The organism is Mycolicibacterium austroafricanum, assembly GCF_902705885.1.
Lineage (GTDB): Bacteria > Actinomycetota > Actinomycetes > Mycobacteriales > Mycobacteriaceae > Mycobacterium > Mycobacterium vanbaalenii_A.
In genome coordinates, this window is record NZ_CACSIP010000012.1 from 112,457 (window position 1) to 223,389 (window position 110,933).

At 68.1% G+C, this 110,933-nt stretch carries 119 protein-coding genes, 1 pseudogene and 2 riboswitches (2 of these 122 running past the window's edge); of the genes and pseudogenes, 66 read left to right on the plus strand and 54 right to left on the minus strand.

What is annotated here, in order from left to right; all coding sequences use genetic code 11:
- Positions 1-1,320 carry the 3' portion of a hydroxysqualene dehydroxylase gene (locus tag BEMPMBAN_RS09255; RefSeq protein ID WP_159230067.1) on the plus strand. The gene continues 414 nt to the left of window position 1, outside the view, so 1,320 of the gene's 1,734 nt are visible here — the last part of the coding sequence; its start codon lies off the left edge, out of view; the stop codon is at positions 1,318-1,320.
- Between the two features lie 13 nt (positions 1,321-1,333).
- On the opposite strand, the gene BEMPMBAN_RS09260 is transcribed toward BEMPMBAN_RS09255, so the two are convergent.
- Positions 1,334-4,117: a helix-turn-helix transcriptional regulator gene (locus BEMPMBAN_RS09260; RefSeq protein ID WP_159230068.1), complete on the minus strand. Its 2,784-nt coding sequence runs from the start codon at positions 4,115-4,117 to the stop codon at positions 1,334-1,336.
- A 99-nt stretch (positions 4,118-4,216) separates the two neighbouring features.
- Here BEMPMBAN_RS09260 and BEMPMBAN_RS09265 point away from each other — a divergent pair, with 99 nt between their 5' ends.
- The 5 genes from BEMPMBAN_RS09265 to BEMPMBAN_RS09285 are packed head-to-tail and all read left to right on the plus strand — an operon-like array spanning position 4,217 to position 9,244.
- A complete protein-coding gene (locus BEMPMBAN_RS09265; protein ID WP_159230069.1) occupies positions 4,217-4,552 on the plus strand; it encodes a hypothetical protein in 336 nt (111 codons plus the stop codon).
- Entirely contained in the window at positions 4,549-5,367 is an 819-nt protein-coding gene (locus BEMPMBAN_RS09270) for a DUF5995 family protein (RefSeq protein ID WP_159230070.1), read from the plus strand. Before BEMPMBAN_RS09265 ends, BEMPMBAN_RS09270 begins: the two co-directional genes overlap by 4 nt.
- The gene (locus tag BEMPMBAN_RS09275) at positions 5,364-6,263 is read left to right on the plus strand and encodes an alpha/beta fold hydrolase (RefSeq protein WP_159230071.1); all 900 of its coding nucleotides are present in this window, start codon (positions 5,364-5,366) and stop codon (positions 6,261-6,263) included. The genes BEMPMBAN_RS09270 and BEMPMBAN_RS09275 overlap by 4 nt, the downstream gene beginning before the upstream one ends.
- A 9-nt stretch (positions 6,264-6,272) precedes the next feature.
- On the plus strand, positions 6,273-7,781 hold the full coding sequence (locus BEMPMBAN_RS09280; protein WP_200845926.1) for a M28 family metallopeptidase: 1,509 nt from the start codon (positions 6,273-6,275) through the stop codon (positions 7,779-7,781).
- Positions 7,778-9,244, plus strand: a complete 1,467-nt coding sequence (locus tag BEMPMBAN_RS09285; protein WP_159230072.1) for a M28 family peptidase — start codon at positions 7,778-7,780, stop codon at positions 9,242-9,244. Before BEMPMBAN_RS09280 ends, BEMPMBAN_RS09285 begins: the two co-directional genes overlap by 4 nt.
- Here the strand turns inward: BEMPMBAN_RS09285 and BEMPMBAN_RS09290 are convergent.
- Entirely contained in the window at positions 9,198-10,487 is a 1,290-nt protein-coding gene (locus BEMPMBAN_RS09290; RefSeq protein WP_159230073.1) for a uracil-xanthine permease family protein, read from the minus strand. The genes BEMPMBAN_RS09285 and BEMPMBAN_RS09290 overlap by 47 nt on opposite strands.
- A 122-nt stretch (positions 10,488-10,609) precedes the next feature.
- On the opposite strand from BEMPMBAN_RS09290, the gene BEMPMBAN_RS09295 reads away from it, so the two are divergent.
- The gene (locus BEMPMBAN_RS09295) at positions 10,610-11,836 is read left to right on the plus strand and encodes a TetR/AcrR family transcriptional regulator (protein WP_159230074.1); all 1,227 of its coding nucleotides are present in this window, start codon (positions 10,610-10,612) and stop codon (positions 11,834-11,836) included.
- Here the strand turns inward: BEMPMBAN_RS09295 and BEMPMBAN_RS09300 are convergent.
- Genes BEMPMBAN_RS09300 through thiC form a run of 6 tightly spaced genes read right to left on the minus strand, consistent with a single transcriptional unit; the run spans position 11,803 to position 17,117 of the window.
- Complete coding sequence (locus BEMPMBAN_RS09300; protein WP_159230075.1) at positions 11,803-12,069, minus strand: DoxX-related protein; 267 nt, start codon at positions 12,067-12,069, stop codon at positions 11,803-11,805. The two genes, BEMPMBAN_RS09295 and BEMPMBAN_RS09300, sit on opposite strands and share 34 nt — an antisense overlap.
- Positions 12,070-12,077: 8 nt before the next feature.
- Entirely contained in the window at positions 12,078-13,565 is a 1,488-nt protein-coding gene (locus BEMPMBAN_RS09305; protein ID WP_159230076.1) for a flavin-containing monooxygenase, read from the minus strand.
- Positions 13,566-13,586: 21 nt separating this feature from the next.
- Positions 13,587-14,105, minus strand: a complete 519-nt coding sequence (locus BEMPMBAN_RS09310) for a septum formation family protein (protein ID WP_159230077.1) — start codon at positions 14,103-14,105, stop codon at positions 13,587-13,589.
- A 14-nt stretch (positions 14,106-14,119) separates the two neighbouring features.
- Positions 14,120-14,731, minus strand: coding sequence for an alpha/beta hydrolase family protein (locus tag BEMPMBAN_RS09315; RefSeq protein WP_159230078.1), 612 nt, complete (start codon positions 14,729-14,731; stop codon positions 14,120-14,122).
- Positions 14,731-15,558: a bifunctional hydroxymethylpyrimidine kinase/phosphomethylpyrimidine kinase gene (thiD, locus tag BEMPMBAN_RS09320; RefSeq protein WP_200845927.1), complete on the minus strand. Its 828-nt coding sequence runs from the start codon at positions 15,556-15,558 to the stop codon at positions 14,731-14,733. Before thiD ends, BEMPMBAN_RS09315 begins: the two co-directional genes overlap by 1 nt.
- A complete protein-coding gene (gene thiC, locus BEMPMBAN_RS09325; RefSeq protein WP_159230079.1) occupies positions 15,555-17,117 on the minus strand; it encodes a phosphomethylpyrimidine synthase ThiC in 1,563 nt (520 codons plus the stop codon). Before thiC ends, thiD begins: the two co-directional genes overlap by 4 nt.
- A 217-nt stretch (positions 17,118-17,334) precedes the next feature.
- On the opposite strand from thiC, the gene BEMPMBAN_RS09330 reads away from it, so the two are divergent.
- The 3 genes from BEMPMBAN_RS09330 to BEMPMBAN_RS09340 are packed head-to-tail and all read left to right on the plus strand — an operon-like array spanning position 17,335 to position 18,856.
- A complete protein-coding gene (locus BEMPMBAN_RS09330) occupies positions 17,335-17,835 on the plus strand; it encodes a hypothetical protein (protein WP_159230080.1) in 501 nt (166 codons plus the stop codon).
- Positions 17,825-18,412 carry a DUF6529 family protein gene (locus BEMPMBAN_RS09335; RefSeq protein WP_234897381.1) on the plus strand — a complete coding sequence of 196 codons (588 nt, stop codon included), beginning with the start codon at positions 17,825-17,827 and terminating at the stop codon, positions 18,410-18,412. The genes BEMPMBAN_RS09330 and BEMPMBAN_RS09335 overlap by 11 nt, the downstream gene beginning before the upstream one ends.
- Before the next feature lie 12 nt (positions 18,413-18,424).
- Positions 18,425-18,856 carry a QcrA and Rieske domain-containing protein gene (locus tag BEMPMBAN_RS09340; protein ID WP_159230081.1) on the plus strand — a complete coding sequence of 144 codons (432 nt, stop codon included), beginning with the start codon at positions 18,425-18,427 and terminating at the stop codon, positions 18,854-18,856.
- A gap of 23 nt (positions 18,857-18,879) precedes the next feature.
- Here BEMPMBAN_RS09340 and BEMPMBAN_RS09345 read toward each other — a convergent pair whose 3' ends face one another.
- Genes BEMPMBAN_RS09345 through BEMPMBAN_RS09355 form a run of 3 tightly spaced genes read right to left on the minus strand, consistent with a single transcriptional unit; the run spans position 18,880 to position 21,204 of the window.
- Positions 18,880-19,686 (minus strand): exodeoxyribonuclease III, encoded by an 807-nt coding sequence (locus tag BEMPMBAN_RS09345; RefSeq protein ID WP_159230082.1) that lies wholly within the window; start codon positions 19,684-19,686, stop codon positions 18,880-18,882.
- A 9-nt stretch (positions 19,687-19,695) separates the two neighbouring features.
- The gene (locus BEMPMBAN_RS09350; protein ID WP_159230083.1) at positions 19,696-20,607 is read right to left on the minus strand and encodes an N-acetylglutamate synthase, CG3035 family; all 912 of its coding nucleotides are present in this window, start codon (positions 20,605-20,607) and stop codon (positions 19,696-19,698) included.
- 3 nt (positions 20,608-20,610) lie between these two features.
- On the minus strand, positions 20,611-21,204 hold the full coding sequence (locus tag BEMPMBAN_RS09355; RefSeq protein ID WP_159230084.1) for a peptide deformylase: 594 nt from the start codon (positions 21,202-21,204) through the stop codon (positions 20,611-20,613).
- Between the two features lie 135 nt (positions 21,205-21,339).
- On the opposite strand from BEMPMBAN_RS09355, the gene BEMPMBAN_RS09360 reads away from it, so the two are divergent.
- Genes BEMPMBAN_RS09360 through BEMPMBAN_RS09380 form a run of 5 tightly spaced genes read left to right on the plus strand, consistent with a single transcriptional unit; the run spans position 21,340 to position 24,632 of the window.
- Positions 21,340-21,657: a nucleoid-associated protein NapA gene (locus BEMPMBAN_RS09360; RefSeq protein WP_159230323.1), complete on the plus strand. Its 318-nt coding sequence runs from the start codon at positions 21,340-21,342 to the stop codon at positions 21,655-21,657.
- A gap of 55 nt (positions 21,658-21,712) precedes the next feature.
- Positions 21,713-22,171, plus strand: coding sequence for a LytR C-terminal domain-containing protein (locus tag BEMPMBAN_RS09365; RefSeq protein WP_159230085.1), 459 nt, complete (start codon positions 21,713-21,715; stop codon positions 22,169-22,171).
- A 10-nt stretch (positions 22,172-22,181) separates the two neighbouring features.
- A complete protein-coding gene (gene sodC, locus BEMPMBAN_RS09370) occupies positions 22,182-22,874 on the plus strand; it encodes a superoxide dismutase[Cu-Zn] (RefSeq protein WP_159230086.1) in 693 nt (230 codons plus the stop codon).
- Entirely contained in the window at positions 22,855-23,997 is a 1,143-nt protein-coding gene (locus BEMPMBAN_RS09375) for a glutamate--cysteine ligase (protein WP_159230087.1), read from the plus strand. Before sodC ends, BEMPMBAN_RS09375 begins: the two co-directional genes overlap by 20 nt.
- Before the next feature lie 2 nt (positions 23,998-23,999).
- Positions 24,000-24,632, plus strand: a complete 633-nt coding sequence (locus tag BEMPMBAN_RS09380; protein ID WP_159230324.1) for an LON peptidase substrate-binding domain-containing protein — start codon at positions 24,000-24,002, stop codon at positions 24,630-24,632.
- Positions 24,633-24,637: 5 nt separating this feature from the next.
- Here the strand turns inward: BEMPMBAN_RS09380 and BEMPMBAN_RS09385 are convergent, their stop codons facing one another.
- The 8 genes from BEMPMBAN_RS09385 to BEMPMBAN_RS09420 form a co-directional block, all read right to left on the minus strand.
- Positions 24,638-24,853: a hypothetical protein gene (locus tag BEMPMBAN_RS09385; protein ID WP_159230088.1), complete on the minus strand. Its 216-nt coding sequence runs from the start codon at positions 24,851-24,853 to the stop codon at positions 24,638-24,640.
- 51 nt (positions 24,854-24,904) lie between these two features.
- On the minus strand, positions 24,905-25,243 hold the full coding sequence (mnhG, locus tag BEMPMBAN_RS09390; RefSeq protein WP_159230089.1) for a monovalent cation/H(+) antiporter subunit G: 339 nt from the start codon (positions 25,241-25,243) through the stop codon (positions 24,905-24,907).
- Positions 25,240-25,515, minus strand: coding sequence for a monovalent cation/H+ antiporter complex subunit F (locus tag BEMPMBAN_RS09395; RefSeq protein ID WP_159230090.1), 276 nt, complete (start codon positions 25,513-25,515; stop codon positions 25,240-25,242). Before BEMPMBAN_RS09395 ends, mnhG begins: the two co-directional genes overlap by 4 nt.
- Positions 25,512-26,048, minus strand: a complete 537-nt coding sequence (locus BEMPMBAN_RS09400; RefSeq protein ID WP_337761785.1) for a Na+/H+ antiporter subunit E — start codon at positions 26,046-26,048, stop codon at positions 25,512-25,514. The genes BEMPMBAN_RS09395 and BEMPMBAN_RS09400 overlap by 4 nt, the downstream gene beginning before the upstream one ends.
- Positions 26,045-27,646, minus strand: a complete 1,602-nt coding sequence (locus BEMPMBAN_RS09405; protein WP_159230091.1) for a Na+/H+ antiporter subunit D — start codon at positions 27,644-27,646, stop codon at positions 26,045-26,047. The genes BEMPMBAN_RS09400 and BEMPMBAN_RS09405 overlap by 4 nt, the downstream gene beginning before the upstream one ends.
- Positions 27,643-28,101 carry a Na(+)/H(+) antiporter subunit C gene (locus BEMPMBAN_RS09410; protein WP_159230092.1) on the minus strand — a complete coding sequence of 153 codons (459 nt, stop codon included), beginning with the start codon at positions 28,099-28,101 and terminating at the stop codon, positions 27,643-27,645. The genes BEMPMBAN_RS09405 and BEMPMBAN_RS09410 overlap by 4 nt, the downstream gene beginning before the upstream one ends.
- The gene (locus BEMPMBAN_RS09415; RefSeq protein ID WP_159230093.1) at positions 28,098-30,962 is read right to left on the minus strand and encodes a Na+/H+ antiporter subunit A; all 2,865 of its coding nucleotides are present in this window, start codon (positions 30,960-30,962) and stop codon (positions 28,098-28,100) included. Before BEMPMBAN_RS09415 ends, BEMPMBAN_RS09410 begins: the two co-directional genes overlap by 4 nt.
- 187 nt (positions 30,963-31,149) lie before the next feature.
- The gene (locus tag BEMPMBAN_RS09420; protein ID WP_159230094.1) at positions 31,150-31,851 is read right to left on the minus strand and encodes a potassium channel family protein; all 702 of its coding nucleotides are present in this window, start codon (positions 31,849-31,851) and stop codon (positions 31,150-31,152) included.
- A 58-nt stretch (positions 31,852-31,909) separates the two neighbouring features.
- On the opposite strand from BEMPMBAN_RS09420, the gene BEMPMBAN_RS09425 reads away from it, so the two are divergent.
- Positions 31,910-33,406: a potassium/proton antiporter gene (locus tag BEMPMBAN_RS09425; protein WP_159230326.1), complete on the plus strand. Its 1,497-nt coding sequence runs from the start codon at positions 31,910-31,912 to the stop codon at positions 33,404-33,406.
- A gap of 71 nt (positions 33,407-33,477) precedes the next feature.
- On the opposite strand, the gene BEMPMBAN_RS09430 is transcribed toward BEMPMBAN_RS09425, so the two are convergent.
- From BEMPMBAN_RS09430 to BEMPMBAN_RS09455, 6 genes are all read right to left on the minus strand, one after another.
- Entirely contained in the window at positions 33,478-33,921 is a 444-nt protein-coding gene (locus tag BEMPMBAN_RS09430) for a DUF1707 domain-containing protein (protein WP_159230095.1), read from the minus strand.
- Between the two features lie 158 nt (positions 33,922-34,079).
- Entirely contained in the window at positions 34,080-36,296 is a 2,217-nt protein-coding gene (locus BEMPMBAN_RS09435; protein ID WP_159230096.1) for an AAA family ATPase, read from the minus strand.
- A 1-nt stretch (position 36,297) separates the two neighbouring features.
- Entirely contained in the window at positions 36,298-37,161 is an 864-nt protein-coding gene (gene pssA / locus BEMPMBAN_RS09440; RefSeq protein ID WP_159230097.1) for a CDP-diacylglycerol--serine O-phosphatidyltransferase, read from the minus strand.
- Positions 37,158-37,856: a phosphatidylserine decarboxylase gene (locus BEMPMBAN_RS09445; RefSeq protein ID WP_159230098.1), complete on the minus strand. Its 699-nt coding sequence runs from the start codon at positions 37,854-37,856 to the stop codon at positions 37,158-37,160. The genes pssA and BEMPMBAN_RS09445 overlap by 4 nt, the downstream gene beginning before the upstream one ends.
- A 110-nt stretch (positions 37,857-37,966) precedes the next feature.
- A complete protein-coding gene (moeA, locus tag BEMPMBAN_RS09450) occupies positions 37,967-39,160 on the minus strand; it encodes a molybdopterin molybdotransferase MoeA (RefSeq protein ID WP_159230099.1) in 1,194 nt (397 codons plus the stop codon).
- The gene (locus tag BEMPMBAN_RS09455) at positions 39,160-40,077 is read right to left on the minus strand and encodes an SDR family NAD(P)-dependent oxidoreductase (protein ID WP_159230100.1); all 918 of its coding nucleotides are present in this window, start codon (positions 40,075-40,077) and stop codon (positions 39,160-39,162) included. Before BEMPMBAN_RS09455 ends, moeA begins: the two co-directional genes overlap by 1 nt.
- A gap of 39 nt (positions 40,078-40,116) precedes the next feature.
- Between BEMPMBAN_RS09455 and BEMPMBAN_RS09460 the strand changes: the two genes are divergently transcribed.
- From BEMPMBAN_RS09460 to BEMPMBAN_RS09475, 4 genes are all read left to right on the plus strand, one after another.
- The gene (locus BEMPMBAN_RS09460; RefSeq protein WP_159230101.1) at positions 40,117-40,608 is read left to right on the plus strand and encodes a PH domain-containing protein; all 492 of its coding nucleotides are present in this window, start codon (positions 40,117-40,119) and stop codon (positions 40,606-40,608) included.
- On the plus strand, positions 40,605-42,071 hold the full coding sequence (locus BEMPMBAN_RS09465) for a PH domain-containing protein (RefSeq protein WP_159230102.1): 1,467 nt from the start codon (positions 40,605-40,607) through the stop codon (positions 42,069-42,071). Before BEMPMBAN_RS09460 ends, BEMPMBAN_RS09465 begins: the two co-directional genes overlap by 4 nt.
- 46 nt (positions 42,072-42,117) lie before the next feature.
- Positions 42,118-42,933: an HAD-IIA family hydrolase gene (locus tag BEMPMBAN_RS09470; protein WP_159230103.1), complete on the plus strand. Its 816-nt coding sequence runs from the start codon at positions 42,118-42,120 to the stop codon at positions 42,931-42,933.
- 95 nt (positions 42,934-43,028) lie between these two features.
- Positions 43,029-43,499: an SRPBCC family protein gene (locus tag BEMPMBAN_RS09475; protein ID WP_159230104.1), complete on the plus strand. Its 471-nt coding sequence runs from the start codon at positions 43,029-43,031 to the stop codon at positions 43,497-43,499.
- 9 nt (positions 43,500-43,508) lie between these two features.
- Here BEMPMBAN_RS09475 and BEMPMBAN_RS09480 read toward each other — a convergent pair whose 3' ends face one another.
- The gene (locus BEMPMBAN_RS09480) at positions 43,509-45,197 is read right to left on the minus strand and encodes a DEAD/DEAH box helicase (protein WP_159230105.1); all 1,689 of its coding nucleotides are present in this window, start codon (positions 45,195-45,197) and stop codon (positions 43,509-43,511) included.
- 118 nt (positions 45,198-45,315) lie between these two features.
- A complete protein-coding gene (locus BEMPMBAN_RS09485; RefSeq protein ID WP_159230106.1) occupies positions 45,316-46,212 on the minus strand; it encodes an SDR family NAD(P)-dependent oxidoreductase in 897 nt (298 codons plus the stop codon).
- A 109-nt stretch (positions 46,213-46,321) separates the two neighbouring features.
- Between BEMPMBAN_RS09485 and BEMPMBAN_RS09490 the strand changes: the two genes are divergently transcribed.
- Both BEMPMBAN_RS09490 and groL read left to right on the plus strand, forming a co-directional pair.
- Positions 46,322-46,885, plus strand: coding sequence for a TetR/AcrR family transcriptional regulator (locus BEMPMBAN_RS09490; protein ID WP_425294957.1), 564 nt, complete (start codon positions 46,322-46,324; stop codon positions 46,883-46,885).
- Between the two features lie 246 nt (positions 46,886-47,131).
- Complete coding sequence (groL, locus tag BEMPMBAN_RS09495; RefSeq protein ID WP_159230107.1) at positions 47,132-48,757, plus strand: chaperonin GroEL; 1,626 nt, start codon at positions 47,132-47,134, stop codon at positions 48,755-48,757.
- Between the two features lie 95 nt (positions 48,758-48,852).
- On the opposite strand, the gene BEMPMBAN_RS09500 is transcribed toward groL, so the two are convergent.
- Entirely contained in the window at positions 48,853-49,233 is a 381-nt protein-coding gene (locus tag BEMPMBAN_RS09500) for a pyridoxamine 5'-phosphate oxidase family protein (protein WP_159230108.1), read from the minus strand.
- A 52-nt stretch (positions 49,234-49,285) separates the two neighbouring features.
- Between BEMPMBAN_RS09500 and BEMPMBAN_RS09505 the strand changes: the two genes are divergently transcribed.
- Together BEMPMBAN_RS09505 and BEMPMBAN_RS32545 are read left to right on the plus strand one after the other, a co-directional pair.
- Complete coding sequence (locus BEMPMBAN_RS09505) at positions 49,286-50,143, plus strand: hypothetical protein (protein ID WP_159230109.1); 858 nt, start codon at positions 49,286-49,288, stop codon at positions 50,141-50,143.
- A gap of 20 nt (positions 50,144-50,163) precedes the next feature.
- A pseudogene (locus BEMPMBAN_RS32545) lies at positions 50,164-50,327 on the plus strand (SDR family NAD(P)-dependent oxidoreductase); the annotation flags it as partial.
- Positions 50,328-50,372: 45 nt separating this feature from the next.
- On the opposite strand, the gene BEMPMBAN_RS09515 reads toward BEMPMBAN_RS32545, so the two are convergent.
- Entirely contained in the window at positions 50,373-52,145 is a 1,773-nt protein-coding gene (locus tag BEMPMBAN_RS09515; RefSeq protein WP_159230110.1) for an N-acyl-D-amino-acid deacylase family protein, read from the minus strand.
- A gap of 22 nt (positions 52,146-52,167) precedes the next feature.
- On the opposite strand from BEMPMBAN_RS09515, the gene BEMPMBAN_RS09520 reads away from it, so the two are divergent.
- From BEMPMBAN_RS09520 to BEMPMBAN_RS09545, 6 genes are read left to right on the plus strand one after another with little or no spacing between them, the layout of a single operon-like run.
- Positions 52,168-52,566, plus strand: a complete 399-nt coding sequence (locus BEMPMBAN_RS09520) for a VOC family protein (protein WP_159230111.1) — start codon at positions 52,168-52,170, stop codon at positions 52,564-52,566.
- A complete protein-coding gene (locus tag BEMPMBAN_RS09525; RefSeq protein ID WP_159230112.1) occupies positions 52,559-53,071 on the plus strand; it encodes a mycothiol transferase in 513 nt (170 codons plus the stop codon). Before BEMPMBAN_RS09520 ends, BEMPMBAN_RS09525 begins: the two co-directional genes overlap by 8 nt.
- 29 nt (positions 53,072-53,100) lie before the next feature.
- On the plus strand, positions 53,101-53,649 hold the full coding sequence (locus BEMPMBAN_RS09530; protein WP_425294954.1) for a phosphatase PAP2 family protein: 549 nt from the start codon (positions 53,101-53,103) through the stop codon (positions 53,647-53,649).
- A 9-nt stretch (positions 53,650-53,658) separates the two neighbouring features.
- The gene (locus BEMPMBAN_RS09535) at positions 53,659-55,188 is read left to right on the plus strand and encodes an aldehyde dehydrogenase family protein (RefSeq protein ID WP_159230113.1); all 1,530 of its coding nucleotides are present in this window, start codon (positions 53,659-53,661) and stop codon (positions 55,186-55,188) included.
- A gap of 60 nt (positions 55,189-55,248) precedes the next feature.
- The gene (gene ppk2, locus BEMPMBAN_RS09540) at positions 55,249-56,112 is read left to right on the plus strand and encodes a polyphosphate kinase 2 (protein WP_159230114.1); all 864 of its coding nucleotides are present in this window, start codon (positions 55,249-55,251) and stop codon (positions 56,110-56,112) included.
- A gap of 41 nt (positions 56,113-56,153) precedes the next feature.
- Positions 56,154-57,002 carry a hypothetical protein gene (locus BEMPMBAN_RS09545; RefSeq protein ID WP_159230115.1) on the plus strand — a complete coding sequence of 283 codons (849 nt, stop codon included), beginning with the start codon at positions 56,154-56,156 and terminating at the stop codon, positions 57,000-57,002.
- A 3-nt stretch (positions 57,003-57,005) separates the two neighbouring features.
- On the opposite strand, the gene BEMPMBAN_RS09550 is transcribed toward BEMPMBAN_RS09545, so the two are convergent.
- From BEMPMBAN_RS09550 to BEMPMBAN_RS09560, 3 genes are read right to left on the minus strand one after another with little or no spacing between them, the layout of a single operon-like run.
- Positions 57,006-57,761 (minus strand): Rv2686c family ABC transporter permease subunit, encoded by a 756-nt coding sequence (locus tag BEMPMBAN_RS09550; RefSeq protein WP_159230116.1) that lies wholly within the window; start codon positions 57,759-57,761, stop codon positions 57,006-57,008.
- The gene (locus BEMPMBAN_RS09555; protein ID WP_159230117.1) at positions 57,761-58,471 is read right to left on the minus strand and encodes a fluoroquinolone export ABC transporter permease subunit; all 711 of its coding nucleotides are present in this window, start codon (positions 58,469-58,471) and stop codon (positions 57,761-57,763) included. The genes BEMPMBAN_RS09550 and BEMPMBAN_RS09555 overlap by 1 nt, the downstream gene beginning before the upstream one ends.
- On the minus strand, positions 58,468-59,343 hold the full coding sequence (locus BEMPMBAN_RS09560) for an ABC transporter ATP-binding protein (RefSeq protein ID WP_159230118.1): 876 nt from the start codon (positions 59,341-59,343) through the stop codon (positions 58,468-58,470). Before BEMPMBAN_RS09560 ends, BEMPMBAN_RS09555 begins: the two co-directional genes overlap by 4 nt.
- Before the next feature lie 129 nt (positions 59,344-59,472).
- Here BEMPMBAN_RS09560 and BEMPMBAN_RS09565 point away from each other — a divergent pair, with 129 nt between their 5' ends.
- Complete coding sequence (locus BEMPMBAN_RS09565; protein WP_272952231.1) at positions 59,473-59,931, plus strand: GbsR/MarR family transcriptional regulator; 459 nt, start codon at positions 59,473-59,475, stop codon at positions 59,929-59,931.
- 13 nt (positions 59,932-59,944) lie between these two features.
- Here BEMPMBAN_RS09565 and BEMPMBAN_RS09570 read toward each other — a convergent pair whose 3' ends face one another.
- The 10 genes from BEMPMBAN_RS09570 to BEMPMBAN_RS09615 all read right to left on the minus strand — a co-directional run bounded on the left by BEMPMBAN_RS09570 (position 59,945) and on the right by BEMPMBAN_RS09615 (position 69,559).
- Complete coding sequence (locus tag BEMPMBAN_RS09570; RefSeq protein WP_159230119.1) at positions 59,945-60,556, minus strand: TetR/AcrR family transcriptional regulator; 612 nt, start codon at positions 60,554-60,556, stop codon at positions 59,945-59,947.
- Positions 60,553-62,058 (minus strand): FAD-dependent oxidoreductase, encoded by a 1,506-nt coding sequence (locus BEMPMBAN_RS09575; RefSeq protein WP_159230120.1) that lies wholly within the window; start codon positions 62,056-62,058, stop codon positions 60,553-60,555. Before BEMPMBAN_RS09575 ends, BEMPMBAN_RS09570 begins: the two co-directional genes overlap by 4 nt.
- A 124-nt stretch (positions 62,059-62,182) precedes the next feature.
- Positions 62,183-63,082 (minus strand): crotonase/enoyl-CoA hydratase family protein, encoded by a 900-nt coding sequence (locus BEMPMBAN_RS09580; RefSeq protein WP_159230121.1) that lies wholly within the window; start codon positions 63,080-63,082, stop codon positions 62,183-62,185.
- Positions 63,083-63,176: 94 nt separating this feature from the next.
- Entirely contained in the window at positions 63,177-63,401 is a 225-nt protein-coding gene (locus tag BEMPMBAN_RS09585) for an anti-sigma factor family protein (RefSeq protein WP_159230330.1), read from the minus strand.
- 11 nt (positions 63,402-63,412) lie between these two features.
- Positions 63,413-64,045 (minus strand): RNA polymerase sigma factor, encoded by a 633-nt coding sequence (locus BEMPMBAN_RS09590; RefSeq protein WP_159230122.1) that lies wholly within the window; start codon positions 64,043-64,045, stop codon positions 63,413-63,415.
- Positions 64,046-64,067: 22 nt separating this feature from the next.
- On the minus strand, positions 64,068-64,496 hold the full coding sequence (locus BEMPMBAN_RS09595; protein ID WP_159230331.1) for a YkgB family protein: 429 nt from the start codon (positions 64,494-64,496) through the stop codon (positions 64,068-64,070).
- A 149-nt stretch (positions 64,497-64,645) separates the two neighbouring features.
- Positions 64,646-64,957 carry a hypothetical protein gene (locus BEMPMBAN_RS09600; protein WP_159230123.1) on the minus strand — a complete coding sequence of 104 codons (312 nt, stop codon included), beginning with the start codon at positions 64,955-64,957 and terminating at the stop codon, positions 64,646-64,648.
- Positions 64,958-64,969: 12 nt separating this feature from the next.
- Complete coding sequence (locus tag BEMPMBAN_RS09605) at positions 64,970-65,656, minus strand: LpqN/LpqT family lipoprotein (RefSeq protein WP_234897382.1); 687 nt, start codon at positions 65,654-65,656, stop codon at positions 64,970-64,972.
- Positions 65,653-67,698, minus strand: coding sequence for a prolyl oligopeptidase family serine peptidase (locus BEMPMBAN_RS09610; protein WP_159230124.1), 2,046 nt, complete (start codon positions 67,696-67,698; stop codon positions 65,653-65,655). The genes BEMPMBAN_RS09605 and BEMPMBAN_RS09610 overlap by 4 nt, the downstream gene beginning before the upstream one ends.
- Before the next feature lie 28 nt (positions 67,699-67,726).
- Positions 67,727-69,559 (minus strand): NAD(P)/FAD-dependent oxidoreductase, encoded by a 1,833-nt coding sequence (locus BEMPMBAN_RS09615; RefSeq protein WP_159230125.1) that lies wholly within the window; start codon positions 69,557-69,559, stop codon positions 67,727-67,729.
- Between the two features lie 118 nt (positions 69,560-69,677).
- On the opposite strand from BEMPMBAN_RS09615, the gene BEMPMBAN_RS09620 reads away from it, so the two are divergent.
- From BEMPMBAN_RS09620 to BEMPMBAN_RS09660, 9 genes are all read left to right on the plus strand, one after another.
- Positions 69,678-70,757, plus strand: coding sequence for a 2,3-butanediol dehydrogenase (locus BEMPMBAN_RS09620; RefSeq protein WP_159230126.1), 1,080 nt, complete (start codon positions 69,678-69,680; stop codon positions 70,755-70,757).
- Positions 70,754-71,545 (plus strand): acetoin reductase, encoded by a 792-nt coding sequence (locus tag BEMPMBAN_RS09625; RefSeq protein ID WP_159230127.1) that lies wholly within the window; start codon positions 70,754-70,756, stop codon positions 71,543-71,545. Before BEMPMBAN_RS09620 ends, BEMPMBAN_RS09625 begins: the two co-directional genes overlap by 4 nt.
- A gap of 23 nt (positions 71,546-71,568) precedes the next feature.
- Positions 71,569-72,900: a helix-turn-helix domain-containing protein gene (locus BEMPMBAN_RS09630; protein ID WP_159230128.1), complete on the plus strand. Its 1,332-nt coding sequence runs from the start codon at positions 71,569-71,571 to the stop codon at positions 72,898-72,900.
- Positions 72,901-72,922: 22 nt separating this feature from the next.
- Positions 72,923-73,405 carry a DUF779 domain-containing protein gene (locus BEMPMBAN_RS09635; protein WP_159230129.1) on the plus strand — a complete coding sequence of 161 codons (483 nt, stop codon included), beginning with the start codon at positions 72,923-72,925 and terminating at the stop codon, positions 73,403-73,405.
- Between the two features lie 122 nt (positions 73,406-73,527).
- Positions 73,528-73,806, plus strand: coding sequence for a putative holin (locus BEMPMBAN_RS09640; RefSeq protein WP_234897383.1), 279 nt, complete (start codon positions 73,528-73,530; stop codon positions 73,804-73,806).
- A gap of 73 nt (positions 73,807-73,879) precedes the next feature.
- Positions 73,880-74,245: a hypothetical protein gene (locus tag BEMPMBAN_RS09645; protein WP_234897397.1), complete on the plus strand. Its 366-nt coding sequence runs from the start codon at positions 73,880-73,882 to the stop codon at positions 74,243-74,245.
- A 32-nt stretch (positions 74,246-74,277) separates the two neighbouring features.
- Positions 74,278-75,675, plus strand: a complete 1,398-nt coding sequence (gene lpdA / locus BEMPMBAN_RS09650) for a dihydrolipoyl dehydrogenase (RefSeq protein ID WP_159230131.1) — start codon at positions 74,278-74,280, stop codon at positions 75,673-75,675.
- Positions 75,676-75,954, plus strand: coding sequence for a hypothetical protein (locus BEMPMBAN_RS09655; RefSeq protein WP_159230132.1), 279 nt, complete (start codon positions 75,676-75,678; stop codon positions 75,952-75,954). It abuts the gene before it with no gap.
- A gap of 42 nt (positions 75,955-75,996) precedes the next feature.
- Positions 75,997-77,115 carry a GGDEF domain-containing protein gene (locus BEMPMBAN_RS09660; RefSeq protein WP_234897384.1) on the plus strand — a complete coding sequence of 373 codons (1,119 nt, stop codon included), beginning with the start codon at positions 75,997-75,999 and terminating at the stop codon, positions 77,113-77,115.
- A gap of 83 nt (positions 77,116-77,198) precedes the next feature.
- On the opposite strand, the gene BEMPMBAN_RS09665 is transcribed toward BEMPMBAN_RS09660, so the two are convergent.
- Both BEMPMBAN_RS09665 and ramB read right to left on the minus strand, forming a co-directional pair.
- Complete coding sequence (locus tag BEMPMBAN_RS09665) at positions 77,199-77,741, minus strand: carboxymuconolactone decarboxylase family protein (RefSeq protein ID WP_159230133.1); 543 nt, start codon at positions 77,739-77,741, stop codon at positions 77,199-77,201.
- Positions 77,738-79,177 (minus strand): acetate metabolism transcriptional regulator RamB, encoded by a 1,440-nt coding sequence (gene ramB / locus BEMPMBAN_RS09670; protein WP_159230134.1) that lies wholly within the window; start codon positions 79,175-79,177, stop codon positions 77,738-77,740. Before ramB ends, BEMPMBAN_RS09665 begins: the two co-directional genes overlap by 4 nt.
- 133 nt (positions 79,178-79,310) lie before the next feature.
- On the opposite strand from ramB, the gene BEMPMBAN_RS09675 reads away from it, so the two are divergent.
- From BEMPMBAN_RS09675 to BEMPMBAN_RS09685, 3 genes are all read left to right on the plus strand, one after another.
- Positions 79,311-80,087: an acyl-[acyl-carrier-protein] thioesterase gene (locus tag BEMPMBAN_RS09675; protein WP_159230335.1), complete on the plus strand. Its 777-nt coding sequence runs from the start codon at positions 79,311-79,313 to the stop codon at positions 80,085-80,087.
- 265 nt (positions 80,088-80,352) lie between these two features.
- Complete coding sequence (aceA, locus tag BEMPMBAN_RS09680) at positions 80,353-81,639, plus strand: isocitrate lyase (RefSeq protein WP_159230135.1); 1,287 nt, start codon at positions 80,353-80,355, stop codon at positions 81,637-81,639.
- 80 nt (positions 81,640-81,719) lie between these two features.
- Positions 81,720-82,571: a 3-hydroxybutyryl-CoA dehydrogenase gene (locus tag BEMPMBAN_RS09685; protein ID WP_159230136.1), complete on the plus strand. Its 852-nt coding sequence runs from the start codon at positions 81,720-81,722 to the stop codon at positions 82,569-82,571.
- On the opposite strand, the gene BEMPMBAN_RS09690 is transcribed toward BEMPMBAN_RS09685, so the two are convergent.
- From BEMPMBAN_RS09690 to BEMPMBAN_RS09700, 3 genes are all read right to left on the minus strand, one after another.
- Positions 82,565-83,473 carry an endonuclease domain-containing protein gene (locus tag BEMPMBAN_RS09690; RefSeq protein ID WP_159230137.1) on the minus strand — a complete coding sequence of 303 codons (909 nt, stop codon included), beginning with the start codon at positions 83,471-83,473 and terminating at the stop codon, positions 82,565-82,567. The genes BEMPMBAN_RS09685 and BEMPMBAN_RS09690 overlap by 7 nt on opposite strands.
- Before the next feature lie 103 nt (positions 83,474-83,576).
- Positions 83,577-84,443, minus strand: a complete 867-nt coding sequence (locus BEMPMBAN_RS09695; RefSeq protein ID WP_159230138.1) for a polyphosphate kinase 2 family protein — start codon at positions 84,441-84,443, stop codon at positions 83,577-83,579.
- A gap of 4 nt (positions 84,444-84,447) precedes the next feature.
- On the minus strand, positions 84,448-85,152 hold the full coding sequence (locus BEMPMBAN_RS09700) for a TetR/AcrR family transcriptional regulator (protein ID WP_159230139.1): 705 nt from the start codon (positions 85,150-85,152) through the stop codon (positions 84,448-84,450).
- Between the two features lie 128 nt (positions 85,153-85,280).
- Between BEMPMBAN_RS09700 and BEMPMBAN_RS09705 the strand changes: the two genes are divergently transcribed.
- The 6 genes from BEMPMBAN_RS09705 (at position 85,281) to deoC (ending at position 89,258) form a co-directional block, all read left to right on the plus strand.
- Positions 85,281-86,591 carry a DUF445 domain-containing protein gene (locus tag BEMPMBAN_RS09705; protein WP_234897385.1) on the plus strand — a complete coding sequence of 437 codons (1,311 nt, stop codon included), beginning with the start codon at positions 85,281-85,283 and terminating at the stop codon, positions 86,589-86,591.
- A 90-nt stretch (positions 86,592-86,681) separates the two neighbouring features.
- Positions 86,682-87,197, plus strand: a complete 516-nt coding sequence (locus BEMPMBAN_RS09710) for a helix-turn-helix domain-containing protein (RefSeq protein ID WP_159230141.1) — start codon at positions 86,682-86,684, stop codon at positions 87,195-87,197.
- A 17-nt stretch (positions 87,198-87,214) separates the two neighbouring features.
- Entirely contained in the window at positions 87,215-87,838 is a 624-nt protein-coding gene (locus BEMPMBAN_RS09715) for a heparin-binding hemagglutinin (RefSeq protein WP_159230142.1), read from the plus strand.
- A 48-nt stretch (positions 87,839-87,886) separates the two neighbouring features.
- Positions 87,887-88,168, plus strand: a complete 282-nt coding sequence (locus BEMPMBAN_RS09720) for a DUF2516 family protein (RefSeq protein ID WP_159230143.1) — start codon at positions 87,887-87,889, stop codon at positions 88,166-88,168.
- Positions 88,168-88,578, plus strand: a complete 411-nt coding sequence (locus tag BEMPMBAN_RS09725; RefSeq protein ID WP_159230144.1) for a DUF2599 domain-containing protein — start codon at positions 88,168-88,170, stop codon at positions 88,576-88,578. Before BEMPMBAN_RS09720 ends, BEMPMBAN_RS09725 begins: the two co-directional genes overlap by 1 nt.
- Entirely contained in the window at positions 88,575-89,258 is a 684-nt protein-coding gene (gene deoC, locus BEMPMBAN_RS09730) for a deoxyribose-phosphate aldolase (protein WP_159230336.1), read from the plus strand. The genes BEMPMBAN_RS09725 and deoC overlap by 4 nt, the downstream gene beginning before the upstream one ends.
- 2 nt (positions 89,259-89,260) lie before the next feature.
- On the opposite strand, the gene BEMPMBAN_RS09735 is transcribed toward deoC, so the two are convergent.
- The 3 genes from BEMPMBAN_RS09735 to BEMPMBAN_RS09745 are packed head-to-tail and all read right to left on the minus strand — an operon-like array spanning position 89,261 to position 92,156.
- Complete coding sequence (locus BEMPMBAN_RS09735) at positions 89,261-90,157, minus strand: LmeA family phospholipid-binding protein (protein ID WP_159230145.1); 897 nt, start codon at positions 90,155-90,157, stop codon at positions 89,261-89,263.
- Positions 90,154-90,981, minus strand: coding sequence for a carbon-nitrogen hydrolase family protein (locus tag BEMPMBAN_RS09740; RefSeq protein WP_200845938.1), 828 nt, complete (start codon positions 90,979-90,981; stop codon positions 90,154-90,156). The genes BEMPMBAN_RS09735 and BEMPMBAN_RS09740 overlap by 4 nt, the downstream gene beginning before the upstream one ends.
- 26 nt (positions 90,982-91,007) lie before the next feature.
- A complete protein-coding gene (locus tag BEMPMBAN_RS09745) occupies positions 91,008-92,156 on the minus strand; it encodes an agmatinase family protein (RefSeq protein ID WP_159230147.1) in 1,149 nt (382 codons plus the stop codon).
- An 11-nt stretch (positions 92,157-92,167) separates the two neighbouring features.
- A riboswitch (guanidine-III (ykkC-III) riboswitch) is annotated at positions 92,168-92,236 on the minus strand.
- A 127-nt stretch (positions 92,237-92,363) separates the two neighbouring features.
- Positions 92,364-92,470: riboswitch (guanidine-I (ykkC/yxkD leader) on the plus strand.
- A 27-nt stretch (positions 92,471-92,497) separates the two neighbouring features.
- Between BEMPMBAN_RS09745 and BEMPMBAN_RS09750 the strand changes: the two genes are divergently transcribed.
- Positions 92,498-94,033: a high affinity choline transporter 1 gene (locus BEMPMBAN_RS09750; RefSeq protein WP_159230148.1), complete on the plus strand. Its 1,536-nt coding sequence runs from the start codon at positions 92,498-92,500 to the stop codon at positions 94,031-94,033.
- 31 nt (positions 94,034-94,064) lie between these two features.
- Here the strand turns inward: BEMPMBAN_RS09750 and BEMPMBAN_RS09755 are convergent, their stop codons facing one another.
- On the minus strand, positions 94,065-94,862 hold the full coding sequence (locus tag BEMPMBAN_RS09755) for a class I SAM-dependent methyltransferase (RefSeq protein WP_159230149.1): 798 nt from the start codon (positions 94,860-94,862) through the stop codon (positions 94,065-94,067).
- Between the two features lie 21 nt (positions 94,863-94,883).
- Positions 94,884-95,396: a DUF2505 domain-containing protein gene (locus BEMPMBAN_RS09760; protein WP_159230150.1), complete on the minus strand. Its 513-nt coding sequence runs from the start codon at positions 95,394-95,396 to the stop codon at positions 94,884-94,886.
- Between the two features lie 26 nt (positions 95,397-95,422).
- Between BEMPMBAN_RS09760 and BEMPMBAN_RS09765 the strand changes: the two genes are divergently transcribed.
- Both BEMPMBAN_RS09765 and BEMPMBAN_RS09770 read left to right on the plus strand, forming a co-directional pair.
- Positions 95,423-96,472, plus strand: a complete 1,050-nt coding sequence (locus BEMPMBAN_RS09765; protein ID WP_159230151.1) for a UDP-N-acetylmuramate dehydrogenase — start codon at positions 95,423-95,425, stop codon at positions 96,470-96,472.
- A gap of 15 nt (positions 96,473-96,487) precedes the next feature.
- Positions 96,488-97,777 carry a L,D-transpeptidase gene (locus BEMPMBAN_RS09770; protein WP_159230152.1) on the plus strand — a complete coding sequence of 430 codons (1,290 nt, stop codon included), beginning with the start codon at positions 96,488-96,490 and terminating at the stop codon, positions 97,775-97,777.
- 72 nt (positions 97,778-97,849) lie between these two features.
- Here BEMPMBAN_RS09770 and BEMPMBAN_RS09775 read toward each other — a convergent pair whose 3' ends face one another.
- Entirely contained in the window at positions 97,850-98,608 is a 759-nt protein-coding gene (locus BEMPMBAN_RS09775; RefSeq protein ID WP_159230153.1) for an SDR family oxidoreductase, read from the minus strand.
- Between the two features lie 77 nt (positions 98,609-98,685).
- Between BEMPMBAN_RS09775 and mshA the strand changes: the two genes are divergently transcribed.
- The 5 genes from mshA to regX all read left to right on the plus strand — a co-directional run bounded on the left by mshA (position 98,686) and on the right by regX (position 103,356).
- Positions 98,686-100,023, plus strand: a complete 1,338-nt coding sequence (mshA, locus tag BEMPMBAN_RS09780; RefSeq protein WP_159230154.1) for a D-inositol-3-phosphate glycosyltransferase — start codon at positions 98,686-98,688, stop codon at positions 100,021-100,023.
- A complete protein-coding gene (locus tag BEMPMBAN_RS09785; protein ID WP_159230155.1) occupies positions 100,020-100,532 on the plus strand; it encodes a type III secretion system chaperone family protein in 513 nt (170 codons plus the stop codon). The genes mshA and BEMPMBAN_RS09785 overlap by 4 nt, the downstream gene beginning before the upstream one ends.
- A gap of 36 nt (positions 100,533-100,568) precedes the next feature.
- Positions 100,569-101,318, plus strand: a complete 750-nt coding sequence (locus BEMPMBAN_RS09790; RefSeq protein WP_159230156.1) for a phosphoglyceromutase — start codon at positions 100,569-100,571, stop codon at positions 101,316-101,318.
- Positions 101,319-101,468: 150 nt separating this feature from the next.
- Positions 101,469-102,662 (plus strand): sensor histidine kinase, encoded by a 1,194-nt coding sequence (locus BEMPMBAN_RS09795; RefSeq protein ID WP_159230157.1) that lies wholly within the window; start codon positions 101,469-101,471, stop codon positions 102,660-102,662.
- A gap of 7 nt (positions 102,663-102,669) precedes the next feature.
- Complete coding sequence (gene regX, locus BEMPMBAN_RS09800) at positions 102,670-103,356, plus strand: two-component sensory transduction protein RegX (RefSeq protein ID WP_159230158.1); 687 nt, start codon at positions 102,670-102,672, stop codon at positions 103,354-103,356.
- Positions 103,357-103,371: 15 nt separating this feature from the next.
- Here the strand turns inward: regX and BEMPMBAN_RS09805 are convergent, their stop codons facing one another.
- On the minus strand, positions 103,372-104,166 hold the full coding sequence (locus BEMPMBAN_RS09805) for a DUF3109 family protein (protein WP_159230338.1): 795 nt from the start codon (positions 104,164-104,166) through the stop codon (positions 103,372-103,374).
- 48 nt (positions 104,167-104,214) lie between these two features.
- Here BEMPMBAN_RS09805 and BEMPMBAN_RS09810 point away from each other — a divergent pair, with 48 nt between their 5' ends.
- The 9 genes from BEMPMBAN_RS09810 to BEMPMBAN_RS09850 all read left to right on the plus strand — a co-directional run.
- Positions 104,215-105,240, plus strand: coding sequence for a Ppx/GppA family phosphatase (locus BEMPMBAN_RS09810; RefSeq protein WP_200845930.1), 1,026 nt, complete (start codon positions 104,215-104,217; stop codon positions 105,238-105,240).
- Between the two features lie 27 nt (positions 105,241-105,267).
- Positions 105,268-106,368 (plus strand): Rv0497 family membrane protein, encoded by a 1,101-nt coding sequence (locus BEMPMBAN_RS09815; RefSeq protein WP_159230159.1) that lies wholly within the window; start codon positions 105,268-105,270, stop codon positions 106,366-106,368.
- Between the two features lie 39 nt (positions 106,369-106,407).
- Positions 106,408-107,253, plus strand: a complete 846-nt coding sequence (locus BEMPMBAN_RS09820; protein ID WP_159230160.1) for a sugar phosphate isomerase/epimerase family protein — start codon at positions 106,408-106,410, stop codon at positions 107,251-107,253.
- 17 nt (positions 107,254-107,270) lie between these two features.
- Complete coding sequence (locus tag BEMPMBAN_RS09825) at positions 107,271-108,101, plus strand: thioesterase family protein (RefSeq protein ID WP_159230161.1); 831 nt, start codon at positions 107,271-107,273, stop codon at positions 108,099-108,101.
- 43 nt (positions 108,102-108,144) lie between these two features.
- Positions 108,145-109,017, plus strand: a complete 873-nt coding sequence (proC, locus tag BEMPMBAN_RS09830; protein ID WP_159230162.1) for a pyrroline-5-carboxylate reductase — start codon at positions 108,145-108,147, stop codon at positions 109,015-109,017.
- Positions 109,018-109,156: 139 nt separating this feature from the next.
- A complete protein-coding gene (locus BEMPMBAN_RS09835; protein WP_159230163.1) occupies positions 109,157-109,420 on the plus strand; it encodes a helix-turn-helix domain-containing protein in 264 nt (87 codons plus the stop codon).
- 222 nt (positions 109,421-109,642) lie between these two features.
- Positions 109,643-109,744 (plus strand): 30S ribosomal protein bS22, encoded by a 102-nt coding sequence (locus BEMPMBAN_RS09840; RefSeq protein ID WP_003402602.1) that lies wholly within the window; start codon positions 109,643-109,645, stop codon positions 109,742-109,744.
- A gap of 29 nt (positions 109,745-109,773) precedes the next feature.
- On the plus strand, positions 109,774-110,874 hold the full coding sequence (locus BEMPMBAN_RS09845; RefSeq protein WP_159230164.1) for an SDR family oxidoreductase: 1,101 nt from the start codon (positions 109,774-109,776) through the stop codon (positions 110,872-110,874).
- A 39-nt stretch (positions 110,875-110,913) separates the two neighbouring features.
- Positions 110,914-110,933 carry the beginning of a lysophospholipid acyltransferase family protein gene (locus BEMPMBAN_RS09850; protein WP_159230165.1) on the plus strand. Its footprint extends 1,051 nt past the window's final position, so only the first 20 of its 1,071 coding nucleotides appear in the window; its start codon is at positions 110,914-110,916; its stop codon lies beyond the right edge, outside the window.

Consider the following 110,933-nt stretch of genomic DNA (forward strand, 5'->3'; position numbering starts at 1 on the left):
GATGAGCTGGCGGTCTTCGTCGACCGTGTTCTGACGATGATGACGTCGTGTGACGCGCGGCGGCTCGCCGAGTTCGAGTCGATGAGCTGGTGGGACTTCGTCGAGGCAGAGCACAAGTCCGATGCGTACAAGAAGTTCCTCGCCACCGGGATGACGCGCACCCTGGTGGCCGCCAAAGCCGAGGAGATGTCCGCGCGAACCGGCGGAACCATTCTGTGCCAACTGATCTACGACATGTTGCGCCTCGACGGCCGCCTCGACAACGTCCTCGACGGGCCGACCAGCGAGGTCTGGATCGACCCTTGGCTGGAGCACCTCGAACGCCTGGGCGTCACGCTGCAACCCGAGTGCACCGTCGCCGGAATCCACTGCGAAGCGGGACTCATCACCGGTGTCACCGTCGTGGCTCCAGACGGTGACCGGTACATCGAGGCGGACCACTACATCGCCGCGCTGCCCGTGGAGAGGTTCTGCGACCTCGTCTCGCGGTCGATGCGGTCGGCAGACCCTCGGCTCGGGCTCATCCGCCACCTGGAGTACGCCTGGATGAACGGGCTGATGTTCTACCTGGACACCGACGAGCCCCTCGAGCACGGCCACGCGATCTTCATCGACTCCGAGTGGGCGCTGACCGCGATCTCACAGAAGCAGTTCTGGCCCGACATCGATCTGACGCAGCGCGGTGACGGCCGGGTCGAGGGCATCCTCTCGGTGGACGTCTCAGCCTGGGACGTGCCCGGCCCCGTGACCGGGAAGGTCGCCTCCGCGTGCACGAAGGAGGAGATCCGGCAGGAGGTATGGGCTCAGCTGGTCCGGCACATCGATGACGGCCGGCTGGACGAATCGAACGTGCTGTCGTGGTTTCTCGACCCTGCCATCGAGTTCCCCAACCCGGGCAAGGCGACCAACGCCGAGCCGCTGCTGATCAACGTGAAGTCCTCGTGGGCCCACCGGCCCGACGCGGTCACCGCCATCCCGAACCTCTTCCTGGCAGCCGACTTCGTCCGCACCAACACCGATCTCGCGACGATGGAGGCGGCCAACGAAGCCGCCCGCGCTGCGGTCAACGGAATCCTCGATGCCACGAACTCGTCCCGTTCCCGGTGCACGATCCACGATCTTGCCGAGCCGCGGATCCTGTGGCCGTTCCGCCAACTGGACCGGGTGCTGTTCCGGCTCGGTCGCAAGACCGCCGAACCACCGTTCCGGCTGACCGCCACCGGTGACCTGAAACCCACCGGCCCGTTGGCCCGGGCACGCCTGGCCACTCTTCGGGTGCGCGGAAAAGGCGCGCTTCTCGCTGAGCCCCGTTCGCGCTGAATCCGGGCCGCCGCTAACGCAGTCGGTCCAGCCGCCGCCCCAACTCGGCGCGGGTCCGGATGCCGAGTTTCAGGTACACCCGGCTCAGATTGTGTTCCACCGTCTTGAGGCTGATGAACAACTTCGCGGCGATGTCGCGGTTCCGCAGACCGGACGCAGCCAGTTCGGCGACGCGCTGCTCGGACGGCGTCAGCGGGGATTCGGCACTGCGACCGGCGTTGGTACGGGCCAGTTCGGCGCGAGCCCGCTGCGCCCACAGCGTCGACCCCATCGCCTCGAAACTCTCGAGCGCGGCCCGCAGCGTCCGTCCGGCGGAGTCTTTGGAGCGTCTGCGCCGCTGCACCTGACCCAGGAACAGCTCGGAGCGGGATCGCTCGAACGGCATCGGCAGCCGCTCGTGCTCGGCCATCGCCTCCTCGGCCTTGGCGAGCGCCTCGTCGAGAGATCCGTTCGCAGCCAACAGCATTGCCCGGCACCTGGCACCGGTGGCCAGCATCCAGGCGCGGTCGAACCGCCGGCCGTGCGTCTCCAGCAGCGTGATCACGTCGTCGGCGTCGTCCAGGCGGCCGAGTGCCACCATGGCTTCGGCGGCGTCGGGAAGGAACCAGCCGTGCATCAGCTCGATTCCCGGAACCTGAGGTAGGCGGTCGACCAACGGCTGCAGCGTCGACGCCGCTTCGGCGTAGTCGCCGCGCGAGACGTCGAGAAATCCCAGGGTCATCCGGGGCCAGTCGGCCATCCGCGCCGCGCCGGATTCCGCCACCGCCTGCATCACCGCGGCACAGTCCGCGCGCGCGGCGGACTCGTCGCCCTGGTAGGCCGCAACCGCTGCTCTGACGGTCAGCGGGATCACCTCGACGTGGCTGCCACCGAGTTGTTGCGCGCGTTCAACCGACTCCTGCGCGGAACTCATTGCCTCACCGAGGTTTCCGCTCCACATGTCGATCAGGGCGTGGTAGGCGGCAACTCCCATCATGTTGCGGTCGTCGCCTCGCTGCAGACAGCGTTGACGGACCGCCGACAACTGCTTGCGGGCCACGGCGAGGTCTCCTGTCCACGCCGACACCATCGCCTGGATGACGCCGGCGCTGAAGGCCGTCGGCACGTCGTCGTCGACACATTCCAGCGCGACCGCACGCGCCAGACTGTCCTCGTCCACGCCGTAACCGTGGATGAACCTGGTGTGCACCCACATCGTCAGCGCCTGCGACGTCATCGACGGGTCACCGAGTTCCTCGGCCAGCGTCACCGCCCGCCGAGCGGTGCCGACCATCTCCTCCACCCAGTCGGCCGAGTCGGCACCGTCGGAGTGAGATCCCATGCCGCGGGCCAGCGACAGGGACATCAGTGTCTGCACCAGGATCGGCGGCGTGTCCCGGGCGTCCTCGGCAGCACGGTTCAGCAGCGCGATCGCTTCGGTGAAGCGGTTGTCGTAGATGTGGACCGCCGCGCGCAGGTTCAGCGCGATCGCGCGCAGCCAGCCCGGACGCAGATCGCCGAGGCACGCATCGAGCAATGCCTGCGCCCTGGCGGTGTCACCGGCCCGGAAGTGATCACCGGCCGCGCGGACCCGGCGCAGCGGTTTGTCGCCGCCCAAGTGGATCGCCAGCTCCAGCAGCTCGGCCGCGGCCGCCGGGGCACCCCGTTGCCGTGCGGCATCGGCCGCAGCGTCGAGCGTGCTCAGGGTGGTGTCGTCGGCGGACGTGCCGGCCAACGCGAGGTGGCGTGCCTTGAGCTCGGGCTGTGTCTCGACGGCGGCGAGCGCACGGTGGATCACCCGCCGGCCGGCAGGGGTGGCGTCGGAGTACACCCCACGCGCCAGCAGCGGATGGGTGAATCTCACCTGGTTCCCGTTGATCGTGATGATCCCGTCGGTCTCCACGGTTTCGAGCAGCTCGACGATGTGGTCGGTGGTGGTGGTGTTGACGCGGGCCAGCAGGTCCACGGTGGGAGCGGCGACCGAGGCCACCGCCAGCAACAGATTGCGGACGTCGCCGTCGAGACGCCCGATCCGGGCCCGCACCAGCTCGGCCAGTGTCTGCGGGAGCCCAGGCTCGGGGCTGAGTTTCTGCCCGTCGAGCGCGCGTGCGAGCTCGAGAGCGTAGAACGGGTTGCCGCCGGAGATCTCGCTGATGCGAACCATCGTCGCGCGAGGTAGAGCGTGTCCGAGCCGGGTCAGGATCAGGCCGTGCAGACCGCCGAGGCTCAGCGGACGCAGCCGGGTCCGGGCTGTCGCCGCTGCGACACCGAGCTGCAGCCACGACGACGTGGTTCCCTGGTCAGGGTCGCAGCGCTCGGTCGCCAGGATGCCGATGGGGCCCCTGAGCCGGCGCGCGACGAAGGCGATCACGGACTTGCTCGACGCATCGAGCCACTGCACGTCGTCGATGGCGATGACGACGGGGGCGCGTTCGGCGAGCTCCTCGACGACGACGCCGAACGCCGCCGCGGTCACCCGCTGATCGGTCGCCGGACCCTCGCCGTCGGCTCTGAGCAGGACGCGGTCCATCGCGAGGCGCTGCAGAGCCGGCAACGACTCGATCACCGCGGGGTCGACGTCGGTGAGCAGATCGGCCACCGCCGCGTAGGCGAGCACCGATTCGGCCTGACCGACCCGGGCGCAGAGCACCCGGATCCCTTTCTCCGCGCAGCTCGTAACGGCTTCTGACCACAGGGTGGTCTTGCCGATCCCGGCTTCGCCCTCCAGGACGAGGGCCGCCGGACCCGTGGCGACGGAGTCCAGGAAATCGGCGACCGCCTGTCGCTCGGGTGAACGGGCTCCCGCGCCGGTCGACATCGAAGCATCATGACAGGCAGCAAAAACGGTGACAACCGCAAGACAACCGCAACGACGAACGTTCACCGGTCTGCCACGTCCGCCAGAGAGGTCCGTGGTATGACGGGGCGTATGGACGACACCGCAGCCGAGGACTCGGATTGGAGACGTGCGGTCCTGGCCGACTCGGAGGCCGCGTTGGCTGAGCTGTGCGTCACGGTGGAGCAGGCCCTCGCCGAACCGGAGCCCCTGGCGGTCCCCGGCGTGAAGGCGCTGCTGACCGCCGTGGTCGGTGCCACGGCGCTGGCCGACGAGCGGACCCACGAGATCATCGCGTCGTTGCCGTCGGATGGCAGCCGGGACCACGCCGACGCACCGGACGGGGGCGTCCTGACCCAGTTCGGCGAGGCTGTCCTGGAGCGCTTCCGGCGCTCCGGGGGGCCAGTCGATCGATGACCGAGCCGTCCGACCTTCCCAGATGGAAGCTGCCCGAACTCCGTCGCGCGAACTCCGTCGACGACGTCATTGCGAACTTCGATGCCGTCATCGACTGGTCGATCGAGGCCGAGAACGGCATCGGCTACTTCGCCACGGTCTACAAGCGGGCGACCCTGGCCATCCGTGACAAGATCGCCGCCGGCGATTATTTCGACGACAACGCCCGGATGACCCGCTTCGACATCATCTTCGCGCAGCGCTACTTCGATGCGCTCAACGCGTACTTCCATCCCAGGGACTACGAAGCCCCCACCCACGTCTGGCAGTGGTGTTTCGACGGCCACGAGTACGAGACACCGGACCAGCCGATCATGCTGCAGCACATGCTCACAGCGGTGAATTCGCACGTGAACCTGGACCTCGGAATCGCCGCGATGATGGCGGCGCAGGACACCGGCCTGCGCTCGATGAGAGACGACTTCAACCGGATCAACGACCTGCTGGCCGGTGAGGTGACGCTGTTCCTGGACACCCTCGGCGAACTTTCGGGGAGAGTGAAGGTGATCCGCCGGATCCTGTTGTGTGAGGACCGAATCCTCAACCAGGTGTTGCGGGTCTTCCGGGATCTGGCATGGTCGTTCGCCAATCAGCTGGACATGCAGTCCGATCGGCGCCGGGATCACATCGGCGTCCACGACTCCTGGGCCGGTGTGCTCGGCTCGTACTATCTGCACCCCACCGACACCATCAACGGTCTGGTGCGGTGGATCCGCGAGGTGGAGAGCCAGGACATCGCCCACAACATCCGGGTGCTCGATGGCCGGGCCCGATGACCGATCCACAGACCCTGGTGCTGAGGCTGCCCCACCTCGACGTCACCGCGCTGTCCTGGGGACCCGCCGACGGCCGGCTGGTGCTGTGCCTGCACGGGTTCCCCGACAGCGCGTGGGGGTGGCGCACGATGGCGCCGATATTGGCCGAGCGGGGTCTGCGGGTGGTCGCACCCTTCTCCCGGGGATACGCACCGACCGGGCCCGCTCCCGACGGTGACTACCACATCGGTGCGCTGATGTACGACGTGCTGGCGGTGTACCGCGAGCTCGGAGCGCCCGCCGACGCGGTCGTGATCGGTCACGACTGGGGTGCGTTCACCAGCAACGCCCTCGCCGCGTATCCGGACTCTCCGTTCGCTGTCCACGTTTCGATGGCGGTGCCCCCGGTCGGGGCGCTGAACCAGACCCGCGGCTCCGTCGGCCGGCAGCTGAAGATGATGCCGCGCCAGCTGCGCAACAGCTGGTACATCATGTTCTTCCAGCTCCCCGGGTTGCCTGAACGGCTGCTGCCCCGCGTCATTCCCAGGCTGTGGCGCGACTGGGGACCACCCGGCTACCCGACCGAGTCCGAGCGCGACGAGGCGCTGGCCGCGCTGCCGAGTCCGGCGCACCGCCGCGCAGCTGTCGGCTACTACCGCGCGCTGGCCCGGCCCGGTCGGCCGGCGTCGCGATACGCCGAGCTGCACAAGTGGCGCTTCGAGATGCCGCAGGTGCCGATTCTGCATCTGCAGGGAGCGCAGGACGGCGCGATGATGGCCGGCTACGCCGAGAAGATCGTCACGGTGCTGCCGGAGGGAAGCCGGGTGCTGACCCTGCCGGCGGCGGGACACTTCCTCCAGATCGAGCAGCCGCAGGTCGCTGCCGACGCGGTCTTGGACTACCTGGACTCGCGCTAACGTGGTGGCGTGACGCGCACTGAACGGACGATCACGGCTGTGCTGGCCGCCGTCGTCCTCGCGATCGGCGGCTGCAGTAGGCAGGCCACTCCCGTCCCTTCGCCGACCCCGGATCCCGACGCGGCCGCGGCGGTGGAGTTCGCCGACGGGCTCCGCCAGCAGGTCACCGTCGATGCGATGATGGCGCACCTCGGCAGGTTCGCCGAGATCGCCGATGCCCACGACGGCAACCGCGCGCTCGGCACCCCGGGTTATGACGCGAGCCTGGACTACGTCGTCGACGCATTGCGGGACAAGGGGTTCGACGTGGACACCCCGGAGTTCGAGGTGCGGATCCCGTGGGCCGACGAGCCGGCCCTGACCGTTGCCGGCAATGCTGTCGAAGCCAGGCCGTTGGAGTACACGATCGGCACCGAGCCCGCCGGCGTCACCGGACCGCTGGTGCCCGCCCGGGTGGAGGACACGCCGGGCTGCACCGCCGGGGACTATGACGGACTGCCCGTGGAAGGCGCGGTGGTGCTGGTCGATCGTGGGTCGTGCCCATTCGGCGCCAAGCAGGCAGCCGCCGCCGAACGCGGCGCGGTGGCGCTGATCGTCGCCAACAACGAGGGCGGCGACGAGATGGGCGGCACTCTCGGGGAGGACACCGAGGTGCGCATCCCGGTTGTCAGCGTGACCAGGGATGCGGGCGCGCAGGTGCGCGGACAGTCGGGCGCGCCGGTGGCGATCACGCTCAACGCCGGGGTCCGGATCGAGCAGACCCGCAACGTGATCGCGCAGACCCAGACGGGTTCGACCGCCGACGTCGTCATGGTCGGTGCGCATCTCGACAGCGTTGCCGAGGGGCCCGGGATCAACGACAACGCCTCCGGGGTCGCGGCGGTGCTGGAAACCGCGCTGCAACTGGGAAGCTCGCCGCAGATCAACAATGCCGTCAGGTTCGGGTTCTGGGGTGCCGAGGAGTTCGGGCTGCTCGGTTCCAACAACTACGTCGAGTCGCTGGACGCCGACGCGCTCAAAGACATCGCGCTGTACCTGAACTTCGACATGATCGGCTCGCCCAACCCCGGGTACTTCACCTACGACGGCGACCAGTCGACCGCACCCGACCCACGACGGGGCAACCCCCGGGTCCCCGAGGGCTCGGCCGGAATCGAGCGGACCCTGGTCGACTACCTCGACAGTCAGGGCAAGCCCGGCGAGGACACCTCGTTCGACGGCAGGTCCGACTACGATGGCTTCACCAGATCGGGAGTGCCTGCGGGAGGGCTGTTCTCGGGCGGGGACTCGGAGAAGTCGGCGCGGCAGGCCGAGCTGTGGGGCGGCCAGGCCGGCGAGCCCTTCGACCCGAACTACCACAAGGACACCGACACCCTGGACAAGATCGACCGGACGGCGATGCAGATCCACGGCGGCGGCGTCGCCTACGCGGTGGGTCTGTACGCGCAGGACCAGCGCGGCCGCAACGGCATTCCGGTGCGTGAGGACCGTACTCGTCATCCGCTCGAAGAGTCATGACCCGACGGTGGTGTGCGGCCATCGTGATGCTGACGGTGATGGCCGTGACGTCCTGCGCGTCGGACCCCCCACGACCCGAACCGGCGCTGGGTGCGCAACTGGCACGGCAGATGACCATCGACGGCGTCTACCGCCATCTGCTGGAGTTGCAGCGGATCGCCGACGCCAACGACGGCAACCGGGCCGACGGCTCGCCGGGGCACCAGGCCAGTGTCGACTACGTCGCCGACCGGTTGCGGGAGAGCGGATTCGAGGTGCAGACACCGCAGTTCGAACGACTCTCCGGATCCCGTGGGGGTGCGCCGGCGCTGACGGTCGCGGGCCGCGAACACCGGGTCGACCAGGTGTCGCTGCTGATCACCACCCCGCCGGGCGGGCTGCGTGCGCTGACCTTCAGGCCGGGTGAGCCCGCCGGGTGCAAGCAGGCCGACTACGACTCGGTGTCGGTCGAGGGAGCCATCGCCGTGGTCGACGACAGCGAATGCTCGATCGTCGACAAGCAGGCCGCCGCGCTCGCCGAAGGTGCGGTCGGAATGCTGGTGGTCAGCCGGGCCAACCCGACCAAACCGGTCGGGGCGCCCCCCAGTCTGTTCACGCCCGGTTACTACGGAAATCTCACGGTCCCGGTCGGCATCATCGACCCCACCGCGGATGCGGCGCTGCGCCGGACCACCGCGCCGGTGACGTTGGTGCTCGACAATGAGCCGGTGATGACCACCTCGCGCAATGTGGTCGCGCAGACCGCCTCCGGTGACACCGGCAACGTCGTGGTCGTCGGTGCGCACCTCGACAGCGTGCGGTCGGGGCCGGGCATCAACGACAACGGGTCCGGGGTGGCCGCGGTGCTGGAGACCGCGCTGCAACTCGGCGCCCGGCCACCGGGTGACAACGCGGTGCGGTTCGCGTTCTGGGGAGCCGAGGAGATCTCCGCGGACGGGTCCACGGACTACGTTCGCTCGCTGACCGGTGAACAGCTCGACGACATCGCGCTCTACCTGAACTTCGACATGGTCGCCTCGCCCAACGCCGGCTACTTCACCGACGACGGCGATCAGTCGTCGGTGACCGGCCCGCAGGTTCGTGAGGTCCCCGAGGGCGCCGCCGGCATCGAGCGCACGCTGGCCGGGCACCTCAACCTGGCCGGTGTCCGCCCGGCGGACATTCCGCTGGGCAGAAACACCGACTACGCCCCGTTCCTGGCGGCGGGCGTCCCGATCGGCGGGATCACCACCGGGTCGTCACAGCGCAAAACGGCAGTTCAGGAACGGATCTGGGGTGGTCAGGCCGACGTCGCCTTTGATCCGAACTACCACACCCCCCGCGACACGATCGACAACGTCGACCGCGAGGCGTTGCTGATCACCGCCTCGACCATCGCTTTCACGGTCGGAAGCTACGCCCGGAGCATCGACGGGGTCAACGGGGTGCCGCCGCGGGATCAGCGCCATCGGCGGGCGCCCTAACCTCGGGCCGGAAGCCCAGCAGTCGCATGCCGTGGTAGACCAGCAACGCGGCGATGGAACCCAGTGCGATCCCGGTGAAGGTGAGATCGCCTGCCTGCCAGGTGAAGTCGGCGATGCCAATGACCAGTGGGATGGCGGCTGTCATCTGATTGACGGGTTTGGAGAAGTCGACGTGGTTGGTCAGCCAGATCCGCACGCCGAGGATGCCGACGAGACCGTAGAGCACGATGGTGGCACCGCCGAGCACACCGGCCGGCACCGCCGAGATCACCGCGCCCACCTTGGGGCACAACGACAACACGATCGCCACGGCAGCGGCGACCCAGTACGCCGCTGTCGAGTAGACCCGGGTCGCGGCCATCACCCCGATGTTCTCGGCGTAGGTCGTGGTCGCCGAACCGCCGCCGAGGCCGGCCAGCGTGGTGGCCACCCCGTCCGCGGCGAGCGCGCGGCCCATCAGCGGGTTCATGTCGGTGCGTGTCATCTGGCCGACCGACTTGACGTGGCCGATGTTCTCGGCGATCAGAGCGATCACCGCGGGCAGGAACATCGGCAGCACCGAGAGGCTGAACGCCGGCGTCTGGAACTCGGGCAGCCCGATCCACGCCGCCGACGCGATCGCCGACGTGTCGACGTCGCCGAGAACCAGTCCCAGCAGGTAGCCGGCCACCACCGCCAGGAAGATCGCGAGCCTGCCGACCATGCCGCGGAAGAACGCGAGGGCGCCGACCAGCAGCACCAGCGTGACCAGACCGAGCAGTGGCCCTTCCTCGAAGTTCCCCTTGGCCGCGGGCGCCAGGTTGAAGCCGATGAGCGCCACCACCGCCCCCGTCACCACCGGCGGCAGGGTCAGGTCGAGCCAGCGGGTCCCGGCCAGGTGCACCACCGCGCCGACGAGGATGAGCAGCAGCCCGACCGCCACGATGCCACCGAGTGCACTGCCGGTGCCCTGGGCCGCGACCGCGGCGGTGACCGGAGCGATCACCGAGAAGCTCGATCCCAGATAGCTCGGTAGCCGGTTACCGGTGATGAGCAGGAACAGGATTGTCCCGACGCCGGAGAACAACAGGGTGGTCGCGGGCGGGAATCCGGTGAGCACCGGCACCAGGAACGTGGCCCCGAACATGGCCACCACATGCTGGGCGCCCAGCCCCAGCGTGCGCGGCCAGCTCAGCCGCTCGTCGGGCGCGACGACGAAGTCGGAGTCCGACCGTGAATCAACGGGCTTCCAGGTGAGTCGCACGTCTGCGACTACACACCATGACGAAGCGGGCCGCCAGCCGGACCGGGGGTGGCTGAACCCAAGCCAGTCCTAAGTTAACGTCGATTCGCAGGCGGGCGGCGGCCTCCGATATCGTGAGCCCCATGGCGCGCACCGCCGGTGAGCACGGCATCCGACGTCGGCCGAAGGATCGCAAGGCGCAGATTGCGCGGGCATCGGCCGAAGCGTTCAGTGAGCTGGGCTATCACGGCGTGAGCATGGAGTCCATCGCGTCGCGGGTCGGGATCTCCGCTGCGGCGCTGTATCGCCACTACTCAAGCAAGTACGAGCTCTTTCGGGGCGCGGTTCTCAACCTCGGTCAGCAGTTGGTGGACTGCACCGCGGAAATCGACGTCGACGGTGCGCAACCGCAGCAGGTGCTGGACGGGCTGGTGTCAGCCCTCATCGATACGGCGATGGCGAACCGGGCTGCCGGGGGCCTGTACCGGTGGGAGGCCCGCTATCTGCACGGTGACGACCAGGCCCTGCTGATCGACCAGCTCCGCACCGTGCACCACCGAATCCAGCGACCGCTGGCGGCGCTTCGTCCCGGACTCACGCCGCGGCAGCTCACGACGCTGTCGACGGCGGCGCTGTCGGTGATCGGAAGCATCGTCGACCACCGGGCGAAGCTGCCCGCCGCCCAGGTGCAGGTTCTGCTGGCGCAACTCGTCGACAAGGTGCTCGCCACGGATCTCCCCGACGCCGGGGCGCAGCACGAGCCCGACGTCGCCACCCGAAGGGTCGACCCCGCCAAATACGAAGCGCTGCTGACCGAGTCGATGAGGCTGTTCAACCTCAATGGTTACCGCGACACCAGTATGGACGACATCGCCTCGGCGGTGGGGATTCCGACTTCCGGTATCTACAAGTACTTCTCGGGCAAGAGCGACATCCTCGCCGCCGCCTTCCGGCGTGCCGCGGACCGACTGTCCGCCGACTTGGCGACGATCGCGGCGACGGTCAGCGACCCCGAGGACGCGCTCACGGCGGTGACCGACGCCTACGTCACCAGGTCCTTCGGCCGGCCCGAACTGGACTACGTCTACTACAACGAACGGCTCAACATGACTGCGGCCGATCAGCGGATCCTGCATGACATGCAGAGGTCGACGGTCCAGACGTGGGTCGAGCTGGTGGTCGCCGTGCGGCCGGAATGGACACAGGGACAAGCACGTTTTGCGGTGCACGCGGCGATGTCGCTGGTGATCGACATCGGCCGGCTGGTGCGTTACTCGAACTCGACCGAGGTCCGGGCAACCGTGGAACGGCTGGTGGACATGACGCTGCTGGGTCGCTACCGGTTGCGTACGACGTTGCCGACCATGTAGAGCAGGTACCCGATCAGGACGACCACCGCCGCCTTGCGTGTCTGCGGTGCCGCCAGTCCGAGCCCGACAGCGGTCTCGATTCCACCGTCGATGTAGACGTGCTGGCGGGTGTTGGTGGGGAACGCCGATTCGGTGAGTCCCTCGAAAAGCTGCGGGGCGACGAAGTGCGCCAGCCCGGTGACGGCGAGCGCGAGACCGCCCACGGTCGCGACACGCGAATTCTCTTTCGGCACTGCAGCTCCTAGTTGATCTGGTAGTCGGTCAGCGGGAATTCGCCGGCCTCTTTGATCGCCTTGCGGGTGGACATCGGCCGCAGCAGAGTGGGCTCCCCGCTGGGGTTGAAGTAGTACGACCGTGCCGATGCGCAGTCGGCATTGAGGAACAGCGACTCGCCGAGCAGCTCCGTCATGCGGTCCAGGTATCGGGTGTTGGCTTCTTCGGTCACCTCGAAAGTGGTGGCGCCGCGCTGTTTCATCTCCCCGAGCAGCCGTTCCATGTGCCGCATCTGGTATTCCATCGTGTTGAAGAAGTTCAACCCCAGGAAGGCGTACGGGCTGGCCAGCGACAGGTAGTTGGGGAACAGCGGCATCGAGACGCCCTGGTAGGCCTGGAACCTGGTGTCGCGCCACCATTTACCGAGATTTCGTCCATTCCGTCCGATGACCTCGATGGCGGGGAAGTTGGCCTCCCACAGGTCGAAGCCGGTGGCCAGCACCAGGGTGTCGACGACCGTCTTCGTACCGTCATTGGCGACGATGCCGTCGGCCTCCATCCGGGCGATCCCACCGTCCTGAAGGTGCACGTGGGGCTTGTTGAAGGTGCGGTAGTAGCTGTTGGAGAACGTCGGACGTTTGCATCCGAAGTCGTAGTCCGGAGTCAGCTTGGCCCGGAGCTGCTTGTCGCGGATCGTCGCCCACCGCAGCGTCTTCGAGAGGTCGGCCGCGGCGATGTTGAACCGGCCCCGGGTCCGCCAGTAGTGCACGACGCCCACCGAGACCACCCATTCGTAGATGGAGTCGGTCACGGCCCGGATGATGCGCTGGGTCACCGGTACCCGTGCGAACAGCCGCTTGGCGCGCTCGGAGAAGTGCAGGTCGAATTTCGGCACCACGAAGATCGGGGTCCGCTGGTAGACCGTCAGGTCGGCGGCCTTCTTCGCCAGCTCGGGGATGAGCTGCACGGCGGTGGCGCCGGTGCCGATGATCGCGATGCGTTCACCGGCCGGGTCGTAGGAGTCGTCCCACGCGGTGGTGTGGACGATGCGGCCGTCGAACTCCGTGATACCCGGGATGTCGGGGACGTGCGGCTGCGACAGGAAACCGGTGGCGGTGATCAGGTACTGGGTGGACAGCGTCTGGCCGTCGGCCAACCCGACCCGCCAGAGCCTGGCGTCCTCGTCCCACCGCGCGCCCTCGACGGTGGTGCTGAAACGCATGTGGCGGCGCACGTCGTACTTGTCGGCGACGTCGTCGGCGTACTGCTTGATCTCGTTGCCGGTGGCGAACAGCCGGGACCAGTTCGGGTTCGGCTCGAAGAAGTACGAGTACGTGGTGGTGGGAACGTCGACAGCCAGGCCGGGGTAGTGGTTGACGTACCACGTGCCCCCCAGGTCGTCCTCGCGGTCCAGGATCACGAAGTTCTCGTAACCCATCCGCTTCAGCTGGATCGCGGCACCGATGCCGGCAAAGCCGGCACCCACGATGACCGCGTCAAAGCGCTCCGAAGTCATGGAGAAACGGTACCCGAGGTATCAGCCTTTTATCGAACCGGTGCGCGGCGGGTCGAGGGTCGCAATGCAGGTCACCGCCCGATCGCCGTCGGCCCAGGTCTCGGCGGTGGGGTAGAGCACATAGAGCTGCACCCCGTCGTCGGTCGTCGATCGGGGTGAGTAGATACCGAGTTCCGGCGCACAATTCGTGGCGAACGCGTCGATCGCCTGCCTGCCGGGGAAGTCGCCGTCGGGAATCGTCAACAGGGCAAAGACCTCGCCGGCGTGCGTCTGGTCACAGTCGACGGTCTTCAGCCGGCTCACCTCGGCACCGGCCGGGATCTCGGCCAGGCAGGTGCCGACCTCGACCTCGGTGGCCGTCACGTCACCGTCGCTGGTGATCACCAGCAGGACGACGGCGCCGGTCACGATGACCATCAGCACCGCGAGCACGATGCCGCCCAGCACCCACCATTTTGTCTTCTTCCGGGGCGGTGGCGGGGGGTACCAGCCGGGCGGGCCGCCCTGATACGGCAATGGCGGAGGGGGCGGCGCGGTCACGACTCGACGATAGCTCAGCCGAGCAGGCCCAGTGCGGCCTCGACGGCCAGAACAGGCACGTCGAGCTTCTTGGAGGCGAGGTCGTGCCTGGCGCCGGTGACCTCGAGGATCCGGGTCTGCGCGGTGAACAGGCCGGCGGCCGGGCGCAGTTCCTCGAGGCTGCCGAACGGGTCCGCGGTTCCGTGGGTGAACACCGTCGGTACCCCGATCCGCGGCAGATGCTCGGTGCGCGCGCGTTCCGGCTTCCCAGGCGGATGCAGGGGATAGGAGAACAGGGTGAGCACGTCGAGGTCGAGGCCGTCGTCGGCGACCGCCATCGAGGTGAGGCGCCCGCCGTAGGAGTGGCCGCCGGCGATCACCGGTCCGTCGGCCAGGTCGCGCACCGCGGCCACCGCCTCGAGGATTCCCGCCCGGTCGGCGGCTTGCGAGCCCGAGGGCGGACCTTTCGGGCGCCGCCTGCGGTAGGGCAGGTTGTACCGCACCGCAAGCCAACCCCGGCGCGCCCATTCCTCGCAGATCGCCTTGAGCAGAGGTGACTCCCTGCTGCCCCCGGCGCCGTGCGTCAGTGCCACCGTGCCCGCAGGAGTGCCTGCGGGCTCGTGCACGATGCCGGCGATCTGGTCCATCAGCCGAGGCGGAAGAGTGCGGAGACCGGTCCGTGGCCGTGGCCCAGCGGGTATGCAGCGCGCAGGCATTCGGTCACCCACCGCTTCCCGAACGCGACCGCGTCGGGCACGGAGTGACCTTGCGCGAGGGCACAGGCGATCGCAGCCGCCAACGTGTCGCCGGCCCCGTGGTCGTGTCCGGTATCGATCCGGGGGGAATCGAATTCGTGGAAGTCGGTGCCGTCGAACAACAGATCGGGGCTGTGGGCCGAGGACCGCAGATGGCCGCCCTTGACCAGCGCCCACTGCGGGCCCAGTGCGTGCAGTTCCCTGGCCGCTGTGCGTTGGCTGTCGTCGTCGACGACCTCGATGCCGGTGAGCAGGCGGACCTCGTCGAGGTTGGGCGTGACCAGCGTGGCGAGCGGGAACAGGTTGGCCTTCATCGAGCTCAGTGCGCTCGGGTGCAGCAACGGGTCGCCATGCATGGAGGCGCACACCGGATCGACGACGAGCGGCGCATCGCCGTCGAGTCCCCGCCAGGTCTCGGCGACGGTGTCGATGATCTCGGAGGACGCAAGCATGCCGGTCTTGGCTGCCTGGACGCCGATGTCAGAGGCCACCTCGGTGATCTGGCCGGCGATGACGTCGACGGGTATCTCATGGAAGCCCTTGACACCCAGCGAGTTCTGCACGGTCACCGCGGTGACCGCGACCAGACCGTGGATGCCGAGAAGGGCGAAGGTCCGCAAGTCGGCCTGGATGCCTGCGCCGCCGCCGGAGTCCGAGCCGGCGATCGTCATGACGCGCTGTGGCGTCTGCCCCGGCGGCGGCAGCGGCAGGAACTTCACGTCGTGACCACCGGTAGGTAGACCTTGCCGCCCGACTCGGTGAACTCCCGCGACTTGTCCGCCATCGCATCCCGCACGTCCTGGGTGATCCGCATCGAGCAGAACTTGGGGCCGCACATCGAACAGAAGTGGGCGGTCTTGGCCGGTGCCGCGGGCAGCGTCTCATCGTGGAACTCACGCGCGGTGTCCGGGTCCAGAGACAGCGCGAACTGGTCGTGCCAACGGAATTCGAACCGGGCACGAGACAGCGCGTCGTCACGAAGCTGTGCGTGCGGGTGTCCCTTGGCCAGGTCGGCGGCGTGGGCGGCGATCTTGTAGGCGATCACGCCGTCCTTGACGTCCTTGCGGTTCGGCAGCCCGAGGTGTTCCTTCGGGGTGACGTAGCACAGCATCGCGGTACCCGCCTGCGCGATGATCGCCGCCCCGATGGCCGAGGTGATGTGGTCGTATGCGGGTGCGATGTCGGTGGCCAGCGGACCGAGGGTGTAGAAGGGTGCTTCCTCGCAGAGCTCTTCCTCGAGCCGGACGTTCTCGACGATCTTGTGCATGGGAACGTGGCCCGGGCCTTCGATCATCACCTGAACGCCATGGGCTTTGGCGATCTTGGTGAGCTCACCGAGTGTCTCGAGCTCGGCGAACTGGGCGGCGTCGTTGGCATCGGCGATCGACCCCGGGCGCAGTCCGTCACCGAGGGAGAACGTCACGTCGTAGCGGGCCAGGATGTCGCAGAGCTCTTCGAAGTTCGTGTAGAGGAACGATTCCTGGTGGTGGGCCAGGCACCACGCCGCCATGATCGAACCGCCACGCGAGACGATTCCGGTCACCCGGTCGACGGTCAGCGGGATGTGGCGCATCAACACGCCCGCGTGCACGGTCATGTAGTCCACGCCCTGCTCGCACTGTTCGATCACCGTGTCGCGGTACAACTCCCACGTCAGCTCGGCCGGGTCTCCGTTGGTCTTCTCCAGCGTCTGGTAGAGCGGAACCGTGCCGACGGGCACCGGCGAGTTGCGCAGGATCCACTCCCGGGTGAGGTGGATGTCGCGGCCGGTGGACAGGTCCATGATCGTGTCGGCTCCCCATCGGGTGGCCCACACCATCTTGTCGACCTCTTCGGCGACCGAGGACGAGACCGCCGAATTGCCGATGTTGGCATTGACTTTCACCGCGAACGCCTTGCCGATGATCATCGGTTCGGCCTCGGGATGGTTGTGGTTGGCCGGGATGACCGCACGGCCCCGGGCCACCTCGTGGCGCACCAGTTCGGCCGGCACCCCCTCCCGTTCGGCGATGAAGGCCATCTCGGCGGTGACCTCGCCGGTACGCGCCCGCTGAAGCTGCGTGCCGCGGTCGCGCACCACCCCCGGACGGGCGGGCAGGCCGGCCGCCAGGTCGATGACCGCAGTGTCGTCGGTGTAGGGCCCGGAGGTGTCATAGAGGTCGAGATGTTCGCCGTTGGTGAGGTTGACCCGACGAAACGGCACGCCGTGCCGGTAGATCTTGGTGCTGCCCGCGATCGGGCCTGTGGTGACAGAGGGGTCGACGGAAACGTCAGGCATGTGCTTCTCCCTACGCCGGCATTACCCGGTCAGGTTCGTACGGTCGACGGGACTACCCGTCCTCTCAGCGCGCTTGGTGCGTGCTCCCGTGTGTGGACGGTGCCACGCTAGCGCAGCGGCCGCGCGGAGGGAACCCTGCAGTGGCATTCGGCTGATCTCCCCGAGACCTCCACAGGATCTTCATGAAACCCGCTGCGCCGCCGTTCATGCTGGTCACATGGCAAGCAACAGCATCGGGCCGATACTGACACTGGCGGCCGTCGCCGCGGTCGGCGGTGGAATCTGGGTGGCGAACGTGTCGCAGCAGACGGGGCCGGCAGCGATCAACGCGCCCGTCGCGCAGTCCGCCGGCGCGACCCCGGCAGCGACCGCGACGCCGGAGGTGCCCAGCCCGCCACCCCCCGCAGCGTTCCCCGCCAGGGCGGACTACGTCGGCGAGATCCCGACCGCAGCCGGAGTCATCACCCTCGAGGTCACGATCGACGGTCAGAGCGCGAAGGCGTACGCGTGCGACGGCAACGCCGTCGAGGTGTGGTTACGCGGCAGCGCCACCAACGGTGCGCTCGCGCTCGCGGGCAATGACCAGACCGGTCGGCTCACGGGACACCTCGATGGAGCCTCGATCGCAGGCACGCTGACCCTCGGTGCGAAGTCGTGGGACTTCACGGCCGGGTCGGTCGCGTCGCCCGCAGTCGACGGTGCAGACGATGTCTACTGAACCGGCGACCGAAACCCTGTCTTCTGACGCCCTGTCGACCGGAACCCGGCCTGCTGGAATCGGCGCCGCGGTCGCAGTGCTCATCGGGGCGTGCATCGCCGTCGGACTCGGTGTGTTCGGCAAAGTACATGACCCGCAGTTCTTTTCGACCAACGTCGCGGGGTTCTCCAGTGGCGTCGCCGTGAAGACGTGGTCGGCGACGCTGGCGCTGGTCCTCGCGCTGTTTCAGTTCGCCTCGGCGTTCGCGATGTACGGCTTGCTCGGTGGGCGGGCCCCGTCCTGGATCAGTACCGCACACGTGTGGTCGGGGCGGTTCGCCGTGTTGGCAACGGTACCGGTGGCGGTGCACTGCCTCTACGCGCTCGGCTTCCAGGCCACCGACACCCGGGTGCTGTTCCACTCGCTGTTCGGGTGCTTCTTCTATGGCGTCTTCGTCACGAAGATGCTGCTGCTCACCCGGAAGGGCCATCGTGGCTGGGTGATCCCGATCGTCGGCGGGTTCGTGTTCTTCGGGCTGGTGTTCACCTGGCTCACCTCGGCGCTGTGGTTTTTCCAAACCAGCGGCCTCACTCTCTAGAAAGGGTCATTCATGTACTCCGGGGTCTTCCGCTCGCGACGCCGAACGCTCATCGTCGGCACCGGCCTCGGCGCTCTCGCCGCCGTGCTGTCGGCCTGCACCACCTATGGCAGGAGACCAGCCGCCGACGCCATCGATTCCCCCAGTGGCCCAGAACAACTCGCCAAGACGGCAGATGTCCCCGTCGGATCGGGGGTGATCGTCGACGACATCGTGATCACCCAGCCCGCGGCGGGCACGTTCACCGGTCTTTCATCTGTGTGCACCCACGCCGGATGCCACGTGTCCGCAATCGTCGACGGTGCGATCGTGTGCCCGTGCCACGGCAGCAGGTTCAACCTCGACGGGACAGTGGCCAACGGGCCGGCGACCGCACCGCTGGAGGCGAAGCCGGTTGCGGTCCAGGGTGACGCGATCGTCGCAGCGGCCACCCGATCTTCCTAGAACGGTGGGGGCTCAACAGGGTCTCAGGCGTCCGTCAGTTCCACCAACACGGGCGCATGGTCGCTGGGCTGCTTTCCTTTGCGTTCGTCGCGCACGATCTCGGCATGGGCGACCCGCCCGCTCAGTGCGGGCGAGCCGAGGATGAAGTCGATGCGCATGCCGCGGTTCTTCGGGAACCGCAGCTGGGTGTAGTCCCAGTAGGTGTACACCGCGGGCCCTGGCGTGAACGGCCGCACCACGTCGGTGAAACCGGCGTCGACGATCGAACCGAAGGCCGCCCGCTCGGCTTCGGTGACGTGGGTGCTGCCCCGATAGAACTCGACGTCCCAGACGTCGTCGTCGGTCGGGGCGATGTTCCAGTCGCCCACCAGCGCGATCGGTGCCGCCGGATCGTGGGTCAGCCACGCTGCCGCTGTCTCCCGAAGCGCGGCAAGCCATTGCAGCTTGTAGACGTAGTGCGCGGAGTCGACGGTCCGGCCGTTGGGGATGTAGAGACTCCACACGCGCACCCCGCCGCACGTGGCGCCCAGCGCCCTGGCCTCGGCGGCGGCCTCCACGTCGGGCTTGTCAGTCCACGTCGGCTGGCCGTCGAAGCCGACCTGGACGTCGTCGATACCGATCCGGGAGGCGATGGCCACGCCGTTCCACTGGTTGAAGCCGCAGTGCACGACGTCGTAGCCCAGCGCGGCGAACGGCATCGTCGGGAACTGCTCGTCGGTGCACTTGGTCTCCTGCATCGCCAGCACGTCCACGTCGGCGCGTGCCAGCCAGTCGGTGACACGATCGACCCTGGTGCGGATGGAGTTGACGTTCCAGGTGGCCAGGCGCATGGCTAAACCCTACGAGGACTGAGTTTCCAACAGATGCGCGGCGCGGACATAGCGCGAGCGGTGGTGCACGACAAACCCCATCGACTCGTAGAGTGCCCGCGCCGCAGTGTTGTCGGCGACCACCTGGACGTAACCCCGGGTCGCGCCGTGCTCGCGTCCCCAGGCCAGCAGCCCCGCGCACAGCGTTCGTGCGAGGCCCTGCCGCCGGACGTCGTCGGCCACGTGTACCGCCGACACCCCCACCCACCGGGTGCCGTCCGGCGCCTCGGTGACCACCGCGCGCCCCACCGCCGCGCCGGCGAGCTCGCCGAAAACCACCACCCCGTCGACGACCGCGGTGAGCACCTCGTCCGGGACGTCGCGCCGGTTCACCTGTCTCCAGCTCGCGCTGGGACGCGCGGTCAGCGTCATCTCCGGCGCGCCGGTGGCATCACCGAGATCACCCGCCATCACCAGGTTCTCGGCCTCCACCGGCACTGCGGCGGGCACTCTGAACAGCCGGTCCGGCGCGGAGATCAGGGCGGGCACACCGCGAGACGCGTACCAGTCCGCGGCCGCGGCGATCTCGGCGTGCGAGGTGAACCGCAGCGGCACTGCGGAATTCGCACGCCGAGTGCTGCCGAGCCCGTAGCGCAGCAGCCACCCGTCCTGCCAGTGTTGTTCGGTGCCCGGCCACCCGAGCGCCGCGGCGTGCTCGAGATTGCGGATCTCGCCGGTGCGCACCGGAAGCTCCGGCACAACCCGGACCGCGAGAACGTCGTCGACCGCGACGTCGACGACCTCACCGTGTCTGTTCCGCACCCGCACGGTCGCCCCGACGTCCAGCAGATGGCCGACCACATCGGTGTGCGGCGGCACCGCCCCGGCCGGCAACCGGTACCGCAGACTGACGCGGGTACCGGGCGCAGGCAGGTCCACCACCGGTCAGTGGCCGAACGGGTCGGGGTCTTCGCCGGGCATCCACGACAACCCGGGCACGCCCCAACCGTGCGACTTGACCGCCCGTTTGGCGCTGCGGGCGTTTCGTCCGACCAACCGGTCGAGGTACAGGAAACCGTCGAGGTGACCCGTCTCGTGCTGCAACATCCGGGCAAACAGGTCCGAACCCTCGAGCGTGATCGGCGTGCCGTCTGCATCCAGGCCAGTCACCCGCGCCCACGTCGCCCGGCCGGTCGGGAACGACTCACCCGGCACCGACAGGCAGCCCTCGTCGTCGTCCTCGGGGTCCGGCATGGTCTCGGGGACCTCGGAGGTCTCCAGGACCGGGTTGACGACCACCCCGCGCCGCCGCGTCACCTTGCCGCGGGCGTCTGCGCAGTCGAACACGAAGACCCGCTTGGCGACGCCGATCTGGTTGGCTGCCAGCCCGACTCCGTTGGCAGCGTCCATCGTGTCGTACAGATCGGTGATCAGGTCGGCCAGGTCGGCGGGCAACGAACCGTCGTCGCCGACGGGCACGGGTTCGGTCGCGGTGTGTAGGACGGGATCTCCCACGATGCGGATGGGTACTACGGCCATGCAGGAGAGCTTAAGCGGCGACCTCGGTGCGCCGACTCGCGGCGATGGTGACGGCATCTGTGACCAACCCGTGATTGAATACGGGCCGAACCACAGGGATGTAATTTTCGAGTGTCGGAAGGGCTCAAGAAGCGAATGGACGGGGCGATCGCGCGGACTGAGAAGTCGGGGGACTCCGCGGACGGCGCCGCCCCCGCCGACGGGCTGACCCGCCGCGAGCACGACATCCTGGCCTTCGAGCGGCAGTGGTGGAAGTACGCGGGGTCCAAAGAGGACGCCATCAAGGAACTGTTCTCGATGTCGGCCACCAGGTACTACCAGGTGCTCAACGCCCTCGTCGACCGTCCTGAGGCGTTGGCAGCGGACCCGATGCTGGTCAAACGGCTGCGACGGTTGCGCGCCAGCCGGCAGAAGGCCCGAGCTGCACGCCGGCTCGGGTTCGACGTCACCTGAGCCGCCGCCTGAGCTCTTTTCTGCTTGCCACCCGCTCTGGATACAGTAGGGCCCAATGAACCAGCGAGAATCCTCGGGCCTGCCCCTGCGTGCCATGGTGATGGTGCTGCTGTTCCTCGGCGTGGTCTTCCTGCTTGTCGGGTTCCAGGCGCTGCGCAGCGACTCCGACGGAGTCGACTCGTCGATCGCCACGACGACGGCCACCACCACAACCACCACCACACCTCCGCCGGCCGAACCCGCCAGACCCGACGTGCGGGTGTTCAACATCTCCGAGGCCCCGGGCGTCGCCGAGGCGACGGCCGACAGGCTGCGCGAGGACGGCTGGAACGTCACCGAGACCGGCAACCTGACGTTGCCCGAGACGACTGTCACCACGGTGTTCTTCAGCGACGCCCCGGGCGAGCAGCAGGCCGCCGAAGACCTGGGCCGACTGCTGGAGGCGCCGGTCGCTCCCCGCGTCCCCGAACTGATCGAGCAACCGCCAGGAGTGGTTGTGGCGGTCACCGGCTAGGCTCTTGCACATGCTCAGGACCGTCGCCGCCGTCACCATGTTCGCCGTGCCCGCTCTCGCGTTGACCGCCTGCAGTCCCAACGAACCCATCGCCGACACGCCCGGCACCACGCCGGCGATCTGGACCGGTTCGCCGTCTCCGTCGGCCTCACCCGGCGAGCAGGGCGGGCAGCAGGGATCCGGCAGCGAGATCCTGACCGCGGACCTCAACCTCGCCGACGGCACCACCGTCGCCACCGCCGAGATCGCGTTCGCCGACGGGTACGCCACCGTCACCGTGCAGACCACCGCCGCCGGCGAGCTCGCCCCCGGCTTCCACGGACTGCACATCCACTCGGTCGGACGGTGTGAGGCCGATTCGGTGGCGCCGACCGGCGGCGCTCCCGCCGACTTCGCCTCCGCCGGCGGCCACCTTCAGGTGCCGGGCCACAGCGGACATCCCGCAAGCGGGGACCTGTCCTCACTGCAGGTGCGCGAGGACGGTTCGGCGATGCTGGTGACCACCACCGACGCGTTCACCTCCGAGGAACTGCTCGACGGCGCCGGCACCGCGATCATCATCCACGAGGACGCCGACAACTTCGCCAACATCCCGCCAGAGCGTTACCAGCAGGTCAACGGCGATCCGCCGCCGGATCAGACCACCCTGGCGACCGGCGACGCCGGAGCACGGGTGGCCTGCGGTGTCATCACGGGGTCCTGACCGGGGCGCGAGTAGCCGCATCGATTTTGTCGGGTCGGCCCGGCCGACGCTGGGTGTCGAATGGGAGTTCGCGCTCGTCGACGCCGAGACCCGTGATCTGAGCAACGAAGCCGCGACCGTGATCGCCGAGCTCGGCGAGAACCCGCATGTGCACAAGGAACTGCTGCGCAACACAGTCGAGATCGTCACCGGCATCTGTGACAACGTCGGCGAGGCGATGGACGACCTGGCCTCGACGCTGCGACCGGTGCGGACCATCGTCCGCGAACGCGGCATGGAGTTGTTCTGCGCGGGCACCCACCCGTTCGCGAACTGGTCTGCGCAGAAGCTGACCGACAATCCGCGCTACGCGGAGCTGATCAAGCGCACCCAGTGGTGGGGTCGGCAGATGCTGATCTGGGGTGTGCACGTGCACGTGGGGGTGTCCTCGGCGCACAAGGTGATGCCGATCGTCACCTCGATGCTCAACCACTACCCGCACCTTCTTGCGCTCTCGGCGTCATCTCCGTTCTGGGAGGGTGAGGACACCGGTTACGCCAGCAACCGCGCCATGATGTTCCAGCAGCTTCCGACCGCGGGCCTGCCCTTCCACTTCCAGGAGTGGCGCGAGTTCGAACGCTTCGTCGGTGATCAGAAGAAGACCGGGATCATCGACCACATGAACGAAATCCGTTGGGATGTAAGACCTTCCCCGCACCTGGGCACCGTCGAGGTGCGGATCTTCGACGGGGTGTCGAACCTGCGCGAGCTGTCGGCGCTGGTCGCGCTGACGCACTGCCTGATCGTTGACCTGGACCGGCGCCTGGACGCCGGCGAGGCGCTGCCGGTGATGCCTCCGTGGCATGTCCAGGAGAACAAGTGGCGAGCGGCCCGCTACGGCTTGGACGCCATCATCATCCTCGACGCCGACAGCAATGAACGGCTCGTCACCGAAGATCTGAACGACCTGTTGGAACGGCTTGTGCCCGTGGCGGAATCGCTTTCCTGCAGCGACGAACTCGCGCGGGTCGCCGACATCTACCGCGTGGGTGCGTCGTATCAGCGGCAACGCCGGGTGGCCGAGGAGCACGACGGCGACCTGCGCACCGTCGTCGACGCGCTGGTCGCCGAGCTGGTGGTGTGACGGTGCCGACGTTGCCGATGTTCCCGCTCGAGGTGGCGATGCTGCCCGGAGAAGAGCTGCCGCTGCGGATCTTCGAGCCGAGGTACTCGGCACTGGTGCAAGCCTGCCTGGCCGCCGAGGATCCCACGTTCGGGGTGGTGCTGATCGAGGCGGGCCGGGAGGTCGGCGGCGGGGACAGCAGGAGCGACGTCGGCGCGCTGGCCCACATCACCGAGCACGCCGACCTGGGCTCGGGCCGTTACCGGCTGAGATGCGGGATAGGGGAACGGATCCGGGTACTGGAATGGCAGCCCGACGACCCGTATCCGCAGGCGGCGGTCGAGTTGTGGCCGGACCAGCCGGGCGATCCCGTCGACGTGGCCGCGATCCGCGACATCGAAGACCGGATGGTGGGGCTGTTCGAGCGCATCGCCGCGGTGCGCGGAGTGCAGGTCAATGCCCGCGACATCGTGCTCGGCGCCGACGAATCCGGTGACGCCGCGAAATGGTTGTACGCCTTGGCGACCCGGCTGCCGATCGGTCAGGCCGACAAGTACGCGGTGCTGGCGGCGCCGACCGCCGCCGAGCGGGTGGTGGCACTTTCCGAGGCGGTGGACACCGTCATCGCGATGGTGGAGTTCCAGCTGTCGAACTGACCCACTCAGCCGAGGCGGCCCTCGATGAAGCCGCCCGCGGTGGCGGGCAATCGGCTGGTGTGTCCGGTCTCGCGGTGATAGCGCCCCAGCAGCGCCCGGGCGTACGGATCGGCGACCAGCGGACGGTGCGACGCCGACTCCGTCGCCCTGACCTTTGCGGCGTCAATCGCGTCGAGGCAGGGGGCCTCGCGGATGGGTGCGTCACTGCCTCGCGGAATCACGGGGGTCGGGTTCCCCGTCAGGGCCCAAATCATGCAGTTCGTCGGCGGTCATCAGCCTTCCGGACGCTGTCCGCCCAGTTCGTCGACGATCAGCAGGTCTTTGCGGTAGGTGCCTTCCCGGTACACCACCTGACTCACTCGCATCGCGATCACCGGCGCGGTGATGACGGTGAAGATCCCGGCCAGGATCAACACGCCTACATCGACGCTGCCGCGGAGCTGGACCGCGGCGCCGGCCAGCACCAGCAGCAACCCGAGCACCTGTGGTTTGGAAGCCGCATGCATCCGCGACAACGTGTCAGGGAAACGCACGACGCCGATCGCGGCGGTCAGGGCGAGGGCCGATCCGCCCAGTACCAGCACTGCGGTGACCCACTCAGTGATGCTCACGGCCGGGGGTCTCCTTTCTTGTCCGGCACCCGGAAGCGCGCCACGCTCACCGATCCGATGAAGGCAGTCAGCGAGAGCGCGACGATGCCGTACTTGACCGTCGCGTCCAGACTGTAAGCGGCCCACGCTGCCAAACCGCACATCACCACCGCGACCAGGGTGTCGGTGGCGACCAGCCGATCCATCGTATTGGGACCGGCGAGCACTCGGAACATGGTGACAGTGGCCGCGGTGATCAGCAGGATCGCGCTGAGCAGCCAGACGATGGTCATTCGGGTGCGCCTTCCCGCGATGGCTGCCATTCGTGTTCTCGCTCGAAGGCCGCGATGAGCAGCTTCTCGAGGTGCGCGAGCTGCCGGTAGAAGTCGTCGATGGCGCCTTTCGGCCGAACATCCAGCACGTGGACGTAGAGAATTCGCTGGGACTGGTCGATATCGACGACCATGGTCCCAGGAACCAAAGTCAAGATCGACGCGGTCAACGCCAGGGTCAGATCGGACTTCAGTGACATCGGTGCCCGCAGCAGAGCGCTCTGCGGCGGAGGTCCAGGTCGCACAGTGAGCCAGGCGATCTGGGTACTGGCTTTGATCAGGTCCACGACGACGCGACCGATGAGCCGCAGCAGTGACACCGGATGCAAGCGGCCCTGCACCGGTATCACCGGTAGGGGAAGCAGCACGGTGATGACCAGCGCGACAGCGATGCCGGCCAGCATGTTGGCGACGGAAACGACGCCCCAGAGGAGCATCCACACAAGGGTCAGCCAGCACACCAAGCCGATGCGCAGGCCGTACTTGCGGATCATGTCGGCTCTCCCATCACAGCACTGATGTAGTCGTGCCGGTCGAACAGCTGGGCAGCCGCGCGCTCGCTGTAGCCGAAGATCGGTCCGGCGAGCACGGTGAGGGACAGGCCGACGCCGATCAGAGCGATCGTCGGGGCAACCATGCCGGCCGGCATCCGGCCGACATCGGCCCGCTCGTTGAAATCGACGTCGCCGCCACCGTCGGCCAGCAGCGCGGACGGCATCGCCGCAGCCAGCTGTCCTTCGGGGGCTTCGGCACGTGGACGCCAGAAGACTTTGGCATAAACGCGCCCCATCACGTAGAGCGTGAGCAGGCTTGTCACCACGCCGCCGCCGACCAGCGCCCAGGCGAGCACAGCGCCATCGGCGGCACCGGCTTCCAAGAGCGCCACCTTGCCGATGAAGCCCGAAAACGGCGGTATGCCACCGAGGTTGAGTGCAGGGATCAGATAAAGAGCGGCCAGCAGTGGGCTTGCGGCAGCCAGCCCGCCCAGCCGTCGCATGGTCGCAGAACCGCCCTGGCGCTCGATCAGGCCGACCACCAGGAACAGCGTTGTCTGGACGACGATGTGGTGCGCGGCGTAGTAGATCGCTCCGGCCATCGCGAGCTGGCTGGCCAGCGCCACGCCGAAGATCATGTAGCCGATGTGGCTCACCAGCGTGAAGGAGAGCAGCCGTTTGATGTCGTTCTGCGCGATCGCGCCGAAGATACCCAGCAGCATCGTCGCCAGGGCGGCCACCAAGAGCACCGGATCCAAACCGCCGTCGGGAAACAACAGGGTGTGGATCCTGATGATCGCGTACACCCCGACTTTGGTGAGCAGACCGGCGAACACCGCTGTCACCGGGGCGGGGGCGGTGGGGTAGGAGTCGGGCAGCCACGCGTAGAGCGGGAATACCGCCGCCTTGATGCCGAACGCGACCAGTAGAACTGCGAACAGCGCGCCTCGGGTGCCCGGGCTGATTCCATCGAGACGGTTGGCCAGCTCGGCCAGGTTGACCGTGCCGGTGGCGGCGTAGATCAGGGCGACGCCGGTGAGGAAGATCATCGACGAGACCATCGAGACCATCACGTAGACGACCCCGGCACGAATCCGATCCGCATTCCCGCCAACCGTCAGCAGCACGAAACTCGCGGCCAGCAGCACCTCGAACCCGACGAACAGGTTGAACAGGTCTCCGGCGAGAAACGCGATGCACACTCCGGCGGCCAGGGCCAGGTAGGTGGGCGCGAAGATGGAGACCGGCTGCCGGTCGTCCCCGTCGCGCATACCCTGGCCGATGGCGAACAGCACGACCGTCACCAGCACGATCGACGACACCAGCAGCATCAGCGCAGACAGTCGATCGACAACCAGCGATATGCCCAATGGACCGATTCCCGGTGTCGTCTGGCCCCAGCCACCGATCTGGACCACCAGCGTGTCGCCGCGGTCGGCGAGATAGAGCAGAGCCGCGGACACCACCACGACAGCCGACAGCGCCACCAGCGTGATGAGCCGCTGCAGTCGGGGCCGTCGCCCGGCGATCAAAGTCGCGGCCGCGCCGAGCATCGGGATCAAGACCGGCATCGGGATCAGAAATGCTGCGGCGGTCATTTCTCGGTCTCCGATTCCGGCAGCTCGTCGAGGTCGGCGGGCGCATCGGGGTCCTGGGGAGGACGCGGCGTCCGGACGTCGGTGTTCTCATCGCCGGACTGCTGCGCGACCCGGACATCCTCGGGGTCGCGCTCGATCTCCTCCTCGGTGGTCAATTGGTAGGAGCGGTAGGCCAGCGCCAGCACGAATGCGGCGATGCCCATGGTGATGACGATTGCGGTCAGGACCATTGCCTGCGCCAGCGGGTCGGCGGTGATGTCGCGACCCAACACCGTCCGACCACGTACCGGGGGGTTGCCCGACGGACCGGCGACGACCAGGATCAACAGGTTCACGGCGTTGCTGATCAGCAGCACCCCGAGCAGCATCCGGGTGAGGCTGCGCTCGAGGACCAGGTAGACACCGCAACTCAGCATCAGGCCGATGATCACCAGACCGGCCACCGACGGGCTCATCGGGTCACCGCACTCTGCCCCATGGCCTGGGAACTGATGTCCTCGTCCAGCCCTGAACCGAGACTGCGCAGGATGTCGAGCACCAGGCCGACCACGATCAGATACACCCCGGCGTCGAAGAACAACGAAGTGACCAGCTTGACATCGCCCACCACCGGCAGCGTGGCCTCTAACGTCGCCGATGACAGCACCGGGGCGCCCAGCAGTAGCGAGGCGAGCGCGGTGCCGGCCGCCAGGGTCAGTCCGGCTCCCAGCACTTTGCCCGCATCCAGCGGTATCGCTTCACCCAGCTCGTACTGGCCACCGGCCAGATAGCGCAGCACCAAAGCCAATCCCGCGGTGAGCCCGCCTGCGAACCCGCCTCCCGGGGTGTTGTGACCGGTGAAGAAAAGATAGATCGACAGCGCCATGATCAGCGGGAAGACCAGTCTGGTGGCGACCTCGAGGGCCAATGACCGCTCAGCGGGGTCGCGGACCGCGCTGCCCCGCAGCAGGCTGAAAACCGGTGCCGGACGGTTGGTGTCCCCGGCGGGCCGATGGGCATCGGACACACGCGGTGCCGCACCGAAACGGCGGTGACGGAAGACCATCGAAGCCACCCCGGTGGCAGCAATCAACAGGACGAACACTTCGCCGAGGGTGTCCCAGGCGCGGATGTCGACGAGGATGACGTTGACGGCGTTGGAGCCGTTCCCGCGGTAGTAGGCCGCGTCGGGCAGTAGGTCCGCAACGGAGGTCCCGGTGCGCGCGGCCATCGCGAACGCTGCGACGGTGGTCACCGTCGCGCCGACGGCCAGTGAGAGCGCCGCTCGCGGCAACCGAAGGCGCGTGACGGTCTCAGCGCTTGTTTCGGCAGGCAACGTCCGCAGCACCAGGACGAATACCACCAGGAGCACCGTTTCGACCAGGAACTGGGTCAGCGCCAGGTCCGGTGCGCCGTGCAATGCGAACACAACGCCGGTCCCGTACCCGGTCAAGCTGATCAGCAGCACCACGGCCAGTCGGTTGCGGGTGAGGGTGGCTCCCAGCGCAGCCGCGACGATCAGCAGACCGACCACGGCCTCCAGGGGCGAATTCCAAAGCCGGAAATCTATCCGGTCGCGGGCTCCCCAGGCCAACATGGCTGCCGGCAACAGCACCAGGGTGACCATGATCGTCGCCTGGATCGCGGGGATCGAGCCGCGCTGGGTCAACCCGGTCGCCCGGAACGACAGAAGGTCGGCGGCGCGCACCACTGCGTCGTAGCGTTCGTCGGCATCTCCCAACGACATCCAGCGGGGAACGCGGGGAAGCCGACGGCGTCCCAGAAAGACGGTTGTCCCGACAACGACCACCACCGCCGAGAGCAGCAGCGGCAGACCGAACCCGTGCCACAGTGCGAGGTGGTAATCCACGCCGCCGGGCACTGTGCGCGCGTAGGCGCTCAGCGCGTTGTCGATCGGGGTCGGGACCAGACCGAAAAGAAGACCGGCAGCGGCCAGCACCGCCGGGGCCGCCAGGAATATCGGCGAGGGTGGGTGCATCTGCTCCACCAGGCGTGACGGTGTGGACTGTCCCTTGGCCGCGAATCCGCCCCACACCACGCGCAAGCTGTACATGAAGGTGAACGTGGACCCGAGGACGATGGCGGCGAGCACGAACGGTCCGGCGCCGCCCAGCGATCCGCTGTGCGCGAGCGTCTCGAAATCGGCCTCCTTGGCCACGAATCCGAAGAACGGCGGCAGACCCGCCATGCTCGCGGCCGCGGCCGCGGCGATGACGAACAGCACCGGGCTGCGGGCGCCGAGCCCCGCAAGCTGGCGGATGTCGCGGGTACCCGTTGCGTGGTCGATGATGCCCACCACCATGAACAGAGTGGCCTTGAACATCGTGTGCGCACACAGCAGCGCGAGTCCGGCCAACATCATGTCGCCACCGCCGGTGCCGACCATCACGGTGATCATGCCGAGCTGGCTTACCGTCCCGTACGCCAGGATCAGCTTCAGATCGTATTCCCGCAGCGCACGCCAACCGCTGATCAGCAATGTGAGGGAACCGAGGACCACCACGATCAGCCGCCACGGCGCCACATCGGCGAACCCCGGTGTCAGCCGTGCCACCAGATACACGCCGGCCTTGACCATCGCCGCCGCGTGCAGGTACGCGCTGACCGGCGTCGGTGCGGCCATCGCCCCGGGAAGCCAGAAGTGCAGCGGCACCAACGCCGATTTGCTGATCGCGCCGACCAACACCAGGCCCAGGGCCACGCTGACCGCGACGCCGCCGGGGGGCGCTGCCACCAGTTCGGACAGCAGGTAGGTACCCGACACGGTGCCGAGGATGATGACACCGACCAGCATCGCCAGCCCGCCTGCGGTGGTGACCAGCAAGGCCTGCATCGCTGCCCGCCGGCTCGCCGCCCGTTCGGCATAGTGACCCACCAGCAGGAACGACAACACCGTGGTCAGTTCCCAGAACACGTAGAGCAGCAGCATGTTGTCGGCGGTGACGAGGCCGAACATCGCACCCGCGAAGGCCACCAACTGGGCGGCGAAACTGGGGAGCCGGTTCTCCCGGTGCCCGTCGCCGTGGTGGAAGTACTCTGCGCAGTACAACAGCACCAGCGCACCGACGCCGAGAACGATCACACTCATCACGGCGGCCAACGGGTCGAACCGGAGCGCGATGTTCATCGACAGCTCGGGCACCCAGGGCACGTCGACGCGGGCCACCTGACCCTCATCGGGCCAATGGGCGGCCACCCAGGACAACGAGCCGGCCGGAACCAGAGCCAGCAGATAAAAAGCCCGACGATCCCACCGGCGCACCAGCACGGGTGCCACTGCGGCCGCGGCCGCATGGGCAAGAAGTATCGCGAGCATGACTCCCGTGGGGTCGGTGGCGGATTCCGATGAAGAGGCGGTGGCGCGGTCAGTCTACGTGAGGGCCCCTCTCCTGCCCGGTCTGGCAAGGCTGGTCCACGACCTCGACCGGCGCGTCGTCACCCACACGTGATCGGGCGTTCCTGACCGCAGCGGATCGTCGCGGCTGCGCGGTGAGCAGGCTACTTCAGCGGGTATCTCGCCTGGTGTTGCTCTGCACCGTCGCCGCCACCTGGTCCTCGACCTCGGACGCCGCGATGATGAGTAGCTCGTCGCCGGCCTGCAGCACATCGGAAGGGNCGGCGACGAGCAAATGGTTGGCGCGCACCACCGCGACCAGAGCGCTGTCGGGCGGCATCGGCAGGTCGCCCACCTGTCGACCTGCCAGCGAACTGTCGGCAGACAGCGTGAGTTTGGCGACATTCGCCCGCCCTGAACCCAGCACCATGGGAGAGCCCCGCCCCAGAGCCATCAAGCGGATCAGGTGGCCCACGTCGATGGCACCCTCGACCGCGGCCACCATCGCCGAAGGAGTCGAGACCGCCACGTCGATGCCCCAAGCAGCGGTGAAAAGCCAGTCGTTGCGCGAGTCATTCACTCGTGCGACCACCCTGTCGATCCCGAACTCGGACTTGGCAAGCAGGGCCATGGCCAGGTTGGCCTTGTCGTCGCCGGTGGCTGCGATGGCAACGTCGCAGATCTGCATCTCGGCCTCCTGCAGCGAGGCCAGTTCACAGGCGTCGGCAAGAAACCACTCGGCGCCTGGTACCGAATCGGGCACGTAGCGGGTGAATTCCTTCTCGATGATCAGTACCTTGTGGCCGTGGTCGACCAGTTCGGCGGCGACCGACCGGCCGACCGCGCCGGCTCCGGCAATCGCGATCCGCACGGGCGGCTCCTTCGGTCGCTGATTTACTGGCTTCGACTCAAGTGTGAACGAGGTGGGATTGAGCCTGCATCAGATGTACCTGGCGCTGTTCATCGGCGGGCTCGTCCTGTTGGTGAGCATTGTGGCGACGCGGCTGGCCACGGGCGTCGGCCTGCCCAGCCTATTGCTGTTCCTCGGGGTCGGGGTGATGCTCGGGGAGAGCGGCTTCGGGCTGAACTTCGACGACGCTGAGCTGGCTCAGGGTCTGGGCACTGCGGCGCTCGGCGTGATCCTGGTCGAAGGCGGCTTGACGACGCGGTTCAGCGACATCCGAAAGGTGCTGGCCCCGGCCGGGGTGCTGGCGACGGTCGGGGTTGCGGTCAGCACGCTGGTCACTGCCGCGTGCGTGCACCTCCTGCTCGGGTTCGATTGGCAGCTGGCACTGCTGTTGGGCGCGATCGTCTCGAGCACCGACGCCGCGGCGGTGTTCTCCGTGCTGCGGGTCGTGCCGCTACCCCGCAGGGTGGGTGGGCTGCTGGAGGCCGAGTCGGGGTTCAACGACGCGCCGGCTGTCATCCTGGTGCTGCTGTTCAGCGCAGTTCCGTTCGATCTGCAACCCGGAGAGATCGCGGTGACGTTGGTATACAACCTCGCCGTCGGCACCCTCATCGGGCTGGCCTGCGGATTCCTCGGCGCGATGGCGTTGCGGCGTATCGCGCTGCCTGCGGCCGGTCTCTACCCGTTGGCGACCTTCGGTCTGGGCATGCTGGCGTTCGCGGCTGCCGGGTCCGCACAGGCCAGTGCCTTCGTCGCGGCGTATGCAGCCAGCGTGGTGCTGGCCAATTCGGGGTTGCCGCACCGTTCGGCAACTCGGTCGTTCGCCGAGGGGTCGGGGTGGTTGGCACAGATCGGCTTGTTCGTCATCCTGGGGTTGCTGGTGTCGCCGGGTGAACTGTTCGCCGAGGTGGTGCCTGCCGTTGTCGCGGGACTGGTGCTGTTGTTGCTCGCCCGGCCGGTCTCGGTGGTGGTATCGCTACTCGGTTTCCGGGTGCCGTGGCGGGAGCAGACCTTCCTGTCGTGGGCGGGGCTGCGTGGGGCGGTGCCCATCGTATTGGCGACCTATCCGATCGTCGGTGGGGTCGCAGACAGCGGCAGGCTGCTGAACATCGTGTTCATCCTCGTCGTGGTCTTCACTCTGGTGCAGGGGCCCAGCCTGCAGTGGGTTGCCCGCCGTCTGGACCTGATACCGCAGGGCACCACCCGCGAGATCCAGGTGGACGCCGCGCCGCTGGACGTGCTGGGGGCGGATCTGCTCACGATGACGGTGCTGCCGGGGTCCCGGCTGCACAACGTCACGGTGCTGGAGTTGCGGTTGCCCGACCCCAGCGTCATCACGCTCGTCGTCCGGGCGGGGCACTCGTTCGTTCCGCAACCCATCGACCGCCTGCAGATCGGCGACGAACTGCTGATCGTGACCACCAGCGCCACCCGGGAGTCGGCGGAACGGCGGCTGCGCGCGGTGAGCCGGCGGGGCAAGCTCGCGCACTGGTTCGACGAGTACGGCGAACCGGGCTAGCCGCTATCCGCCGGAACGGTATTCCAGCACGCCCGCACGCGATTTTTCGCTGCTGGAATACCGTTCCGGCGCTAGGAACGCGCGCACCCGACGGGGAGTGCGAACTTCACCGGCACCGCGTGTGCGACGACTCCGATGCCCGCGCCGAGAATCGGCCAGATCGGCCAGAAATACCACGAGCCGGCCGTCAGCCCGACGACCAGCCAGACGGTGAGCACGACGAGCACCATCGCCAGATACGCCGCGAGGTGGAACGCGACGCTGCGGCGGGCGGCGGCGCGCCGGGCGGCCCGACGGCGGGGATCGTCGCGCCGCAACTGGGTCAGCGGCAGGTCCGCCGTGAGAGGGCGCAGCTCCGGGGTGGTCTGCGCGGCGAACGCCGCCTGTAGCCGGTTCTCGTATTCGTCCATGTCCAGATACCCCTGGGCCAGGGCCTGACCGAGCAGCGTCGCGGTGGCCTCCCGGTCGCGATCGCCGGCGCGCAGGCCGGGGGTGACTGTGTCGCGGACATCCATGGCGATGCTCCCTCGAGATCTTGACAACGACAAGTTCGACTATGCCCCCACAACTAGTCACTGTCAAGATCTGTTCCGGAGCCACGTTGAGACTGGAATGGTGGCGCAGAAGTGCGAGTGAGTCCCGCCGTCAGCGCAGTGTCAACGCGAGCCGGCACTCAGTGGGAGTCGGCGAAGTCGCGCAACGCTTCCACCTGGGCGGGGTCCAGTGACGGCCGCACCGCCTCCCGGGCCGCGGCGACATCGGCGGCGGTGACGTCGGCGGCATCGATCGAGCGCCGCATCGCCGTCAGCGCTGCCTCACGCAGCAACGCCACGCAGTCGGCGGCACTGTAGCCGTCGAGGTCGCGGGCCAGGGCGTCGAGGTCGACGGCTTCGGGTCCTTCCGAGGCCAGCGGAACCGCTTTGCCCGCCGTGCGCAGGATCTGGCCGCGAGCCTCGGCATCGGGGGGCTCGACAAAAACCAGCTTCTCCAGGCGGCCGGGTCGCAACAGGGCCGGGTCGATCAGATCTGGGCGGTTGGTCGCCCCGAGGACGACGACGTCGTTGAGCGGTTCGATGCCGTCGAGTTCGGTCAACATCGCCGCCACCACCCGATCGGTGACGCCCGAGTCGAAGCTCTGTCCGCGTCGTGGTGCCAGCGCGTCGATCTCGTCGAGGAAGATCAGCGAAGGGGCGGAATCCCTTGCGCGGCGGAACAGTTCGCGCACTGCCTTCTCTGACGAGCCGACCCACTTGTCCATCAGCTCGGCACCTTTGACGGCGTGCACGCTGAGCCGGCCCGAACTGGCGAGCGCCCGCACCACGTAGGTCTTCCCGCAGCCGGGTGGACCGTAGAGCAACACGCCCCGGGGTGGCTGCACGCCGAGGCGCTCGAACGTCTCGGGGTGCTGCAGCGGCCACAGCACGGCCTCGGTGAGCGCCTGCTTGGTCTCGATCATGTCGCCGACGTCGTCGAGCGTCACCGACCCCACGGAGACCTCTTCGGTCGCCGACCGGGACAGCGGCCGGATGACGCCCAGAGCCCCGGTCAGATCCTCCTGCTTCAACGCAGGCGTCTCACCGTTCTCGCTGGCTCGCGCGGCCGCCCGCAACGCTGACTCACGAACCAGGGCAGCCAGGTCGGCTACGACGAATCCCGGTGTGCGCTCCCCGATCTCGTCGAGATCGAGATCCTCGGAAGGAACGTCGCGAAGCAGCACCTCGAGCAACTGTCTGCGCACGGTTCCGTCGGGCAGGCTCAGGCCGAGCTCGCGGTCGCACAGGTCAGGTGCCCGCAGCCGGGGGTCGACGTTGTCGGGTACCGCCGAGGTGGCGACGAACGCGACACCCTTGGTCGAGATCGCCGAGCGCAGCTCGGTCAGCACCAGGGTGGCCACCGGGTCCGCGGGCACCGGCAGCAGAGCGTCGATGTCGGTGATCAGCAGGACACCGCCGCCGTCGCGCACCGCCTGCACCGCAGACGCCACGTTGTTGAGCCGGTCCTCGGCGCGCAGCGACCCCACCTCCGGGCCGTCGAGTTCGACCAGCCGTCTGCCGGCGCACACCGTGCGCACCATGGTGGCCTTGCCGACGCCGGCCGGACCCGACACCAGCACCCCGAGATTAGCTGTGGCGCCGAGCTTTTCCAGCAGTTCCGGCTCGTCGAGCGCGAGTTTGAGCCACTCGGTGAGCCGACCGGCCGGCGCGTGCGACCCCTTCAGGTCGTCGAACCCGATCGCCGGCGGTTCCTCGGTGACGACGTGTCCGGCGGTGCCGTCGGGAGCCGACGGTGTGCCCGGCGCATCGAGGGAACCCCAGCTGACCAGTGAATTGGGTTGCACGCTCACGGGGCCGGACGGATCCACCCCGGTGACCGTCAGCAGCTCCGAGGTCCAGGTGATGCCGACCGACGATGCGAGCGCCGCGCTGGCCTGTGAGCTCGAGGTGCCGGGTCCGAGGTCGCGCGGCAGCAGCGACACGGTGTCCCCGACCGTCATCACCTTGCCCAGCAGCGCCTGACGCAGGGTGGCCCCGGAGATGGACTGGGTGGCCAGCCGCGAGCCGCTCAGCGTCACGCTGCGGGCGCCGTACACCGTGACCGGGGCGACGAGCACCGAGGTGTCTTCCCGCAGGCCGGCGTTCGACAGGGTCACGTCATCGAGCAGTGCGGTCCCCGTCGGGGTGCCGGCCGGGGCCACGCCGACGACCGCGGCCGTGGTGCGCGCGCCTGTCAGCGACACCGCATCCCACTCCCGGATGCCCAGCGCGGCAATGGCTTCGGGATGCAGTCGAACCACGCCGCGGCGGTTGTCCAGTGCCGAGTTGTTCAGCCGGGCCGTCAGCGTGAGGTGTGCGCGCGGCGGGCGCGGCGCCGAGACGTCGAGCTCGGACATGTCAGCCTCTCGGTGGCCGGCGTAGGCCGAGTCGCATCATCGACCGGCGATGAGGCTGGGCCCGACGGAAAGCCCGCCGCGCGGCGCGTTGCTGGCGCGGCTTGTCGTCCCAGACCTCGGGGTGTTGCGACAGGAATCGCCGGGTGCGGATGGCGAACGGGATGTGGATGACGTAGGCCGCGATGATCACCAGGATCACGATGTAGCCGTAGAGGATTGCAGCGGCCACGCCGATGGCCAGCAGCGCCAGCAGTGGCGCGACCATGCTCGGCGGGACGGCGAAGGTGTGGATCTTGCGCATCGGCAGCGTGCTCACCGCCAACAGCGAGACGGTGATCATCCAGATCACCACGGCGGGCTCCGAAGTCCACCAGCCGTCGCCGAACTGCATCTTGGCGGCCAGCGGCCCGATCGCCCCGATCGCCCCGGCGGGGGCCGGCATGCCGACGAAGTACTTCTTCTCGTAGTCGGGCTGCTCGATGCTGAGCATCGCGTTGAACCGGGCCAGCCGCAGCACGATGCACACCGCGTAGAGCAGCACCACGATCCAGCCGATGCGGGACGTGGACAGCAGCGTGCCGTAGACGATGAAAGCCGGTGCCACACCGAAGTTCACCGCGTCGGCCAGCGAGTCGAGCTCCTCACCCATCCGGGATGTCGCGTTCAACGCGCGGGCGAGTCGGCCGTCGAGGGCGTCGAGGATGGCGGCGATCGCCAGGAACGCCATCGCCTCGGTCGGTCTGCCGTCGAGCGCGAACTTGACCGCGCTCAGCCCGAGGCAGATGGCGGCCACCGTCATCGCGCTGGGCAGGATGCGGACACTCATGACCGGTGCCTTCATCCGGCGCTTGCGGGGTTTGATCATGGCAGCGCGGCCAGCACGGTCTCGCCGGCCAGCGCTCGCTGGCCGACCTCGACGAGGATGTCGGACCCGGCAGGCAGGTAGGTGTCCAGCCGGGACCCGTAGCGGATCAGGCCGTAGGTGTCACCGATGGTGATCTTGTCACCGGGCTTGACGCCGCAGACGATGCGACGGGCCAGCAGTCCGGCGATCTGCACCGCGACGACCTCGGCTCCCTCGGGGGAGCGGATCAGGATGCTGTTGCGTTCGTTGTCGGAGCTGGCGGCGGCCAGATCAGCGGAGACGAACAGGCCGGGGCGATGGGCGACGGTGACGACCTCACCGCCGATCGGTGCACGCTGCACATGGGCGTCCAACAAGGACAGGAAGATGCTGATGCGCGGCAACGGCGTTGCGGGCAGCCCGAGTTCGCTCGGCGGTGTCTCCTCGTCGACCACGCAGATCAGCCCGTCGGCGGGAGCGACGACGAGGCCGGGCCGGGTCGGAGGCTGGCGCGGCGGGTGCCGGAAGAAGGCGGCGTTGGCGGCCGCAGAGACGAGCCCGGTGCGGCGCAGCCAGCGATTCCGGCGTCCCACCAGCGCGACCGCCAGGCTCACGCCGACGAACGGCAGGCCCTCCGGGTGCATCGGCGGGACCGAGGATCGAATCAGGGCCGCCAGTCGCGCGGGGCCTGTCTTGAGGTCGGGGCGTCTGGCCATCGTGCAGCGATTCTACGGCCGACGAGCGCTTGCGCGAGGAGTGGGGCGACAGACGAGCGCTTGCGCGAGGAGTGGGGCGTCAGACGAGAGCTTGCGCGAGGAGTGGGGCGTCAGCGCAGGTCCCACACCTGAACACGTTCGCCGGCAGCGACCTCGCCGGTGTCCTCGTCGAGTTCGAGCAGGCAGTTCGCCGACGCCAGCCACCGCAGATGGTGAGACGCCGGCGGGCCGTAGCTGGTCACCGTGTCGGCGTCGAGTACCCCGCGGCGGAACTGCCGTTTCCCCCGAGGTGACGTGAGATCCTCGGCCAGCTCCGCCGTGCGCCTCGGCCGGTCGGGGTTCGGCAATCCCATCGCGGCCCGCAGCGCCGGCCGGATGAACACCTCGAAGGACACCAGCGCGCTGACGGGATTGCCCGGCAGCGTGATGATGGGGGTGCCGTCCACGCTGCCCGCTCCCTGCGGCATGCCCGGCTGCATCGCGACCTTGACGAACTCCACCGTTCCCGACAAGGCGTCTTTGACCACCTCGTAGGCCCCGGCACTGACGCCGCCGGTGGTGATGACGAGGTCGACACGGCCGGCGCCGGTGTGGTTGCGCAACGTCTCACGGAACGCGTCGACGTCATCGCCGGTCATCGGCGAGGCCACCACGTCGCCGCCCGCATCGCGCACGGCGGCTGCCAGCATCACCGCGTTCGACTCGTAGATCTGACCCGGCTGCAGGGCGCGGCCCGGCGCCACCAGCTCGGTGCCGGTCGACATCACCAGCACCCGCTGGCGTGGCACCACCGCCAGATCGGCCAGGCCGAGTGCGGCGGCCAGACCGAGCACCGCCGGGGTGACGACCTGACCGGCCCGCAGCACGGTGGTGCCGGCGGTGACGTCCTCGCCCGCGCGGCGGATGTGCTGCCCGGGCCGGACGCCGGCGCGGATCGTGACCGTGTCGACGGCGCCGTCGGTGGCCTCGACGGGCACCACGCCCGTGGCCCCCCGCGGCAGCGGCGCGCCGGTCATGATGCGGTGCGCGGTCCCCGCCGTGATGGTCGGGATGTCGGTGCGACCTGCGGGGATGTCCTCGGTGACCGGTAGCCGCACCGGGGTGTCGTCGGTCGCCGAGGCGATGTCGTCGGCCAGGACCGCATATCCGTCCATCGCCGAGTTGTCGAAGCCGGGCAGCGACAGCGGGGCGACCACGTCGGCGGCGAGGATCAGCCCGAGCGTGTCGGCGACCGGCAACGTCACCGGCCGGCGCGCGGTGATCAGGCCGGCGACCACCTGCCGATGCTCGTCGACGGAACGCATCAGACTCCGAACTTCACGCCGGTCAACTCCTCCGAGACCGCCCACAGCCGCTGCTGCACCTCGACGTCGTGAGACTTGCGGTTGGACTCGACCAGCACCGGGTGACCGACCAGTTCCCGGAAACCGGACGGACCGTAGTACTGGCCGCCCTGCACGTCGGGAGCGGTGGCCGCCCGCAGCGTCCCCAGCGCACCCACGGGCGGGCTGTTGGTGACCAGACCGGCCAGCTTGGTGAATCCCGGCAATCCGGACCCGGGGATGTGGCGCATCAGCTCGGTGTTGGAGATTCCGGGGTGGGCGGCGACGGCGATGGTGGGCGCGCCCTTGGCGGCCAGCCGGCGCTGCAGCTCGTAGGTGAACATCAGGTTCGCGAGCTTGGACTGCCCGTACGCGGCGACGCGGTTGTAGCTGCGTTCCCACTGCAGATCGTCGAAATGGATACCCCCCTGGATGTTGTGGGCGATGCTGGCGACGGTCACCACCCGGGAGCCGTCGACGACGAGCAGGTTGTCCAGCAGCAGCCCGGTCAGCGCGAAATGGCCGAGATGGTTGGTGCCGAACTGCAATTCGAAGCCGTCGACCGTGGTCTGTTTCGGCGGGTACATCACCCCGGCGTTGTTGATGAGCAGGTCGATCCGCGGATACGCCGCGCGAAGCGTGTCGGCGGCACCTCGGACACTGGCCAGCGATGACAGGTCCAGCTCGACCAGCGCGACGTCCGCCCCGGGATGGCGAGCTTCGATGCGTCGCACCGCCTCTTCGCCCTTCGACGGGTTGCGCACCGCGACCACCACGCGGGCCCCCTTGCCGGCCAGCACGGCGGCGGCTTCATAACCGATACCGGAGTTGGCGCCGGTGACCACCGCCACCCTGCCGGATTGATCGGGCACGTCGGATGCAGTCCATTTGGCGCTCATGGCATCAACATACTTGCGCCGATAGGCCATGCTCGACTCATGTACCTGGTTGAACCGGCGCACCGGCCGAGCCGCAGAGCGCCGCTGGTGTGGGCGATCGGCGCGGCCATCCCGTGGCTGTTCCTGATGGTGGCGCAGACGGTGTGGTTCGTCATCGATGGGATGGACGGGCGATACGGCTGGGCGCACCTGCTGCTCGCGGCCGGAACCGTGGTCGGCATCGTGGTGTTCGTGTTCGTGGTGCCGGTGTGGCGCTACCGCGTGCACCGCTGGGACGTCGACCCGACCGCGGTGTACACCCGGTCGGGTTGGCTGGTGCAGGAGCGCAGGATCGCGCCGATCTCGCGAGTGCAGACCGTCGACACCTACCGGGGTCCGCTGGACCGGGTGTTCGGGCTGGCGAACGTGACGGTGACGACGGCGTCGTCGGCCGGTGCCGTGCGGATCGTGGCCCTGGACTCCGAGGTTGCCGACCGGGTGGTCGCCCAGCTCACCGATATCGCCGCCCTCGGCGCCGAGGACGCCACATGACCCAGCCGGTCACCCAGGACTGGCATCGGCTGAGCCCGCGCATGCTCCTGGTGCACCCGGTGCACGAGGTGCTGCGCCAGATCCCGGTGTTGATTGGGTCGTTGGTGCTCGGCTCGGCGACCGGCAACCCGCTGTGGACGCTGCTGGGCCTCGGCCTGGTCGTCGGGTACGGGGTGGCGCGATGGTTCACCACCACCTACCGCATCGGCGCCGACGAGGTGCAGCTTCGCACCGGTGTTCTGCAACGCAAGGTGCTCTCGGTGCCCCGCAACAGGATCCGCTCGGTGTCCACCGATGCCCGGCTGCTGCACCGGCTGCTCGGCCTCACGGTGCTGGAGGTGAGCACCGGCCAGCAGGCTGTCGGGGAGACGTCCTTCGCGCTGGATGCGATGCCGGCGCGTGAGGTGCCCGGCCTGCGGGCCGTCCTGCTGGCCGACTCGCTGGCGCCGGCGCGTGAGGATCCCGCGCACCCTGTCGCCCCCGGCCGGGTGCTGGCTCGATGGCAGCCGTCGTGGCTGCGCTACAGCCCGCTGACGTTGACGGGCCTGGTGATGATCGTGGCGGCATTCGGGGTGGTCTCTCAGACCGGAGTGCTTGGCGCCGTGCAGGATTCGCCGGCGGTGCGGGCCGGTGTGAACGCTGCCGAGAGCGTCGGCGTGCTGGTCGTCGTCGCGGTGGGTGTGCTGGTCGTGCTGGCGGCCTCGGTGGCGTTGTCGGTGGCACAGTCACTTGTGACCTATGCGAACCTGGAGCTGCGGCGCGACGCCGACATCCTGCATCTGTCGCACGGTCTGCTTCGGGTGCGCGAACACACCTTCGACATGCGCCGGCTGCGGGGCGGCACACTCCGGGAACCGTTGTTGGTACGGATGTTCGGCGGCGCACGCCTGGACGCGGTGATGACCGGGGTCGCCGGCGCGGGGGAGGCCTCGCAACTTCTGCCGCCGTGCCCGAAGCCCACCGCCGAGGCGGTGCTGACCGACCTGATCGCCCGGCCCGACGTCGTCAGCGGCCTGCTGACCGCACACGGTCCGGTCGCGACCCGCAGACGCTGGATGAGGGCGATGACGTTGCCTGCCCTGGTGGCTTGCGGGTTGGGCGTGGCCGCGGCGACGGTCGGGGTGCCCGTCTGGTCGTGGCCCGCGCTGGCGGTGCTGACTTCGTTCAGCGTGTTCCTGGCCGTCGACCGTTCCCGGTCGTTGGGCCACCGGGCGGGCGGCGGCTGGCTAGTGGCCCGGGCGGGCAGTCTGCAACGGCGCCGCGATTGTGTGGCGGCGGCGGGAATCGTGGGGTGGACCGTGCGCCAGACGCTGCTGCAGCGCCGTGCCGGGGTGGCCACGCTGGTTGCGGCGACGGCGGCCGGGGTCAAGCGCTACGAGGTCGTCGACGTGCCTGCCGACCGCGCCTGGTCGATCGCCGCGTCGACGTCGCCCTGGCTCGGGGACACCGCCTGGGCCCGGTGACCGGGTCTCCAGTTGCGGTCTGTGTGTCGGCGTTTACTGTCGCAACATGGCTATCGGTGGGGTGCTCTTCGACATCGATGGCGTGCTGGTGACCTCTTGGGAGCCGATCCCCGGCGCGGCCGAGACCCTCCGCACGCTGGCCGACAACCAGGTCGCCTGCGCATACCTGACCAACACCACCACCCGCACCCGCGCCCAGATCGCCGACCTGCTCACCGAGGCGGGAATGAGCGTCAGGGCCGACGAGGTGATCACCGCGGCGGTGCTGACCGCCGACTATGTCCGCAACCGCTATCCGGACGCCCGGTGTTTTCTGGTCAACAGCGGGCAGATCGCCGAGGACATGCCCGGCATCGACATCGTGTACTCGACCGACTTCAGCGGCCAGCGGGCGCCGGAGGCCCCCGATGTGGTGTTGCTCGGCGGGGCCGGACCCGAGTACAGCCACCTCACGCTGTCGTGGGTCTACGACTGGATGGCCCAGGGGGTGCCGGTGGTCGCGATGCACCGCAGCACCTCGTGGACCACCGCCGACGGTCTGCGTGTCGACACCGGCATGTACCTGATCGGGATGGAGGAGACCTCCGGACGCAAGGTGACGGCGGTGGGCAAGCCGGCGCCCGAGGGATTCCTGTCGGCGGCCGGACGGCTGGGGGTTGACCCCGACGAGATGTACATGATCGGCGACGACCTCAACAACGACGTGCTGGCCGCCCAGGTCGTCGGCATGACCGGGATCCTGGTTCGTACCGGCAAGTTCCGTCAGGACACGTTGGACCGTTGGGCCGCAGACGAATTCGCCATGCAACCCAATCACGTGATCGATTCGGTCGCTGACCTTCCGGAGTTGCTGGATCTGTAGCGGATTGGGCGTGATTGTCGTCGCTCAGCGGCGACAACCACGCCCGAATCGTCCTGCTGCGATGAGTTGAGCGGTCGGGCGAGGTCTATCCGACCATGACCGAAACACTGAACGTGAGTATCACCATCGACGCACCCGCCTCAAAGGTGTTCGAGGTGCTGGCCGACCCCGCCAACCACGCCGCGATCGACGGCACCGGCTGGGTGCGCGAGTCGCTCGACGGAAAGCCGCTGACCGAGACCGGCCAGATCTTCCGGATCGCGATGTATCACGACAACCATCCCGACGGGGACTACGAAATGGCCAACAAGGTGCTCGCTTTCGAGCCGGGCCGCGCGATCGGGTGGGAGCCCGGCCAGGCCGGCGAGGACGGCGAGATCGAATTCGGCGGCTGGACATGGCATTACGATCTGGAGCCGGCTGGCCCGCAGCAGACCCGGGTCACCATCGTCTACGACTGGTCCGCCGTGCCGGCGACGACGCGCGAGCACATCGCGTTCCCGCCTTTCCCGAGGGCGCACCTGGAGAACTCGTTGGCGAACCTGGAGAAGCTGGCCGTCGGCTAGCTGTCGACGTCAGGAGGTGAACCCGCGGACGGCCTCGATGCGGGCCTTGAGCTGATCGGTGGTCGCCGCGGCGATGGGCGGCCCGCCGCAGATCCGCCGCAGCTCGTTGTGGATCCAGCCGTGGGGCTTCCCGGTGCGATGGTGGGCCAGTGACACCAGCGTGTTCAGCTCCCGGCGTAGCTCGCGCAGCTGCCCGTGGGTCGACGGTCGCGGCACCGCACCGTCGGCGGTGCGTTTGGTGATCTGCTCTTCCTGCCTGCGCCGCAACAGATCTCGCATCGATGCCGCGTCGAGAAGGCCGGGGATGCCGAGGAAGTCGGCTTCCTCGTCGCTGCCCGCCGGGGTCGCCGTCCCGAAGGAGGAACCGTCGAAGATCACCTGATCGAGTTCGGCGTCGGCGCCCAGGTACTCGATCTTGCGGTCCTGGTCGTCGGGTTCGTCGCGCTTCTGCTCGGCCAGCTCCGCGTCCAGTGGGTCTTCGAGCGTCTCCCGATGGGGCTTGCCGAGCACGTGGTTGCGCTGGGCCTCCAGCTCGCTGGCCAGCAACAACAGGTTGGGCACGGACGGCAGGAAGATGCTGGCCGTTTCGCCGGCCCGCCGCGATCGCACGAACCGGCCGATCGCCTGCGCGAAGAACAGCGGGGTCGAGGCGCTGGTGGCATACACGCCGACCGACAGCCGTGGCACGTCCACGCCTTCGGACACCATCCGCACTGCCACCAGCCAGCGGGTGCTGCCTTCGGCGAACTGTGAGATGCGGTCCGAGGAGCCCTTGTCGTCGGAGAGCACGACGGTGGCCGGCTCGCCGGTGATCTTCAGTAGCAGCTCCGCATAGGCCCGGGCTGCGGTCTGGTCGGAGGCGATGATCATGCCGCCGGCGTCGGGGACGTGCTGACGTTTCTGTTGCAGCCGCCGGTCGGCCGCGGCGATCACGGCGGGCATCCACTCCCCGGCCGGGTTGAGCGCCGTCCGCCACGCGCGCGCGGTCTGCTCGGCGGTCAGCGGCTCGCCCAGGCGTGCCGCATGTTCCTCGCCGGCGCTGTCGCGCCAGCGGGCCTCGCCGGAGTAGGCCAGGAAGACCACGGGTCGCACCACCCCGTCGGCCAGCGCATCGGCGTAGCCGTAGCTGTGGTCGGCCTGCGAGTGTTTGAGGCCGGCGCTGTCCTCTTCGTAGGTGACAAAGGGGATCGCGCTGTCGTCGCTGCGGAACGGGGTGCCGGTCAGCGAGAGCCGGCGGGTCGCGTCGTCGAAGGCTTCGCGGATGGCGTCGCCCCAGCTCTTGGCGTCGCCGCCGTGGTGGATCTCGTCGAAGACGACCAGCGTCCTGCGGTTCTCGGTGCGCACCCGGTGCCGGGTGGGGTGGCTGGCGACCTGGGCGTAGGTGACGACCACGCCGTGGTACTCCGAGGATGTCTGGGAGTTGGAGTTGGAGAACTTCGGGTCCAGGGAGATGCCCTGCCGAGCCGCGGCCTGCGCCCACTGGATCTTCAGGTGCTCGGTGGGCACAACGATGGTGACGGTCTCGACAGTGCCCTCGGCGAGCAGTTCGGCGACGATGCGCAACGCGAAGGTGGTCTTGCCGGATCCCGGCGTGGCGACTGCCAGGAAATCGCGCGGCTTGGCGGTCAGGTACTTGACCAGCGCACGGCGCTGCCAGCTCCGCAACGCCTGGGTGCCGGGCGCCACGTCAGCCCGCACCCATGACTCCTCCCAATCGCCCGGCCGCCTGCGCGGCTTGACCGGAATGCAGTCTAGGGCAGGCGGTTCCGCAGCCGCATCTTGGTCGGCGTGTCCGCCCCGCGTGTCTTGTGCCCGGCTAGACCGGGAACGCCACCTTCGTCAGCTCCTCCGAGACCGTCCACAACCGGCGCTGCAAGTCGAGGTCGTAGGACTGGGCGCTGGAGGCGACGACCACCGGGTTGCCCCGCTGCTGCGCGATGCCGTCAGGTCCGTAGTACTGGCCTCCGAGCACGCCCGGGTCGGTGGCGGCGCGCAGCGTCGGCAGGGCGCCCATCGCCGGGCTGTGGGCGAAGAGCGGGGCGACGACCCCGAACGCGCCCTGCACCGGCTTCGGAAGGTTGCGGGCCAGCTCGGTGGGCGAGGTCCCCGGGTGCGCGGCTACGGCGACGGTCTTGCCGCGGGGTGCGAGCCGGCGCTCCAGCTCGTAGGTGAACAGCAGGTTGGCCAGCTTCGACTGGGTGTAGGCGCCCATCCGGTTGTAGCTGCGTTCCCACTGCAGGTCATCCCAGTGGATCGCGCCGCCCATCTTGTGGCCGTTGCTGCTGACCGTCACCACCCGGGCGCCGGGGACGTCGAGCAGTCGGTCCAGCAGTCGGCCGGTCAGCGCGAAGTGACCCAGATGGTTGGTGCCGAACTGCAGCTCGAAACCGTCTGCGGTGGTGCCTTTGGGCGTGGTCATCACCCCGGCGTTGTTGATCAACAGGTCGATCTTGTCGAAGCGCGACTTCAGCGCGTCAGCCGCAGCGCTGATCGAGGCCAGCGAGGAGAGGTCCAGTTCCTGCACGTCGACGGTTCCCGACATCTGGGCGGCGGCCTTCTGGCCCTTGTCGGTGTTGCGGACCGCGATCACGACGTGGGCGCCGCGGGCGGCCAGGGCCTTGGCGGTCTCGAAGCCTAGGCCGGTGTTGGCGCCGGTGATCACTGCGGTGCGACCGGTCTGGTCGGGAATGTCGGAGGTGGTCCAGTCGGTCATGCGGGGTGCTCCTCGAGGCCTCGGTATGGTGAAGCGGGGCGAACGCCCCGGTTGATTGCCACTATACGGAACGATTGCCCCGCTTATCTGGAGGTGCGCTGTGGGCGAAATCGAACGCCCGCGCACCCGCGCGCTGCGCGTCGACGCGGCGCGCAACCGGGCACGGGTACTCCAGGTCGCCTACGAGGCTTTCGCGGCCGACGGTCTCGCGGTACCGATCGACGAGATCGCCCGCCGTGCCGGTGTCGGCGCGGGCACGGTGTATCGGCATTTCCCGACCAAAGAGGCGTTGTTCGGCGCCGTCTTCTCTGACCGGGTGCGACTCATCGTCGACCACGCGCACGCCCTGCTGGTCGCCGAGGCGCCGGCAACAGCACTGTTCGCGTTTCTGCGCGACATGGTCCGCAACGGCGCCACCGACCACGGGCTCGTGGACGCGCTGGCCGGATACGGGATCGACCTCGAGACCGCGGCGCCCGGCGCGGAAGCAGCGTTTCTCGACGTGTTGGGGGAGTTGCTGACCGCTGCCCAGCAGGCCGGCTCCGTGCGGCCCGACATCGGCGTCGCGGAGATCAAGGCGCTGCTACTGGTGTGCAAGACGGCGCAGCTCTACGGCGACAAGGTGTCCGACCGGGTCGCGTCCGTCATCGAAGACGGTCTCCGAATGCCCTGACCTCCGGGGGTCGCGTCGATGGTCCGGCTCCTCACGGCCTCGCGCCTCGGCCGCATCGGCACCGGACTGCCTTGCACTCACCATGGTCGAGTGCTAAGAATGCAGTTGGCACTCGCGACCGGCGAGTGCTAGGTCGGGACGGTGAGGCTCGGGGCCGCACCTGCGGGGCACACCCAAGCCGTCCGTCGCGGGCACTGCGCCCGACCAGCAAGACGTGCATCCCCGATCCGGAGGAAACACTTCGCAATGGCCAAGACAATTGCGTATGACGAAGAGGCCCGCCGCGGCCTCGAGCGGGGACTCAATGCCCTCGCCGACGCGGTAAAGGTGACGTTGGGGCCCAAGGGTCGCAACGTCGTCCTCGAGAAGAAGTGGGGCGCCCCCACGATCACCAACGATGGCGTGTCCATCGCCAAGGAGATCGAGCTGGAGGACCCGTACGAGAAGATCGGCGCAGAGCTGGTCAAGGAAGTCGCCAAGAAGACCGACGACGTCGCCGGCGACGGCACCACCACCGCCACCGTGCTGGCTCAGGCGCTCGTTCGCGAGGGCCTGCGCAACGTCGCCGCGGGTGCGAACCCGCTCGGCCTGAAGCGCGGCATCGAGAAGGCCGTCGAAGCAGTGACGAACCGTCTCCTCAAGGAGGCCAAGGAGGTCGAGACCAAGGAGCAGATCGCTGCCACCGCCGCGATCTCCGCCGGTGACACCCAGATCGGCGAGCTCATCGCCGAGGCGATGGACAAGGTCGGCAACGAGGGTGTCATCACCGTCGAGGAGTCCAACACCTTCGGCCTGCAGCTCGAGCTCACCGAGGGTATGCGCTTCGACAAGGGCTACATCTCGGGTTACTTCGTGACCGACGCCGAGCGTCAGGAAGCCGTCCTGGAGGATCCGTACATCCTGCTGGTCAGCTCCAAGGTGTCGACCGTGAAGGATCTGCTCCCGCTGCTGGAGAAGGTCATCCAGGCCGGCAAGTCGCTGTTGATCATCGCCGAGGATGTCGAGGGCGAGGCTCTTTCCACCCTGGTGGTCAACAAGATCCGTGGCACCTTCAAGTCCGTCGCCGTCAAGGCTCCGGGCTTCGGTGACCGCCGCAAGGCCATGCTGCAGGACATCGCGATCCTCACCGGTGGCCAGGTCGTCAGCGAAGAGGTCGGTCTGTCTCTGGAGACCGCCGACGTCGCGCTGCTGGGTCAGGCCCGCAAGGTCGTCGTGACCAAGGACGAGACCACGATCGTCGAGGGCGCCGGTGACTCCGACGCCATCGCCGGCCGGGTGTCTCAGATCCGTGCCGAGATCGAGAACAGCGACTCCGACTACGACCGCGAGAAGCTGCAGGAGCGCCTGGCCAAGCTGGCCGGCGGTGTTGCGGTGATCAAGGCCGGAGCTGCCACCGAGGTGGAGCTCAAGGAGCGCAAGCATCGCATCGAGGACGCGGTTCGCAACGCCAAGGCTGCCGTCGAAGAGGGCATCGTCGCCGGTGGTGGCGTGGCCCTGATCCAGTCGGCTCCTTCGCTCGACGAGCTGAAGCTGACCGGCGACGAGGCCACTGGCGCCAACATCGTCCGGGTCTCGCTGTCGGCCCCGCTCAAGCAGATCGCCCTCAACGGTGGCCTGGAGCCGGGTGTCGTCGCCGAGAAGGTGTCCAATCTGCCCGCGGGTCACGGCCTCAACGCCGCGACCGGCGAGTACGAGGACCTGCTCAAGGCCGGCGTTGCCGACCCGGTGAAGGTCACCCGCTCGGCGCTGCAGAACGCGGCGTCCATCGCGGCGCTGTTCCTCACCACCGAGGCCGTCGTCGCCGACAAGCCGGAGAAGGCCGCCGCACCTGCCGGCGACCCGACCGGTGGCATGGGCGGCATGGACTTCTAGTCCGACGCTTCGCTACGGGAAAGCCCGGCTCCGCAAGGGGCCGGGCTTTTTCGTCGCTTGTGCGGTACCGGGGCCAGCGGTCGCGGAGTCCACAATCAACGCTGCCCCTCGAGCGGCACGCAGTCGTGCAGGCCGGCGGGGTCGCAGGCCAGCGACTCGGCAGTCGCCCTGCGATGCAGAACCGCGCGCGTCGGTTCGACAGTCAGAGAGTCGCCCGACAGGTGCGCGTGGCCGTCCATGATCAGCGAGTACCCGCCCGGATCGCGCGGGGGCCACACGATCGTGACGTCGGGATGCGCGGCGGTGTTCTCCCGGGTGTGCCTGCCGACCGTGCCGAGGCTGAGGCGGCCGTCGCGCAGTATCGGCTCGACGAACACGGTGTGGGCGCGGAAGTCATCGCTTACCGAGACGAGATAGGCGAAGGCGAATTCGGCCAGTCTGTCGGCTAATTGGTCGAGATCCACCCTCACACTCATGCGTCCATCCTGCCCGATGGCCCGAAGAACGGCAGTAAATTAGACTCCGGCGATGGGCAACAAGCGACGCGGCGCCACGATCGGCGAACTGCTCGCCGCGGGTGACCGAGCCGGCGCCAAAGCATTGGTCGACGCGAACCTGACGCGGGATCCCGCCTCACTGCACCGTCGTTGGGAGCAGGCGGCCGTCTACTGCCGGGTGGGTCTGGTGGAGCCGGGATTGTCGGCGGCGCTGGCACTGCGCGAGACAGAGGCTTGGCCCGAAATCGCCAAGGACGTCTGGGATCTCACGCTATGGGCCGGTAGGCCCGACATCGGCGTATCCCTGGTCGAAGAGTGGCTCGACGTGATCGAGGACCGCGCCGACATCAACGCGGTGCCGTGCACATGGCAGCACATCGCCCGGGTGTACCTCGGCCTGTCCTGGGCTGCTGGGAGGGCTTCGCAGGCGGAGGCCCGCCTGGCCGGGCACGCCAACCTTCGTGACTCTGGTTGGCGCATGGAGAAGAATAAGGACATCATCGTCTGGAACTCCGCCGATAGCATGGTCGACAACTTCCTCCCGCCGACCGTGGCGGCTGTGCAGGGTCGCTTTGTCAGCTGCGGTGAGTACACCGAGGACTACGACGCTCTACTGGCGGCGCTCTTCAGTCTGTCCGAGCTGTCACCGCAACAGGCCTGGGCCCGGCTCGACCAGTTGGAAACCGAGCGGTCACTGCATCCGATCGGAGCCGCATACCGTGCGCAGACCGCCCGGCGCGGAGGGGACCCGGCGTCGGCGCACCAGTGGCTGTACGCCTGGTTCGCCGACCCCAACTTTCCGATGGACGTCTCGGATCTCGTCGTCACGGGGTTACTGCGGTTCTTCGTCGAGGTCCGGGGCCAGTGGCTCGCGTCCGTGACCGGGTGAGCGCCCGTTAGGTTCGAGGCATACCGCTGCCACCGCCCTCACCGTCGTCCACTGCCGTCGTCACCGGCGCCTCCTCCGGCATCGGCGCCACCTCGCCGATGAACTGGGTGACGGCGTCTGTGTCGAGGTGATCGGTTGTGATGTCGCAGATCCCGACGCCCGCGCCGAACTGTTCGCCGAGGTCGCAGATTCGCAGGGTCACCAGAGTGCGTACCCGCGGCGCGCCGCGTCAATCCGCGGGCGCGGGTCGGCGGCCCCGGACGAGCTTGCCCGGCCGGGCGNCGGTGGGCACCCCGTTCTCGGCGATCACCTCGCCGGAGACGACCGTGGCACGGTAACCGTCGGCGGTCTGGTCGAGGCGACGTCCGCCCGCGGGCAGGTCACCGACGACGACAGGCTTGTGCAGCCGCAGCGCCGCCGCGTCGATGACGTTGAGATCGGCCTTGTATCCCACCGCGATTCGGCCACGATCGGCCAGGCCCGCCACCCGCGCGGGCGTCGACGTCAGCTCGCGCACCGCCGCGGCGACCGACAGCCGGCCCGAGGGTCGGTCGCGCACCCAGTGGGTGAGCATGTAGGTCGGGAACGACGCGTCGCAGATCATCCCGTAGTGCGCGCCGCCGTCGCCGAGGCCGAGCACGACGTCGTCTCGGTGCAGCAAGTCCGCGACGGTGTCCAGGGATCCGTCGCGGAAGTTCGCGAGCGTGACCAGAAGCATTGCGTGACCGCCGTCGTCGAGCAGACGGTCGTATGCCTCCTCCAGGGGGCTGACGCCGCGTGCCCGGGCCTGCGCCCCGATCGAATCCGACGGTGACGGCTCGTAGTTCGGGGGGTCGCCCAGCGGGAACATGTAGTCCCAGGCCTGGGCGGCGAACATCAGCGGATGCCCGTCAGCGGCCGGTTTGTCTGACAGAATGCGTTGTCGGACTTCGGGTTTGCGTAGCTCCGCGACCAACTCGGGCAACGGCAACCCGGCGATCTCCCGAAAGGACGGGTACAGCACGAACGGGTTCCCGGACAGCTCGAGGCCGAGCACCAACCCGATGGGGCGCGGGAAGACCTGTGCGCTGATCTCCCCGCCTGCGGCGTTCGCCTTGGCGACCATGTCGAGGCCGTCGACGAAGAACGGGTCGCCTGCGTTGCCGATCGCCAACGTGAACGTCACCGGCAGGCCGACCTCCGCGGCGACGTCGAACACCGTCTGCAGGGCCGGGCCGTAGTCCCCGGCGACCAGGTCGGGCACGAACTGGATCAACCCGCCGCCGGCATCCTTGACACCACGTGCGATCGCCTCGATCTCGGCCCGGCCTGCCTCGAAACTCGGTATCGGCCTACCGCTCTCGGACTTGTGCAGGGTGAGCCGTGACGACGCGAAGCCGAGCGCGCCGACATCCACGGCCTCGGCGGCGAGTTTGCGCATCAATGCCAGGTCTTCATCGGTGGCGGGTTCGCGGTCCACACCGCGACGACCCATCACGTACACCCGCAGCGGGGAGTGCGGCAGGAACGCGGCGACATCAATGTCCCGGCGTCCCGAGTCGAGGGCGTCGAGGAACTCCGGGAACGTCTCCCACGTCCACGGCAGCCCGTCGACCATCACGACACCGGGGATGTCCTCGACGCCCGCCATCAGATCGACGAGCACGTCGTGGTCGTCGGGCCGGCACGGGGCGAAGCCGACGCCGCAGTTGCCCATCACGGCCGTGGTGACGCCGTGCGCCGAGGACGGTGTCAACCGCTCCGACCAGATCGCCTGGCCGTCGTAGTGAGTGTGCAGGTCGACGAAGCCGGGCGTGACGAGCAGGCCGGTGGCGTCGATCTCGCGGGTCCCGGTTTCGTTGATGACGCCGATCGCTGTGCCGTCTCCGCGGTCCACCGCTGTGTCGTCTCCGCGGTCCACCGCGACGATGACGCCGTCGCGCACCGCGACGTCGCCGACGTACGGTTCGCCGCCTAGACCGTCGACGATGGTGCCGTGCCGGATGACGAGCTCATATGTCATACCCCGAATGTACGGTGAGCTCATGATCGACCACTTCGGAATCAACTGTGCGGACTGGGAGAAGTCGAAGGCCTTCTACGACAAGGTCCTCGGCGTGCTGGGCTTCACCCGGCAGATGGACTTCCAGGTCGCCATCGGCTACGGCGTCGACGGCAAGCCCGACTTCTGGATCGCCGACATGAACACCGGTGACGCGGCGGGCCCCAACCGCGAGGTGCACCTCGCGTTCCAGGCGGCCGACGCAGACGCCGTGCAGGCGTTCTACGACGCCGCCCTCGAATCGGGGGCCGAGTCGCTGCACGCACCGCGGCTGTGGCCGGAGTATCACCCCGGCTACTTCGGCGCGTTCGTCCGCGACCCCGACGGCAACAACGTCGAAGCGGTGTTCCATGGGTTTCCGGCCGGCGCTGCCCATGTCTGACATCGACGCGGCACGGGAACTGCTCCGCGACTCGTTCACCCGGCTGATCGAGCACTCCGACGACCTGACCGACGGGCTCACCGACGCGGTCGCGTACTACCGGCCGACGCCGGAAGCCAACACCATCACATGGTTGATCTGGCACACCGCCCGCATGCAGGACGCGCAGGTGTGCGATATCGGCGGCATCGAACAGGTGTGGTTCCGCGACGGCTGGGTCGACCGGTTCGGCCTGGACCTGCCGCGCGACGCGCACGGCTATGGGCACACTCCCGAGGAGGTCGCCAAGGTCCGCGCGTCGGCGGAACTACTTGCCGGCTACTACCACGCAGTGCACAAGGAGTCGCTCGAGTACGTCGCCTCGGTCTCGGCCGAGGAGTTGGCCAGGGTGGTGGACCACAACTGGACTCCACCTGTGACGGCCAGTGCCAGGCTGGTCAGCATCGTCGACGACGCCGCGCAACACCTCGGGCAGGCGGCCTACCTCCGGGGCATCGCCAGCTGACCCGGCTCGACGTGGTCCGGTGGTGGCCGGTGGCCGGGCTCGCGGTCATGACGCTGCTCGGGCTGGCGGTCGGGACGGGCTCCACCCCGGTGGACGACTGGTTCCAGGACCTGGGTCAGACGCATCGCCTGCCGGGGTTCTTGCTGGTGTTCACCGACGGTCGGGTCACGCTCACGGTGTGGGCGCTCCTGCTGGCGATCGTGGTGATCCGCCGGCGCTGGCGGCCGGCCGCCGTCGTCGCGGTGGCGCCGCCGGTCGGCGTCATGCTGTCGCGGCTGGCCAAGCGCGTGTTCGGCCGGGAGAAGGAGGGCGCGCTGGCCTACCCCAGCGGGCACACCACACTCGCGGTCGTGGTGTTCTGCCTGGCCGTGCTCGTCGCCGGGGTGACGGCGTGGGCCGTGGTGGCGGCCGTGGTGGCGACGGTGCTCGCGGTGCTGGGGCAGGCAGTGTCCTACCACTACTTCACCGACGCGGTCGGGGCGGTCTTCCTCGGCACCGCGGTGGTGTGTGCTGCCGCCTGGGTCGCCCGACTTGACAGGTGTCAACCCGGCTGCGACGTGGGTCACAAGAGTGGTTAGCATGGGTACATGACAGCGACGCCCGATGTGGAACTGCCCAACCCGTTCAGCGGTACCGGCACCATCACCAACCCGGCGGACGGTTCGGTGGCCGGCCAGGTGCGCTGGACCGATCCCGCCGATGTGCCGCGCGTCGCCGCCGGCCTGCGCGCCGCGCAGAAGGAGTGGGAGGCTCGTGGCCCCAAGGGCCGCGCGAAGGTGCTGGCCCGCTACGCGGTGTGGCTCGGCGAACACCGCGACGAGATCGAAGCGCTGCTGATCAAGGAGACCGGCAAGTCCGCGGTGGACGCGGCCCAGGAAGTGCCGCTGATCATCATGATCACCTCGTACTACATCAAGACGATGGAGAAGGCACTGGCGCCGGAGTCACGCCCGGCCTCCCTGCCGTTCCTGGCGATCAAGAAGGTCACCGTGCACTACCGGCCCCGCCCTGTCGTCGGCATCGTCGCGCCGTGGAACTACCCGGTCGCCAACCTGCTGATGGACGGGATAGCTGCGCTGGCGGCGGGCTGCTCGGTGTTGCTCAAGCCCTCCGAGCGCACGCCGCTGACGGCCGAACTGCTGGTGCGTGGCTGGCTGGACTCCGGCGCACCGGAGGTGATGGCGATCGTGCAGGGCGCCCGCGAAGCGGTCGAGGCCGTCGTCGACAACTCCGACTTCATCCAGTTCACCGGATCGAGCGCGACCGGCGCCAAGGTGATGGAGCGCGCGGCGCGCCGACTCACCCCGGTCAGCCTGGAGCTCGGCGGCAAGGACCCGATGATCGTGCTCGACGACGCCGACGTCGACCTGGCCGCGCACGCCGCGGTGTGGGGCGCGATGTTCAACGCGGGCCAGACGTGTGTGTCGGTGGAACGGGTCTACGTGCTCGAGTCGGTGTACGACCAGTTCGTCGCCGCGGTGGTGCGCGACGTCGAGAAACTCAAGACCGGTGCCGGTGAGGGCTACGACTTCGGGGCATTGATCGACGAGAGCCAGGTCGCCGTGACCGAGCGGCACGTGCAGGACGCGCTGGCCGCGGGCGCCAAGGTGCTGACCGGCGGCGAGCGGCCGGCGGGTTCGGGCAGCTTCTACCCGCCGACGGTGCTCGTCGACGTTGACCACTCGATGGCGTGCATGACCGAGGAGACCTTCGGCCCCACGCTGCCGATCATGAAGGTGACCAGCGTCGATGAGGCGATCCGGCTGGCCAACGACAGCCCGTACGGACTGTCCGCGGCGGTATTCTCCAGCGACCTGGAGCGCGCGAAAGCCGTTGCGGTGCAGCTGGACTGCGGCGCCGTGAACATCAACGACGTGATCTCCAACCTGATGTGCACGACGGCCCCGATGGGAGGCTGGAAGACCTCGGGAATCGGCGCGCGTTTCGGCGGCGCCGACGGGTTGCGCAAGTTCTGCCGCCAGGAGGCGGTGGTCGCGCCGCGCACCAACGTCGGCGCGGGCGGCAACTACTACAACAACTCGCACAGGGCGCTCACCCGGATGAACAAGCTGATGACGAGGTTCGCGCTGATCGGTCCCCGGCGCTCGGCGAAGTAGTCCATCCGGCGTTCACCGAGCCGTCACCCTGAGGTACCTCCGGCTCGATAGCTTCTGCCGGTGACCACGCTCAAGGGAACCGAGTACTACACCGTTCGCGACGACGACGATGACGATCCCGTGTTGGTGCACCACCCGAGCGGGATCCCGGTCGACACCTGGCGCGAAGGCTATCCGTACGCCGAGCGGATGGCGCGCCCGGAGTACGAGGAGCAGAAGCGGCTGCTCCAGATCGAACTGCTGAAGCTGCAGAACTGGAGCAAGGCCAACGGTCTGCGTCACGTCATCGTGTTCGAAGGCCGCGACGCCGCCGGCAAGGGCGGCACCATCAAGCGGTTCATGGAGCACCTCAACCCCCGCGGTGCGCGGGTCGTCGCGCTGGAGAAGCCCACCGAACGCGAACGCACCCAGTGGTATTTCCAGCGCTACGTCACCCACCTGCCGGCCGCCGGCGAGCTGGTGCTGTTCGACCGGTCCTGGTACAACCGGGCCGGGGTGGAGCGGGTGATGGGCTTTTGCACTTCCGATCAGCACGAGGAGTTCGTCCGCCAGGCGCCGTTGTTCGAACAGATGCTGGTCAACGACGGCATCAGCCTGACCAAGCTGTGGTTCTCGGTGACCCAGTCCGAGCAGCGCACCCGGTTCACCATCCGCCAGGTCGATCCGGTCCGGCAGTGGAAGCTCTCGTCCACCGACCTGGCGTCGCTGGACAAATGGGACGGGTACACGGCTGCCAAGGAAGACATGTTCGCGCTGACCGACACCGACATTGCCCCGTGGACCGTGGTCAAGAGCAACGACAAGAAGCGTGCCCGCATCAACGCCATGCGCTACGTGCTCGGTAAGTTCGACTACGACAACAAGGACCGCGAGGTGGTCGCCGAAGCCGACCCCCTCATCGTGGGACGCGCGTTGACCGACTAGCCGAGTCAGGGTCTCCGTCGATCGTCCGGCAAGGAGGACCCGTGCGGTTTCTGGCCGCGCTGATGCTGTGGCTCATGACAACCGTGGCGCTTGCCGCTGCGGTGCCCGCGGTATGGGCGCAGGTGAACATCGTCGGTGAGCGCGGCTACGCCGCGCTGGCCGCAGCCGCGGCGCAGGAGCCCCGGCTGCAGGACGCGATGGCCGCCGAGCTCACCACCCAGGTGGTCTCGCTCGGTGCCGACAACGGTTACACCCTCAACCCCGAACTGGTCCGCCAGGTCGCCGGCTCCTACACCCGCAACGACGGGTTCCCCGGTCAGTTCGCGCAGGCCAACCGGATCGCCCACCGGTGGATGTTCACCGGCGCCGTCCCCGCCGGCAAATCCACCGACCAGTGGCTGATCGACGTCGCACCGATGCTGTCCGACCCGTCCTTCGCGGCCACGCTCGGCACCCTGGATCTCCAGGTCCCCCAGACCCTCACGGTGCCCATCACCGTCGACTCACCCGAACTGCGGCCGGGCAAGCTGCGATGGCTGGCGACATGGGGGCCGTGGGTCAGCATCGGCGCCGCCGTGATGGCCGCCGTCCTCGCGCTGCTGACGTTGGCCGCCGCCCGCTCCCGGGGCAAAGCGCTCACCGCGCTGGGTGTTTCGGGCCTGTTGGTGGGCGCCGCCGGATGGGCGGGAATCGAGGTCGGCCGCCGCCATCTGGAAGGCGCGCTGAATCGCACGACCGGAGACATCAGGACCGTCGCCGAGATGATGGTCGCCCAGGCCGAAGACAGCCTGCACCACTGGCTCAACATCACCCTGATGGCCGGCGGTGCGCTGGTGGTCCTCGGCGTGATCGCGTCGATGATCGGTGGGCTGGGGCGCCGTTCCGACTGACCCTCATGCGGTGTTCTTGGCGATGAAGCGTCGCAGCAGTAGCCAGATGACCGCCGAGTTGTAGACGACGCCGCCGAGCAGGTACGGCCACCAGGTGCCGTGGGCGTCGGCGACCCAGAACGCCTTGGCTGCCCAGTAGGGCGGCAGCACACCAAAAGCCAGGTTCCACGCCGAGTCGATGAACCAGGGCAGGCACGGCAATCCGGCGATGACGATACCCAGCAGGCGCATCACCGCGATGCCCTGGATCTTGTTGCCGGCCACCGCGACGATGAGCAGCAGCGTCACCACCGACGACAGCCCCGCCAGCATTCCGATCGGGACGAGCGCCGGTGTCAGCCCCGGTTGCAGGATTCCGCTGAGCGACATGGTGGCCACGACGTACACCGTGGTGACGATCACGGCGGTGGTTGCGCGGTAGGCGAAGAAGCTCCCCAGCGACACCGGGGTGACCCGAAGTGCTGTCAGGGTGCCGGCGTCGACCTCGTCGAGGACCAGGAAGGCGCCGAGGCCGCCGACGATGATGATGCTCGTCAACAGAAGGATCGCGGTGAGCATCAGCGGGTAGTGCGGCACCAGGTCGAATTCGTAACGGCGGGAGAGTGTTTCGGTCAGCGGCGGCACCAGCGCTCGGGTGCCGACGGTCCAGATCACCGGCGCCAACACCAGCATCACCAGAAGGGGGTCGCGGTAGGTGCCACGGATGTCGTTGCGGCCGAACGCCGCCCAGGCATGCAGTGCCGGTGTGGAGGTCGCCATCACAGCACCCCGGACCGCTCGACGACGTACCGGACGAACAGTGTTCTCGCCAGCCAGTACAGGCCGGCGGCGCACAGCAGCGGATACCCGAGCGCGTAGCCGACCTGCCACGGCGCGAGCGTCAGCTGGTCGAACGCCGCACCGAACAACAGCAGGGGACCCTGCGTGGGAATGAGGTACAGCACCGGGTTCGGCCACACACCGGACAGATGCAGCACGGGTAGCGCAAAGATCGCGAGCGGCACCGTGGTCGAGAGGAACCAGTCGCTGACCGACGAGAACGGCAGAGACGAGACGAATCCCGCCAACAGCATCACCAGCGTGCCCAGCGCCACCCCGGCCACCACCACAACGATCTCGGCACCGACACCGTGGGTCAGTGCCACCACGACGAGTGCGACGAACATCGAAACACTCATGAGCACGGCGATTTTCACCGAGAGGTACTCCCAGAACCGCAGCGGGGTGCAGATCACCGCACCCAGCGTGCGTTCCTGCTTCTCGAAGAACACCGAACCGCCGATGAAGAAGAACCCGATGATCGTGATGTCGCCGACGAGCACGTAGGGCTCGACGATGGGCCGCACCTGCGTCGGCATCGGCAGCAACAACGCCAGCCACAGCAGGCCGGAGACAACCGCGGCGTGGAGGAACCGCTGCCGCACCTGTGTGGTGGTTTCCAATCGCAAAGCGCTTGCCCACCTGCTCATACCAGGCTCCTGCCGGTGACGTCGACGAACACGTCGTCGAGGCTGGCTTCCCTGCTGTGGATGGTCTCCACGTGATGATCACGCAGGACGGTGTGGAATTCGGGATCGTCGGCGAGGCCGTCCATCCGGAACTCGGCGCTCTGCAGCACGCCCTGTGGGCTGCGGTAGCCGACCTGGACCAGACGTCGGCTGCGTGCGATCTTGAGTTCCGCGGGCTTGTCGAGGGCCACGATGCGGCCGTCGACGACGAACGCCACCCGGTCGCAGAGCTCGTCGGCGGTGGCCATGTCATGGGTGGTGAGGAAGATGGTGCGGCCGCGGCTCTTGAGGTCGAGGATCATGTCCTTGACCGTGCGCGCATTGACCGGGTCCAGGCCCGATGTCGGCTCATCGAGGAACAGCAGCTCGGGGTTGTTGAGCAACGACCGGGCGAAGGTCAGCCGCATCTGCATTCCCTTGGAGTACTTGCCGACTCGGGTGTCGGCCACCTCCCCGAGGCCGACCGCCTCCAGCAGTTCTCTGGGTTCCCGCGTCTGGCCGTCGTACAGCGAGGCGAAGAACCTCAGGTTCTCGGCGCCGGTCAACTTCAGGTAGTGGTTGGGGAGTTCGAACGAGACCCCGATGCGCTGGTAGTAGTCGGATCCCCAGTCCAGCGGGTCCTTTCCCCACACCAGCGCCTGACCGCCGTGGCCGCGCAGCAGGCCGATGAGAAGCTTCTGCGTGGTGGACTTGCCGGCTCCACTGGGTCCCAGAAACCCGAAGATCTCGCCGGCGCTCACGGTGAAGTCCATGCCGCGGACGGCGGGCTCGGTCGTTTTCGGATAGGTGTAGGTCAGTTGTCGTACGTCGACGACGTGCGCAGTGGTGTTCATCGGCTCGGGTGTGGCCTTTCGCGGGTAGGGGTGATCCACGTTTCCGACCAGACTTCCCGGAGCTCCGGCAAGGACTGTACTAGACTTTCAGAAATTATTGAAGAGCATTCCGGGTGAGGAGCATTGGCTGTGTCAGGGGCGCCGCAATCGCAGCAGGCCGCCGAAGAGCTCGCGCTCGTCCTCACCAGCCACGGGCTGCAGCGGATGACCGCGCGAGTGCTGGCGACCCTGCTCTTCACCGAGCAGACCAGTGTGACCATGGCCGAACTCGGCGAGACGTTGCAGGCCAGTGCCGGATCGATCTCCGGGGCGCTGAAGATGCTCACCTCGGTCGGACTCGCCGAAAGGGTGCCGGTCCCGGGCAGCAGGCGCGAGCATTTCCGGCTTCCCCGTGATGCCTGGTCAGTGCTGTTCACCAGCAAGAACGAGACGATGCGGGCGATGCTGGAAGCGGCCGACGCGGGTCTGAAGGCCACCGAGGAGCAGGGTCCGGCCCGGGAGCGCCTCGCCGAGATGCGGGACTTCTACGGCTTTCTGATGGCCGAGATCCCGGCACTGCTGGACCGCTGGCACGAACAGCGGGGCTGAGGGGCACTACCGCTCACGGCGGCAGCAGCCCGATCTGCCGGTACACCGCCCGAAGGTAGCGGCGCATCTCGTCGACGTCGGGCGGGTCGGGTTGCAGCACCCGGTAGGTCACCGCACCCACCATCATGTCGATGGCCACGTCGACGTCGACGTCGACGTCGTCGGCGACCGTGCCCAGTTCGCGTGCCCGCGCGAGCAATGCTGCCGCCAGCTTGCGGCGCGGCAGGATGTAGCGCTGCCAGTAGGTGGACATCAGCTGCGGATGGCTCACCGCCGAACCGAACACCCTGGCGACCAGAGCGCGGTACTGCACCGTGGTGACGGCGGCAGCGGCCCGGTCGATCGCGGCCTCCACGAGGGCATACGGTGATTCGGTGTCGACCGCTTCCTGGGAAGCCCATCCTGCTTCGTCGACGATCAGCGTCTCCATCGCGGCGGCGATCAGCTCTTCCTTGTTGGCCCACCGCCGGTAGATCGTCGGTTTGCCCACACCGGCCTTCTTGGCGATCTGCTCGATGCTGGTGCCTTCGACCCCGCGCTCGATGAACAGTTCCAGCCCGGCGCGCAGGATCGCCAGATCGGTGGCGCCGTCGCGGGGTCTCCCGCGGCCCGCTGGTGTCGTCACCGCACCGTGCCGCTGGTCAAAGCCTTTGTGAGCCAACGGTTCAAGCTCGCAGCCTGACCGGCTTCCCCGCGCCAGGCCAGATGGCCGTCCGGACGGACCAGCATCACCTCGTCGTCTTCGCGGGTCAGGATCGTGACCAGCTCGCCGAGATGGCGGCGGGCCGCCTCGACGCACGGGGTGGTCGGGGGCGTGCCGGGCGACAGCAGTGCCCAGTGCGCTCCCAACTCGCGGTGCAGCGTCGAAACCGTGCCATCGGTTCTGCGACAGGGCATGTCAGGGATCCGGTCACCAGGCCGGGGCTTTCGGCCGGTACCCCCCAGCGGCCCCTTGCGGTAGCTCACCCACAGCTGGGAAGCGGTGTAGGTGATCCAGCGCTGCACCGGCGCCGGGCCGAAGATGCGCGGCGCGACGTGGTCGCGCAGGAACCGGCCGACCGGGTTGCGGGCGACGTTGACCCGCGTCACCGCGCTGGTGCCACGCAGCACTCCGGTCGCCAACGGTCGACGTTCGGCCTCGTAGGTGTCGACGAGCGGGTCCGCGGCCCGGTTCTGTAGCACCAGAGCGAGTTTGAACGCGAGGTTCTCCGCGTCGCCGATACCGGTCAACATGCCCTGTCCGCCGAAGGGCGCATGCGCATGCGCGGCGTCCCCGGCGATCAGCACCCGCCCGCGACGGTAGGTGGTGGCCAGCCTGCGGTGCACGGTGAACACCGACAGCCACTCGGCGTCGCCGATGCGGACCGGGCGTCCGGTGCGCTCCGGGACGACCTGGCGGATGCGTTCGAGGATGTCACGCTCGCCCGGCTTTTCGTCGTACCCGGGGTCGTAGACGAACAGCCGCCACAGATCACCGCGGCCGTCGTCGTCGGGCATCGGCATCGCGCCGACGATCCCGGCGGGATGAACCCAGCCCGTGGTGCCGCCACGGTCGAGGTCCCAGTCCAGGTGCACGTCGGCCAGCAGGAAACGCTCGGAGAGCTTGACGCCCGGGAGATCGATGCCGGCCAGCCGGCGGGTGGTGCTCGAGGTGCCGTCGCAGCCCACGATCCAGCCCGCCCGAATCCGCGTGCCGTCCTGGAGTTCGGCCACTGCATGGTCGTGTTCCTGGTGCAGGGCGACCAGTCCGTTACCCCAGTGCGGGACGGTGCCGAGGTCGGCGAGACGGGCACGCAGCGCTGCCTCCACCTTGGCCTGGGACACCACCATCGGCGGCGCCGCGGTGCGCATCTTCGGGTCGCCGAACTCCAGGGTCATCAGCGGGCGCTCACCCAGGTAGTTGGTGATGCGCATGGCGCGCAGGGACTCGTCGGGCAGGGTCCCCAGCGCACCGATACGGCCCAGCACCTCCGACCCGCGGGCGTGCAGGAAGTTGGCCCGTGAGGTGGTGGCCGGACCGGGGGCGCGGTCGACGACCAGCACCGACACCCCTTGTGATCGCAGGCAGCACGCCAGCGTCAGCCCCGTCGGCCCCGCGCCCACCACCAGTACGTCGGCTGCGTCCATGGTGCATATATTAACGAAACGGTTCCGTAACGTAAAGAGGCCGCGCCACCTTCTCGCCGGAACGGTATTCCAGCAGGACTTTTGGGCGTGCGGGCCTGCTGGAATACCGTTCCGGCGGGGGTTCTTACGGGTTGATCACGTGTGACGGGTCGGGGCGCCGCTCGGGAGGTGCCTGGCTGTAGTCACCCCACGGGCCGTCGCGACGTTCGACCGCGGTCCGCACCCCGGCGGTGGCGGCGGTGTTGATGAACCGCTCGGCGTCGGGGGTGTTGCGCATCAAGCCGTCGAGGATCCCGCCGAGCGTCTGGGTCGATGCCAGCCCCATGTTCTCGTAGGCCTGGTTGACGATGAGTTTCTGCGCCTGCAGTTGCGACAGGGGGATGGTCGCCAACCGGGCCGCGATCTCGGCCACCCGCGCCTCGAGCTGTTCGAACGGAACCGATTCGTTGATGAGTTCCACTGCGGCAGCCTCCTTTCCGGTGAGCGGTTCACCGGTCAGCGAGTGCCACTTCACCTTCGCCAGGGACAGCCGGTACAGCCACATGCCGGTCAGGTAGGCGCCCCACATCCTGGCGTACGGCGTGCCGATGACGGCGTCGTCGCTGGCGATCACCAGGTCGGCGCACAACGCATAATCGCTGGCGCCGCCCACGCACCAGCCGTGCACCTGCGCGATGACGGGCTTGGAGGCCCGCCAGATCGCCATGAACTTCTGCGTGGGCCCGGTCTCGCGGGCGCTCACCATGGCAAAATCCTTGCCAGGGTCCCACCGGCCGTCGGTGTTCATCGACTCACCCCAGTGCTGGAATCCGCCACCGAAGTCGTACCCGCCCGAGAACGCCCGCCCGGCGCCGCGCAGCACGATGACCTTGACCGCCGGATCACGTTCGGCGAGCCCGATCGCCGCTTCGATCTCGTCGGGCATCGGGGGAACGATGGTGTTGAGGTGCTCGGGACGGTTCAAGGTGATTGTCGCTACCGGACCCTCGGCGCGATACAGCACGGTCTGAAAATCAGTCGCCACGGTTCAGTCCTACCTCCCCGGCCCCCGGGAGTCGAGCACGTAGGCGTACACGCTGTGGCTCGGCCCCAGCCAGGAACTGGCCCGGCTCGACCGGTTAGTGCAGGTTCTTGAACGCGTCGAGCAGCTTGCGGCGAAACGCAGGCTCGATCTCGTCGTAACCGATCGTGCCGAGCGTCGCCACGGTCGCCCGGAACTGCTGCAGGTAGCTCGCGCAGCCGTCGCATTCGAGAAGATGTTCGTCGAACCGGGTCCGGGTGTCCGGATCCAGAGACCCGTCCAAGTAGGCGGTGATCAACTCGACGAGCTCGTCGCAGGCCATGTCTTCGTGGCTCACATCGCGTCCTTCAGATAGTCCTCGAGGGCTTGTCGTACGGCAGCCCGGCCGCGGTGCAACAGCACGCGCTGGTTGGCGACGCTGATGTCGAGCAGCTTTCGCACTTCGTCGGAGTCCATGTCGAGGACGTCGCGCAGGGTGACGACGATGCGTTGCCGTTCCGGGAGTCTGTCCAGTTCCCGGCGCGCCACTGCCATCAACTCCCCGCCCAGCACAGCGCCCTCGGGGGAGGTGGGGAACGCCGAGGGCGTCGAGTCGTCCGTCCAGTGGCCCGGCCACTCGTCGTCGCCGCCGCGGAACCGGGCCGGGTCGACGGTGCCGCCGGTGAAGGCGGCGATCTGCATGTCGCGGTCCTTGCGCTCCCGCATGCCGCGCTTCTTGGCGATGTTGATCATCACCGTGAACAACCACGTGCGCAGAGACGACCGACCCTCGAAGGTGTCGATCCCCTTGATCAGCGCGACCCAGGCCTCCTGCACCACTTCCTCGGCGATCTCTCGGCTGGCGACATACCCGCGTGCCACCCGCAGCATCGCGGCGGTGTGCAGGTCGACGAGCTCCGCGAAGGCCGATTCGTCGCGCGCCCGCAGCGCGGCGATCAGGTCGGCCTCGTCCACAGATGTGGTCATCTACGCGAGAGGGTAATACCGGTCAGCGCCGGGAACTGCGTAATGCGTCGGTCAGCGTCCACACCGCGACACCTAACAGCGCAACGTCCTTGATCAGGAACTGACCTGTCGACGACAGGACGGGGAAGCCGCCCGCTGATGCCTCGAACACCCCGGGTGTGGTGAACAGGAAACTCAGCGTCGCGACGAACAGGCCGACGGCGATGACGCTGCCCGCCATCGACACCCTGGGCCACCACGGTTTGACGGCGATCAGCGCTGCGGCGCCCAGTTCCAGCGCACCGAGCGACAACGAGAACGTGCCGACGGAGAACACGTCGTAGACCCAACTCATGAATGGACTGTTGGAGACGAGCGGTGCGATCCCGTTGGCCTCGAACTCGGTGAATTTCAGCGCACCGATCCACGCGATGACGACAACAAGCCCGTAGCGGGCGAGCCCCCCGCCCATTCGCTCCAGGGTGACCGGACCGGTTCGGTCGGTGGCGGGGTAGTGGGTGACATTCTTCGTGACGCCGGTCATGACGATCCTCTCGGACACGGGTCCCGCTCTCAGACAGCGCGACCATCACGACGTAGTGCCCGCAGAGACGGCGGGCGTTACATTCCCGGTGGCGGGTCGGGCTCGCGGTACGGGGCGTAAGCAGAGCGGATCTGCCCGCCGATCTTGAGGTGCGGAGTGCGGAAGTACGCCCAGCCCGTCATCAGGATCACCGTCGCGGCGACGAAGGCGAGGGAACTCTGGATGTCGGGCAGGCCGCCGAGGAACAGCAGCACTCCGCCGACGGCCGAGCCCGTCCAGTAGATCCGGCGTTTCACAGCGCGCTTGGGCAACTGCGCGGTGTCCTTCCCGGGGACGACGAAGGCGAGCACCAGTGCCAGAGCACCGGCGATCAACAACACCTCAGACATCGGCGTCCCTTCTCACTGCAGCAGCACCTGGAACCCGTCGACGATCTGCTGTGCGTCGTCCTGGTATGCCCGGTCGTCGTCGGTGGCCGCCTGGATCGTCAACGTCGCCAGGTAGGTGATGGTCCCGGTGCTGGCGACGACCGCATGCATGATGATCGGCCGTTCGGGGGCCGGGCCCATCGCCGGAGCGGTGTAATCGGTGGTCTCCGAGGGGAACCCGCAGGTGGTGTTGCTCTCGGTGCTGAGGTTGGACGCGCCCATCAGCTGAACCAGGTTGGACCGGTTCTCGTCGAACACGGTCTCGGCGGGCGGGACGCCGCGCACCGATTCGAGGGTGACGACGGCGTTGGGGGCGAATCTGCCGGTGGCCAGGCGCGGCGCGACGATGGCGTAACGGATGACCTGGCTGTCCATCATGGAGTTGCGCTCCCAACCGGCCGGGATGGGGATCCGCAGTTGCGGCTCCCGAGCTCCCTTGGTCGGGATGTCGGCGAGAGGGGCAGAGACTTCGGCACACTCGCCGTCGCCGACTGTGGGCGCCGGGCCGGAGCCGGCCGCCGTCACCGCCGTACCCTGGATCTGCTGTGTGCAGCCGGTCAACAACAGCGCCACAGCCACGATGAGAGCCCCTGCGCCGGAACGGTATTCCAGCAGGCCCCATCGCGGTGTCCTGCTGCGTGGTGGCAATCCCGGCGTCACGACTGCTCCTCACTCAGTGTCCGCAGCAGGAACTCGTAGACCAGCGCCGCGCGGAACGCGGTCTGTGCGTTGTCCGCGGCGCCCGCGTGGCCGCCCTCGATGTTCTCGTAGTAGCGCACCGGCTGGCCGGCTGCCTCGAGTGCGGCAGTCATCTTCCGTGCGTGTCCGGGGTGGACCCGGTCGTCGCGGGTGGACGTGGTGATCAACACCGGAGGATACCGGCGATCATCCGAAACATGCTGGTAAGGAGAGTATTTCGAGATGAACTCCCAGTCCTCGGGGTCATCGGGGTTTCCGTACTCGGCCACCCACGAGGCCCCCGCCAGAAGCAGGTGGAAGCGGCGCATGTCCAGCAGCGGGACACTGCACACCAAGGCGCCGAACAACTCCGGGTACTGCGTGAGCATGATGCCCATCAACAATCCGCCGTTGCTGCCGCCCTGCGCGCCGAGCTGCTCGACCGTGGTGACCTCGCGGGCCACCAGATCCTTTGCCACCGCCGCGAAGTCCTCGGCCACCAGATGACGGCCCGCACGCATGGCCTGGGTGTGCCAGCCGGGTCCGTACTCGCCGCCGCCGCGGATGTTGGCCAGCACGTAGGTCCCTCCGCGGGCCAGCCACAGCCTGCCCAGAACGCCGTCATAGCCCGGAGTGCGGGCCACCTCGAAACCGCCGTAACCACCGAGCAGCGTCGGACCCGGACCCTGCCGATGGCGATGGCCGACCACGAAGTACGGGATCGCGGTGCCGTCGTCGGAGGTGGCGAAATACTGACTCACCTCGAGGTCGGCGGCGTCGAAGAACGACGGGGCACGTTTGATCACCGAGAACGCCTCGGAACCGAGTGCGCCGCTGACGGCACCGTGGCGGAGGCGCGACGGAGTGTCGAAACCCGAAGAGTCGAGGAATATCTCATCTCCCAGGTCGTCTGCGGTGACGATGACGGTGTTGGTGTTGTCCGGCAGCCCTGTCACCGGTTCGCTGGTCCAGGCCCCCGGTGTGAACACCTCGACGTGGCTGGCCACGTCGGCGAGCGTGACGACGACCAGGCGGTCGCGGGTCCACGCGTAGTGGTTCAGACAGGTGTGCTCGTCGGGTGTGAACACCACCCGCAGTTCGGCTGTGCCGGCAAGGAATTCGTCGTAGTCGGCCGCCAGCAGGGAGCCCGCGACATACCGGTCGACACCGTGGAACCAGTCGGTGCGCAGCTCGATCAGCAGCCAGTCGCGATGCACCGAGATGCTCGAATCGGTCGGGACGTCGAAACGGATCAGCTCACCGGCACGCAACTCGTAGACCTCTTCGTTGAAGAAGTCCAGCGCCCGGCTCACCAGCGTCCGCTCGAAGCCGACCGTGCGATCGACAGACGCCGCGACGACGACATCGGTCGGGGCGCCGCTGAACACCGTTTCGGCGTCGGCGAGCGGCTGGCCCCGCCGCCAGCGCTTGACCACCCGCGGATAGCCGGACTCGGTGAGTGACCCCTCACCGAAATCGGTGCCGACCAGGACGGTGTTCTCGTCCTCCCAGGTGATCTGCGACTTGGCCTCGGGCAGCGCGAAACCACCGTCGACGAACTCTCGGGTGCGCATGTCGAACTCACGCACCACTGCCGCATCCGACCCGCCGGGCGACAGACTGATCAGCGCCAGGGTGTGGTCCGGGTTGATGACGGCGGCCCCCGCCCACACCCACTTGACGTCGTCGTCGGCGGCCAGCCGGTCCACGTCGATGACGACGTCCCAGTCCGGCTTCTCGCTGCGATAGCTCTCCAGAGTGGTGCGCCGCCACAGTCCGCGCGGATTGTCTGCATCGCGCCAGAAGTTGTAGAGGTGGTCACCGCGCCGGAGCACATAGGGGATCCGGGTGTCGGTGTCGAGCACCTCGAGCGCTTCGGAGCGCATCTGTTCGAAGCGCTCGCCGCCCAACTCGGCCACGGTCGGTTCGTTGTGGCTCCGGACCCAGGCCAGCGCGTCGTCGCCGGTGACCTCCTCCAGCCAGAGGTACGGGTCGGTGTCGGTCTGCGCAGGAGCGTCGGTCACCCCCCCATTCTGCGCAACCGGTCGCCCGTCAGCTCAGGTGGTGCACCTCCTGCAGTCCGTAGACCGGGGTGGCCATGCCGACGTGACGCGCCTTGAGCTGCAGCGCCAGATACAGCGAGTAATGCCTCGACTGGTGCAGATTGCCGCCGTGGAACCACAGATTGGGCTGCTGGGTGGGCTTCCACATGTTGCGTTGCTCGCCTTCCCACGGCCCCGGATCCTTGGGGGTGTCGCTGCCCAGGCCCCACACCTTGCCCACCCTGTCGGCGACGTCCTGGCCGATCAGGTCGGCGGCCCAACCGTTCATCGAGCCGTACCCGGTGGCGTAGACGACGACGTCGGCCGGCAGTTCGGTGCCGTCGGCGAGCACCACCGAGTCCTCGGTCAGGTGATCAACCTGTCCGTGGGCCAGCTTGATCCTGCCGTCGGCGACCATCTCGCAGGCCCCGACGTCGATGTAGTACCCCGAGCCGCGCCGCAGGTACTTCATGAACAGTCCGGAACCGTCGGCGCCCCAGTCGAGTTCGAATCCCGCCGCCTCCAGGCGGTCGTAGAAGTCGCGGTCGCGCTCGCGCATCTGGTCGTACAACGGGATCTGGAACTCGTGCATGATCCGGTACGGCAGCGACGCGAACGTCAGATCCGCCTTCTCGGTGGTCATGCCGGACTCGACCGCCTGCTCCGAGTAGAGGGCTCCGAGACCGATCTCCATCAGGCTGTCCGACCTCACGATGTGCGTCGAGGATCGCTGCACCATCGTCACGTCGACGCCGTTCTCGTAGAGCGCCTTGCAGATGTCGTGGGCGGAGTTGTTCGACCCGATCACCACGGCCTTCTTGCCGACGTAGCCGTCGGGACCCGGGTGGGCGCTGGAATGGTGCTGGTCGCCGCGGAACACGTCCTGACCCGGCAGGGTGGGGACGCTGGGTTTACCGGACATCCCGGTGGCGAGCACCAGCTGGGTGGGATGCAGGGTGAGTCGCTCCCCGTCGCGGTCCACCTCGACCGTCCATCGTTGCTCGGCCTCGTCGAAGCTCGCCGACAGGCACGTCGTCTTCGACCAATACGGCACCTCCATCACCCGGGTGTAGAACTCCAGCCAGTCGCCGATCTTGTCCTTCGGCGCGAACACCGGCCAGTTCGCCGGGAACGGCATGTAGGGCAGGTGGTCGTACCACACCGGGTCGTGCAGGCACAGCGACTTGTACCGCTGGCGCCACTGGTCGCCCGGCCGCTCGTGGCGGTCGACGACGATCGCCGGCACCCCGAGCTGGCGCAGCCGCGCCCCGAGCGCGATGCCGCCCTGTCCGCCGCCGATCACCAGCACGTAGGGCTGGGTGGTGCGGCCCAGCTCGGCGTCCTCGGCCTCGCGCTTCTCGGCCCACGACCGCGGATCCGGATCGTCACCGTGCACGGCGCCCAGGACCCGGCTGGGTCCCTTGCGTTCCTCGTGTCCTTTGAGTTCCTGCAGCGCGGTCAGCAGCGTCCACGCCCTGTCGTCCCCACCGTCGCGCCGCAGCCGCAGGTGCCCGACGCCGCGGCCGGCGCCGGTCTCGAACTCGATGAACGCCGACACCACGTCGTCGTCGGCGGTGGCCGGCTCGCGGGTCCGGAAGCCCGCCGGATCGGTCTCGATCAGCCGGGCGCCGAGCATGTCGGCGATCTGGTCGCGGCCCTCCAGGGTCTTGATGTTCCAGGTGAACGACACCAGGTCGCGCCAGAAACCGTCGACGGCGAACATGGCGGCGACCCGCTGGACGTCGCGCACAGCCAGGGCGGCTTCGAAGTCGGCGAGCCAGGCGTCCACGCGTTGTTGCGGGGTCAGATCGGGAGTCGTGCGAGATTCGAGAGTGGAAGTCATGTGAGCCAGGACACATCCCGCGCCGGGGTCCTGACAAGAGTTGCGAACGGTTGCACACAGGCCTGCAACCCCCTGCAACTCTTTCGCGCTGTGGCCGCCGTCACATAGAACTGCCGATATGAGAGCAGCTGTGTACTACGGACCGAACAAAGTCGAGATCGACGACGTCGCCGAACCCGAGCCCACACCGGGCACCGTCAAAGTCCGCGTCGGCTTCAACGGCATCTGCGGCACCGATCTGCACGAGTACTACGCCGGTCCGATCTTCGTCCCGACCCAGCCGCACCCGCTGACCGGGCAGGAGCTGCCGCTGACCCTCGGGCACGAGTTCTCCGGCACCATCACCGCCGTCGGCGCCGGCGTCAGCGGATGGAACGAGGGCGACCGGGTGGCGGTCGAGCCGATCTACAAGTGCGGCCACTGCGGCCCGTGCCAGGCCGGCAACTACAACGTCTGCCGGCAGATCGGCTTCCACGGTCTGATGTCCGACGGCGGCATGGCCGAGTACACCGTCGTCCCGACCAGCATGCTGCACACGCTGCCCGACGACGTGTCACTGGAGCTGGGTGCGCTCGTCGAACCGATGTCGGTGGCCTACCACGCCGCGACGCTCGGCGACGTGCACCCGGGCGACACCGCAATGGTCTTCGGGGCCGGTCCGATCGGTATCGGCCTGTGGTTCGCGCTGCGCGGCAAAGGACTCGAGGACGTGTTCGTCGTCGAGCCCTCACCCACCCGGCGCGCCGCGGTCGAAGCGCTCGGCGCCGCCACCCTGGATCCGGCAGCCGTGGACGTCGCGCAGTTGATCGCCGACCACACCGCAGGCGCCGGGGCCGACGCCGTGTTCGACGCAGCCGGCGTGGCGCCGGCCGTCGCCACGGCCCTGGCCTGTGTCGGCTCACGCAAACCGATGATCAGCGTCGCGATCTACGAAAAGCCACTGGAGACACCACTTCTGAACCTCGTGATGAACGAGTCCCGGATCCAGGGGTCGCTGTGTTACACCGGCGCGGACTTCGAAGCGGTGATCGCGCTGATGGCCCGGGGCGCCTACGACACCACCGGGTGGGTGACCCGAATCCCGATCGACGACGTGATCGACGAGGGGTTCGAGGCACTGCACGCCGGCAAGAAGATGAAAGTGCTGGTCGCCCCGACCGATTCACCCGGAGTCGATCCGAGCGGAGCGAACGCATGACCCCCACGGGACACCTTCACGGCAGAGTCGCACTCGTCACCGGAGCCGGGCGCGGGATCGGTCGTGGGATCGCGCTGCGTCTGGCGCGCGACGGCGCCGACGTCGCGCTGCTCGACGTGCGTCCCGAAGGTATCGAGTACGTGGCCGGGGAGATCGCCGACATCGGCTGTAAGGCAACGACAGTCGTCGCCGACGTAAGCGATCGTGACCAGGTGTTCGCTGCTGTCGACTTCGCGGCTTCCGCGCTGGGCGGTCTCGACATCATGGTCAACAACGCCGGGATCGCCCTGGTCGGCCCGATCGCCGATGTCACCGCCGACGACGTGGCCCGGGTGTGGGCGATCAACGTCAACGGGGTGCTGTGGGGCACCCAGGCGGCGGTTGCGAAGTTCAAGGAACTGGGCCGCGGAGGCAAGATCATTAATGCGTCGTCGATCGCCGGCCACGACGGGTTCGCGATGCTGGGGGTGTACAGCGCCTCGAAATTCGCGGTGCGGGCGCTCACCCAGGCGGCCGCCAAAGAGCACGCCGCCGACGGGATCACCGTCAACGCGTACTGCCCGGGAGTGGTCGGCACCGACATGTGGGTGGAGATCGACAAGCGCTTCGCCGAACTGACCGGGGCCGCCGAGGGCGAGACCTACGACAAGTTCGTCGGCGGCATCGCGTTGGGCCGCGCCGAGACGCCCGACGACGTCGCCGGTTTCGTGTCGTACCTGGCGGGGCCTGACGCCGACTACATGACCGGCCAGTCCGGCCTCATCGACGGCGGCCTGGTCTACCGCTGAGATGCGGAGCACACTGGGGTTCGATGCCCAGCAATATCGGCAGTGCGCCCGTGCCTGAACCGGCAGTGGCCGCAGGCGAGGACCCGCGCAGGTATGCGCGGTTGATGTCGGCTGTGTACGACGCGACGATGGCCGGCAACCGGGCCCCCGCCCGGCCGCGGGAGGTCATCGGCGATTCCTGGCAGCGGCTCATCGCCCGCGGAATCGACCCCGATGTCGGCACCGAACCGGTGGTGGAGACGGGTGCCCTGGAGATGCTGCGGCGTGCGTCCGGGTTGATGGAGGTGCTCGACGAGATCTCCCACGGCTTGGAGTCGCTGGTGGCCGAGGGGGCGAACATCCTGGTGGTCGCCGACGCGAAGGGCCGGGTGCTGTGGCGCTCCGGGTCGCCGGCGGTGCTGATGAACGCCGACCGCCTGGGGTTCGTCGAAGGCGCCAACTGGGGTGAGGGTTCGGTGGGCACCAACGCGATCGGCACCGCGCTGGTGTCCCAGCGCGCGGTGCAGGTGTTCTCTGCCGAGCACTTCCTGCGCAGCCACCATCCATGGACGTGCGCCGGGGCGCCGATCCGCGATCCGAGAACCGGGCAGGTGATCGGCGTCGTCGACGTCTCGGGCCCGGCTCCGACCGTGCACCCCACGACGATCGCGCTGGTGGACGCGGTGGCGCGGCTCGCCGAGTCCCAGTTGCGCCAGGAGCACGACCGCACGCTCAACCGGCTGCGGGCGTTCGCCGCGCCGATCCTGGCGCGGATGGGCAGCCCGGCCCTGGCCGTCGACACCGAAGGCTGGGTCGCGGCGGTCGACGCGATGCCGATGCACAACCGGATACTGCTGCCCGATCAGCTGGCCCCCGGTCGGGTGCGGTTGGCGACGCTGGGGTGGTGTGCGGTCGAACCCCTTCCCGGTGGCTGGCTGGTGAGGCCGGCGGCCGGGGACGATCAGGGCGACCCGCAGCAGCCGGCGCGGGTGACGCTGGACTTCGGTAACCCGGACCGGCCGTCGCTGCGGCTGGCAGGCGAATTCGGGTACTGGACCCATGATCTGTCGCTGCGACACGCGGAGATCCTCTTGGCCCTGGCGCTTTCACCACAGGGGCGGACAGCCCCGCAGCTCGCCGAGGATCTGTACGGCGACCGGTCACGGGTGGTCACGGTGCGCGCGGAGATGTCACGGCTGCGAAAGCAGTTCGCCGGCGTGCTCGCCGCCCAGCCGTACCGCTTCGCCGGTTCGGTTGATCTCGAGCTGCGTTATCCCGACGATCGGCGGCTGCTGTTGCCGCCGTCGACGGCGCCGGCGGTCCGGGCCGCCCGCACGGCCGGTGCACCCGCAGAACAGCGAGAGCACAATGGTTAACAGCGAGAGCACAATGGTTGGTGTGGACACACCGAACCGGGCCCTGGTCACCGAGGCTGCCGCCGAACTCCTGCGACGCCTGCAGCAGCGCCACGGTGCGTTGATGTTCCACCAGTCCGGCGGGTGCTGCGACGGGTCGTCGCCGATGTGTTATCCCGACGGCGACTTCATCGTCGGTGACCGGGACGTCCTTCTGGCGGTTCTCGACGTCGGCGACGGCGGGGTTCCGGTGTGGATCTCCGGTCCCCAGTTCGACGCGTGGAAACACACCCAGTTGGTGATCGACGTCGTGCCGGGGCGCGGTGGTGGGTTCAGCTTGGAGGCACCTGAGGGCATGCGTTTTCTGTCCCGGGGCCGGGCGTTCACCGATGAGGAGAACCGGGCCCTGAGCGCCGTGCCGCCGGTGACGGGCGCCGACTTCGAGCGCGGGGTTCGGCCCCCGTCGAACGGGACCCATGTGGTGGCCGAGGCCGTTGATGCCTGCCCGGTCCCGCTGAAGCCCTGATTCCACTCGCGAAATATCATTCCGGGCTGCGAAATTAGGCCTCGCGACGACCCGGAACGGTATTTCGCGGCGGGCGGCGCGCCGCGAGGGATCGGGCCTGCCGCGGCGTTATCGTCGAGAGCGTGATCCCGCTGCCGCGTCCGTCGGTGTTGGCCGGCGTGATGATCGTCGGGGTTGCCGTCGGCATGATGGCCGCGGTCGCCGCCACCGTGGAGGTCACCGCAACGGTGCGTCCCGACATCGTGATCGCAGTGGTGATCGGCGTCCCGGCGATCGTGGGTCTGCTGACGATCCTGTTCTCGAGCCGGCGGTGGGTCACCGCGCTGGGGGCACTGGTGCTCGCCGTGGGGCCCGGCTGGTTCGGAGCGCTGGCCGCGATCCAGGTGGCCTCCGGTGGCTGAGGGCGACCGCGAGGGTGAACACACCCAGCCGTTCACGCCCGAGTTCACCGGGTCCTTCACCGCTCAGGGCCTCATGGACGGGCCCGCACCGGTGCCGCCGGCTCTGCACTCGCCGCAACCGCTCGTGGTTCCGGGTGTCGACCAGTTTCTCAATCGGTGGCGGTTCGTGCTCGTCGTGACCGGTGTGTGGATCGTCGCGGCGGCGGCCGGGGTGGGCCTGTACTACTGGTGGTATCAGTCGCTGGACAAGACCATGCCGGTCTTCGCCGTGCTGGTCTACCTGGTGTCGTGCATCGTCGGCAGTCTGCTCACCGCCATGGTGCAGAACCGACCGGCGATGTCGGCGACCGCCATCGCGCTGATGTCGGCGCCGTTCGCGTCGACCGCGGCGGCCGCTGTGCTGTACGGCGGTTACGTATTCGGCTGGATCACCCGGTAGCGACCGCGCCGGGCCTATTAGGGTGGGAAAGCGTGACCCACTATGACGTCGTCGTTCTCGGAGCCGGCCCCGGCGGATACGTTGCGGCTATCCGCGCTGCCCAACTCGGGCTGAACACCGCCATCGTCGAACCCAAGTACTGGGGTGGCGTGTGCCTCAACGTCGGGTGCATCCCGTCGAAGGCGCTGCTGCGCAATGCCGAACTCGCACACATCTTCACCAAGGAAGCCAAGCAGTTCGGTATCGGCGGCGAGGTGAGCTTCGACTTCGGTGCAGCGTTCGACCGCAGCCGCAAGGTCGCCGACGGCCGGGTCACCGGCGTGCACTTCCTGATGAAGAAGAACAAGATCACCGAGATCCACGGCTACGGGAAATTCACCGGTCCCAACAGCATCGAGGTGGATCTCAACGACGACGGTGGAACAGAGAAAGTCGAGTTCGACAACGCGATCATCGCGACCGGCTCCAGCACCCGGCTCGTCCCGGGCACGTCGCTGTCGGAGAACGTCGTCACCTACGAGAAGCAGATCCTGACCCGCGAGCTGCCCGGGTCGATCATCATCGCCGGCGCCGGCGCCATCGGCATGGAGTTCGGTTACGTCCTGAAGAACTACGGCGTGGACGTGACGATCGTCGAATTCCTGCCCCGCGCGCTGCCCAACGAGGACGCCGAGGTCTCCAAGGAGATCGAGAAGCAGTTCAAGAAGCTGGGCGTGAAGATCCGCACCGGCACCAAGGTGGAGTCCATCCGTGACGAGGGCGGCGAGGTCACGGTCACGGTCAGCAAGGACGGGAAGTCCGAGGACCTCAAGGCCGACAAGGTGCTGCAGGCCATCGGCTTCGCACCCAACGTCGAGGGCTTCGGGCTGGACAAGGCCGGCGTGGAGCTGACGGATCGCAAGGCCATCAGCATCGACGACTACATGCGCACCAACGTGAGCCACATCTACGCGATCGGTGACGTGACCGCCAAGCTGCAGTTGGCGCACGTCGCCGAGGCGATGGGTGTGGTGGCCGCCGAAACCATCGCCGGTGCGGAGACGCTCGCCCTCGGTGACTACCGGATGCTGCCGCGCGCCACCTTCTGCCAGCCCCAGGTCGCCAGCTTCGGTCTCACCGAGGAACAGGCCAGAGACGAGGGCTACGACGTGAAGGTCGCCAAGTTCCCGTTCACGGCCAACGGCAAGGCGCACGGTCTGGGCGATCCGACCGGATTCGTCAAGCTGATCGCCGACGCAAAATACGGTGAACTGCTCGGCGGGCACCTGATCGGGCACGACGTCTCCGAACTGCTGCCCGAGCTCACCCTGGCCCAGAAGTGGGATCTGACCGTCAACGAACTGTCCCGCAACGTCCACACCCACCCGACGATGTCGGAGGCGATGCAGGAGTGCTTCCACGGGCTGGCCGGCCACATGATCAACTTCTAGTTGAGGGCGATCTGGGTCGCCGGGATCGGCGGGTTGGTGGTCGGCCACATCCTGTGGCTGGCAGGCATCTCCGCGGCCATCGCCTCGACAGACGTGCCGAGGTGGGTGCTCGTCGTCGCCGCGGTGTCGTTTGTCGTCGGCATCATCGTCGGGCTGATCGGCTGGCGGCAGTGGCAGCGCAGGTCGCGCAAGGGTGAGATCTGGGCGGTGTTCCTGTGGGCGCTGCCGGTGTCACCGGTGCTGTTGTCGCTGACCGTCCTCGGGGTGACGTACCTGTAGCTGGCAAACCGGCGATACGGCAACGACGTCGAATTTCGTCACTTGACGGGGTTCACCGGCAACCTCGAGAATGTGCCGGTGGGGGACGGTGTCGTGATGCGCCTGCTGCTTCAATGGTGGCGTCAGCGCGACGAATACCAGTGGCGCATCGAGTTTCTGCGCAGCCGCGGGCTCCTGCCCATTCTGCGGTACCTGATCGCCGCCATCGGCACCACGATGGGCGCGCTCGCGGCGCTGAACGCTGTCGCCCCGCCTGCCGCCGACGGCACGCTGATCCGGGTCGGCTGGGCGGTCGTGGCGGTCGGTTCCCTGGCCTGGGGGGTGCGCTGGGCGGTGCTGCCGTGGCCGTCACCCCGCGAGTCGGCGGTGCTGGTCGTCTTCGTCGACGTGCTGATGACCCTCTCCGCGCTGCTGTTCGGCGATCCGAACCTCGCCATGTCGGGGATCCCGATCCTGCTGTGCGCCGGCGGGTATGTGGTGTTCTTCCACGGCCCGCGGCTGCACGTGGCCCACATCGCGTGGTGTACGGCGGCGGTCGTGGGTATTGCGGTGTGGTTGGCGATGTCCACCCCCGAGTACGGGCTGCAGGTGGCGGTGTCGCGGGCGGTGATCGCGTTGCTGGTGACCGTGTGCATCCTGCCGGCCCTGCAGTTCGGCTTCTGGTTGCTGCAGGGCAGTTCCAAGCAGTCGCTGACCGATCCGCTGACCGAGCTGACCAACCGTCGCGGACTGCCGGTCTCGATGCAGCGGCTCAACGAGGCGTCGCCCGACGCCGACCTGTGCGCACTGCTGATCGACGTGGACGGATTCAAGGGGGTCAACGACACGCTCGGGCATGCGGCGGGCGACGAGGTGCTGATCCGCACGGCGCGGCGGATCCGTGCCAGCGTCCGGTCCGATGCCGTGGTGGTGCGGTGGGGCGGTGAGGAGTTCCTGGTGGTGGACCGGATCCGGGCCGATCAGGCCGGCGCGGTCGCCGAGCGGATCCGGTCGGCGGTCGCAGCGCCTGCGCAACCGGCCGTCACCGTCAGCATCGGCCTTGCCACCAGCACGCGGTCCGGGTCAGACATCGGTGAGGTGATCACCGCTGCCGACGCGGCGATGTACGAGGCCAAGGCCCGGGGCGGCGACCGGGTCGCCATCGCCGCCGAGATCTGCTGACCCGGCCAGGTGCCGGTGTAGGAACGCGAGGACGTCATCAGCCTTGGCGAACCCGCCGAGGCCCAGTCGGGCGTCGCGCCGCCTCAGTCCGGGAAGTCGAGCGGCACTGCAAGCGTCGTGATGGTCGCCGCCAGCCCGTCGTATTGCGCTGCCAGAAAACAGAATTCGATCAGCTGCTGGGTGCTGAGATGTCCGGCCAGCGCCTGCCACGTCTGGGGTGACACCCCGCGGGTGACGACGAATTCGTCGGTTGCGGTGATCAGTACCCGTTCACGGTCACTCAGCCCTTCGGCGTCGGGTCCTTCGAAGATCCTGGCCTGGAACTGCGCGTCGAGCCCCCGGGAGCGGGCCAGCCTGCGGTGCTGCTGCAGTTCGTACTCGCATTCGCGCAGATGGCCGACCCGCAGGATGACCGTCTCGGCGTCGCGCCGCGAGAGCTTGCCTGCGTAGAGCAGGTAGCCCGACAACGGCAACCACACCGGGAACAGCAGCCGATGCCGGCCGAGGACGTTGAACAGGCTGAACCGGGGGGCCCGGATGCCGCGGGCGCCGAGCTTGGCGATGGCCCAGTTGATCGGACCCAGTTCACGGAATCCGCCGGGTGGGATACGGGCAGGTGCACTCACGTTTGCCTCACCAGATAGGGGGACACCGTCGAGCGGTGTTCGTCGATGTCCAGCGCGCGGCCCAGTGCCGGAAACGCACGCTGCGGACAGTTGTCTCGTTCGCAGACCCGGCAGCCGGCGCCGATCGGCGTCGCCCGGACACCGGGGTCACCGGACAAGTCGAGCCCTTCCGAGTAGACCAGCCGCTGCGCGTGGCGCAGTTCGCAGCCCAGGCCGATTGCGAACGTCTTACCAGGCTGACCATAGCGCGACGCGCGGCGCTCCACGGTCCGGGCCACCCACAGGTAGCTGCGGCCGTCGGGCATCTCCGCGAGCTGGACGAGGATCTTGCCGGGGTTGGCGAACGTCTCGTAGACGTTCCACAGCGGGCACGTCCCGCCGCTGGAGGAGAAGTGAAAACCGGTGGCGGACTGGCGTTTCGACATGTTGCCCGCGCGGTCGACCCGAACGAACGAGAACGGCACCCCACGCATCGACGGCCGCTGAAGCGTCGAGAGCCGGTGGCAGATGGTCTCGTAACTCACCGAGTAGTAGGCCGAAAGTCGCTCGACGTCGTAGCGGAACTTCTCCGCGACCTCGTGGAAGTGGCCGTACGGGAGCACCGCCGCGGCGGCGAAGTAGTTCGCCAGCCCCAGCCGGGCCAGCCTCCGAGACTCCTCGCTGGTGAAGTGGCCTTCGTCGACGAGCTTGTCGACCAGGTCACCGCACTCCAGATAGGCCAGTTCGGCGGCCATCCGGAACACCGTCTGACCGGTGGACAGGTGGGCGTTGAGCTCGAGGGTCTTCGACGCCGGGTCGTAACGGTGCAGCACTCCCTCGCCGAGATCAATACGGCGAATGATCCTGACGCCGTGCACGATTCGCAACCGGTCGGTCAGGTCGCCGGCGAGGTCGCCCCGTTGTATCCGCATCCCCGCGGTGAGTTCCTCGGCGCAGGTGTCGAGTTCGTGCAGGTAGTTCTGCCGCTGGTAGAAGTAGTCGCGCACCTCTTCGTGCGGCATCGTGATGGACCCGGTCCCGCTGCCTCCCGGATTGACCCCCACGTTGAACCGGTCCTCCGTCGCCGCGGCCAATTGGGTGGTCGTGAGCTGATAGCGACGGTGCAGATTGACCATCGCCCGGGCCAGCGCCGGATGGGCGCCGACCATGTCGGCGATCTCGGCCGGCTCGACGTCGACGTCGAGATCGCGGTCCAGCATCACCTCGCGCAACTCGGCGATCAGCCTGGTGTCGTCCTGCGAGGCGAAGAACGTGGCGTCCACCCCGAACACCTCGGTGATGCGCAGCAGCACCGCGACGGTCAGCGGCCGCACGTCGTGCTCGATCTGGTTCAGATAACTGGGGGAGATCTCGAGGGTCTGTGCCAGCGCGGCCTGGCTGAAACCGCGTTCGCTCCGTAGCTGCCGGACGCGGGCGCCGACGAACGTTTTGGCCACGATAAGTCAGCGTAGCCGGGACTGGCAACGTTGCGAAGCCACTATTTGCATACTTGGCAACTGGGACCGTGTGGCAGTATCAAAATCCGTGAAGACGACCACCGGGGGGCCGGCCCAGGGACTGGCCAAAGCGATGATGCCGGTACCTGATCCGCACCCCGACGTGTTCGACGTGCACTGGCCTTTACGGGTCGCCGACGTCGACCGCACGGGCAGGCTGAAGTTCGACGCCGCGACGCGCCACATCCAGGACATCGGGTCGGACCAGTTGCGGGAGATGGGCTTCGAGGAGACCCACCCGCTGTGGATCGTGCGCCGGACCATGATCGACCTGATCGAGCCCATCGTGTTCAAGGACACTCTGCGGCTGCGGCGGTGGTGTTCGGGAACCTCCAACCGATGGTGTGAGATGCGGGTCCGCATCGACGGTCGCCGGGGCGGCCTGATGGAATCCGAGGCGTTCTGGATCAACATCAACCGGGAGACCCAGGGGCCGGCGCGCATCGCGGACGACTTCATCGAAGGCCTGCAGCGCACCACCGACGTGGACCGGTTGAGGTGGAAGGCATATCTGAAGGCCGGCAGCCGCGAGGACGCCGAGCACATCCGCGAGTACCCCGTTCGGGTCAGCGACATCGACATCTTCGACCACATGAACAACGCGGTGTACTGGAGTGTGATCGAGGACTACCTGTTCGGTCAGCCCGAGTTGTTGGCGGCGCCGTTGCGGGTCACCATCGAGCACGACCTGCCGGTGGCACTGGGCGACAAGCTCGAGATCATCCGGCACACGTATCCGCCGGGCTCGACCGACCGGTTCGGCCCCGATCTCGTCGACCACACTGTTACAACGCTCACATACGCCGTGGGCGAGGAGACCAAAGCGGTCGCGTCGATCTTCGCGCTCTGAAACGCATTCGTAAACAGTACGGGCGTACTGACCTGCGTGTATTCGCTACTGGTGAGTAGACGCTGAACCGTTTCAGTCGTTTGCGGCCTTCGCAAGATTTGCAAGATGACTGCACGTGTTGGCGAAAATTGGCAACGGAAACTGGTGGACCTGCGGTTATGCCATGAGGCATCCTCGGGTCAGCACACCAGTGAACGAGCTGGCGCGTTAACAAACTCGGAGGCTCCGTGAGTCTCCTGCTATTTGCAAAACGAAGGAGCAGTCGATGTCGACCGTTGGCACGCCGAAGAGCCCGGAACAGATCCAGCACGACTGGGACCACAACCCGCGCTGGAAGGGCATCACCCGCAGCTACACCCCCAAGGACGTCGTCGCCCTGCAGGGCACCGTCGTCGAGGAGGCCACGCTGGCCCGCCGCGGCGCCGAGGTGCTGTGGGAGCAGCTGCACGACATGGAGTTCGTCAACGCGCTGGGCGCGCTGACCGGCAACATGGCCGTCCAGCAGGTGCGCGCCGGTCTGAAGGCCATCTACCTGTCGGGCTGGCAGGTCGCCGGTGACGCCAACCTGTCCGGCCACACCTACCCCGACCAGAGCCTCTACCCGGCCAACTCGGTGCCGCAGGTGGTGCGCCGGATCAACAACGCGCTGCTGCGGGCCGACGAGATCGCCAAGGTGGAGGGCGATCGCTCGGTGGAGAACTGGCTGGCCCCGATCGTCGCCGACGGCGAGGCCGGTTTCGGTGGCGCGCTGAACGTCTACGAGCTGCAGAAGGCGATGATCGCCGCCGGTGTCGCCGGTTCACACTGGGAGGACCAGCTGGCCTCGGAGAAGAAGTGCGGTCACCTCGGTGGCAAGGTGCTGATCCCGACCCAGCAGCACATCCGGACGCTGACCTCGGCGCGCCTGGCTTCCGATGTCGCCGATGTGCCGACCGTGGTCATCGCCCGCACCGACGCCGAGGCCGCCACGCTGATCACCTCCGACGTCGACGAGCGTGATCAGCCGTTCATCACCGGTGAGCGCACCGCCGAGGGCTTCTACCGGATCAAGAACGGCCTGGAGCCCTGCATCGCCCGCGCCAAGGCCTACGCGCCCTACTCCGATCTGATCTGGATGGAGACCGGCACCCCGGACCTCGAGCTGGCGAAGAAGTTCGCCGAGGGCGTCAAGAGCGAGTTCCCGGACCAGATGCTGGCCTACAACTGCTCGCCGTCGTTCAACTGGCGCAAGCACCTCGACGACGCGACGATCGCGAAGTTCCAGAAGGAGCTCGGCGCGATGGGCTTCAAGTTCCAGTTCATCACGCTGGCCGGCTTCCACGCGCTGAACTACTCGATGTTCGATCTGGCCTACGGCTACGCCCGCAACCAGATGAGCGCCTACGTCGAGCTGCAGGAGCGCGAGTTCGCCGCCGAGGAGCGCGGTTACACCGCGACCAAGCATCAGCGTGAGGTCGGGGCCGGCTACTTCGACCGGATCGCCACCACGGTGGACCCGACGTCGTCGACCACCGCGCTGGCGGGCTCGACCGAAGAGGGTCAGTTCCACTAGGGCGGCTCGTGCCACTGAGTTGATAGCGTCAGGCCCCGTCCGTGTCTTGCGGGCGGGGCCTGCTGCTGTGAGGAGTAGTTGTGAGCATTGAAAGGGTCGGCGTCGTCGGCGCCGGGCAGATGGGTGGCGGGATCGCCGAGGTGTGTGCCAAGGCAGGCGCCGATGTGATGGTGTTCGAGCCGACCGAAGAGCTGGCCGCCGCGGGCCGCGCGCGCATCACCGCCTCGCTGGAACGTGCGAAGGCGAAGGGCAAGCTGGCCGCCGACGATTTCGAGATCGTGCTCGCCCGGCTGAAATTCACGACGAACATGGCCGACCTGGCCGATCGCCAGCTCGTCATCGAGGCGATCATCGAGGACGAGGCCGTCAAGGCCAAGGTCTTCGCCGAACTCGATGCCGTCGTCACCGATCCCGATGCCGTGCTGGCGTCGAACACCTCGAGCATCCCGATCATGAAGATCGCTGCGGCGACCAAGAATCCGGGCCGGGTGTTGGGTATGCACTTCTTCAACCCGGTGCCCGTGCTGCCGCTTGTCGAGCTGATCAGCACGCTCGTCACCACCGACGAGGCCGTCGCGAGGGTCGAGCAGTTCGCCGAGAAGCTCGGCAAGCAGGTGGTGCGCTGCGGCGACCGCTCCGGTTTCATCGTCAACGCACTCCTGGTGCCCTACCTGCTGTCGGCCATCAGGATGGCCGAATCCGGCGTGGCCACCGTCGAGGACATCGACACCGCCGTCGTGGCGGGCCTGTCGCATCCGATGGGACCGCTGCGGCTGTCCGACCTCATCGGGCTGGACACGATGAAGCTGATCGCCGACTCGATGTACGACGAGTACAAGGACGCGCACTACGCGCCGCCGCCGCTGCTGCAGCGGATGGTGGAGGCCGGGCAACTCGGCAAGAAGTCCGGCAAGGGCTTCTACAGCTACTGACGTCGAGCGTGCAGTTGTTGTACACAACTCTCGAGTGAGGCGTGCGAAACCTGCACGCTCGGCGTCAACTTCAGGGCCTTCGCCACCCGGTTGATCACCGTCTGAGGCTGGTTGCGCAGCTGAGTCCAGCTCACGCGGATGATCGTCCACCCCAGCGAAGCCAGGCATTCGTGCCGCTCGATGTCACGTGCTCGCTGCGCGGGATCGGTCCAGTGCTGGTGACCGTCGTACTCCACGGCCACCAGAGGGTCGCGCCAGCCCATGTCGAGGCGGTACACGAGGCCACGTTCTCTGACGGGTATCTGCGTTTCGGGCCGCGGCATACCCGCCGCCACGACCATCAGCCGGGTCGTCGTCTCGGGCGGCGACTCGGCGCCGGCGTCGGCCACGCTCAGGGCAGTGAGGGCGCGACGAACACCCCGCGCCCCGGGATTGCGTCGGGCGACGGCCAGGACGTCGTCGACCGAACATCCGGTCGCATTGAGGAGCGCGTCGATCTGAATCACCGAAGCGACGAGAGCCATGCGCCGGGTGATGTCGAAAGCAGTTCGTGACGGCGTCGTGGCGGAGATCGCCCCGAGACGGCAGAAGTCGTGATCGCTGAGCGAACCGCTGTGCACCAGAATCCCCTGCGGCGCTCGGCGGTGAGAGCGGATCAGTTCTGCCGGAGCCGACGTGTCGACGTAGCGGCTGCCCAGCACCGCCGCGGCGCTCAGCCCGGCCAGAGTCGCGGAGCGTCCGGACCAGAGCCACGCCGCGACCGCCTTGTCTTTCGCGGTGAGCTTCTCTCCCCGGCGGACGTATACGTTGCGAAACAGCTTCGAGTAGTCGCGCGCGAGCTCGCGCCGGGTGACGGCACCGGATGCCAGCGCTTCGGTGGCCACCACGAGTCTCTGTCGCATGGCCGAATCGTCGTCCGGTCACCCGACAGTTCCGTCGGGCGTGCAGAAGTTATACACAGAGCCCAGGTAACGCGTGCGACAACTGCACGCTCGGCAACCGGATCTAGGCCGACGCGAGTCGCTTCTTCTCGGCCTCGACGTCGAAATCCGGTGGCGGCCAGGCCATGTTCAGGCGTTTGAGCGCCTCGATGAGGAGTTCGGTGATCGCCAGCCGGCTGTACCACTTCCGGTTGCACGGCACGATGTGCCAGGGGGCGTACTCGGTGGACGTCCGATCCAGCATCGCCTGGTAGGCCTCCTGGTAGAGCGGCCATTTCAGCCGTTCGTCGATGTCGCCCGGGTTGTACTTCCAGTACTTGTCCGGTCGCTCGAGCCGCTCGGAGAGCCGCTTCTTCTGTTCGTCGAGCGAGACGAACATCGCGACCTTCACCAGTGCGGTGCCCCCGTCGACGAGTGCGCGTTCGAAGGCGTTGATCTCGTCGTAGCGGGGCTCCCACACGTCCTGCGGCACCAGATTGTGCACGCGCACGATGAGCACGTCCTCGTAGTGGGAACGGTCGAAGACGCCGATGTGTCCAGGCGTCGGTAGTGCCTTGCGGATGCGCCACAGGTAGTGATGGGACAGCTCCTCGGGCGTCGGCCGGCCGAAGCTGGTGTACTTGATCCCCTGCGGATTCGCGTCGCCCACAACGTGTTTGACGATTCCGCCTTTGCCCGCGGTGTCCATCCCCTGCAGCACCAGCAGCACCGACCGGGTGTCTCCCGAACGGCTGTTGGCGTAGAGCTTCTCCTGGAGCTCGGCGAAGCGCACATTGCGCTCTTCCTGCAGTGTGGGCGCGTCGGCCTTGTTGCCGCGAAACCCGGGGGTGGCGTCGGTGTCGATGTCGCGGACCTTGTCGCCGGGACGGAACATCAACTCGACGTGCGGTTCGTGCGTCCACAACGTGGGCAGATCCGGTAGCTCGCTCACGCCTCTAGTCAACCAGCCGCGGCGGAAGCACAGGTGACGGATGGGGCATCTGCCGGAACTTCTCCAGCGAGCCACCCACCTCGACGATTCCGCACAGCGCGCTCCAGGACAGCATCGTGAGGTAGTCGATCAGTTCGTCGGACGTCATCCGCGGGTTGGACATCCAGGAGTGCGTGGCGAGTTGGACACCGCCGACGATCTGGAAAGCCCAGGGCCCGATGCCGCCGGTGTCCATCCCGACCTCGGCCATCCGCCGGCGGAACATCACGGCCAGCATCCGGGCGATGATCTGTTCGGAATCGGCGACGGCCTTGCTCTTGCTCGCCGAGTTGTTGGCCATCACGAACCGGTACGGCTCGGGCTCGTTGGCGACGGTGTCGACGTAGACCCGGATGATCTCGCGGGTGAGGTCGTAGCCGTCCAGGTTCGACGACAGTGCCGCCGCCATGTTCGGGATCAGGGTGGTCTGCGCGAAACGCATCATCACCGCGGTGGTGAGGTCGTTCTTGTCGACGAAGTAGCGGTACAGCACCGTCTTGGACACCCCGATCTCGGCGGCGATCTCGTCCATGCTGACGTTGCTGCCGCGGCTGCGGATAGCTTCGAGCGTGCCGTCGACGAGTTCGTTGCGTCGCTCGACCTTGTGCTTGTGCCAGCGTCGTTTGCGGCCATCGGTCTTGACCGCCACCGGCGGGGATTGCTGTGCCACGTTCGCGGTAATCCATTCCCTAGTCCCCGTCGATGATACGGCGGCCGGCAGGACGCGCAGGCTGGCGGGACACGGTGGCCGTCGACATCACAGCCGGGCCAGTTGCTGACGTAGCGGATGATGTAGAGGTGGCACACAGAACCGACGTCGGAGCGCGGCCCAGCTTCGCCGAAACCCTAGCCGGGGCCGACTCAGCCTCCGACGCCGAACGCAGGCGCGGTCTGCGCAGGATGAAGGCCGTGGCCCTGAGCTTCCTGCTCGGTGCCACGGTCATCTTCCTGGTGTGCACGTGGGCCCAGTCCCAAGGAGCGGCGCCGTGGGTCGGCTATGTCCGGGCGGCCGCCGAGGCCGGCATGATCGGCGCGCTGGCCGACTGGTTCGCCGTCACCGCGCTGTTCAAGCACCCACTGGGCATCCCGATCCCGCACACCGCGATCATCAAGCGCAAGAAGGACCAGCTCGGCGAGGGCCTCGGTGACTTCGTCCGGGAGAACTTCATGTCACCCGAGGTGGTCGAGACCAAACTGCGTGGCGCCCAGGTCGCCGGCCGGATGGGGAAGTGGCTGTCCGAACCCGTGCATGCCGAGCGGGTGGCCGCCGAGGCGTCGACGGTGCTGCGGGTGCTGGTGGAGATGCTGCGGGACGAGGACGTCCAACAGGTGCTGGACCGGATGATCGTCAAGCGCATCGCCGAGCCGCAGTGGGGCCCGCCGATCGGCCGGGTGCTGGCATCCCTGTTGGAGGCGGGACGCCAGGAGGCGCTGATCCAGCTGCTCGCGGACCGGGCCTTCGAGTGGTCGCTGAACGCCGGCGAGGTCATCGAGCGGGTCATCGAGCGCGACTCGCCGTCGTGGTCGCCGCGGTGGGTGGACAGCCTGATCGGTGACCGGATCCACCGCGAACTGATGGACTTCACCGACAAGGTGCGCCGCAACCCGGACCACGAGCTTCGCCGCTCGGCCACCAAGTTCCTGTTCGAGTTCGCCGCCGACCTGCAGAACGACGAGGCGACGATCGAGCGCGCGGAGAACGTCAAGAACCAGATCATGGCCCGCGACGAGGTGACCAGGGCCGCCGAGACCGCCTGGACCGCGGCCAAGCGCATCCTGATGGAAGCCGTCGACGACCCGAGCTCGACGCTGCGGGCCCGTATCGCCGACGCGGTGGTGCACATCGGGGAGTCCCTACGCGACGACTCCGACCTGCGCGACAAGGTCGACAACTGGATCGTGCGGGCCGCTCAGCATCTGGTCGGCCAGTATGGGACGGAGATCACAGCGATCATCACCGAGACCATCGAACGCTGGGACGCCGAGGAGGCGAGCCGCCGGATCGAACTGCACGTCGGGCGTGACCTGCAATTCATCCGGATCAATGGCACCGTGGTAGGTGCACTGGCTGGGCTGGTCATCTATTCGGTGGCGCACCTACTGTTCTGACCTGCGCTAGCTAGTGCTTGCAAAAGTTAGCACCCCGTCGTACGGTTGGGTTGTAGCTGTTCGGTTACCCAACGCAACGAGAGGGCAATCATGTCGCAGGATGAAAATCTTGCCGCTGTCGTGTCCAACGCTGCGCAGGACATCGGGAGCTTCATCCGGAGCCAGCGCGAAGCCGCGCAGGTGTCCGTGCGGCAACTCGCCGAGAAGGCAGGTGTCAGCAATCCCTACCTCAGCCAGATCGAGCGCGGACTGCGGAAACCCTCCGCCGATGTGCTCAACCAGATCGCCAAGGCACTGCGGGTCTCTGCTGAGGTGCTCTACATCCGGGCCGGGATTCTCGAGCCGGCGGAGCCGGGCGAGGTTCGGGACGCCATCGTCACCGACACGGCGATCAACGAGCGGCAGAAGCAGGTGCTGCTCGACATCTACACGTCGTTCTGCCAGCAGAACGAGGCCGCCCTTCTCGAAGCCGCACAGGCGATAGGCGCGCAGGACACCACCGAAGTCAGCGAAGCAGATGAGGAGCCGACGACTGAACAAGACCAAAGCCCAGTCCAACGTCCGCTGCAACTCACTCAAATGCCGAACAACGACCCCAGAGCGTGAAACGAAAGGAAATGACCATGGCTGAGAAGAACCAGATCGAGATCGACGACCTGAAGGCCCCGCTGCTCGCCGCCGTCGGCGCTGCCGACCTGGCCCTCGAGCGAGTCAACGAGATCGTCGCGGCACTGCGTGAGCGTGCCGGCGATGCCCGCACCGACGCCGAGGCCCGTGCCGAGGCGAGCCGTGCGCGCATCAACAAGCTGCAGGAAGAGTTGCCGTCGCAGTTCGACGACATCCGCGACCGGCTCACCTCCGACGAACTGCGCAAGTTCGCCGACAGCTACGCCGAGGCCGCGCAGACCACCTACAACAAGCTCATCGAGCGCGGTGAGGCCGCGCTGGAGCGCCTGCGTAGCCAGCCCGCACTGGGAGAGGCCGCCAACCGCGTCGAGGGATACACCGACCAGGCCGTCGAGCTGACCCAGGAAGCGCTGGGCAACGTGGCCACGCAGACCCGTGCGGTCGGCGAGCGTGCCGCCAAGCTGGTCGGCGTCGAGCTGCCGAAGAAGGCCGAGTCCGCTGCCGAGCCGGTGAAGAAGGCCGCCAACAAGGCTCCTGCCAAGAAGGCCCCGGCCAAGAAGGCCCCGGCGAAGAAGGCTCCTGCCAAGAAGGCGCCGGCCAAGAAGGTCACCCAGAAGTAGGCACACCGGAGTTCGACCGGAGGACGTAACCCGCATAGGCTGTCGAGCGTGGAGCTCCAAGGCTTGGTGGGTTACGTCCTCTTCGCTTTACAGGTCGCTGTGCTGGTCGCGGCGGTCTATGCATTCGTGCATGCGGCCATGCAGCGGCCGGACGCGTACACCGCGGTCGACAAGCTGACCAAGCCGGTGTGGCTGGTCATCCTCGGTGTCGGGGTGTTGCTGGCACTCGTCCTCGGCATTTTCGGCGTGGCGATCGCCGCGGCGGCCTCCGGCGTGTACCTCGTTGATGTCCGCCCGAAGATCCTTGAAGTCCAGGGGAAGTCACGCTAGTGCGCCGTCTGCTGGCTGTGGTGGCGGTCGCCTGCGCACTGCCGCTCGCCGCGCCCACCGCGTCGGCCACGCCGGTCGTCGCCGCGCCGCCGTACGTCGACCATGTCGAGTGGGCGAAGTGGGGGGACCTGTCCAGCCTCCGGGTGTATCCGACGCCTGCCGGGCGCGGGTTGTCCGGCATGCCGGGCAGCCGGGCCCAGGCCGACGAGGCGTGGACCGAAGTGCTGGCGCTGTCCCCGGACGCGGCGATCCCCGGGATGCGGGAGCAGTTCATCTGTCACTGGCAGTTCGCCGAATTGGTCGAGCCCGGCAAGGTCAGCTGGAACCTCGAGCCGTGGCGCCCCGAGGTCGATGAGAACCAGATGATCTCCGCCGGTTGCAATCCGGGCGGCACCGAAGAGCCCTTCTGATGGGCTCTCGCACCCGCGCCGAGGTTGCGGCGCTGGTCGATCACACGCTGCTCAAACCCGAGGCCACCGCGGACGACGTGGCGTCGCTGGTGGCCGAGGCCGCCGAACTCGGGGTGTTCGCGGTGTGTGTGTCGCCGTCGATGGTGGTGGTGGCCCGACGCGCGCTTTCGGAGGTGCCGAAGCTGGCCGCCGTCGTGGGTTTCCCGTCAGGCAAGCACCTTTCGTCGGTGAAGGCCGGTGAAGCGCACGCCGCCGTCGCCGACGGTGCCCACGAGATCGACATGGTGATCGACGTCGGGGCCGCGCTGAGCGGGGACTTCGACGCCGTTCGCGGCGATGTCGCGGCGGTCCGCGACGCCATCGGCGAGGACGTCGTGCTGAAGGTCATCGTGGAATCAGCGGCCCTGCTGAGCCTCGGGGACGAGCGCACGCTGATCGATGCCTGCCGGGCCGCCGAAGCCGGCCGAGCGGATTTCGTCAAGACCTCCACCGGGTTTCACCCGAGTGGGGGAGCGTCGGTCCGTGCGGTGGAACTGATGGCCGAGGCCGTCGGAACCCGATTGGGCATCAAAGCCAGTGGCGGCATCCGCACGGCCGCGGACGCCTCGGCGCTGCTCGACGCCGGCGCCACCCGATTGGGGCTGTCCGGCACCCGCGCGGTACTCGACGGTCTGGGCTGAACCTACAGTCCGGCGAAGCAGGGGTCTTCTGTCTGCTTCGGGATCGATGCGTTGCGGGTCGAGAACTGGCTCGCCACACCGGTATCGGTGACCTCGATGGAATCTACCCGGATGTCCATCGGGTAGTCCTGGGTCAGCTCCGCGGTGAACGCGTCCAGCGCCGGCTGCACGATCTCCCGCGGCAGTGTGAAGCCGAGCCCGGTCAGGTTCTCCACCTGCAGCGAGATGCCGCCGTCGACGACCTCGGGGCGAGTGGTGATGCTGCCCAGCGCACCTTCGAGTTCGATGGTCCCGTCCGCCGGGTTGGTCGTCACGCCGGTCACGAAGCTGCCGACCAGCGGGATGGCGCGCTGAATGGTCTCCTTGATGCCCTGGGCGGTCCAGTTGATGTTGGCCACCAGCGAGCCCACCGACCCACCCGAGGTGGGGGTGTCCTCCAGGCGCACGTCGTTGATGTCGAGGTTCAGCTTCATTCCGCGGGCGTCGCGCAGCTGGTTGCCCGCGGTCTCGATCCTGATGTTGGTGTAGTGGCCCGACACATGCTGGACCAGGAACGGCGGGAACACCCCGAACGACGCGGTGACGTCGTCTCGCACCACGCACTCGACCACCGAGGCGACCACGGTGTCGGCGCGGTTGCGGGCGTACAGCTCACCGCCGAGCAGCCCGGCGAACACCAGTGCCACGACGATGACGACGGCCAGCACGATGGAGAGTGGATCGCTGAAGATCTTCTTGAACTTCGCCGGCAACGAGGAATCCTCCTCCTCTGGGGGGCCAGGGGGCGTCTGCCCGGGCGTATAGCCCTGGGGGGGAAATCCGTCTGGCGGGTTCTGCGCGAAGGGTGGCTGTGGTGGGCCGGGCGGCTGCTGCGGCTGACGGGCCCAGGGATCGGTCACCTGAGCGATTCTGCCTTACCCCGATGAGTGATCCCTGAGCGGTTACGCATCACCGCGACCGCCTCGCGGGCCTTGCGTGCGGCTTCCAGGTCGATGTCGCAGACCAGCAACTGTGGGTCGCTGCCCGCCGATGCCAGAACCTCGCCGAGCGCAGAGGCGACGACGCTGCCACCCACACCCGTCGGACCCTCCGTGGCGATCTGGTCGCCGGGGTAGGCCTGCCCGACGGCGGCGACCACGCTGTTCGTGTCGATCGCGCGGGCGCGGGCCAGCAGTGTCCACTGGTCGAGTTTGCCCGGCCCGGCGCCCCAGGATGCGTGCGCGGTGATCACTTCGGCGCCCCGCTCGGCCAACTCGACGTACAGCTCGGGAAACCGGATGTCGTAACACAGCGACAGGCCGACGGTGACAGGTCCAGAGCCGTCGTCGACCTCGATGACCACCGGTTCCCGGCCCGGCGCGACGGACTTGGACTCGGCGAAGCCGAACGCGTCGTAGAGGTGGATCTTGTCGTAGCGAGCGTCCACCCCCGGACCGGTCGCCAGCAGCGTGTTGGTGACCCGGCCGTCACCGACGGGGGCGAACATACCCGCGACGACGACGACACCTGCGCGCCGGGCGATGTCGCGGACAGCGTCGGCCCACGGCCCGTCCAGCGGCTCCGCAACCGGCGCCAGCGGCACCCCGAAGCGACACATCGTCGCCTCGGGGAAGAGCACCAGCGTCGCGCCCGCGTCGACCGCCCGCGACGTGTAGTCCTCGACGAGGTCGAGGTTGGCGGTCGGGTCGGTGCCGCTGCGGATCTGGGCCAACGCCACCCGCATTTCGGAGCCCATGTCGAACAGCCTAGTTACGGCCCCCAGGCCGGTCGGTCCAGCGCGGCGGACTTGTGGCCGAGCTTGCCGGAGCGGACCTGTGCGGCCAGGCTGTCGAGGATCACCCGCGAGCTCATCAGCGCGGTCTGCTCGGCCCAGTCGTAGGGAGGCGAGCACTCCACGACCTCGATCCCCGCGAGACCGGGCTCGGAGACCATCTTGACCAGGTTGAGGGCCTCGCGCGGCAGCAGGCCGCCCGGCTCGGGCCAGCCCGTTCCCGGCACGAACCCGGCGTCGATGACGTCGATGTCGAACGACAGGTACACCGCCTTGGCGCCCTTCCAGGCGATCTCGAGCGCCATCTCCGCGATCTTCTCGACCCCGACTCGCTCGACGTCGCCGACGGTGATCACCGTCGACTTGCGATCCCGGCCCACCTTCACGCCTTCACGCGGGCTCTGCCAGCCGCCGATACCGATCTGCACCAGGTTGGTCGCCGGCGCGTTCTTGATGTTGGTCGCGTGGAACCACGGGGTGGTGTGCATCCGCTCGTCGAGGTCGGTCTCCTGGGTGTCGACGTGGCGGTCGAAATGGATGATGCCGATGTTGCCGTCCATGTAGGGGGCCAGCCCTCGGACGGTGGGAAAGCCGATGGAGTGGTCCCCACCGAGCACGATCGGCATCACGCCCTTCTGTGCGACGTGCGCCATCGCCTGGCTGATCTGGTCGAAGGACTTCTCCAGGTTGCCCGGGATGGTGAACACGTCGCCGATGTCGACCATGTTGAGTTGCTCGCGCAGGTCGACGCCGGACTCGTAGTTGTAGGTGCCGAACAGGTTGGTCGAGCGGCGGATGCCCTGCGGGCCGAAGCGGGTGCCGGGCCGGTAGGTGGCGCCGGCGTCCAGCGGGACGCCGAAGATGGCGACCTCGGCGTCGTCGACCTGGTTGACGTCCTCGATGAACGGGCATTTCAGGAAGGTGCCGCGCTCGCCGGCGAAGTGCGGTTTCTCCCCGCGGACGAACGTCGAGATCGTCCGGTCGTTGATCGTCGGGGCGGCCTCCAGGCCGAAGCTCAGGCCGCGGTCGATCTCCTCGCGCAGCCTGCGGTCCGACAGGTTCGCCTCGGCTTGTTGCGCCCAGGCGCCCTCGGCGTTGGGCAGTGACGGGTCGGGTGCATCGGACACTTGTGCTCCTCAACGCGCCGTCTTGTCGCTGACCGGGTACGACGCACCTCGTCCGGGGAACCGGTTCGCACGGCCCCTGCGGAACATTGTTGGCACAGCCGCGAATTCCTGTCCAGCGCTAACGGAAACGTAGCGTTTACACCGCGCGCGACCTGACGTAACGATTCGGGTTTTTCCTGGATGCCGACCCACTCAGAAAACAAGCGTGTGGGGCGCGTCTAGGGTTCCGCCGTTCGCGGGTCTGGTCCGAGAGACGCAGGCGGCCCGGCGGTGATGCCGGGGTCGTTCCACGGCGGGATAAAAGCCCGGGAGACTCCAGCGTTTCATCAGGAGGCTCCAGCATGATTCTTCTCGGCGTAGGTCTCAGCATTGTCGTCGTCACCCTGATCGGGCTCGCGGTCGCCCGGCGTGTCGGCGGTGACAGCACGAATTTCCTCGTCGGCGGCCGAAACCTGGCCCTGCCGTTGGTCGGTGCGGCCCTGATGGGGCAGGCCGTCGACACCAACGCGACCCTGGGTAACACCGACCTGTCGTCGGCATTCGGCTTCTGGGCGGGCGCGGCACTGCCTCTGGGGCTGGGACTGTGTCTGCTGATCACCGGCATCTTCTTCGCCAAGCCGATGAACCGGATGGGGCTGACCACACTGCCCGACTACTACCGGCTCCGGTTCGGCAGGCCGGTCGAGGTGGCCTCGTCGGTCCTGATGATCGTGGCGTTCGCGATCCTGGTGGCCGGCAACCTGGTTGCGGGCGGATTCCTGTTCGAGTACTTCGTCGGATTCCCCTACTGGGTGGGTGTGGTGCTGATCGCAGGGATCGTGCTGCTCTACACCGGGGCCGGCGGGATGCTCGCCGACGCCTACACCGCGATCGTGCAGATGAGCCTGATCCTGGTGGCCGCGGTCGCCACGCTGATCTGGGTGACGGTCACCTACGGCCTGACCGTCCCCGAGGGCATGGGCCCGTTCGACCTGGGCCAGCTCGGTGATCCGGCGCAGGGCGCAGCGATCAACTGGGCGACGCTGATCGCTCTGGGGATCGGTGACATCGTGGCCATCGACTTCATGCAGCGGATCTTCTCGGCCCGCTCGCCGGAAACCGCCCGCCGGGCGTGCTTCATCGGTGCGGCCGGCGCGGCCGCGATCGGAATCCCGTTCGCTCTGGTGGCGCTGGCATCCACCGCGATCGTGCCGGAGGGGTCAGACGGGCCGGTGCTCTTCGTCCTGCTCAACGACTTCGCGCCGATCGGCCTGACGGTGCTGGTGCTGGCCGGCATCGTCGGCGCGTCGATGAGCACCGCCAACGGCGCCATTCTGGGCACCGCGGCGGTCGCGGTACGCAACGTCGGAAACGTCAAGCGGGTGCACGTCGAGGGCAGGGTCGATCCGCTGTTGCGGGCCACCCGGTGGGCGATGATCCCGGTTGCGGCGGTGTCGGTGCTGTTCGCCCTCAAGGTGCCGCAGACCGGGATCCTGCTGACGCTGGCGTTCGACCTGCTGCTGGCCTGTCTGATCGTGCCATTCGTGCTGGGCCTGTATTGGCGCCGCGGGACCGCGACGGCGGCGATGGCGGCGATCGTGGTGGGCCTGGCGGTCCGGCTCGGGCTGTTCGTGATGACCCCGACGATGTACGGGGTGGACAACACCATCCTCTATCTGCCGAACGGGTTCTTCGACGCCACCTTCGACGGTTACCCGACGTTCATCGCGTTCGCCGCATCGCTGCTCACCTACGTCGTGGTCGCCGTTCTCACCAAGCCGGCGACGTTGCGCGGGTTGGACATCCAGCTTGCCGAGGACATCGATGAGGCGCTGGCAGCGGTGGACCGGACCGCCGAGGAGTCCGCGGAGCCGGTCGAGGCCACCAACGCACCCTGACGGCGGGCGCAATGCGGCCTGACGGGCCAGCTCAGCCGTCGGGGGCGACGGCCGACCACGGCACCGTCAGCACCCCGTCGCGCAGGCTACGGCGCGGCGCGGTGACCGGGAAGCCCTCGGCGGCAAGCATTTCCACCATGGCGCGCCAGCGCATCCTCGGCCCGAACACCCCGTGGCCGGCGACGCTGGCCCACGCACGGTCGGCGGCCTGCAGCAACGCGTGGATCGGCTGACCTGAAACATTGTGGTGGATCAGCACTTTGGGCAGCCGCTCGGCCAGATCCGAGGGCCGGTCGACGGTGAACGGGTCGCATGCCAACGTCAGGCTGACCACCGAGACCGCATCCAGGAGCACCCAGCAGCATCGGCGTCCCAGCTCGTCACAGGTGCCGTCGACGATCAGGCCGCCCGGGGCCAAGCCGCGTCGCATCGCCGCCCACGCATCGCGCACCGCGTTCTCTGGATATTGCCGTAACACGTTGAACGCGCGCACCAGAACAGGTCGGTGTCCGGCCAGTTCGAAGCCGCCGAGCGCGAACTCCACTCCCGGCGCCACCGCGGCCCGGCCGATCCGTACCCGGTCGGGGTCGATCTCGAGGCCGACGACGCGGATGTCGGTGCGCAACGATCGCAGCCGGATCGCCAGCTCGAGGGTGGTCACCGGCAGGGCGCCGTAGCCGAGGTCGACGACGAGCGGATCGGTGGCGGACTGCACGGCGTTGCGGACCCGAGGATCGTGGACCAGCCAGCGGTCGCTGCGACGCAACCTGTTGTGGCCGGTGGTGCCCCGCGTGATCGCGCCGAGTGGCGCACCAGCACGCTGAGCCATGGCGCCGATCCTAGTTCGTGGTCAGCCGTTTTCCGTGATCCACACCGTGGTGAAGCGTTGCTCTGCGATCAGCAGGTCGACCAGCTGGCTGCCGATGAAGTTCTCGATCTTGCCGCCCACGAGCGGAACCCGGACCTCCACCGTGGCGGTCAACGCCATGCGAGCCCCCGGCTGCGAGGTCGCCGGCGCCAGCACGGCCTCTCCGGTCAACCCGGCCGGCGCACCGGGAATGCTGCCGGACACCACCGCCGAGGCGCGCCCGTTGACCATCGGCGTCCACATCTCCTCGCGCACGAAACTCAGATCGCCGCGGTGGAATTGCGTCACCACACCGGGCAGACGATCCGACCGCAGGGTCTGGGTGGTGCGGATGCGGATCCCGCCGTCCTCCCCGAGTACCAGTTCGTCGAGCGTGGCGTGGTCGGCGCCGGAATCGCCCAACCGGACCAGCCAGTACTGCTCGTCGCTGAACGCCCTGTGGACCTGTTCGACCGTGCCGCCGTATTCAGCGGCCATGTCGAATGAACGCGGCATGAAAGACCACGCTACCGTTACCGCCCGTGGTCTCTTCGTCGATCGACGGTGTGGCGGTCGCCGAGAACGTCCCGCTCGCGCCGCTGACCACGCTGCGCGTCGGTCCGGTCGCGCAGCGGCTGCTCACCTGCACCACCACCGACCAGATTGTCGCTGCTCTGCGCGAGGTCGGCCCGGAAGCGCTGGTGCTGGCCGGCGGATCCAACGTGGTACTTGCCGACGACCTCCACGGGCTCACCGTGGTCCGGCTGGCGAACACCGGCATCACCGTCGACCGCGACATGGTGCGCGCGGAGGCCGGGGCGGTGTGGGACGACGTCGTCGCCGCCGCGTTGGCGCACGGACTGAGCGGGCTTGAATGCCTGTCCGGGATACCGGGATCGGTGGGGGCCACCCCGGTGCAGAACGTGGGAGCCTACGGAGCGGAGGTGGCCGACACCATCCGCCGGGTCCGGCTGCTGGACCGGCGCACCGGTGAGGACCGGTGGGTGACGCCCGACGTGCTCGAGTTCGGTTATCGCACAAGCATTCTGAAGAACTCATCGGACCGGGTGGTGCTCGAGGTGGAGTTCGCGCTGCAGGCCGCAGACCGCAGCGCTCCGCTGCGCTACGGCGAACTCGCCGCAGCGCTCAGCCTCCGGCAGGGGGACCGCGCGGACCCGGCGCAGGTGCGGGCGGCGGTGTTGTCGCTGCGGGCAGGCAAGGGCATGGTCCTCGACGAGGACGACCACGACACCTGGAGCGTCGGCTCGTTCTTCACCAACCCGGTGGTGACGCGCGCGGAGTTCGACCGCCTCGCCGGCACGGTCGACGGGCCCGTTCCCCACTATCCCGCCGCCGACGGGGCGAAGCTGGCCGCGGGCTGGCTCGTCGAACGGGCCGGTTTCGGCAAGGGTTATCCGGGTGCGCAGGCGCCGGCCCGGCTGTCCACCAAGCACGCCCTGGCGCTCACCAACCGCGGGCACGCGAGCAGCGATGACGTCATCGCGCTGGCCAGGACGATCCGCGACGGGGTCGTTGCGGCTTTCGGGATCGAACTCACACCCGAGCCTGTGCTGATCGGGTGCGATTTCTAGGTACGCTCGGTTCACGTGAGCCCTCGAGACCCGGTGCCGTCGATCACCAGACGGCGTGCCCTTGCCGCGGTCGCGTTCGGCGTGGTGGCACCGGGGGCGCTGGCCGCCTGCCTGAACCAGCGTGACGACGCCTCCGGCGCGGCCGGGGAGTCACCCGCTGCGCCCACGCTGACCTTCGAACCAGCCGACGCCGCGGTCGACGTCGGGCCTACCTCACCCGTCGGGGTCGACGTCGCCGACGGCTGGTTCCAGAAGATCAGCCTGACCAACCCCGAAGGCAAGGTCGTCGCCGGTGCGCTGAACCGGGACCGCACCGGGTTCACCGTCACCGAACCCCTGGGCTACGGGGTGTCCTACACCTGGGACGGCACCGTCGTCGGTCACGACGGCAAGGCCGTGCCGGTGTCCGGATCGTTCACCACGATCTCCCCGGCCAACCAGGTCAACGGCCGGTTCCAGCTCGCCGACGGGCAGACCGTCGGCGTGGCGGCGCCGATCATCCTGCAATTCGACACCGCCATCGCCGAGGCCGACCGGCCCGCGGTGGAGAAGGCGCTGTCGGTGACCGCCACCCCGCCGGTCGAGGGCAGCTGGGCGTGGCTGCCGGACGAGGTAGGCGGCTCGCGGGTGCACTGGCGCACCCGCGAGTACTACCCGGCGGGCACCACCGTGCACGTCGACGCCGATTTCTACGGGGTGCCGTTCGGCGCAGGTGCGTACGGAGCGGCTGATTCGACACTGGACTTCACCGTGGGCCGGCGCCAGGTCGTGAAGGCCGAGGCGTCGTCGCACCAGATCGAGGTGATCACCGACGAGGGCGTGATCATGACCCTGCCGTGCAGCTACGGCGAAGGCGACCTGGACCGCAACGTCACCCGCAGCGGCATCCACGTGGTCACGGAGAAGTACGAGGACTTCTACATGACCAACCCGGCGGCCGGCTACGCCAACGTCCGCGAGCGGTTCGCCGTGCGGATCTCCAACAACGGCGAGTTCATCCACGCCAACCCGGCCAGCTCCGGAGCCCAGGGCAACAGCAACGTCACCAACGGTTGCATCAACCTGTCCACCGAGGATGCGCAGCGGTACTTCAACACGGCGATGTACGGCGACCCGGTCGAGGTCACCGGCACCCGCATCCAGCTGTCCTACGCCGACGGCGATATCTGGGACTGGGCGGTGCCGTGGGACGAGTGGACCGCGATGTCGGCGTTGTCGGAGCAGCAGGCCTCCGGGGTGCCCAGCACAGCTCCCGCGACGCCGTCGGACGCGCCGCAGCCGGTCAGCGGCCGACCCGGCGGCTGAACCCCCCCGTTGAGACCGCGCTGAGGGCGCAGAACATCGAGTGCGTGGCGCCGCTGACGCAGTCTCAACGAATCAGGGCTGGCGGTGGAAGCGGGACCCGCTGGCGCCGCTGACCTGGTCACGCGGCCTGACCACGATCAGATCCAGGTCGACGTGTGAGGGCCGGCTCGCGACGAACCCGATCACCTCGGCGATGTCCTCGGCCACCAGCGGGGTCACGCCTTGGTAGACCTTCTCGGCGCGCTCGGCGTCCCCGTCGAAGCGGCGCAGCGAGAAGTCGGTCTTGACCATCCCGGGAGCCACCTCGGTGAGCCGGACGGGTTGTCCGAGCAGCTCGCTGCGCAGCGTGCGGTGCAAGACGCCCTGGGCGTGCTTGGCCGATGTGTAGCCGCCGCCGTTGTCGTAGATCTCGACGGCAGCGATGGAGGTGACCGTGACGATCAGCCCGTCACCGGACTCGATCAGCTTGGGCAGCAGCGCGCGGGTGACGTGCAGCGTGCCCAGCACGTTGGCCTCCCACATCCAGCGCCAGTGCTCCACGTCGGCGTCGGCCACCGGCTCCAGGCCGCGCGCGCCGCCGGCGTTGTTGACCAGTACGTCCACCCGATCAAGGCGCCCGGCCATCGCCGCGACGGCGGCACTGTCGGTGACATCCGCCACAATCGCGGTGCCGTCGATCTCGGCGGCCAGCGCCACGATCGGGGCCTCCCGGCGAGCCACGCAGACCACATGGAATCCCTGTGCGGCAAGGGTTCTTGCGGTCGCTTCGCCGATTCCGGCACTCGCCCCGGTGACCACTGCGACCCGGCGGGCATCTGATGGCGTCGTCATCTGCTCAAGCCTAGGCGTCGCCGGTGCGCGGACGCCTGGCCGGGGACGCTGCGATCAGGCGGTGTAGACATGACGGTGTGTGTCCAGCGACCGATCGGCACGGCCTGGCTTCCGGTCTGCCCCAGCCACGCCGGGTGGCGGTGTTGTCCGTGCACACCTCGCCGCTGGCCCAGCCGGGCACCGGTGACGCAGGGGGCATGAACGTCTACGTCCAGCAGACGGCGCTGGAACTGGCGCGTCGCGGCGTCGAGGTGGAGATCTTCACCCGGGCCACCTCGTCCACCGATCCCGCGGTCGTCCGCGTGGCGCCCGGCGTGCTGGTGCGCAATGTGGTGGCGGGTCCGTTCGAGGGGCTGGACAAGAACGACCTGCCGACCCAGTTGTGTGCCTTCACCGCGGGCGTGCTGCGCGCCGAGGCCACCCACGAACCGGGCTACTACGACATCGTGCACTCGCACTACTGGCTGTCCGGGCAGGTCGGATGGCTTGCTGCGGACCGCTGGGCGGTGCCGCTGGTGCACACCGCCCACACGCTGGCCGCGGTCAAGAACGCGTCGCTGGCCTCCGGCGACTCGCCCGAGCCGCCGATGCGGTCCATCGGCGAGCAGCAGGTCGTCGACGAAGCAGACCGGCTCATCGTCAACACCGATCATGAAGCGCAGCAATTGGTTTCACTGCATCAGGCCGATCCGGGCCGCATCGATGTGGTGCACCCGGGCGTCGACCTTCAGGTTTTCACCCCCGGTGACCGCCGCGCCGCGCGTGCGGCGCTGGGACTGGACGCCCTCGATGCCGAGGTCCCGATCGTCGCCTTCGTCGGGCGCATCCAACCGCTCAAGGCGCCCGATGTGCTGCTGCGCGCGGCGGCGCTGTTGCCCGGAATCCACGTGCTCATCGCCGGCGGGCCGTCGGGCAACGGGATGTCCACGCCCGACGATCTGGTTGAGCTGGCCGCCCAGTTGGGTATCACCGATCGCGTGACGTTCCTCCCCCCGCAGTCCCGCGACGAGCTCGTGCGCGTCTACCGGGCCGCTGATGTCGTCGCGGTACCGAGCTACTCGGAGTCTTTCGGTCTGGTCGCCCTGGAGGCGCAGGCGTGTGGCACCCCGGTGGTCGCCGCGGCGGTCGGCGGGCTGCCGGTGGCGGTCCGCGACGGTGTCAGCGGTGCGCTGGTCAACGGGCACGACACCGGCGCATGGGCGACGGCGATCGGCGACATCGTCCGCCGGGACCGGGCTCCGATGCAGGACGCGGCGGTCGCGCACGCCGCCGCCTTCTCGTGGGGCCACACCGTCGATGCGCTGCTGGGCAGCTACGGACACGCGATCGGCGACCACCGGACCGGACACCAGAGCCAGCCCGCGGGCCGGCGCAGCGGACGCCGGTTCTCGATGCGGCGGGGGGTGCGCGCGTGAGTGGCGATGTGCAGGACCTCATCGAGCGCACGCTCAAAGAGCACGAGCTGACCTACACCCACCACAAGGGGGCGGCCGGTGGCCTGCCCGGCCTGGTCGTCGAGCTTCCCGGTGAGCGCAGGCTCAAGACCAACACCATCCTGACCATCGGCGAGCACTCGGTGCGGGTCGAGGCGTTCGTCTGCCGCAAACCCGACGAGAACCACGAAGGTGTCTACAAGTTCCTGCTCAAGCGCAACCGCAGGCTCTACGGCGTCGCCTACACGCTGGACAACACCGGTGACATCTACCTCGTCGGCAGGATGGCGCTGGGAACCGTCACCGCCGACGAGATCGACCGGGTGCTCGGGCAGGTGCTCGAGGCGGTCGACTCGGACTTCAACACGTTGCTGGAGTTGGGTTTTCGCACTTCCATCCAGAAGGAGTGGGAGTGGCGGGTGTCGCGCGGTGAGTCGCTGAAGAATCTGCGCGCGTTTGAACATCTCATCGAAGATGAGGGCGACGACTGATCGCCGCCGTCGCCGCGATCGTGAGAGGATTCGGGCATGGCAGATAATGCGACGCTGATCCTGCTGCGCCACGGTGAGAGCGAGTGGAACGCGCTGAACCTGTTCACCGGTTGGGTGGATGTCGACCTGACCGACAAGGGGATGGCCGAGGCGATCCGCGCCGGGCAGCTCCTCTCCGAACAGGACCGCCTTCCCGATGTGCTGTACACCTCGCTGCTGAGGCGAGCGATCACCACCGCCAACGTGGCGCTGGACAAAGCGGACCGGCACTGGATCCCGGTGCACCGGGACTGGCGGCTCAACGAACGTCACTACGGCGCGCTGCAGGGCCTGAACAAGGCCGAGACCAAGGCCAAGTACGGCGATGAGCAGTTCATGGCCTGGCGCCGCAGCTACGACACCCCGCCGCCGGCGATCGAGCCGGGCAGCGAGTTCAGCCAGGACCGCGACCCGCGTTACGCGGGAATCTCGGGTGGCCCGCTCACCGAGTGCCTCAAAGACGTGGTCGAACGGTTCGTGCCGTACTACACCGAGGTGATCGTCCCCGACCTGCTGGCGGGCAAGACCGTGCTGATCGCCGCGCACGGCAATTCGCTTCGAGCGCTGGTCAAGTACCTGGACGGGATGTCCGACGACGACGTCGTGGGGCTGAACATCCCCACCGGGATCCCGCTGCGCTACGACCTGGACAGCGATCTGAGGCCGACGACGCCCGGCGGGCTGTACCTGGATCCGGACGCCGCGGCGGCCGGTGCGGCGGCGGTCGCCGCCCAGGGCGCCAAGTAGCCGGACGACCGGTCTGCACGTCCTCAACCGGCGAACAGCAGGTGAACAACGAAGGACGCGCACCCGAACTTCGGTGTTTGGGTCTGTGACTTGTCCCGATTTGGCCGCACGCTGCTGGGATGATGTTCACCGAATGCGTACGCTTTTCGCGTGAGTGTCGTATCGGCGCTGCTTCTCGCCGCGATCGTGGCACTGCTCGCATTGTCGATCGGTGTGGCGTTCGGGATGGGAGTGGTCGCCCGCCGCCGCGAACGCCGGCAACGGCGGATCGCCGAACAGGCGGGCATCACGGTCCTGCAGATGCTCGAGCACGTGGTGGCGCAGGCTCCGGTGGGGCTCGTGGTCGTCGACACCTACCGTGACGTCGTCTACACCAATGAACGCGCCCGCGAACTCGGCCTGGTGCGCGACCGGATGCTCGACGACCGCGCCTGGCTGGCAGCGCAGCGCACGTTGACCACCGGCGACGACGGTGAGGTCGACCTGACTCCCCGCGAACGCAGCCGGCCGGGACGCTCCGGGCTGTCAGTGCGCGGGCAGGTGCGGTTGCTCACCGAGGACGACCGGCGCTTCGCGGTCATCTACGTCGACGACCAGTCCGAGCACGCCCGGATGGAAGCGACCCGACGGGACTTCGTGGCCAACGTCAGTCACGAGCTCAAGACGCCGGTCGGGGCGATGGGGGTGCTGGCCGAAGCCATCCTGGCCTCCGGCGACGATGGTGAGACGGTTCGGCACTTCGCCGCCAAGATGGTCACCGAGTCCAACCGGCTGGCGGACATGGTGGGGGAGTTGATCGAGCTGTCCCGGTTGCAGGGCGCCGAACGGCTGCCCGACCTGGAGGCGGTCGAGGTCGACGTGGTGGTGGCCGAGGCGCTTTCGCGCCACAAGGTCTCAGCCGACAACGCCGACATCGCGATCACCACCGACCCGCCGACCGGCTTTCGGGTGCTTGGCGACCAGACGCTGTTGGTGACGGCGATCGCGAACCTGGTCTCCAACGCAATCGCATACTCGCCCAACGGATCCTCGGTGTCGATCAGCAGGCGCCGTCGCGGCGACAACATCGAGATCGCGGTCACCGACCGTGGTATCGGCATCGCCCGCGCCGACCAGGAGCGGGTGTTCGAAAGATTCTTCCGCGTCGACAAGGCGCGGTCCCGGGCCACCGGCGGCACCGGGCTCGGGCTGGCGATCGTCAAGCACGTCGCGGCCAACCACAACGGTTCCATCCGGCTGTGGAGCCAGCCGGGCACCGGTTCGACGTTCACGTTGTCGATTCCGGCCTACACCGACGATTCCGACGATCAGGACTCAGACGACCATGACGAACGAGAGGACTAGTACATCGATGACCAGCGTGCTGATCGTGGAGGACGAGGAGTCCCTGGCCGACCCACTGGCGTTTCTGCTCCGCAAGGAGGGCTTCGAGGCGACCGTGGTGGCCGACGGACCGTCGGCCCTGGCAGAATTCGACCGCGCGGGCGCCGACATCGTCCTTCTCGATCTGATGTTGCCCGGCATGAGCGGCACCGACGTCTGCAAGCAACTGCGGTCGCGCTCCAGCGTCCCGGTGATCATGGTGACTGCCCGCGACAGTGAGATCGACAAGGTCGTCGGACTGGAGCTCGGCGCCGACGATTACGTCACCAAGCCGTACTCCGCGCGGGAGTTGATCGCCCGGATCCGCGCGGTGCTGCGACGTGGCGCCGACGCCGACGAGATCGGGATAGCCGACGGGGTGCTGGAGGCCGGACCGGTGCGCATGGATGTGGAACGCCATGTGGTCAGCGTCAACGGTACCGCGATCACGTTGCCGCTCAAGGAATTCGATCTGCTCGAGTATCTGATGCGCAACAGCGGCCGGGTGCTCACCCGCGGTCAGCTCATCGACCGGGTGTGGGGTGCGGACTATGTCGGTGACACCAAGACGCTGGACGTCCACGTCAAGCGGCTGCGCAGCAAGATCGAAGCGGATCCGGCCAATCCGGTGCATCTGGTCACGGTGCGCGGCCTGGGCTACAAGCTGGAAGGCTGAGCCGCCGCTGCCTCGCTATTCGGCGGCGCGGGTTGCGGGATGGATGGCGATGAGACCTAAACTGCTGCGGCGCTTGCACATTGCGGCCAGCTCCGCGTAGGTCTTCTCGCCGAGCAGTTCGGTGAGCTCGGGGGCGTAGGACTGCCAGACCGGCTTGGCGCCGACGTGGGCCGCCGGATCGCCGGTGCAGTACCAGTGCAGATCGGCGCCGCCCTCGCCCCATCCGCGCCGGTCGTACTCGGTGATCCACGTCTTGAGGATCTCGCTGCCGTCGGGGCGGGTGACCCATTCCTGGGTGCGCCGGATCGGCAGCTGCCAACAGACTTCGGGCTTGAGGGTCAGCGGTTCCACGCCGATCTTGAGGGCCTTGGTGTGCAGCGCACAGCCGATACCCGCGGGCCAGCCCGGACGGTTGAGGAAGATGCAGGCGCCCTTGTACTTTCGGGTGCGCAGGGTCGGCTTGTCGTCGTAGCTGTCCATTTCGAGATAGCCCTTCTTGCCCAGGCCTTTCTCGCGATACTGCCAGTCCTCGTCGGTGAGCAGTTTGACCGCGTCGTCGAGCTGGGCGCGGTCATCGTCATCGGACAGAAACGCCCCGTGTGAACAGCATCCGTCATCGGGTCTGCCCTCGACGGTGCCCTGGCAGGCCGGGGTGCCGAACACGCAGGTCCAGCGGGACAGCAGCCAGGTCATGTCTGCGGCGATCAGATGTTCTGGATTGTCGGGGTCGTAGAACTCCACCCATTCCCGGGCGAAATCCTGCTCGACCTCACCGGGCTTCTGCTGATTGCTGTTCGCCCGAGGGCTCATCGCGGACGCGCTCACGGTTTTCCACGGTAGACCCATTAGGTTGGGTGAGTGCGATTAGGCGTGCTCGACGTGGGCAGCAATACCGTTCATCTTCTGGTGGTGGATGCGCGCCGCGGCGGCCACCCGACCCCGATGAGTTCGACCAAGGCCTCGCTGCGCCTGGCCGAGGCCACCGACAGCTCGGGCAAGATCACCCGCCGGGGTGCGGACAAGCTGATCGGGACCATCGACGAATTCGCCAGGATCGCTGCCAGTTCCGGATGTTCGGAGTTGATGGCGTTCGCCACCTCCGCGGTGCGTGATGCGAGGAACTCCGAGGACGTGCTGGCCCGGGTGAGGGCCGAGGCCGGTGTGGCGTTGCGCGTGCTCAGTGGTGTCGACGAGTCCCGGCTGACATTCCTGGCGGTGCGCCGCTGGTATGGCTGGAGCGCCGGGCGGATCACCAACATCGACATCGGCGGCGGCTCGCTGGAACTGTCCAGCGGTGTCGACGAAGAGCCCGACGTCGCGCTGTCGCTGCCGCTCGGCGCGGGCCGGCTGACGCGGGAGTGGCTGCCCGACGATCCGCCGGGCCGCCGGCGGGTCGCCATGCTGCGTGACTGGCTGGCCAACGAGCTTTCCGAGGCCGGGTTGACGATCGCCGAGGCGGGAAGTCCCGACCTGGCGGTGGCGACCTCGAAGACGTTCCGGTCGCTGGCCCGGCTCACGGGTGCGGCGCCGTCGGGCGCCGGTCCGCGGGTCAAGCGAACGCTGACCGCTGCGGGTCTTCGGCAACTCATAAATTTCATCTCTAGGATGACCGCGTCCGACCGTGCGGAACTGGAAGGGGTGAGTGCCGATCGGGCGCCGCAGATCGTCGCAGGCGCGCTGGTGGCTGAGGCGAGCATGAAGGCCCTCGGGATCGAGAGCGTCGACATCTGCCCCTGGGCGTTGCGGGAGGGACTGATTCTGCGGAAACTCGACAGCGAAGCGGACGGAACCGCTCTGGTCGGCGGTGCCGGCGAATCCGCCGACGTCGGCGGCGCAGGAGAATCGGCCTCACGAGGAATGTCCTTACGTAATGCTGGACGGTGAAGCAACGAGGCTCGAAGGCGACAGGCGATGACTGGATCAGATGACAGCAACAGCGCTACCCGGCCGATCTCGGTCGCCGAGCTGCTGGCCAAGAACGGCACGATCGGCGCACCTCCGGTCGGTGGCCGGCGCCGCCGTCGGCGTGGCAACGCCGACGCCGTCACCGTTGCCGAGCTCACCGGTGAGATCCCCATCATCCGGCCCACCGACGACGAACCCGTCACCGCGTCCGCTGCGGTAGAAGATCAGGTCGACGACCGCACCGAGGCCCCTGAAGCCCCTGAAGTGCCGTCGACCAACGGCGTCGTCGAGCCGGAAGCGGACGTCGACCAGGCCGACGCCACCGATCAGGCCGACGCCACCGATCAGGCCGAGGACACCGACCGGGCCGAAGACGCCCATCAGGCCGAAGACACCGACGAGGCCGAAGACACCGACCGCGACTATGCCGACGTGGTCGCCGAGTACGCGGCCCATCTGGAGCATCGCGAAGCCGAACCCGAATCGATTGACGACGCCGGTTCCCCGGCGGCTGTTGATGCCGAGCAGATGAGCCCGGACCCGCCCGACGACGATGTGCAGACCGACCTGCTCGACTCCCCGGGGGAGTCCGGGGCAGACGAGTTCGACGATGCAACGTTTGATGACAGAGCCCTGGACGACAGAGCCCTGGACGACAGCGCCCTGGATGACGGCGCCCTCGACGAGGACGTCGACGAGCTGCCGTCCTACCTGCGGTCCACCCAGGAGCCGCTGTTCGGCGGCCAGACCGTCGCCGACGACATCGCCCGGCGCGGGACCCGCCCGGCCGCCGGCGACACCGACCTCGACGACGAGGACGAGGAGCACGATGAGCCGCGCCGGATGTCGCCGTTCGTGCACGGCCTGTGGATCGTCGGGCAGAGCGTCGTCGCGGTGGTGTTCGGGGCCGGCCTGTTCGTCGCCTTCGACCAGCTCTGGAAGTGGAACAACATCGTCGCCCTGGTGTTGTCGGTGCTGGTGATCCTCGGACTGGTGGTCGGAGTGCGGGTGGTGCGCAAGACCGAGGACATCGGAAGCACGCTGATCGCGGTGGCGGTCGGGGCCCTGGTCACACTCGGCCCGTTGGCGTTGCTGCAGTCGGGCTGACGGCCCGGCCTGGTCAAGAAGATTCCGGATACAGCCACTGTGCGCCCTGCCATCAAGGTCGGACTCTCCACGGCCTCGGTTTACCCGTTGCGGACCGAGGCTGCGTTCGAGTACGCCGCCCGACTGGGCTACGACGGTGTCGAGCTGATGGTCTGGGCGGAATCGGTGAGCCAGGATATCGACGCTGTCGCGGCGCTCTCGGAGCGCTATGAGGTGCCGGTGCTGTCGGTGCACGCTCCCTGTCTGCTGATCTCGCAGCGGGTGTGGGGCGCCAACCCGATCCCCAAGCTGGAACGCAGCGTGCGGGCCGCCGAGCAGCTCGCAGCGCAGACCGTCGTGGTCCACCCGCCGTTTCGCTGGCAGCGTCGCTACGCCGAGGGCTTCGCCGACCAGGTCGCCGAGCTCGAGGCCGGAAGCGACGTGGTGGTCGCGGTGGAGAACATGTTCCCGTTCCGCGCCGACCGGTTCTTCGGCGCCGGACAGACGTCCATCGAGCGGATGCGCAAGCGGGGCGGTAACCCGGGCCCGGGGATCTCGGCGTTCGCACCGTCCTACGACCCCCTCGACGGCGGGCACGCCCACTACACGCTGGACCTGTCGCACACCGCGACCGCGGGCACCGACGCCGTGGACATGGCCCGCCGGATGGGCGAGGGGCTGGTGCATCTGCACCTGTGCGACGGCAGCGGCGCCTCGACCGACGAGCATCTGGTGCCCGGGCACGGCACCCAGCCGACCGTGGAGATCTGCGAGACGCTGGCTGCGAGCGACTTCGCCGGCCATGTCATCCTCGAGGTGACGACCTCCGGCGCGCGCACCGCCGCCGAACGGGAGGCGTTGCTCGCCGAGTCGCTGCAGTTCGCCAGGGCGCACCTGCTGCGCTGACCCCCTTAGGACGCCACATGACCGGTTCCACCCTGTTCACCGACGCGATGGCGCTGAGCTCCGCCGGCGACGGCGTGTACGGGGGTGTGCTCAACGAGCACTGGACAATCGGGCCGAAGGTCCACGGCGGGGCGATGCTGGCGCTGTGTGCCAACGCGGCCCGCGCCGAACTCACCGGAATGGACCGCGCCGACGGCGCAGAACCGATCGCGGTGTCGGGGAGTTTCCTGTGGGCGCCGGATCCGGGCCCCATGGAGGTGGTCACCACGGTGCGCAAGCGCGGCCGCCGGGTCAGCCTGGTCGACGTCGAGCTGAACCAGCAGGGCCGAACCGCCCTGCGCGCCGCCATCACGATGGGTGCCCCCGAGCAGCACGTGCCGCCGTTGCTGTCGGTGAACCCGGTGCTGGCGCTGATGACGCCGGATCCGCCCCCTGGCCTGGAGCCCATCGGCCCCGGGCACCCGATGGCCGACATCGTCCACCTGGCGCACGGCTGCGACATCAGGCCGTCGCTGACCACGTTCACCCCGCGGTCGGACGGCGGCCCGCCGCTCATCGAGTACTGGGTGCGGCCCAAGGGAGTGGCCCCCGACGTCCTGTTCGCGCTGCTGTGCGGGGACGTGTCGGCCCCGGTGACGTTCGGGGTCAACAGGTTCGGCTGGGCGCCGACGGTCCAGCTGACGGCCTATCTGCGGGCCCGCCCGGCCGACGGCTGGCTGCGGGTGATGTGCACGACGACCCAGATCGGTCAGGACTGGTTCGACGAGGACCACATCGTGGTCGACTGCGAAGGCCGCATCATCGTGCAGAGTCGCCAGCTGGCGTTGGTCCCTGCTGCCGGGGGCTGAGCCGAGGGGCGGACCGACCCGCCGTCGTGCGATGCTTTGCGGCATGCCCAGAATCGCGATCATCGGCGGTGGCAGTATCGGCGAGGCGCTCCTGGCGGGGCTGCTGCGGGCCGGCAAGCAGGTCAAGGACCTGGTTGTGGCGGAGCGGGACCCAGGTCGCGCGAAGTATCTGTCGGAGAAGTACTCCGTGCTCGTGACGACGGTCGCCGACGCCGTCGACGCCGCCACCTACGTCGTCGTCGCGGTCAAGCCGACCGACGTGGAGAACGTCATCGGCGACATCGCCGACACCGCCGCGAAGGCCGAGACCGAGGCCGCCGAGCAGGTGTTCGTCACGGTCGCCGCGGGCGTCACGGCCGCCTACTACGAGAACAAGCTGCCCGCCGGCTCTCCGGTGATCCGGGTCATGCCGAACGCGCCGATGCTGGTCGGCGGCGGAGTCAGCGCGCTCGCACCGGGCCGGTTCGCGACACCCGAGCACCTCAAGGAGGTCTCGTCGCTCTTCGATGCGGTGGGCGGCGTGCTCACGGTGGCTGAGTCGCAGCTCGATGCCGTCACCGCGGTCTCCGGTTCCGGTCCGGCCTACTTCTTCCTGATGGTGGAAGCGCTTGTCGACGCGGCCGTGGACGCGGGCCTGCCCCGGTCGGTGGCCACCGAGCTGGCGGTGCAGACGATGGCCGGATCGGCCGCGATGCTGCTGGAGCGGCTCGACGACGCCGCACCGAACCAGGATTCGGCGACGGGGGTGGCGGTGAACACGTCGGCGGCTCAGCTGCGGGCCACGGTCACCTCACCGGGCGGCACCACCGCCGCTGGGCTGCGTGAACTCGAGCGAGGCGGCTTGCGGGCAGCGGTCGCCAACGCGGTCGAAGCTGCCAAAACCCGCTCTGAACAGCTCGGAATTACACCGCAGTAGTTAACCAATTTCGAATTGATTAGCCCACACCCGTCGCAGTAACCCCACCTGCCACGCTATTCTCCCAGTGGTAAGCACGGGTCGGTGCCAGCGGTGGGGAAGCCGCTGGAACTGCCTGTGCCTGATGGATTGGGTTGCGATGACGTCTATGAACGGGCCGTCGGCGCGGGATTCCGCCAGCGGGAAGGCGGCGCGCGACGCCGGGCAGACCGAAGGCCAACCGCCTCGAGCTCAATTTCTGACCGTTGCCGAGGTGGCAAGTCTGATGCGGGTCAGCAAGATGACGGTGTACCGCCTAGTGCACAACGGCGAGCTGCCTGCGGTCCGCGTGGGTCGCTCGTTCCGCGTGCATGCCAAGGCGGTCCACGACATGCTGGAGAGTTCCTACTTCGACGCCGGCTGACGGGTTCGTCGTCCGTCGCGGACGCCGGCTGACGGGTTCGTCGTCCGTCGCGGACCGCCGACAGGCGTCTGCCGGGACATTCTCGCGGCCGGCCTCCGGACGCGGCGGCAAAGGTGGATTTCATCCGCGCTGGGCTCGCGGGTAAGGTGGCCGTTCGAGACTGACATCGGCGGAGTTCGATGTCGCAGAGGTTCTTCAAAACGATCTTAGGTAGCGGAGTTCATGGGTTCTGTCATCAAGAAGCGGCGCAAGCGCATGTCGAAGAAGAAGCACCGCAAGCTGCTTCGTCGCACCCGGGTGCAGCGCAGAAAACTGGGCAAGTAGGCCCTCCGGCCGGTCGCTAGGCTGTCCCGATGGACTCTGCGGGTCGTTCCGGGGGCAACTCCGACGGATCGGACCCCAGGGACGCACTGAACTATCCGAAAGTCGTGCTGGTCACCGGCGCCTGCCGGTTCCTCGGTGGCTATCTGACCGCGCGGCTGGCGCAGAACCCGCTGATCAATCATGTGATCGCGGTCGACGCGATCGCTCCGAGCAAGGACCTGCTCCGGCGGATGGGCCGCGCGGAGTTCGTCCGGGCCGACATCAGAAACCCGTTCATCGCCAAGGTCATCCGCAACGGCGACGTCGACACCGTGGTGCATGCCGCCGCCGCGTCCTACTCTCCCCGCTCCGGCGGCAGGGCCACCCTCAAGGAACTGAACGTGATGGGCGCGATCCAGCTGTTCGCGGCCTGCCAGAAGGCGCCCTCGGTGCGCCGGGTGATCCTCAAGTCGACGTCGGAGGTGTACGGCTCCAGCGCCCGCGACCCGGTGTTCTTCACCGAGGCCAGCAGCCGGCGCAGGCCGCCGGGTGACGGGTTCGCCCGCGACAGCATCGACATCGAGGGCTACGCCCGGGGGCTGGGACGGCGCAGGCCCGACATCGCGGTGACCATCCTGCGGCTGGCCAACATGATCGGGCCCGCCATGGACACGGCGCTGTCGCGGTATCTCGCCGGTCCGGTGGTGCCCACGGTCATCGGCCACGACTCCCGCCTGCAACTGCTGCACGAACAGGACGCGCTCGGCGCGCTCGAGCGGGCAACCGTGGCCGGCAAAGCGGGCACCTTCAACATCGGCGCGTCGGGCATCATCATGATGAGCCAAGCCATCCGCAGGTCGGGCCGCCTGGCGCTGCCGGTCCCGCGTCCGGCTCTGGTGGCGGTGGATTCGCTATGGCGCGCTGCCCGCAACTCGGAACTGGATCGTGAGCAACTCGATTATCTGAGCTACGGCCGGGTCATGGACACCACGAGGATGCGCAGCGAGCTCGGTTACGCCACCAAGTGGACCACCGCCGAGGCGTTCGACGATTACGTGCGCGGCCGGGGGCTGACACCCATCGTCGATCCCCGCTGGGTGCGGTCGGTCGAGGATCGCGCGGTGGCGGCGGCGCAGCGCTGGGGGCGCTAGACTGCACTACTTAGAGCAGGGTGGGGAGAGGATATGCCGGTGGCGGGCGAGCCAAAAGC

Excerpts from the sequence above, each read along its gene's own strand:
- BEMPMBAN_RS09260 (WP_159230068.1), bottom strand. The coding sequence starts at position 4,117 with ATGTCGACCGGCGCGGGAGCCCGTTCACCCGAGCGACAGGCGGTCGCC.
- BEMPMBAN_RS09265 (WP_159230069.1), top strand. The coding sequence starts at position 4,217 with ATGACGGGGCGTATGGACGACACCGCAGCCGAGGACTCGGATTGGAGA.
- BEMPMBAN_RS09270 (WP_159230070.1), top strand. The coding sequence starts at position 4,549 with ATGACCGAGCCGTCCGACCTTCCCAGATGGAAGCTGCCCGAACTCCGT.
- BEMPMBAN_RS09275 (WP_159230071.1), top strand. The coding sequence starts at position 5,364 with ATGACCGATCCACAGACCCTGGTGCTGAGGCTGCCCCACCTCGACGTC.
- BEMPMBAN_RS09285 (WP_159230072.1), top strand. The coding sequence starts at position 7,778 with ATGACCCGACGGTGGTGTGCGGCCATCGTGATGCTGACGGTGATGGCC.
- BEMPMBAN_RS09295 (WP_159230074.1), top strand. The coding sequence starts at position 10,610 with ATGGCGCGCACCGCCGGTGAGCACGGCATCCGACGTCGGCCGAAGGAT.
- BEMPMBAN_RS09305 (WP_159230076.1), bottom strand. The coding sequence starts at position 13,565 with ATGACTTCGGAGCGCTTTGACGCGGTCATCGTGGGTGCCGGCTTTGCC.
- BEMPMBAN_RS09315 (WP_159230078.1), bottom strand. The coding sequence starts at position 14,731 with ATGGACCAGATCGCCGGCATCGTGCACGAGCCCGCAGGCACTCCTGCG.
- thiC (WP_159230079.1), bottom strand. The coding sequence starts at position 17,117 with ATGCCTGACGTTTCCGTCGACCCCTCTGTCACCACAGGCCCGATCGCG.
- BEMPMBAN_RS09330 (WP_159230080.1), top strand. The coding sequence starts at position 17,335 with ATGGCAAGCAACAGCATCGGGCCGATACTGACACTGGCGGCCGTCGCC.
- BEMPMBAN_RS09335 (WP_234897381.1), top strand. The coding sequence starts at position 17,825 with ATGTCTACTGAACCGGCGACCGAAACCCTGTCTTCTGACGCCCTGTCG.
- BEMPMBAN_RS09340 (WP_159230081.1), top strand. The coding sequence starts at position 18,425 with ATGTACTCCGGGGTCTTCCGCTCGCGACGCCGAACGCTCATCGTCGGC.
- BEMPMBAN_RS09345 (WP_159230082.1), bottom strand. The coding sequence starts at position 19,686 with ATGCGCCTGGCCACCTGGAACGTCAACTCCATCCGCACCAGGGTCGAT.
- BEMPMBAN_RS09355 (WP_159230084.1), bottom strand. The coding sequence starts at position 21,204 with ATGGCCGTAGTACCCATCCGCATCGTGGGAGATCCCGTCCTACACACC.
- BEMPMBAN_RS09360 (WP_159230323.1), top strand. The coding sequence starts at position 21,340 with ATGGACGGGGCGATCGCGCGGACTGAGAAGTCGGGGGACTCCGCGGAC.
- BEMPMBAN_RS09365 (WP_159230085.1), top strand. The coding sequence starts at position 21,713 with ATGAACCAGCGAGAATCCTCGGGCCTGCCCCTGCGTGCCATGGTGATG.
- sodC (WP_159230086.1), top strand. The coding sequence starts at position 22,182 with ATGCTCAGGACCGTCGCCGCCGTCACCATGTTCGCCGTGCCCGCTCTC.
- BEMPMBAN_RS09395 (WP_159230090.1), bottom strand. The coding sequence starts at position 25,515 with ATGACCATCGTCTGGCTGCTCAGCGCGATCCTGCTGATCACCGCGGCC.
- BEMPMBAN_RS09400 (WP_337761785.1), bottom strand. The coding sequence starts at position 26,048 with ATGATCCGCAAGTACGGCCTGCGCATCGGCTTGGTGTGCTGGCTGACC.
- BEMPMBAN_RS09405 (WP_159230091.1), bottom strand. The coding sequence starts at position 27,646 with ATGACCGCCGCAGCATTTCTGATCCCGATGCCGGTCTTGATCCCGATG.
- BEMPMBAN_RS09410 (WP_159230092.1), bottom strand. The coding sequence starts at position 28,101 with ATGAGCCCGTCGGTGGCCGGTCTGGTGATCATCGGCCTGATGCTGAGT.
- BEMPMBAN_RS09415 (WP_159230093.1), bottom strand. The coding sequence starts at position 30,962 with ATGCTCGCGATACTTCTTGCCCATGCGGCCGCGGCCGCAGTGGCACCC.
- BEMPMBAN_RS09430 (WP_159230095.1), bottom strand. The coding sequence starts at position 33,921 with ATGGATGTCCGCGACACAGTCACCCCCGGCCTGCGCGCCGGCGATCGC.
- BEMPMBAN_RS09435 (WP_159230096.1), bottom strand. The coding sequence starts at position 36,296 with ATGTCCGAGCTCGACGTCTCGGCGCCGCGCCCGCCGCGCGCACACCTC.
- pssA (WP_159230097.1), bottom strand. The coding sequence starts at position 37,161 with ATGATCAAACCCCGCAAGCGCCGGATGAAGGCACCGGTCATGAGTGTC.
- BEMPMBAN_RS09445 (WP_159230098.1), bottom strand. The coding sequence starts at position 37,856 with ATGGCCAGACGCCCCGACCTCAAGACAGGCCCCGCGCGACTGGCGGCC.
- moeA (WP_159230099.1), bottom strand. The coding sequence starts at position 39,160 with ATGCGTTCCGTCGACGAGCATCGGCAGGTGGTCGCCGGCCTGATCACC.
- BEMPMBAN_RS09455 (WP_159230100.1), bottom strand. The coding sequence starts at position 40,077 with ATGAGCGCCAAATGGACTGCATCCGACGTGCCCGATCAATCCGGCAGG.
- BEMPMBAN_RS09460 (WP_159230101.1), top strand. The coding sequence starts at position 40,117 with ATGTACCTGGTTGAACCGGCGCACCGGCCGAGCCGCAGAGCGCCGCTG.
- BEMPMBAN_RS09465 (WP_159230102.1), top strand. The coding sequence starts at position 40,605 with ATGACCCAGCCGGTCACCCAGGACTGGCATCGGCTGAGCCCGCGCATG.
- BEMPMBAN_RS09470 (WP_159230103.1), top strand. The coding sequence starts at position 42,118 with ATGGCTATCGGTGGGGTGCTCTTCGACATCGATGGCGTGCTGGTGACC.
- BEMPMBAN_RS09475 (WP_159230104.1), top strand. The coding sequence starts at position 43,029 with ATGACCGAAACACTGAACGTGAGTATCACCATCGACGCACCCGCCTCA.
- BEMPMBAN_RS09485 (WP_159230106.1), bottom strand. The coding sequence starts at position 46,212 with ATGACCGACTGGACCACCTCCGACATTCCCGACCAGACCGGTCGCACC.
- groL (WP_159230107.1), top strand. The coding sequence starts at position 47,132 with ATGGCCAAGACAATTGCGTATGACGAAGAGGCCCGCCGCGGCCTCGAG.
- BEMPMBAN_RS09500 (WP_159230108.1), bottom strand. The coding sequence starts at position 49,233 with ATGAGTGTGAGGGTGGATCTCGACCAATTAGCCGACAGACTGGCCGAA.
- BEMPMBAN_RS09505 (WP_159230109.1), top strand. The coding sequence starts at position 49,286 with ATGGGCAACAAGCGACGCGGCGCCACGATCGGCGAACTGCTCGCCGCG.
- BEMPMBAN_RS09520 (WP_159230111.1), top strand. The coding sequence starts at position 52,168 with ATGATCGACCACTTCGGAATCAACTGTGCGGACTGGGAGAAGTCGAAG.
- BEMPMBAN_RS09525 (WP_159230112.1), top strand. The coding sequence starts at position 52,559 with ATGTCTGACATCGACGCGGCACGGGAACTGCTCCGCGACTCGTTCACC.
- BEMPMBAN_RS09535 (WP_159230113.1), top strand. The coding sequence starts at position 53,659 with ATGACAGCGACGCCCGATGTGGAACTGCCCAACCCGTTCAGCGGTACC.
- BEMPMBAN_RS09550 (WP_159230116.1), bottom strand. The coding sequence starts at position 57,761 with ATGGCGACCTCCACACCGGCACTGCATGCCTGGGCGGCGTTCGGCCGC.
- BEMPMBAN_RS09555 (WP_159230117.1), bottom strand. The coding sequence starts at position 58,471 with ATGAGCAGGTGGGCAAGCGCTTTGCGATTGGAAACCACCACACAGGTG.
- BEMPMBAN_RS09560 (WP_159230118.1), bottom strand. The coding sequence starts at position 59,343 with ATGAACACCACTGCGCACGTCGTCGACGTACGACAACTGACCTACACC.
- BEMPMBAN_RS09575 (WP_159230120.1), bottom strand. The coding sequence starts at position 62,058 with ATGGACGCAGCCGACGTACTGGTGGTGGGCGCGGGGCCGACGGGGCTG.
- BEMPMBAN_RS09585 (WP_159230330.1), bottom strand. The coding sequence starts at position 63,401 with ATGGCCTGCGACGAGCTCGTCGAGTTGATCACCGCCTACTTGGACGGG.
- BEMPMBAN_RS09590 (WP_159230122.1), bottom strand. The coding sequence starts at position 64,045 with ATGACCACATCTGTGGACGAGGCCGACCTGATCGCCGCGCTGCGGGCG.
- BEMPMBAN_RS09595 (WP_159230331.1), bottom strand. The coding sequence starts at position 64,496 with ATGGGCGGGGGGCTCGCCCGCTACGGGCTTGTTGTCGTCATCGCGTGG.
- BEMPMBAN_RS09600 (WP_159230123.1), bottom strand. The coding sequence starts at position 64,957 with ATGTCTGAGGTGTTGTTGATCGCCGGTGCTCTGGCACTGGTGCTCGCC.
- BEMPMBAN_RS09615 (WP_159230125.1), bottom strand. The coding sequence starts at position 69,559 with ATGACTTCCACTCTCGAATCTCGCACGACTCCCGATCTGACCCCGCAA.
- BEMPMBAN_RS09620 (WP_159230126.1), top strand. The coding sequence starts at position 69,678 with ATGAGAGCAGCTGTGTACTACGGACCGAACAAAGTCGAGATCGACGAC.
- BEMPMBAN_RS09625 (WP_159230127.1), top strand. The coding sequence starts at position 70,754 with ATGACCCCCACGGGACACCTTCACGGCAGAGTCGCACTCGTCACCGGA.
- BEMPMBAN_RS09630 (WP_159230128.1), top strand. The coding sequence starts at position 71,569 with ATGCCCAGCAATATCGGCAGTGCGCCCGTGCCTGAACCGGCAGTGGCC.
- BEMPMBAN_RS09645 (WP_234897397.1), top strand. The coding sequence starts at position 73,880 with ATGGACGGGCCCGCACCGGTGCCGCCGGCTCTGCACTCGCCGCAACCG.
- BEMPMBAN_RS09675 (WP_159230335.1), top strand. The coding sequence starts at position 79,311 with ATGATGCCGGTACCTGATCCGCACCCCGACGTGTTCGACGTGCACTGG.
- aceA (WP_159230135.1), top strand. The coding sequence starts at position 80,353 with ATGTCGACCGTTGGCACGCCGAAGAGCCCGGAACAGATCCAGCACGAC.
- BEMPMBAN_RS09690 (WP_159230137.1), bottom strand. The coding sequence starts at position 83,473 with ATGCGACAGAGACTCGTGGTGGCCACCGAAGCGCTGGCATCCGGTGCC.
- BEMPMBAN_RS09710 (WP_159230141.1), top strand. The coding sequence starts at position 86,682 with ATGTCGCAGGATGAAAATCTTGCCGCTGTCGTGTCCAACGCTGCGCAG.
- BEMPMBAN_RS09715 (WP_159230142.1), top strand. The coding sequence starts at position 87,215 with ATGGCTGAGAAGAACCAGATCGAGATCGACGACCTGAAGGCCCCGCTG.
- BEMPMBAN_RS09740 (WP_200845938.1), bottom strand. The coding sequence starts at position 90,981 with ATGCGGGTGGCGTTGGCCCAGATCCGCAGCGGCACCGACCCGACCGCC.
- BEMPMBAN_RS09750 (WP_159230148.1), top strand. The coding sequence starts at position 92,498 with ATGATTCTTCTCGGCGTAGGTCTCAGCATTGTCGTCGTCACCCTGATC.
- BEMPMBAN_RS09755 (WP_159230149.1), bottom strand. The coding sequence starts at position 94,862 with ATGGCTCAGCGTGCTGGTGCGCCACTCGGCGCGATCACGCGGGGCACC.
- BEMPMBAN_RS09760 (WP_159230150.1), bottom strand. The coding sequence starts at position 95,396 with ATGCCGCGTTCATTCGACATGGCCGCTGAATACGGCGGCACGGTCGAA.
- BEMPMBAN_RS09775 (WP_159230153.1), bottom strand. The coding sequence starts at position 98,608 with ATGACGACGCCATCAGATGCCCGCCGGGTCGCAGTGGTCACCGGGGCG.
- BEMPMBAN_RS09790 (WP_159230156.1), top strand. The coding sequence starts at position 100,569 with ATGGCAGATAATGCGACGCTGATCCTGCTGCGCCACGGTGAGAGCGAG.
- regX (WP_159230158.1), top strand. The coding sequence starts at position 102,670 with ATGACCAGCGTGCTGATCGTGGAGGACGAGGAGTCCCTGGCCGACCCA.
- BEMPMBAN_RS09805 (WP_159230338.1), bottom strand. The coding sequence starts at position 104,166 with ATGAGCCCTCGGGCGAACAGCAATCAGCAGAAGCCCGGTGAGGTCGAG.
- BEMPMBAN_RS09815 (WP_159230159.1), top strand. The coding sequence starts at position 105,268 with ATGACTGGATCAGATGACAGCAACAGCGCTACCCGGCCGATCTCGGTC.
- BEMPMBAN_RS09825 (WP_159230161.1), top strand. The coding sequence starts at position 107,271 with ATGACCGGTTCCACCCTGTTCACCGACGCGATGGCGCTGAGCTCCGCC.
- proC (WP_159230162.1), top strand. The coding sequence starts at position 108,145 with ATGCCCAGAATCGCGATCATCGGCGGTGGCAGTATCGGCGAGGCGCTC.
- BEMPMBAN_RS09835 (WP_159230163.1), top strand. The coding sequence starts at position 109,157 with ATGACGTCTATGAACGGGCCGTCGGCGCGGGATTCCGCCAGCGGGAAG.
- BEMPMBAN_RS09840 (WP_003402602.1), top strand. The coding sequence starts at position 109,643 with ATGGGTTCTGTCATCAAGAAGCGGCGCAAGCGCATGTCGAAGAAGAAG.
- BEMPMBAN_RS09845 (WP_159230164.1), top strand. The coding sequence starts at position 109,774 with ATGGACTCTGCGGGTCGTTCCGGGGGCAACTCCGACGGATCGGACCCC.